Origin of the sequence: Streptomyces apocyni, assembly GCF_009739465.1 — a bacterium.
GTDB lineage: Bacteria > Actinomycetota > Actinomycetes > Streptomycetales > Streptomycetaceae > Streptomyces > Streptomyces apocyni.
In genome coordinates, this window is record NZ_WHOM01000045.1 from 171,685 (window position 1) to 287,027 (window position 115,343).

The 115,343-nt window shown below is 70.6% G+C and carries 103 protein-coding genes (2 of these 103 only partly in view); 75 read left to right on the plus strand and 28 right to left on the minus strand.

What is annotated here, in order from left to right; all coding sequences use genetic code 11:
- The 3 genes from uvrA to GCN81_RS10840 all read left to right on the plus strand — a co-directional run.
- Positions 1-1,911, plus strand: the 3' portion of a protein-coding gene (uvrA, locus tag GCN81_RS10830; RefSeq protein WP_156724132.1) for an excinuclease ABC subunit UvrA. The gene continues 1,131 nt to the left of window position 1, outside the view; 1,911 of the gene's 3,042 nt are visible here — the last part of the coding sequence; its start codon lies off the left edge, out of view; the stop codon is at positions 1,909-1,911.
- 324 nt (positions 1,912-2,235) lie between these two features.
- On the plus strand, positions 2,236-3,972 hold the full coding sequence (locus GCN81_RS10835) for an alpha/beta hydrolase (RefSeq protein ID WP_156724445.1): 1,737 nt from the start codon (positions 2,236-2,238) through the stop codon (positions 3,970-3,972).
- 168 nt (positions 3,973-4,140) lie between these two features.
- Positions 4,141-4,572 carry a Rieske (2Fe-2S) protein gene (locus tag GCN81_RS10840; RefSeq protein WP_156724134.1) on the plus strand — a complete coding sequence of 144 codons (432 nt, stop codon included), beginning with the start codon at positions 4,141-4,143 and terminating at the stop codon, positions 4,570-4,572.
- A gap of 39 nt (positions 4,573-4,611) precedes the next feature.
- Here GCN81_RS10840 and GCN81_RS10845 read toward each other — a convergent pair whose 3' ends face one another.
- Positions 4,612-5,535, minus strand: a complete 924-nt coding sequence (locus GCN81_RS10845) for a hypothetical protein (protein ID WP_197287564.1) — start codon at positions 5,533-5,535, stop codon at positions 4,612-4,614.
- 225 nt (positions 5,536-5,760) lie between these two features.
- Between GCN81_RS10845 and GCN81_RS10850 the strand changes: the two genes are divergently transcribed.
- The 13 genes from GCN81_RS10850 to pgi all read left to right on the plus strand — a co-directional run bounded on the left by GCN81_RS10850 (position 5,761) and on the right by pgi (position 21,604).
- Positions 5,761-6,423 (plus strand): papain-like cysteine protease family protein, encoded by a 663-nt coding sequence (locus GCN81_RS10850; protein WP_156724138.1) that lies wholly within the window; start codon positions 5,761-5,763, stop codon positions 6,421-6,423.
- Positions 6,420-7,292, plus strand: coding sequence for a hypothetical protein (locus GCN81_RS10855; protein ID WP_156724140.1), 873 nt, complete (start codon positions 6,420-6,422; stop codon positions 7,290-7,292). The genes GCN81_RS10850 and GCN81_RS10855 overlap by 4 nt, the downstream gene beginning before the upstream one ends.
- Positions 7,293-7,409: 117 nt before the next feature.
- The gene (gene uvrC / locus GCN81_RS10860) at positions 7,410-9,509 is read left to right on the plus strand and encodes an excinuclease ABC subunit UvrC (protein WP_156724142.1); all 2,100 of its coding nucleotides are present in this window, start codon (positions 7,410-7,412) and stop codon (positions 9,507-9,509) included.
- Between the two features lie 2 nt (positions 9,510-9,511).
- Positions 9,512-10,438 (plus strand): RNase adapter RapZ, encoded by a 927-nt coding sequence (rapZ, locus tag GCN81_RS10865; protein WP_156724144.1) that lies wholly within the window; start codon positions 9,512-9,514, stop codon positions 10,436-10,438.
- Positions 10,435-11,442, plus strand: a complete 1,008-nt coding sequence (locus tag GCN81_RS10870) for a gluconeogenesis factor YvcK family protein (protein ID WP_156724146.1) — start codon at positions 10,435-10,437, stop codon at positions 11,440-11,442. Before rapZ ends, GCN81_RS10870 begins: the two co-directional genes overlap by 4 nt.
- Positions 11,433-12,422, plus strand: coding sequence for a DNA-binding protein WhiA (whiA, locus tag GCN81_RS10875; protein ID WP_156724148.1), 990 nt, complete (start codon positions 11,433-11,435; stop codon positions 12,420-12,422). Before GCN81_RS10870 ends, whiA begins: the two co-directional genes overlap by 10 nt.
- A gap of 202 nt (positions 12,423-12,624) precedes the next feature.
- Positions 12,625-15,612, plus strand: coding sequence for a M14 family metallopeptidase (locus GCN81_RS10880; RefSeq protein WP_231626619.1), 2,988 nt, complete (start codon positions 12,625-12,627; stop codon positions 15,610-15,612).
- A 187-nt stretch (positions 15,613-15,799) separates the two neighbouring features.
- Positions 15,800-16,804 (plus strand): type I glyceraldehyde-3-phosphate dehydrogenase, encoded by a 1,005-nt coding sequence (gene gap / locus GCN81_RS10885; protein ID WP_156724152.1) that lies wholly within the window; start codon positions 15,800-15,802, stop codon positions 16,802-16,804.
- A gap of 109 nt (positions 16,805-16,913) precedes the next feature.
- Positions 16,914-18,125, plus strand: a complete 1,212-nt coding sequence (locus tag GCN81_RS10890; RefSeq protein ID WP_156724155.1) for a phosphoglycerate kinase — start codon at positions 16,914-16,916, stop codon at positions 18,123-18,125.
- Between the two features lie 7 nt (positions 18,126-18,132).
- Positions 18,133-18,909 carry a triose-phosphate isomerase gene (gene tpiA, locus GCN81_RS10895; RefSeq protein ID WP_156724156.1) on the plus strand — a complete coding sequence of 259 codons (777 nt, stop codon included), beginning with the start codon at positions 18,133-18,135 and terminating at the stop codon, positions 18,907-18,909.
- A 131-nt stretch (positions 18,910-19,040) separates the two neighbouring features.
- Positions 19,041-19,271 (plus strand): preprotein translocase subunit SecG, encoded by a 231-nt coding sequence (secG, locus tag GCN81_RS10900; protein WP_156724158.1) that lies wholly within the window; start codon positions 19,041-19,043, stop codon positions 19,269-19,271.
- A gap of 169 nt (positions 19,272-19,440) precedes the next feature.
- On the plus strand, positions 19,441-19,776 hold the full coding sequence (locus GCN81_RS10905; RefSeq protein ID WP_003957010.1) for an RNA polymerase-binding protein RbpA: 336 nt from the start codon (positions 19,441-19,443) through the stop codon (positions 19,774-19,776).
- Between the two features lie 181 nt (positions 19,777-19,957).
- Positions 19,958-21,604, plus strand: coding sequence for a glucose-6-phosphate isomerase (gene pgi / locus GCN81_RS10910; RefSeq protein WP_156724160.1), 1,647 nt, complete (start codon positions 19,958-19,960; stop codon positions 21,602-21,604).
- Between the two features lie 38 nt (positions 21,605-21,642).
- Here the strand turns inward: pgi and GCN81_RS10915 are convergent, their stop codons facing one another.
- From GCN81_RS10915 to GCN81_RS10925, 3 genes are read right to left on the minus strand one after another with little or no spacing between them, the layout of a single operon-like run.
- Positions 21,643-23,937 (minus strand): ABC transporter permease, encoded by a 2,295-nt coding sequence (locus GCN81_RS10915; protein ID WP_156724162.1) that lies wholly within the window; start codon positions 23,935-23,937, stop codon positions 21,643-21,645.
- A gap of 2 nt (positions 23,938-23,939) precedes the next feature.
- Positions 23,940-24,710 carry an ABC transporter ATP-binding protein gene (locus tag GCN81_RS10920; RefSeq protein WP_156724164.1) on the minus strand — a complete coding sequence of 257 codons (771 nt, stop codon included), beginning with the start codon at positions 24,708-24,710 and terminating at the stop codon, positions 23,940-23,942.
- The gene (locus GCN81_RS10925; protein ID WP_156724166.1) at positions 24,707-25,222 is read right to left on the minus strand and encodes a PadR family transcriptional regulator; all 516 of its coding nucleotides are present in this window, start codon (positions 25,220-25,222) and stop codon (positions 24,707-24,709) included. The genes GCN81_RS10920 and GCN81_RS10925 overlap by 4 nt, the downstream gene beginning before the upstream one ends.
- Positions 25,223-25,343: 121 nt before the next feature.
- On the opposite strand from GCN81_RS10925, the gene GCN81_RS10930 reads away from it, so the two are divergent.
- The 5 genes from GCN81_RS10930 to GCN81_RS10950 all read left to right on the plus strand — a co-directional run bounded on the left by GCN81_RS10930 (position 25,344) and on the right by GCN81_RS10950 (position 32,138).
- On the plus strand, positions 25,344-26,615 hold the full coding sequence (locus tag GCN81_RS10930) for an ABC transporter substrate-binding protein (protein WP_156724168.1): 1,272 nt from the start codon (positions 25,344-25,346) through the stop codon (positions 26,613-26,615).
- A 222-nt stretch (positions 26,616-26,837) separates the two neighbouring features.
- Positions 26,838-28,502, plus strand: a complete 1,665-nt coding sequence (locus GCN81_RS10935; RefSeq protein ID WP_156724170.1) for a glycoside hydrolase family 13 protein — start codon at positions 26,838-26,840, stop codon at positions 28,500-28,502.
- An 83-nt stretch (positions 28,503-28,585) separates the two neighbouring features.
- Positions 28,586-29,926 carry an ABC transporter substrate-binding protein gene (locus GCN81_RS10940; RefSeq protein WP_156724172.1) on the plus strand — a complete coding sequence of 447 codons (1,341 nt, stop codon included), beginning with the start codon at positions 28,586-28,588 and terminating at the stop codon, positions 29,924-29,926.
- 5 nt (positions 29,927-29,931) lie between these two features.
- Positions 29,932-31,305 carry an ABC transporter permease subunit gene (locus GCN81_RS10945; protein ID WP_156724174.1) on the plus strand — a complete coding sequence of 458 codons (1,374 nt, stop codon included), beginning with the start codon at positions 29,932-29,934 and terminating at the stop codon, positions 31,303-31,305.
- Complete coding sequence (locus GCN81_RS10950; protein WP_156724176.1) at positions 31,302-32,138, plus strand: carbohydrate ABC transporter permease; 837 nt, start codon at positions 31,302-31,304, stop codon at positions 32,136-32,138. Before GCN81_RS10945 ends, GCN81_RS10950 begins: the two co-directional genes overlap by 4 nt.
- Before the next feature lie 66 nt (positions 32,139-32,204).
- Here the strand turns inward: GCN81_RS10950 and pgl are convergent, their stop codons facing one another.
- From pgl to tkt, 5 genes are read right to left on the minus strand one after another with little or no spacing between them, the layout of a single operon-like run.
- A complete protein-coding gene (gene pgl, locus GCN81_RS10955) occupies positions 32,205-32,990 on the minus strand; it encodes a 6-phosphogluconolactonase (protein ID WP_156724178.1) in 786 nt (261 codons plus the stop codon).
- On the minus strand, positions 32,987-34,048 hold the full coding sequence (gene opcA / locus GCN81_RS10960; protein ID WP_156724180.1) for a glucose-6-phosphate dehydrogenase assembly protein OpcA: 1,062 nt from the start codon (positions 34,046-34,048) through the stop codon (positions 32,987-32,989). Before opcA ends, pgl begins: the two co-directional genes overlap by 4 nt.
- Positions 34,045-35,583, minus strand: a complete 1,539-nt coding sequence (gene zwf, locus GCN81_RS10965; RefSeq protein WP_156724182.1) for a glucose-6-phosphate dehydrogenase — start codon at positions 35,581-35,583, stop codon at positions 34,045-34,047. The genes opcA and zwf overlap by 4 nt, the downstream gene beginning before the upstream one ends.
- Positions 35,584-35,588: 5 nt before the next feature.
- A complete protein-coding gene (gene tal, locus GCN81_RS10970; RefSeq protein WP_156724184.1) occupies positions 35,589-36,707 on the minus strand; it encodes a transaldolase in 1,119 nt (372 codons plus the stop codon).
- A 37-nt stretch (positions 36,708-36,744) separates the two neighbouring features.
- The gene (gene tkt / locus GCN81_RS10975; protein ID WP_156724186.1) at positions 36,745-38,832 is read right to left on the minus strand and encodes a transketolase; all 2,088 of its coding nucleotides are present in this window, start codon (positions 38,830-38,832) and stop codon (positions 36,745-36,747) included.
- 299 nt (positions 38,833-39,131) lie between these two features.
- Here tkt and GCN81_RS10980 point away from each other — a divergent pair, with 299 nt between their 5' ends.
- The 3 genes from GCN81_RS10980 to GCN81_RS10990 are packed head-to-tail and all read left to right on the plus strand — an operon-like array spanning position 39,132 to position 41,658.
- A complete protein-coding gene (locus tag GCN81_RS10980) occupies positions 39,132-40,079 on the plus strand; it encodes a heme o synthase (RefSeq protein WP_197287565.1) in 948 nt (315 codons plus the stop codon).
- 60 nt (positions 40,080-40,139) lie between these two features.
- Positions 40,140-40,508, plus strand: coding sequence for a hypothetical protein (locus tag GCN81_RS10985; protein WP_156724190.1), 369 nt, complete (start codon positions 40,140-40,142; stop codon positions 40,506-40,508).
- A 55-nt stretch (positions 40,509-40,563) separates the two neighbouring features.
- Positions 40,564-41,658, plus strand: a complete 1,095-nt coding sequence (locus tag GCN81_RS10990) for an amidohydrolase family protein (RefSeq protein WP_156724192.1) — start codon at positions 40,564-40,566, stop codon at positions 41,656-41,658.
- Positions 41,659-41,688: 30 nt separating this feature from the next.
- Here GCN81_RS10990 and GCN81_RS10995 read toward each other — a convergent pair whose 3' ends face one another.
- From GCN81_RS10995 to GCN81_RS11005, 3 genes are all read right to left on the minus strand, one after another.
- Positions 41,689-42,684: a COX15/CtaA family protein gene (locus tag GCN81_RS10995; RefSeq protein ID WP_231626621.1), complete on the minus strand. Its 996-nt coding sequence runs from the start codon at positions 42,682-42,684 to the stop codon at positions 41,689-41,691.
- Positions 42,685-42,799: 115 nt separating this feature from the next.
- On the minus strand, positions 42,800-43,585 hold the full coding sequence (locus GCN81_RS11000; RefSeq protein ID WP_156724195.1) for an ABC transporter permease: 786 nt from the start codon (positions 43,583-43,585) through the stop codon (positions 42,800-42,802).
- Complete coding sequence (locus tag GCN81_RS11005; RefSeq protein ID WP_156724197.1) at positions 43,582-44,523, minus strand: ABC transporter ATP-binding protein; 942 nt, start codon at positions 44,521-44,523, stop codon at positions 43,582-43,584. The genes GCN81_RS11000 and GCN81_RS11005 overlap by 4 nt, the downstream gene beginning before the upstream one ends.
- Before the next feature lie 159 nt (positions 44,524-44,682).
- Between GCN81_RS11005 and GCN81_RS11010 the strand changes: the two genes are divergently transcribed.
- From GCN81_RS11010 to GCN81_RS11045, 8 genes are all read left to right on the plus strand, one after another.
- Positions 44,683-45,426, plus strand: a complete 744-nt coding sequence (locus tag GCN81_RS11010) for a helix-turn-helix transcriptional regulator (RefSeq protein ID WP_156724199.1) — start codon at positions 44,683-44,685, stop codon at positions 45,424-45,426.
- Entirely contained in the window at positions 45,423-46,847 is a 1,425-nt protein-coding gene (gene sufB, locus GCN81_RS11015; RefSeq protein WP_156724201.1) for a Fe-S cluster assembly protein SufB, read from the plus strand. The genes GCN81_RS11010 and sufB overlap by 4 nt, the downstream gene beginning before the upstream one ends.
- Before the next feature lie 61 nt (positions 46,848-46,908).
- Positions 46,909-48,087: a Fe-S cluster assembly protein SufD gene (gene sufD / locus GCN81_RS11020; RefSeq protein ID WP_156724203.1), complete on the plus strand. Its 1,179-nt coding sequence runs from the start codon at positions 46,909-46,911 to the stop codon at positions 48,085-48,087.
- Entirely contained in the window at positions 48,087-48,404 is a 318-nt protein-coding gene (locus GCN81_RS11025) for a non-heme iron oxygenase ferredoxin subunit (RefSeq protein WP_156724205.1), read from the plus strand. The genes sufD and GCN81_RS11025 overlap by 1 nt, the downstream gene beginning before the upstream one ends.
- 7 nt (positions 48,405-48,411) lie before the next feature.
- Complete coding sequence (gene sufC / locus GCN81_RS11030; RefSeq protein WP_156724207.1) at positions 48,412-49,176, plus strand: Fe-S cluster assembly ATPase SufC; 765 nt, start codon at positions 48,412-48,414, stop codon at positions 49,174-49,176.
- Positions 49,173-50,429 carry a cysteine desulfurase gene (locus GCN81_RS11035; protein WP_156724209.1) on the plus strand — a complete coding sequence of 419 codons (1,257 nt, stop codon included), beginning with the start codon at positions 49,173-49,175 and terminating at the stop codon, positions 50,427-50,429. The genes sufC and GCN81_RS11035 overlap by 4 nt, the downstream gene beginning before the upstream one ends.
- A gap of 25 nt (positions 50,430-50,454) precedes the next feature.
- Entirely contained in the window at positions 50,455-50,928 is a 474-nt protein-coding gene (gene sufU, locus GCN81_RS11040; protein WP_156724211.1) for a Fe-S cluster assembly sulfur transfer protein SufU, read from the plus strand.
- The gene (locus GCN81_RS11045) at positions 50,925-51,323 is read left to right on the plus strand and encodes a metal-sulfur cluster assembly factor (protein ID WP_325065102.1); all 399 of its coding nucleotides are present in this window, start codon (positions 50,925-50,927) and stop codon (positions 51,321-51,323) included. Before sufU ends, GCN81_RS11045 begins: the two co-directional genes overlap by 4 nt.
- An 88-nt stretch (positions 51,324-51,411) precedes the next feature.
- Here GCN81_RS11045 and GCN81_RS11050 read toward each other — a convergent pair whose 3' ends face one another.
- Positions 51,412-52,446, minus strand: a complete 1,035-nt coding sequence (locus GCN81_RS11050; protein WP_156724213.1) for a DUF7847 domain-containing protein — start codon at positions 52,444-52,446, stop codon at positions 51,412-51,414.
- Between the two features lie 295 nt (positions 52,447-52,741).
- Between GCN81_RS11050 and GCN81_RS11055 the strand changes: the two genes are divergently transcribed.
- The 5 genes from GCN81_RS11055 to GCN81_RS11075 all read left to right on the plus strand — a co-directional run bounded on the left by GCN81_RS11055 (position 52,742) and on the right by GCN81_RS11075 (position 56,670).
- A complete protein-coding gene (locus GCN81_RS11055) occupies positions 52,742-53,062 on the plus strand; it encodes a DMT family transporter (RefSeq protein ID WP_156724215.1) in 321 nt (106 codons plus the stop codon).
- Positions 53,062-53,664: a TetR/AcrR family transcriptional regulator gene (locus GCN81_RS11060; protein ID WP_156724217.1), complete on the plus strand. Its 603-nt coding sequence runs from the start codon at positions 53,062-53,064 to the stop codon at positions 53,662-53,664. Before GCN81_RS11055 ends, GCN81_RS11060 begins: the two co-directional genes overlap by 1 nt.
- 9 nt (positions 53,665-53,673) lie before the next feature.
- On the plus strand, positions 53,674-54,669 hold the full coding sequence (dapD, locus tag GCN81_RS11065) for a 2,3,4,5-tetrahydropyridine-2,6-dicarboxylate N-succinyltransferase (RefSeq protein WP_156724218.1): 996 nt from the start codon (positions 53,674-53,676) through the stop codon (positions 54,667-54,669).
- Between the two features lie 199 nt (positions 54,670-54,868).
- Positions 54,869-55,435, plus strand: a complete 567-nt coding sequence (locus GCN81_RS11070) for a SigE family RNA polymerase sigma factor (RefSeq protein WP_156724220.1) — start codon at positions 54,869-54,871, stop codon at positions 55,433-55,435.
- Entirely contained in the window at positions 55,432-56,670 is a 1,239-nt protein-coding gene (locus GCN81_RS11075) for a YncE family protein (RefSeq protein WP_156724222.1), read from the plus strand. Before GCN81_RS11070 ends, GCN81_RS11075 begins: the two co-directional genes overlap by 4 nt.
- 7 nt (positions 56,671-56,677) lie before the next feature.
- Here GCN81_RS11075 and dapA read toward each other — a convergent pair whose 3' ends face one another.
- A complete protein-coding gene (dapA, locus tag GCN81_RS11080; RefSeq protein WP_156724224.1) occupies positions 56,678-57,571 on the minus strand; it encodes a 4-hydroxy-tetrahydrodipicolinate synthase in 894 nt (297 codons plus the stop codon).
- Positions 57,572-57,741: 170 nt separating this feature from the next.
- Between dapA and GCN81_RS11085 the strand changes: the two genes are divergently transcribed.
- Positions 57,742-58,464, plus strand: coding sequence for an antibiotic biosynthesis monooxygenase family protein (locus GCN81_RS11085; RefSeq protein ID WP_156724225.1), 723 nt, complete (start codon positions 57,742-57,744; stop codon positions 58,462-58,464).
- A 40-nt stretch (positions 58,465-58,504) separates the two neighbouring features.
- Here GCN81_RS11085 and GCN81_RS11090 read toward each other — a convergent pair whose 3' ends face one another.
- Positions 58,505-60,373, minus strand: coding sequence for an endonuclease/exonuclease/phosphatase family protein (locus GCN81_RS11090; RefSeq protein ID WP_231626623.1), 1,869 nt, complete (start codon positions 60,371-60,373; stop codon positions 58,505-58,507).
- A 253-nt stretch (positions 60,374-60,626) separates the two neighbouring features.
- Between GCN81_RS11090 and GCN81_RS11095 the strand changes: the two genes are divergently transcribed.
- Entirely contained in the window at positions 60,627-62,108 is a 1,482-nt protein-coding gene (locus GCN81_RS11095) for a hypothetical protein (RefSeq protein WP_156724227.1), read from the plus strand.
- A gap of 58 nt (positions 62,109-62,166) precedes the next feature.
- Here GCN81_RS11095 and GCN81_RS11100 read toward each other — a convergent pair whose 3' ends face one another.
- Both GCN81_RS11100 and GCN81_RS11105 read right to left on the minus strand, forming a co-directional pair.
- The gene (locus GCN81_RS11100) at positions 62,167-63,762 is read right to left on the minus strand and encodes a TROVE domain-containing protein (protein WP_156724229.1); all 1,596 of its coding nucleotides are present in this window, start codon (positions 63,760-63,762) and stop codon (positions 62,167-62,169) included.
- 483 nt (positions 63,763-64,245) lie between these two features.
- Positions 64,246-65,703, minus strand: coding sequence for an alkaline phosphatase PhoX (locus GCN81_RS11105; RefSeq protein WP_156724231.1), 1,458 nt, complete (start codon positions 65,701-65,703; stop codon positions 64,246-64,248).
- Positions 65,704-65,962: 259 nt separating this feature from the next.
- Here GCN81_RS11105 and GCN81_RS11110 point away from each other — a divergent pair, with 259 nt between their 5' ends.
- Both GCN81_RS11110 and GCN81_RS11115 read left to right on the plus strand, forming a co-directional pair.
- On the plus strand, positions 65,963-66,217 hold the full coding sequence (locus GCN81_RS11110; RefSeq protein WP_156724233.1) for an SGM_3592 family protein: 255 nt from the start codon (positions 65,963-65,965) through the stop codon (positions 66,215-66,217).
- Between the two features lie 720 nt (positions 66,218-66,937).
- On the plus strand, positions 66,938-67,600 hold the full coding sequence (locus GCN81_RS11115) for an HAD family hydrolase (RefSeq protein WP_197287566.1): 663 nt from the start codon (positions 66,938-66,940) through the stop codon (positions 67,598-67,600).
- Here the strand turns inward: GCN81_RS11115 and GCN81_RS11120 are convergent.
- Positions 67,581-68,807 (minus strand): helix-turn-helix transcriptional regulator, encoded by a 1,227-nt coding sequence (locus tag GCN81_RS11120; protein ID WP_156724235.1) that lies wholly within the window; start codon positions 68,805-68,807, stop codon positions 67,581-67,583. The genes GCN81_RS11115 and GCN81_RS11120 overlap by 20 nt on opposite strands.
- A 193-nt stretch (positions 68,808-69,000) precedes the next feature.
- On the opposite strand from GCN81_RS11120, the gene GCN81_RS32305 reads away from it, so the two are divergent.
- Positions 69,001-69,285, plus strand: a complete 285-nt coding sequence (locus tag GCN81_RS32305) for a hypothetical protein (protein WP_231626624.1) — start codon at positions 69,001-69,003, stop codon at positions 69,283-69,285.
- 291 nt (positions 69,286-69,576) lie between these two features.
- On the opposite strand, the gene GCN81_RS11130 is transcribed toward GCN81_RS32305, so the two are convergent.
- Positions 69,577-70,806 carry a TerD family protein gene (locus tag GCN81_RS11130; protein ID WP_197287567.1) on the minus strand — a complete coding sequence of 410 codons (1,230 nt, stop codon included), beginning with the start codon at positions 70,804-70,806 and terminating at the stop codon, positions 69,577-69,579.
- Between the two features lie 45 nt (positions 70,807-70,851).
- The gene (locus GCN81_RS11135; protein WP_156724239.1) at positions 70,852-71,079 is read right to left on the minus strand and encodes a hypothetical protein; all 228 of its coding nucleotides are present in this window, start codon (positions 71,077-71,079) and stop codon (positions 70,852-70,854) included.
- A 119-nt stretch (positions 71,080-71,198) separates the two neighbouring features.
- On the opposite strand from GCN81_RS11135, the gene GCN81_RS11140 reads away from it, so the two are divergent.
- The 11 genes from GCN81_RS11140 to GCN81_RS11190 all read left to right on the plus strand — a co-directional run bounded on the left by GCN81_RS11140 (position 71,199) and on the right by GCN81_RS11190 (position 82,776).
- Positions 71,199-72,713 carry an ABC transporter substrate-binding protein gene (locus GCN81_RS11140; RefSeq protein ID WP_156724240.1) on the plus strand — a complete coding sequence of 505 codons (1,515 nt, stop codon included), beginning with the start codon at positions 71,199-71,201 and terminating at the stop codon, positions 72,711-72,713.
- Entirely contained in the window at positions 72,710-74,545 is a 1,836-nt protein-coding gene (locus GCN81_RS11145; protein WP_231626628.1) for an ABC transporter permease subunit, read from the plus strand. Before GCN81_RS11140 ends, GCN81_RS11145 begins: the two co-directional genes overlap by 4 nt.
- Complete coding sequence (locus tag GCN81_RS11150; protein ID WP_156724242.1) at positions 74,542-75,585, plus strand: ABC transporter ATP-binding protein; 1,044 nt, start codon at positions 74,542-74,544, stop codon at positions 75,583-75,585. The genes GCN81_RS11145 and GCN81_RS11150 overlap by 4 nt, the downstream gene beginning before the upstream one ends.
- Positions 75,582-76,328 (plus strand): ATP-binding cassette domain-containing protein, encoded by a 747-nt coding sequence (locus tag GCN81_RS11155; protein WP_156724244.1) that lies wholly within the window; start codon positions 75,582-75,584, stop codon positions 76,326-76,328. The genes GCN81_RS11150 and GCN81_RS11155 overlap by 4 nt, the downstream gene beginning before the upstream one ends.
- The gene (locus GCN81_RS11160; RefSeq protein ID WP_197287568.1) at positions 76,325-77,584 is read left to right on the plus strand and encodes an MDR family MFS transporter; all 1,260 of its coding nucleotides are present in this window, start codon (positions 76,325-76,327) and stop codon (positions 77,582-77,584) included. Before GCN81_RS11155 ends, GCN81_RS11160 begins: the two co-directional genes overlap by 4 nt.
- Positions 77,585-77,715: 131 nt before the next feature.
- Positions 77,716-78,333 carry a TIGR03086 family metal-binding protein gene (locus GCN81_RS11165; protein ID WP_156724245.1) on the plus strand — a complete coding sequence of 206 codons (618 nt, stop codon included), beginning with the start codon at positions 77,716-77,718 and terminating at the stop codon, positions 78,331-78,333.
- Between the two features lie 28 nt (positions 78,334-78,361).
- Entirely contained in the window at positions 78,362-79,126 is a 765-nt protein-coding gene (locus GCN81_RS11170; RefSeq protein ID WP_156724247.1) for an MBL fold metallo-hydrolase, read from the plus strand.
- A gap of 176 nt (positions 79,127-79,302) precedes the next feature.
- Positions 79,303-80,769, plus strand: a complete 1,467-nt coding sequence (locus GCN81_RS11175; RefSeq protein WP_156724460.1) for an NCS2 family permease — start codon at positions 79,303-79,305, stop codon at positions 80,767-80,769.
- A gap of 137 nt (positions 80,770-80,906) precedes the next feature.
- Positions 80,907-81,668 carry a CPBP family glutamic-type intramembrane protease gene (locus GCN81_RS11180; RefSeq protein ID WP_156724249.1) on the plus strand — a complete coding sequence of 254 codons (762 nt, stop codon included), beginning with the start codon at positions 80,907-80,909 and terminating at the stop codon, positions 81,666-81,668.
- Positions 81,665-82,027, plus strand: coding sequence for a PadR family transcriptional regulator (locus GCN81_RS11185; RefSeq protein ID WP_156724251.1), 363 nt, complete (start codon positions 81,665-81,667; stop codon positions 82,025-82,027). The genes GCN81_RS11180 and GCN81_RS11185 overlap by 4 nt, the downstream gene beginning before the upstream one ends.
- A complete protein-coding gene (locus tag GCN81_RS11190) occupies positions 82,024-82,776 on the plus strand; it encodes a hypothetical protein (protein WP_156724253.1) in 753 nt (250 codons plus the stop codon). Before GCN81_RS11185 ends, GCN81_RS11190 begins: the two co-directional genes overlap by 4 nt.
- 79 nt (positions 82,777-82,855) lie before the next feature.
- Here the strand turns inward: GCN81_RS11190 and GCN81_RS11195 are convergent, their stop codons facing one another.
- Positions 82,856-84,379 (minus strand): aldehyde dehydrogenase (NADP(+)), encoded by a 1,524-nt coding sequence (locus GCN81_RS11195; protein WP_156724255.1) that lies wholly within the window; start codon positions 84,377-84,379, stop codon positions 82,856-82,858.
- A 113-nt stretch (positions 84,380-84,492) separates the two neighbouring features.
- On the opposite strand from GCN81_RS11195, the gene GCN81_RS11200 reads away from it, so the two are divergent.
- The 7 genes from GCN81_RS11200 (at position 84,493) to GCN81_RS11230 (ending at position 91,414) form a co-directional block, all read left to right on the plus strand.
- Positions 84,493-85,302: an IclR family transcriptional regulator gene (locus GCN81_RS11200; RefSeq protein WP_156724257.1), complete on the plus strand. Its 810-nt coding sequence runs from the start codon at positions 84,493-84,495 to the stop codon at positions 85,300-85,302.
- 3 nt (positions 85,303-85,305) lie between these two features.
- The gene (locus tag GCN81_RS11205; RefSeq protein WP_156724259.1) at positions 85,306-85,776 is read left to right on the plus strand and encodes a GNAT family N-acetyltransferase; all 471 of its coding nucleotides are present in this window, start codon (positions 85,306-85,308) and stop codon (positions 85,774-85,776) included.
- Positions 85,777-85,934: 158 nt separating this feature from the next.
- Positions 85,935-86,990: a hypothetical protein gene (locus GCN81_RS11210; protein ID WP_231626631.1), complete on the plus strand. Its 1,056-nt coding sequence runs from the start codon at positions 85,935-85,937 to the stop codon at positions 86,988-86,990.
- Entirely contained in the window at positions 86,987-88,342 is a 1,356-nt protein-coding gene (locus tag GCN81_RS11215) for a sensor histidine kinase (protein ID WP_156724261.1), read from the plus strand. The genes GCN81_RS11210 and GCN81_RS11215 overlap by 4 nt, the downstream gene beginning before the upstream one ends.
- Complete coding sequence (locus GCN81_RS11220) at positions 88,339-89,025, plus strand: response regulator transcription factor (RefSeq protein WP_156724263.1); 687 nt, start codon at positions 88,339-88,341, stop codon at positions 89,023-89,025. Before GCN81_RS11215 ends, GCN81_RS11220 begins: the two co-directional genes overlap by 4 nt.
- Positions 89,026-89,139: 114 nt before the next feature.
- On the plus strand, positions 89,140-90,591 hold the full coding sequence (locus tag GCN81_RS11225; RefSeq protein ID WP_156724264.1) for a peptidoglycan D,D-transpeptidase FtsI family protein: 1,452 nt from the start codon (positions 89,140-89,142) through the stop codon (positions 90,589-90,591).
- A gap of 139 nt (positions 90,592-90,730) precedes the next feature.
- Positions 90,731-91,414 (plus strand): MBL fold metallo-hydrolase, encoded by a 684-nt coding sequence (locus GCN81_RS11230; RefSeq protein WP_156724266.1) that lies wholly within the window; start codon positions 90,731-90,733, stop codon positions 91,412-91,414.
- Positions 91,415-91,445: 31 nt separating this feature from the next.
- On the opposite strand, the gene GCN81_RS11235 is transcribed toward GCN81_RS11230, so the two are convergent.
- The gene (locus GCN81_RS11235; protein ID WP_231626633.1) at positions 91,446-92,705 is read right to left on the minus strand and encodes a cytochrome P450; all 1,260 of its coding nucleotides are present in this window, start codon (positions 92,703-92,705) and stop codon (positions 91,446-91,448) included.
- Positions 92,706-92,846: 141 nt separating this feature from the next.
- On the opposite strand from GCN81_RS11235, the gene GCN81_RS11240 reads away from it, so the two are divergent.
- Positions 92,847-93,584, plus strand: coding sequence for a DsbA family oxidoreductase (locus GCN81_RS11240; RefSeq protein ID WP_156724267.1), 738 nt, complete (start codon positions 92,847-92,849; stop codon positions 93,582-93,584).
- Positions 93,585-93,617: 33 nt separating this feature from the next.
- A complete protein-coding gene (locus GCN81_RS11245; protein ID WP_156724269.1) occupies positions 93,618-94,694 on the plus strand; it encodes an aminotransferase class V-fold PLP-dependent enzyme in 1,077 nt (358 codons plus the stop codon).
- A 121-nt stretch (positions 94,695-94,815) separates the two neighbouring features.
- Here GCN81_RS11245 and thpD read toward each other — a convergent pair whose 3' ends face one another.
- From thpD to GCN81_RS11270, 5 genes are all read right to left on the minus strand, one after another.
- Entirely contained in the window at positions 94,816-95,715 is a 900-nt protein-coding gene (thpD, locus tag GCN81_RS11250; protein WP_156724270.1) for an ectoine hydroxylase, read from the minus strand.
- Between the two features lie 156 nt (positions 95,716-95,871).
- Positions 95,872-96,276, minus strand: a complete 405-nt coding sequence (locus GCN81_RS11255) for an ectoine synthase (protein WP_156724272.1) — start codon at positions 96,274-96,276, stop codon at positions 95,872-95,874.
- A gap of 77 nt (positions 96,277-96,353) precedes the next feature.
- A complete protein-coding gene (gene ectB / locus GCN81_RS11260; protein ID WP_156724273.1) occupies positions 96,354-97,622 on the minus strand; it encodes a diaminobutyrate--2-oxoglutarate transaminase in 1,269 nt (422 codons plus the stop codon).
- A 98-nt stretch (positions 97,623-97,720) separates the two neighbouring features.
- Positions 97,721-98,278, minus strand: coding sequence for a diaminobutyrate acetyltransferase (gene ectA / locus GCN81_RS11265; protein ID WP_156724275.1), 558 nt, complete (start codon positions 98,276-98,278; stop codon positions 97,721-97,723).
- A 377-nt stretch (positions 98,279-98,655) separates the two neighbouring features.
- On the minus strand, positions 98,656-99,804 hold the full coding sequence (locus GCN81_RS11270; protein WP_156724276.1) for a pyridoxal-phosphate-dependent aminotransferase family protein: 1,149 nt from the start codon (positions 99,802-99,804) through the stop codon (positions 98,656-98,658).
- Between the two features lie 80 nt (positions 99,805-99,884).
- On the opposite strand from GCN81_RS11270, the gene GCN81_RS11275 reads away from it, so the two are divergent.
- Positions 99,885-100,976 (plus strand): amidohydrolase family protein, encoded by a 1,092-nt coding sequence (locus GCN81_RS11275; RefSeq protein WP_156724278.1) that lies wholly within the window; start codon positions 99,885-99,887, stop codon positions 100,974-100,976.
- 22 nt (positions 100,977-100,998) lie between these two features.
- Here GCN81_RS11275 and GCN81_RS11280 read toward each other — a convergent pair whose 3' ends face one another.
- Positions 100,999-101,808: an NAD-dependent epimerase/dehydratase family protein gene (locus tag GCN81_RS11280; protein ID WP_156724279.1), complete on the minus strand. Its 810-nt coding sequence runs from the start codon at positions 101,806-101,808 to the stop codon at positions 100,999-101,001.
- Positions 101,809-101,942: 134 nt separating this feature from the next.
- Here GCN81_RS11280 and GCN81_RS11285 point away from each other — a divergent pair, with 134 nt between their 5' ends.
- The 12 genes from GCN81_RS11285 to GCN81_RS11340 all read left to right on the plus strand — a co-directional run.
- Entirely contained in the window at positions 101,943-103,088 is a 1,146-nt protein-coding gene (locus GCN81_RS11285) for a hypothetical protein (protein ID WP_156724281.1), read from the plus strand.
- A gap of 85 nt (positions 103,089-103,173) precedes the next feature.
- Positions 103,174-103,833 (plus strand): GntR family transcriptional regulator, encoded by a 660-nt coding sequence (locus GCN81_RS11290; RefSeq protein ID WP_156724283.1) that lies wholly within the window; start codon positions 103,174-103,176, stop codon positions 103,831-103,833.
- A complete protein-coding gene (locus GCN81_RS11295) occupies positions 103,830-104,759 on the plus strand; it encodes a dihydrodipicolinate synthase family protein (RefSeq protein WP_156724284.1) in 930 nt (309 codons plus the stop codon). Before GCN81_RS11290 ends, GCN81_RS11295 begins: the two co-directional genes overlap by 4 nt.
- Entirely contained in the window at positions 104,756-106,501 is a 1,746-nt protein-coding gene (gene araD, locus GCN81_RS11300) for an L-arabinonate dehydratase (RefSeq protein WP_156724286.1), read from the plus strand. Before GCN81_RS11295 ends, araD begins: the two co-directional genes overlap by 4 nt.
- A gap of 147 nt (positions 106,502-106,648) precedes the next feature.
- Positions 106,649-107,605: a carbohydrate ABC transporter permease gene (locus GCN81_RS11305; protein WP_156724288.1), complete on the plus strand. Its 957-nt coding sequence runs from the start codon at positions 106,649-106,651 to the stop codon at positions 107,603-107,605.
- Positions 107,606-107,649: 44 nt separating this feature from the next.
- Positions 107,650-108,555 carry a carbohydrate ABC transporter permease gene (locus GCN81_RS11310; protein WP_156724465.1) on the plus strand — a complete coding sequence of 302 codons (906 nt, stop codon included), beginning with the start codon at positions 107,650-107,652 and terminating at the stop codon, positions 108,553-108,555.
- A complete protein-coding gene (locus tag GCN81_RS11315) occupies positions 108,552-109,727 on the plus strand; it encodes a Gfo/Idh/MocA family protein (protein WP_156724290.1) in 1,176 nt (391 codons plus the stop codon). Before GCN81_RS11310 ends, GCN81_RS11315 begins: the two co-directional genes overlap by 4 nt.
- Positions 109,724-110,566 (plus strand): DUF6807 domain-containing protein, encoded by an 843-nt coding sequence (locus tag GCN81_RS11320; RefSeq protein WP_156724291.1) that lies wholly within the window; start codon positions 109,724-109,726, stop codon positions 110,564-110,566. The genes GCN81_RS11315 and GCN81_RS11320 overlap by 4 nt, the downstream gene beginning before the upstream one ends.
- The gene (locus tag GCN81_RS11325) at positions 110,563-112,095 is read left to right on the plus strand and encodes a glycoside hydrolase family 43 protein (protein WP_156724293.1); all 1,533 of its coding nucleotides are present in this window, start codon (positions 110,563-110,565) and stop codon (positions 112,093-112,095) included. The genes GCN81_RS11320 and GCN81_RS11325 overlap by 4 nt, the downstream gene beginning before the upstream one ends.
- Before the next feature lie 46 nt (positions 112,096-112,141).
- Positions 112,142-113,491 (plus strand): ABC transporter substrate-binding protein, encoded by a 1,350-nt coding sequence (locus tag GCN81_RS11330; RefSeq protein WP_156724295.1) that lies wholly within the window; start codon positions 112,142-112,144, stop codon positions 113,489-113,491.
- Positions 113,488-114,333, plus strand: a complete 846-nt coding sequence (locus GCN81_RS11335) for a rhamnogalacturonan acetylesterase (RefSeq protein ID WP_197287569.1) — start codon at positions 113,488-113,490, stop codon at positions 114,331-114,333. The genes GCN81_RS11330 and GCN81_RS11335 overlap by 4 nt, the downstream gene beginning before the upstream one ends.
- A 47-nt stretch (positions 114,334-114,380) precedes the next feature.
- Positions 114,381-115,343: the 5' portion of a pectate lyase family protein gene (locus tag GCN81_RS11340; protein ID WP_156724297.1), read on the plus strand. 366 nt of this gene lie beyond the right edge of the window; 963 of the gene's 1,329 nt are visible here — the first part of the coding sequence; the start codon lies at positions 114,381-114,383; the stop codon falls past the right edge of the window.

The following is a 115,343-nucleotide window of genomic DNA, read 5'->3' on the forward strand; positions in this document are numbered from 1 at the left end:
CCCTTCGAAGGCGCGGTGCCGTTCGTGAAGCGGCGCCACTCGGAGGCCGAGAGCGACGCCAGCAGGGAGCGCTTCGAGGGCTACATGCGCGAGGTGCCCTGCCCCACCTGCGAGGGCACCCGGCTCAAGCCGATCGTCCTCGCGGTCACCGTCATGGGACGGTCCATCGCCGAGGTCTCCGCGATGTCCATCGCCGACTGCGCGGACTTCCTGGGCGAGCTCAAGCTGAACGCCCGCGACAAGAAGATCGCCGAACGCGTCCTCAAGGAGGTCAACGAACGCCTGCGCTTCCTGGTCGACGTCGGCCTCGACTACCTGTCGCTGAACCGCGCCGCGGGCACCCTCTCCGGCGGCGAGGCCCAGCGCATCCGGCTGGCCACCCAGATCGGCTCCGGCCTGGTCGGTGTGCTGTACGTGCTGGACGAGCCGTCCATCGGCCTGCACCAGCGCGACAACCACCGGCTCATCGAGACGCTGGTCCGGCTGCGCGACATGGGCAACACCCTGATCGTCGTCGAGCACGACGAGGACACCATCAAGGTCGCCGACTGGGTCGTCGACATCGGCCCCGGCGCCGGTGAGCACGGTGGCAAGGTCGTCCACAGCGGGCCGCTCAAGGAGCTGCTCTCCAACCCGGAGTCGGTGACCGGCAAGTACCTGTCAGGTAAGCGGGCCATCGCGGTCCCCGACGTGCGCAGGCCCGTCGACCCGACCCGCCGTCTCACGGTGCACGGTGCCCGGGAGAACAACCTCCAGGACATCGACGTGGACTTCCCGCTCGGGGTCCTCACAGCCGTCACCGGTGTCTCGGGCTCCGGCAAGTCCACCCTGGTCAACGACATCCTCTACACCCACCTCGCCCGCGAGCTGAACGGCGCCCGGAACGTCCCGGGCCGCCACACGCGCGTGGCGGGCGACGACCTCGTCGACAAGGTGGTGCACGTCGACCAGTCGCCGATCGGCCGCACGCCGCGGTCCAACCCGGCGACGTACACCGGAGTCTTCGACCACGTCCGCAAGCTGTTCGCGGAGACCACGGAGGCCAAGGTCCGCGGCTACCTCCCCGGGCGGTTCTCCTTCAACGTCAAGGGCGGTCGCTGCGAGAACTGCTCGGGTGACGGCACCATCAAGATCGAGATGAACTTCCTGCCGGACGTGTACGTCCCGTGCGAGGTCTGCCACGGCGCGCGCTACAACCGCGAGACCCTGGAGGTCCACTACAAGGGCAAGTCCATCGCCGAGGTCCTGGACATGCCGATCGAGGAGGCGCTGAGCTTCTTCGAGGCGGTGCCCACGATCTCGCGCCACCTCAAGACCCTGCACGAGGTCGGCCTCGGATATGTGCGCCTCGGCCAGTCCGCGCCGACGCTCTCCGGCGGCGAGGCGCAGCGCGTGAAGCTGGCCAGCGAGCTGCAGAAGCGCTCCACCGGGCGCACGGTCTACGTCCTGGACGAGCCGACCACCGGTCTGCACTTCGAGGACATCAGCAAGCTGATCAGCGTGCTGTCCGGCCTGGTCGACAAGGGCAACACCGTCATCGTCATCGAGCACAACCTCGACGTCATCAAGACCGCGGACTGGGTCGTCGACATGGGCCCCGAGGGCGGCAGCGGCGGCGGCCTCGTCATCGCCGAGGGCACTCCCGAGCAGGTGGCCGGGGTCCCGGCCAGCCACACGGGCAAGTTCCTGCGGGACATCATCGCGGCCGACCGGATCAGCGACGCGGGTCAGACACAGCCGGGCCGGACGTCGAAGAAAGCCGCTCCGAAGAAAGCCGCGGCGAAGAAGGCCGTAGCGAAGAAGGCCCCCGCCAAGAAGGTCGTCGCGGCCAAGGCCCCGGCCAGGCCGACCGTCACGGCCAAGGCCACCAAGACCGCGGCGAAGAAGACACCGAGGTCCCCGAAGGCCTGACCCCCGGCCCGCCGCGCAGGCGGGCAACCCCGCATGGCGCGGTGGTGTCTGTCTGGGCAGCGGGCAACAGCCCGTAGCCGCGGGCAACAGCCCGTAGGCGACGAGACGGGGCCCATGGGGGGCGAAGCACGCGTGCACGGGGACGACGAGGGGCACGAGGGAGCCAGCGGAGGGCGCACCAGCACCGTGCGCAGGCGGCCCCCGCCCGACCAGCGGGAGCCGCGCCCGCGCCCGGACGGGCCGCGCCTCGTACGGGAGGCGGCCGTCCGCGCGCTGGGACGGCACAACCCCTTTAGCGTGGGGCTCATGTGGACCGAGGGCCGGATGGGGACCGCCAGGTCGGCGGGCCAGCACCTCGTCCGCATAGGGCGCCATCCCTACTGGGACCGCCCGCACGAGAAGTACCTGATCCGCCGCTGGCCCGACCTCACCGCGACCTGTGTCGCCACGGCCTTCTTCTGGCTGTCACTGACCCCCTCGCTGGTGCCCAGGCCCTGGTTCCTGCAAGGGGTGATCGGCGGAATCACCGCGGCGATCGGCTACGCCGTGGGCTCGGTGATCAGCACCCTCGTCCGCGCGCTGATCCGGCGACGCCCGAGCCCACGCGTACGGACCCGCTGCTGGCAGGCCTACTGGGTGCTCAGCCCCGCCCTCAGCGGCTGGTTGATCTCTGAGAGCGCGGAGATGCAGCGCCAGCTGCGCGCCTTGCAGGGCCTGCCGCCCGCCCTCACCTGGCACGCCCTGATGATCGCGCTGATGTCGCTGGCCATCTGTCTGGTCATCCTCGTCCTGGCCCGTACGGTCCGACTCGGTTCCAGCAAGCTGATCCACGGTCTGGGACGGCTGCTTCCGCGCCCCGTGGCGGTCACCATCGGCCTGGTGCTCAGCGCGATGGCCGTCACCGTCGGGCTGCGGGACGTGGTCTTCGACCGCGGAGTGATCGACGTCGTGGACCGGATCGCCAAGGCCACCAACTTCGGCACCAAGGACGGCATCGAGGAGCCGACGTCCCGACTGGTCTCCGGCGGCCCGGGCTCCCTGATCGCCTGGCAGGACCTGGGGTTCCAGGGACGTAACTTCGCCGGGTCCGTACCGACCCGCGCGCAGATCGCCGCGTATCACGGCAGCGCCGCCACCGACCCGATCCGGATCTACATCAGTTCGCCCGAGCCCGCGGCGTTCAGCGAGCGGGACCCCTTCAAGGACCAGGCCGAACTCGCCGTACGGGAACTGAAACGCACCGGGGCGTTCGACCGTGAGGTGCTGGTCGTCGCCGGGACCACCGGGTCCGGCTGGATCGACCCCAGGGTCGCGGAGTCACTCGAATACATGTACGGCGGCGACACCGCGATCGTCGCCGTGCAGTACTCGTATCTGCCGAGCTGGGTGTCCTTCCTGGTCGACAAGGAGAAGGCCGGTGAGGCCACCCGGGAGCTGGTCACCGCGGTCCGCGCGGAGGTGGACGCACGGCCCGAGGGGAGCCGTCCGAAGTTCGCGGTCACCGGCGAGAGCCTGGGGGCGTACGCGATCGAGGACACCTACGGCAGCGTCGACGGACTGCTCGGACAGGTTGACGCGGCGCTGCTGGCCGGGGTGCCGCACTTCTCACCCGTGTCCCAGGAGATCCGCTCCCGCCGCGACCCGGGCAGTCCGGTGTGGCGGCCGCAGTTCGAGGACGGCCGGAACATCCGGTTCGCACAGTTCCCCGAGGACCTGGAACGACCTCCGGCCGACTGGGGCCAGCCGCGCGTGGTCTATCTGCAGAACGCCTCGGACCCGGTCGTCTGGTGGTCCACCGACCTGCTCTTCCAGCGCCCCGAGTGGATGAACCAGCCGCTGGGGCCCGACGTCACGCCCGAGATCAACTGGTTCCCGTTCGTCGCTTTCTGGCAGACGACCGTGGACATGGCCGTCTCGTACGGAGTGGACGCGCCGCACGGTCACCGGTACGGAGCCGGGTCGGTGAACGGCTGGGCCGCCGTACTGCCGCCGAAGGGCTGGACGGACCAGGACACGGAGCTGCTGCGGAAGCACATCGAGGCACGCAGGGCGCCCTACTGACACCACAGGGCGCCCTGACACCGCAGAGCGCCCCACGGAAACCACAGGGAACCCCTGGGCGCGCTACGGAAACCGAGCTGACCAGGCAGACCGAGCCCGGCGTCAGGGCCCGTGATCTGTGCCGGTATCGTCGGGTGCGTCACCACCCCCCTGCCCCGTGGAGCCCCCATGCCCGGCCAGCCCGCCGCCCGTCGCACCGTGCTGAAAGGCGCCGCCCTCGCGGGAGCGGCGGGCCTCGGCGCGGCGGCCTGCTCGACCGAGTCGAAGCTGGGGCATGCGCAGAACCCCGTCCCCACCGCCCCCGTACACCTGGGCGAGGCCGAGGTGGTCCCGGCGGGCGGCGCCCGGCTCTACCGTGACCAGCGCCTGGTGGTCTGCCGCTCCGCCGACGGGCAGCAGTACAAGGCCTTCAGCGCCCAGTGCACCCACGCGGGCTGCGCCCTGGACGAGGTCGTGGACAACGAGGCCAACTGCCCTTGCCACGGCAGCAGGTTCGACGTGACCACCGGCAAGGCACTCAAGGGCCCGGCGACCGTGCCACTGCCCGAGGTGCCGCTCACGACGGAGAACGGCAACCTGATCGCGGGCCCGCCCGCCTGACCGCCCGTGTGCCACAGGCTGCGCCAAAGGCCCTGACGATCACCCCCAGTCCCAGCTGATCCCCACGAGCCCCGTGCGCACCCGGGGCTCCACCAGATGCACCGACCGATGGCGCCCGCTCGGCGTGAGGTCCTGGACCGCGCCGCGCGGCGCGGTCGCCGAGCGCCGGGTGAACCGGCGACAGCGCACCGGCAGGGCCGCGTCGGCGAACCGCACCTGGAGGACGTACTGCCCGCCACTGAAGCTGAACCCGCGGACGTACTCCGTGCTCGGCCCGCCCGTGCCGTCCTCGAAGGCGTACTGGAAGACGTAGGTGTCCCCGGCCCGCAGCCGGGCGTCGAACAGCAGCTCGGCGATCATCACCCCCGACGCCCGGTGCCAGCGCAGCCGCCCCGTACGGCAGTTCTCCAGGGCGTGCACCCGCACCCGCTCCGGGGCGCAGCCCGGGTCGCCGTGGTGGATGGCCACGTACCGGTCCACTCCGTCGCGGTGCGCCCGTACGACGTGCTGCGAATCGCGGCCCAGCAGTTCACGGCCCGCGCCGATCCGTACCCGCTCGTGGTGACCGACCGTGTGCAGCCCGCCGTCGAGCGGTAGGTCCAGTTCCCCGAGCAGGATCTCCAGCGGCCCGGAGACCTCCAGCAGCGAGCGGTACGAGCGGGTCGCGGGGCGCTCCGCCACGGCGTCGCCTTCCCGCGTCAGCAGCCGTAGCAGCGAGTCGGCGGGCAGCCGTAGCACCTGCTCCAGGGCCCGCACCGCCCGCAGCGACTCGGGGTGCTGCGGGCGCCGTGCTCCCTGCTGCCAGTAACTCAGGCTGGTCACCCCGATGGTGACGCCCTGGGCCGCGAGATGGTGCCTGACCCGGTGCAGCGGAAGGCCGCGTACGCTGATCGCCGCACGCAGCGCCACATGGAAGGGGCCGGTGCGCAGCACCTCGTCCAGGTGGGGTGCCCCCTCAGCCATCGCGGCGGTCCTCTCTGTGAACATTCACGCGGCCGTGCGGCCGGTTCCCGCCGGTGAGAGCGGGATTCCTGGTGGCGTACGAGGCCGCGTCCACACCCGTATCCCGCCGTTCACACGCCGGGTCATCCCGCATTGAAGCGTGTTGACCTGAACGCGACAAGGCCCTGATGCTGCTCGCAGCGTCCGGACGCGCTCCTCCACCCCCACCTCTTCGGGAGGAACGCGATGCGCAACCGAAAGAGACGGCTGCTGTCCGCGGCCGCCGTCGCCACCGCGGCACTCATCGCCGTACCGACGGCCACCGCGACCGCCGCCCCTGCCCCCGCCCCCACACCTCTCTCCGCATTCGCCCCCGCCTCCGCTGTCAGCCCCGCCGGGGACACCGTGCGGGACGCCCCCAGCGCCCTCGCCACCAAGCGTCTGAACATCACGATGCAGGCGCAGCAGAAGTCCAACTGGTGCTGGGGCGCGGGCGGCAACACCATCGCCGCCTGGTTCGGCAGAAACTACTCGCAGAACCAGTTCTGCAACGCCGCCTTCAACCGCCGACAGGGCCCGGACTGCCCCAACTGGCAGGCCACCCTCGGTAACGTCCAGAGAGGACTGCGCTGGGCCGGCGTCAACTCCGGCTCCTACGTGAACGGCTGGCTGCGCTACTCCACCGTGCAGTCCGAGATCAACGGCAACCGGCCGGTGGAGACCCGTATCCAGTGGTCGGGCGGCGGCGGCCACATGCATGTCATCTACGGCTACGACACGGCCAGCAACTGGGTCTACTGGGGCGACCCCTGGCCCTCGAGCAGCCGCTACAACTGGGCCTCGCACGGCTGGTACGTGAACAACGGCACGTTCTCCTGGACCCACTCGCTCTACCGGATCGGGGCGTGAGGACCGTGACCCGACACCTCGCACAGGCCGCCGTCACCGGTACGGCCGCCGCACTCCTGCTCGGCCTCGGGGCACCGGGGGCCGCCGCGGACAGTGACCCGGCCGCCCCCGTGGCCCCCTCCGCCGCTTCCCGCAGCGCGGCCCACGAGGCGGCCACCGCGCCGGAGGCGCTGGGCACCGTCAGCCGGTTCTTCGCTCGTGAGGGCGCCGTCAGCGAAGGCGGCGTCAGTGAAGGCGGCGTCAGTGAAGGCGGCGCCAGCGAAGACGCCGTCAGCAAGGCGGCGGCCGCTCCGCGCGTTCAGGGCGGCGCCGTGCCCGTGTACCACCTCTCGCCGGAGTTCGTCGCGGGCGAGAAGGGCGCGCCGATCGCCCGCCTGGAGTTCCTGGCGAGTGAGGCGGTCGCGTCCGACGGGCGCAAGGCCTCGCTGTGGACCGTCGAACGGGGCGATCGCTGGGAGGTGGTCAACATCGCCTCTGGCGACGACGAGACGCGCTACGCGCGCGTGGGCGCCGACAAGCTCCCTGGCGGGACCGTCTTCCGGGAGCCGCAGATCGACGCCTGGTACGTGCAGCGCGGTCAGCGGGTGCTGCCGCTCGACAAGGACGCGGTACGCGCCATCGGCACGCGCGGGACCACACTCGCCGCCTACCAGAAGCGCGTGGCGAAGGCGTACGGCGACAAGCTGCCCGGCTCCGGGTACGCCAAGTCCGGCAAGGCGGGCGGATACGCCCCGCAGCCGCCCGCCCCGGCCACGGCGGCGAACGCCACCGACCCCGCGGTGACCGTCGCGACCACGGCGGCCGGACTCGGCGCCGCCGCGGTCCTCGCCCTGGCCACGGCGCGCGCACTACGCGCGCGTCGTAACTAGCGCACATCCCAGATCCGGCCCCGCCCCTTCTCGGCAGCCCGTCGGTGGCTTGTCGCCTGAAGGGGCGGGGCCGAATCTGATCCACTGCTGTCAGTGGCCGCAAGTAGGCTGTCTGACATGGCCGACCCCTCCAGCTACCGCCCCAAGCCGGGACAGATCCCCGACTCCCCGGGCGTCTACAAATTCCGCGACGAGCACCGCCGGGTGATCTACGTCGGGAAGGCGAAGAGCCTGCGCCAACGGCTCGCCAGCTACTTCCAGGACCTGGCCAACCTGCACCAGCGCACTCGCTCGATGGTCACCACGGCAGCGTCCGTCGAGTGGACGGTGGTCTCCACCGAAGTCGAGGCGCTCCAGCTCGAATACACCTGGATCAAGGAGTACGACCCCCGGTTCAACGTCAAGTACCGCGACGACAAGAGCTATCCGTATCTCGCGGTGACGATGAACGAGGAGTTCCCCCGCGTCCAGGTGATGCGCGGCGCCAAGAAGAAGGGCGTGCGCTACTTCGGTCCCTACGGCCACGCCTGGGCCATCCGTGACACCGTCGACCTGCTGCTCCGCGTGTTCCCGGTCCGTACCTGCTCGGCCGGGGTCTTCAAGAACGCCGCCCGCACCGGCCGCCCCTGCCTGCTCGGCTACATCGGCAAGTGCTCAGCCCCGTGCGTAGGCCGGATCGAGCCCGACGACCACCGCGAACTGGCCGAGGAATTCTGCGACTTCATGGCCGGGCGCACCGGGACGTACATCCGCCGCCTGGAGAAGGAGATGGCGGCGGCCGCCGACGAGCTGGAGTACGAGCGAGCGGGTCGGCTCCGTGACGACATCGGGGCGCTCAAGCGCGCCATGGAGAAGAGTGCCGTCGTCCTCGCCGACGCCACCGACGCCGACCTGATCGCCCTCGCCGAGGACGAGCTCGAGGCCGCCGTACAGATCTTCCACGTACGGGGCGGCCGGGTGCGCGGCCAGCGCGGCTGGGTCACCGACCGGGTCGAGGCGCTCACATCGGCCGACCTGGTCGAGCACGCGCTACAGCAGCTGTACGGCGAGGAGACGGGCGACGCGGTCCCCAAGGAGGTGCTCGTCCCCGCGCTGCCGGACCCGGTGGCCCCACTCCAGGAGTGGCTCACCCAGCACCGCGGCTCGCACGTCAGCCTGCGTGTCCCGCAGCGCGGCGACAAGCGCGCCCTGATGGAGACCGTGCAGCGCAACGCCCAGCAGGCACTCGCCTTGCACAAGACCAAGCGCGCCTCCGACCTGACCACCCGCTCCCGCGCCCTGGAGGAGATCGCCGCCGCGCTCGACCTGGACAGCGCACCCCTGCGCATCGAGTGCTTCGACATCTCCCACCTCCAGGGCGACGACGTGGTGGCCTCCATGGTCGTCTTCGAGGACGGCCTGGCTCGCAAGAGCGAGTATCGACGCTTCCAGATCAAGAGCTTCGAGGGGCAGGACGACGTCCGCTCGATGTACGAGGTGATCGCCCGCCGCTTCAAGCGCTACCTCGCCGAGAAGGAGCGGACGGGGGAGTGGTCCCAGGGGGCGAACGGCGACCAGGTCGTCCGAGACGCCGCCTCAGGGAGCCAGGCGGCCTCAGGGAGCCAGGCGGCCCCGGGGAGCCAGGCCGCCCAGGAAGCGAGGGACGACGACGGCAGGCCGAAGAAGTTCGCCTACCCACCCCAGCTGATCGTCGTGGACGGCGGACAGCCGCAGGTCGCCGCCGCCCAGCGGGCCCTGGACGAGCTGGGCATCGACGACGTCGCCGTCTGCGGCCTCGCCAAGCGCCTGGAGGAGGTCTGGCTGCCCGGCGAAAGCGACCCGGTGGTCCTGCCGCGCAACGGCGAGGGCCTGTATCTCCTGATGCGGGTACGTGACGAAGCCCACCGGTTCGCCATCAGCTACCAGCGGACCAAGCGGGCCAAGCGCTTCCGGGCGGGCCCGCTGGACGACGTCCCCGGCCTGGGCGACTCCCGTAAACAGGCGTTGATCAAGCACTTCGGTTCGGTCAAGAAGCTGCGATCCGCCACCATCGACCAGATGTGCGAGGTGCCCGGCATAGGACGCAAGACGGCTGAGACCATTGCCGTGGCCCTCGCGAACGCGGCACCCGCCGCTCCCGCGGTGAATACCGCGACCGGAGAGATCATTGAAGAGAGAGAAGACGAGGTGACCACGGCCGACGGGGCCACGGCGTCCTCGGACGAACGGGGGCAGTAATCATGACCGAGCACGATGAAGGCGGAGCACAGGTGAGTACGGGCACGACCATCGAGGCCGGCGAGGCACCCATCCCCGAGCTGGTGATCATCTCCGGTATGTCCGGGGCCGGCCGGTCCACGGCCGCCAAGTGTCTGGAGGACCTCGGCTGGTTCGTCGTCGACAACCTGCCGCCCGCGCTGATCCCCACGATGGTGGAGCTCGGGGCCCGCTCGCAGGGCAATGTCGCGCGGATCGCCGTCGTCGTCGACGTACGCGGCCGCCGCTTCTTCGACAATCTCCGCGAGTCGCTGGCCGACCTCCAGGCCAAGAACGTCACCCGGCGGATCGTGTTCCTGGAGTCCTCCGACAACGCCCTGGTGCAGCGTTTCGAGTCGGTGCGCCGCCCGCACCCCCTACAGGGTGACGGCCGGATCACCGACGGTATCGCCGCCGAGCGTGAGCTGCTGCGCGAGCTGCGCGGTGACGCCGACCTGGTGATCGACACCTCCAGCCTCAACGTCCACGAGCTGCGCGCCAAGCTGGACGCCCAGTTCGCGGGGGACGAGGAGCCCGAGCTGCGGGCCACCGTGATGTCCTTCGGCTACAAGTACGGCCTGCCCGTCGACGCCGACCTGGTCGTCGACTGCCGCTTCCTGCCCAACCCGCACTGGGTCCCCGAGCTGCGCCCCTTCACCGGCCTGAACGAAGAGGTCTCGGGCTATGTCTTCGACCAGCCGGGCGCCAAGGAATTCCTCAACCAGTACGCCGAGCTGCTCCAGCTCATCGCCACCGGCTACCGCCGCGAGGGCAAGCGCTATGTGACCATCGCCGTCGGCTGCACCGGCGGCAAGCACCGTTCCGTCGCCATGTCCGAGAAGCTCGCCGCCCGCCTCGCATCCGAGGGCGTGGAGACCGTCATCGTCCACCGGGATCTGGGGCGCGAGTGAATCGTTCTCTGCGGCTGAACCGCCTGAGCCGCAAGCGGAGCGCCCAGCCCAAGGTCGTGGCGCTCGGCGGGGGGATGGGCCTGTCCGCGTCCCTGGCGTCGCTGCGCCGCATCACCGGCGACCTCACCGCCGTGGTCACGGTCGCCGACGACGGCGGCTCCAGCGGCCGTCTCCGCGACGAACTGGGCGTACTCCCGCCCGGCGACCTGCGTAAGGCCCTGGCCGCGCTCTGCGGTGACGACGACTGGGGGCAGACCTGGGCCCGGGTGATCCAGCACCGCTTCCAGTCCCAGGGCGAACTGCACGAGCACGCGGTCGGCAATCTGCTGATCGTCGCCCTCTGGGAGCAGCTGGGCGACCATGTGCAGGCCCTCGACCTGGTGGGCAAGCTGCTGGGAGCGCAGGGCCGCGTGCTGCCGATGTCGGCCGTACCACTGGAGCTCCAGGCGCTGGTCCGCGGACACGACCCGGAGCGTCCGTCGGACGTCGACACCGTGCGCGGCCAGGCGACGGTGGCGCTCACTCCGGGCGAGGTGCAGTCTGTCCATCTCGTCCCGCCCGACCCACCGGCGGTCCCGGAGGCCGTCGCGGCGGTGCTCGACGCCGACTGGGTGGTCCTCGGCCCCGGCTCCTGGTTCTCCTCGGTGATTCCGCACCTTCTGGTGCCCGAACTGCTCGACGCGCTGATGGAGACGAAGGCCCGCCGGGTCCTCTCACTGAACCTCGCGCCGCAACCCGGAGAAACAGAAGGCTTCTCACCGCAGCGTCATTTGGAGGTTTTGGCCCGACACGCCCCTAAACTCGCCCTGGACGTGGTGCTGGCCGATCAGGCCGCCGTGCGCGACCCGGAGTCTCTGAGCGATGCCGCCAAGCGGCTCGGGGCCACGGTCGAGCTGGCGCCGGTCGCCGCGCTCGACGGTTCCCCGAAGCACGACCCGGAGCTGTTGGCCACCGCGTACGACCGTATTTTTCGGATGCATGGAAGGATCGGCCCATGGCGATGACGGCAGCGGTGAAGGACGAAGTCTCCCGGCTCCCCGTCACCCGGACCTGCTGCAGAAAGGCAGAGGTCTCGGCGATTCTTCGGTTCGCGGGCGGGCTGCACCTGGTCAGCGGCCGCATTGTGATCGAGGCGGAGCTGGATACCGCGATGGCGGCACGGCGGCTCAAGAAGGACATCCTGGAGATCTTCGGGCACAGCTCCGAGCTGATGGTGATGGCCGCGGGCGGGCTGCGCCGGGGCTCTCGCTACGTGGTCCGGGTGGTGGCGGGCGGCGACCAGCTGGCGCGTCAGACGGGCCTGGTCGACGGCCGCGGACGCCCGATCAGGGGCCTGCCGCCGCAGGTCGTCTCGGGCGCCACCTGTGACGCCGAGGCCGCCTGGCGTGGCGCGTTCCTGGCCCACGGCTCGCTGACCGAGCCGGGCCGCTCCTCCTCCCTGGAGGTGACCTGCCCGGGCCCGGAGGCCGCCCTCGCGCTGGTCGGCGCTGCACGTCGGCTGTCCATCGCGGCCAAGGCCCGCGAGGTGCGCGGCGTGGACCGGGTCGTGGTCCGGGACGGCGACGCGATCGGGGCGCTGCTGACCCGGCTCGGCGCCCATGAGTCCGTACTGGCCTGGGAGGAGCGGCGGATGCGCCGCGAGGTCCGGGCCACCGCCAACCGCCTGGCCAACTTCGACGACGCCAACCTGCGCCGCTCGGCCCGGGCCGCCGTCGCCGCCGGGGCCCGGGTGCAGCGCGCCCTGGAGATCCTGGGCGAAGAGGTACCCGAACATCTGGCGGCCGCGGGCAGGCTGCGGATGGAGCACAAGCAGGCCTCGCTGGAGGAGCTGGGCGCGCTCGCCGACCCGCCGCTGACCAAGGACGCGGTCGCCGGGCGGATCAGGCGGCTGCTCGCCATGGCCGACAAGCGGGCCCAGGACCTGGGCATCCCCGGCACGGAGTGCAACCTCTCCGACGAGATGGCCGACAACATGGTCGGCTGACAGCCCGCACACCGCACACCGCACCCGTACAACCGCAGACCCCACCCGCACACACCGCGCACCTTCACCGTCGGCGTCCAGAGGCATCTGGACGCCGACGGCATTACGGGGCCCTGTCTGGTTCGCTCTGTTGACATGATCATGCTGTGTCATGAGCCTGTCGTCTGTGCACAACCGTGCCGGACAACTGCAAGGGGGGCTCATGAGACGACGAAGAGCGCGAGCGATCCTCGCCACGGGCGCGCTTCTGCTCGGAGGACTGGTCGCCGCACCGCTGGCCGAGGCCCGGCAGGCGCCGACCGCCGAGGCAGGAGAGGCCACGGAGGCCACGGACGCGGTCAAGGTCTTCGAGGCCGATATCACCAAGGAACAGATTCCCCTGCTCGCCAAGGCCGGTCAGGACACCCACGAACTGGCCGAACAGCCGCCCGCGCGCGGCACCGCGCGCGTGGAGCTCTATCTCACCGACACCCAGGCCAAGAAACTGCGCAAAAAAGGCGTCGACCTCGCCGAGCACAAGGTCTCCGCAACGGCCGAGCGCAGGCTGGCGGCACAGGGGGACGGCGTCTTCCGACCGTACTCGGGCAAGGGCGGCCTGAAGGAGGAGATCGTCAAGACCGGTCAGGCGCACCCGGACCTGACCAAGGTCGTCTCCATCGGCAAGACCGTCCAGGGCCAGGACATCCTGGCGCTCAAGGTCTCCAAGAAGGCCAAGAAGATCAAGGACGGGTCCAAGCCCTCGGTGCTGTACCTGTCCAGCCAGCACGCCCGCGAGTGGATCACGCCCGAGATGACCCGCCGTCTGATGCACCACTACCTGGACGGCTACGGCAAGGACCGGCGGATCACCAAACTGGTCGACTCCACCGAACTGTGGTTCGTGCTCAGCGCCAACCCCGACGGCTACGACTTCACCCACGCACCCGACGGCGACCGCCAGTGGCGCAAGAACCTGCGCGACGTGAACGGCGACGGCGAGATCACCACCGGTGACGGCGTCGACCTCAACCGCAACTTCGCCTACAAGTGGGGCTACGACAACGAGGGCTCGTCCGCCGACCCGACCTCCGAGACCTACCGGGGCACGGAACCGCTCTCCGAGCCCGAGACCCGGGCGATGGACCGCTTCCAGAAGCGGATCGGCTTCGAGTACGCCATCAACTACCACTCGGCCGCCGAACTGATCCTGTACGGAGTCGGCTGGCAGGTTGCCACCCCGAGCCCCGACGACGTCCTGCTCAAGGCACTCGCCGGGACACCGGAGAACCCCGCGGTCCCCGGCTACCGCCCGCAGCTGTCCTCCGAGCTCTACATCACCAACGGCGACTCGGACGGCCATGCCAGCAACGTCAACGGCACGATGATGTTCACCCCGGAGATGTCCACCTGCCGCACCGCGGCCAATGTGGACCCGGACGACGCCTGGGAGCCCCAGGACTGCGCCTCCATCTTCACCTTCCCCGACGACGAGAAGCTGATCCAGCGAGAGGTCGCCAAGAACGTCCCCTTCGCCCTGGCCGTCGCCGAGAGCGCCGCGCACCCCGACCAGCCGGCGTCGCCGGTCGGCATCGACGCCCCCGACTTCACGGTGGACGCCTTCGCCACCTCGTACGCCCGCACCTCCTCGTACGCCCGCGGCGGTGACCAGGAGGTGTCCGTCACCGTACGCAAGTCGGTGCGCAACAAGCAGCTCAACTACCGGATCGACGGCGGTCGCCCGCACAAGGCGCGGCTCAAGGCATGGAAGGGCGGCCAGACCTTCGGCGGCGACGACAACCACTACTTCGACCAGTACCGGGCCAAGGTCAAGAGGGCCCGACCAGGGGCCGAGGTCGAGGTCTGGTTCACCGGCAACGCCAAGAAGAAGGGCAAGGTCTCCAGCGAGCACTTCACCTATACGGTGCAGCAGCGCGCGCGGGCGAACACCCTGGTCATCGCCGACGAGGGCGCCAAGGCCCAGCACGCCCAGAAGTACGTCGACGCGCTCAGGGCCAACGGCCGTAAGACCGTCGTCTGGGACGTCGCCACCCAGGGCGCACCGCACCCGCTCGGTGTGCTGAGCCACTTCCCGGCCGTGGTCCACTACACCGGAGACGCGGCGCCCAGCGGCCCCACCACCCTCTCCCTGCGCTCCTACCTGAACGAGGGCGGCAAGCTGATCCAGGCCGGTGAGCGGGCCGGCGGCAATGTCACCATCGGGCGCGCGGTCACCGACGACTTCTCCCAGTACTACCTCGGCGCGTACGAACGCATCGCGGCGCCCGGCGCCGACAGCTTCGCCGGCGCCGGAGCCCTGGCGGGGGCGAACACCTCGCTCGGGGACGCCACCGGCAACCCGCTGGACAGCGCGGGCCGCTACCAGCTGACATCCGAGAGCCTGCCGCCCGCGGACTTCCCGCAGTTCACCGGCAAGGCCGCGGGCTCCTACCCCAGCCTCCCCAACCCGTACGCGCCGTTCGACGGCGAAGGCATGGCATCGGCCACCCACAGCGACCGCGACTGGCAGCGGCTGACCCGTACCGTCGACCTGACCGGCGTGAGCGCCGCGGACGCCCCTGAACTGCGGCTCGCGCTGAACTGGAACATCGAGACCGGCTACGACCACGGGGTGCTCGAAGCGCACACCGAGGGCTCCGAGGACTGGACCACCCTGCCCGACAAGGGCGGCAAGACCTCGGCGGCGGTGCCCGTGGAGTGCGAGGCGGGCTACTTCATCGCCGGGCACCCCTTCCTCACCCACTACCTGACGCAGAGCGCGGACGGCTGCGTCTCGGGCGGGTCCAGCGGCGCCTGGAACAGCTTCACCGGCTCGTCACAGGGCTGGCAGCAGGTGTCCTTCGACCTGAGCGCGTACGCGGGCAAGAAGGTCGAGCTGGCCCTCAGCTACGTCACCGACCCGGCCTTCGGCGGCCGGGGCCTGTTCGCGGACAGCACGGAGCTGGTGATCGGCGGCGAGACGGCGGAGACGGAGGGCTTCGAGGAGGCGCTCGGCTCCTGGGACGTGGCTCCCGCACCCCCCGGAAGCCCGCTCGTCACCGGAGACTGGGCCAGCACCGGCGAGCTGTACCAGTCCCATGCGGCGGTCACAGCGCGTAACAGCGTCCTGCTCGGTTTCGGGCTCGAACACGTCCCGGGAAGCAAGGAGCGCAAGCTACTGATCGGTAAAGCGCTGCGCTCCCTGCGGCGCTGACTCTCCGTAGTCTGGACCACGGTCCCGGCGGCCCGTATTCCCGTCAGGGGTGCGGGTCGCCGACGCGTCATACAGAGCGTCGCGATGTCACTGTGAGGGCCCAGGAGAGGTAGGGTCGGAGTCGGTCGGGGACATCCCATACAGCTCGCCGGCGGACAGACCGGCGTACCAACGAGGAGATCGGTTCGTGACGATCCGCGTAGGCATCAATGGTTTTGGTCGTATCGGCCGCAACTACTTCCGGGCGCTCAAGGAGCAGGGTGCGGACATCGAGGTCGTTGCCGTCAACGACCTGGGTGACACCGCGACCACCGCGCACCTCCTGAAGTACGACACCATCCTCGGCCGCCTCAAGGCCGAGGTGTCCCACACCGCAGACACCATCACCGTCGACGGTCACACCATCAAGGTGCTCTCCGAGCGCAACCCCGCCGACATCCCCTGGGGTGAGCTGGGCGTCGACATCGTCATCGAGTCGACCGGCATCTTCACCAAGCGCGAGGACGCCGCCAAGCACCTCGCCGGTGGCGCCAAGAAGGTCCTCATCTCGGCCCCGGCCAAGAACGAGGACATCACGATCGTGATGGGCGTCAACCAGGACCAGTACGACGCGGCCAGCCACCACGTCATCTCCAACGCCTCCTGCACCACCAACTGCGTGGCGCCGATGGCCAAGGTTCTCCTGGAGAACTTCGGCATCGTCAAGGGCATGATGACGACGGTCCACGCGTACACGAACGACCAGCGCATCCTGGACTTCCCGCACTCCGACCTGCGTCGCGCCCGCGCCGCGGCGGAGAACATCATCCCGACCACCACCGGTGCCGCCAAGGCCACCGCCCTGGTCATCCCGGAGCTGGCGGGCAAGCTGGACGGCATCGCGATGCGCGTCCCGGTCCCCACCGGCTCCGTGACCGACCTGGTCATCGAGCTGGAGCGCGAGGTCACCAAGGACGAGGTCAACGCCGCGTTCCAGAAGGCCTCCGAGGGTCAGCTCAAGGGCATCCTCGAGTACACCGAGGACCCGATCGTGTCGTCGGACATCGTCAACTGGCCCGCCTCCTGCACCTTCGACTCCTCCCTGACCATGGTCCAGGGCAAGAGCGTCAAGGTCATCGGCTGGTACGACAACGAGTGGGGCTACTCCAACCGCCTCGTCGACCTCACCACCTTCGTCGGCGGCCAGCTCTGACAAGCTAGAGCAGGCAGGCATATCGATGTGAGCGACAGGGCTCGGGCAGCGCAACGCCGCGCACCGGGCCCTGTCGCTTGTGTTTGACGCTTCCAAGGAGTCCACACCCATGAAGACGATCGACGAACTTCTCGCCGAAGGGGTCGCAGGCAAGCGGGTCTTCGTCCGCGCCGACCTCAACGTGCCGCTGGACGGCACCACCATCACCGACGACGGCCGCATCCGCGCCGTACAGCCGACGGTCGCCAAGCTGGCCGAGGCCGGCGCCCGGGTCATCGTCGCCTCTCACCTGGGCCGCCCCAAGGGCGCCCCGGACCCGGCGTTCTCGCTCGCCCCGGCCGCGCGGCGCCTCGGTGAACTGCTCGGCGCCGACGTGGCGTTCGCGACCGACACGGTCGGCGAGTCCGCCCAGGCCACCGTCGCCGCGCTCGCCGACGGACAGGTCGCCGTCATCGAGAACCTGCGCTTCAACGCCGGTGAGACGTCCAAGGACGACGCCGAGCGCGGCGCCTTCGCGGACCAGCTCGCGGCCCTCGCCGATGTCTACGTGGGTGACGGCTTCGGAGCCGTACACCGCAAGCACGCCTCGGTCTTCGACCTCCCGGCGCGTCTCCCGCACGCCGCGGGCTTCCTGATCGCCACCGAGGTCGGCGTCCTGAAGAAGCTCACCGCTGACGTCAAGCGCCCGTACGCGGTCGTCCTCGGCGGAGCCAAGGTCTCCGACAAGCTGGGTGTGATCGACCACCTCCTGGACAAGGCCGACCGCATCCTGATCGGCGGCGGCATGGCGTACACCTTCCTCAAGGCCCTGGGCCACGAGGTCGGCATCTCGCTGCTCCAGGAGGACCAGGTCCCCGTGGTGCAGGAGTACATGCGGCGGGCCAAGGAGCGCGGCGTGGAGTTCGTCCTCCCCGTCGACGTCCTGATCGCCACCGAGTTCCCGGACCTGAAGACCAAGGCCCCGGCGAACCCGAGCACCGTCGCCGCGGACGCGATCCCGGCCGACCAGGAGGGTCTGGACATCGGTCCCGAGACCCGCAAGCTGTACGCGTCGAAGCTCGCCGACGCGGAGACCGTGTTCTGGAACGGCCCGATGGGTGTCTTCGAGCACCCGGACTACGCTGAGGGCACCAAGGCGGTCGCCCAGGCGCTCCTGGACTCCCCGGCCTTCACGGTCGTCGGCGGTGGCGACTCCGCCGCGGCGGTGCGCCTGCTGGGCTTTGACGAGCATGCTTTTGGCCACATTTCGACCGGCGGTGGCGCCTCCCTCGAGTACCTCGAGGGCAAGACGCTCCCCGGCCTCGCCGCACTGGAGGACTGACCCTCATATGACCACCCGCACCCCGCTGATGGCGGGCAACTGGAAGATGAACCTCAACCACCTCGAGGCCATCGCCCACGTCCAGAAGCTCGCTTTCGCGCTCAGCGACAAGGACTACGAGGCCGTAGAGGTCGCCGTCCTGCCGCCCTTCACCGACCTGCGCTCTGTACAGACGCTGGTCGACGGCGACAAGCTCAAGATCAAGTACGGCGCCCAGGACATCTCGGCCCACGACTCCGGTGCGTACACCGGCGAGATCGCGGGCCCGATGCTGGCCAAGCTGAAGTGCACCTACGTGGCCATCGGTCACTCGGAGCGCAGGCAGTACCACGGCGAGAACGAAGAGATCTGCAACGCCAAGGTCAAGGCCGCCTACAAGCACGGCCTGACCCCGATCCTGTGCGTCGGCGAAGGCCTGGACGTCCGCAAGGCGGGCCAGCAGGTCGCGTACACGCTGAACCAGCTCGACGGCGCCCTCAAGGACATCCCGGCCGAGCAGGCCGAGTCCATCGTGATCGCCTACGAGCCGGTGTGGGCCATCGGCACCGGCGAGGTCGCGACCCCCGAGGACGCCCAGGAGGTCTGCGGCGCGATCCGCGCCCGCCTCGCCGAGCTGTACTCGCAGGAGCTGGCCGACAAGGTCCGCATCCAGTACGGCGGCTCGGTCAAGTCCGGCAACGTCGCCGCGATCATGGCGCAGCCCGATGTGGATGGCGCGCTGATCGGTGGCGCGGCCCTGGACGCCGACGAGTTCGTCAAGATCGTCCGCTTCCGCGACCAGTGAGTATGCGCTAGCGGCGATACGTCGTACCCTTGCGGGGGCCGGGGCTTCTTCGCGGAGCCGCGGCCCCCGCGTTGTACTCAGTCCGATCACTCAGTCCGAATAGCTCCGAGGAAGTTGGTCCAGCCGTGGTTATGGGGTTCTCGATCGCCCTGATCGTCTTCAGCCTGCTGCTGATGCTGCTGGTGCTGATGCACAAGGGGAAGGGCGGCGGCCTCTCCGACATGTTCGGAGGCGGAATGCAGTCTTCCGTCGGTGGTTCCTCGGTCGCCGAGCGCAACCTGGACCGGATCACGATCGTGATCGGTCTGGTGTGGTTTGCCTGCATTGTCGTGCTTGGTCTGCTGATGAAGCTGGACAGCTGACGCTTCCTGCCGTACGGGTCGCACGCCCGGCCTTATCATGGGCGTGCGTCTCGCGGGTGAGGTGGTAACTCCAATCCCTGGACGCGCGTTGGGCCTTACGTAGACTGAGGCACCGCGGCGGAGCCGCCGTTGGACGCCGTGCAGCACCGTTACGCAGGGAGTTACGACCGTGGCAAGTGGCAACGCGATCCGTGGAAGCCGGGTCGGAGCGGGGCCGATGGGCGAGGCCGAGCGGGGCGAGTCCGCGCCGCGCCTACGCATCTCCTTCTGGTGCTCGAACGGGCACGAGACGCAGCCGAGCTTCGCCAGCGACGCGCAGGTCCCCGACACCTGGGACTGCCCCCGCTGCGGATTCCCGGCGGGCCAGGACCGGGACAACCCCCCGGACCCGCCGCGCACCGAGCCCTACAAGACCCACCTCGCCTATGTGCGTGAGCGGCGCAGCGACGCGGACGGCGAGGCGATCCTCGCCGAGGCCCTAGCGAAACTGCGGGGCGAGATCTAGATCATGACGTCCGGCCGGACACCTTCGGGTGCCCGGCCGGATTGTTTTGCCTGCTCAACGCCAGCGCGAGGACGACGCCCGCGCTGAGAGACGGGGGACAGGCGGCTCGGGGCAGCTCCTGATCAATTAGGTTGGGAGGGCAGCGGGGCAGGTACGCATGGAGAGAAGGCTGACGGACGAGATGACCACAGGTACCAGGCTCAATCAGATGGCTGAGTGGACGGCGCTGGGCAAGCACCGGGAGCAGTTGGGGGACACCGGGCTGCGCGAGCTGTTCGACGCCGAGCCGCACCGCGCCGCCGACCTCACGCTCCAGGTCGGTGACCTGCACATCGACTACTCCAAGCACCTGGTGACCGGCGAGACCCTGACGCTGCTGCGGGAACTGGCCGCGGCGACGGACGTGTTCGGGCTGCGGGACGCGATGTTCCGCGGCGACAAGATCAACACGACCGAGGACCGCGCCGTCCTGCACACCGCGCTGCGCGCCCCGCGGGACGCGGTCATCGAGACCGACGGCGTCAACGTGGTGCCCGGAGTGCACGCCGTGCTCGACGCGATGGGCGCGTTCGCGCGGCGTGTCCGCGCGGGCGAGTGGACCGGCCACACGGGCAAGCCGATCACCAACATCGTCAACATCGGCATCGGCGGCTCGGACCTGGGCCCGGCCATGGCGTACGAGGTGCTGCGCTCCTACAGCGCGCGCGATCTGACGTTCCGCTTCGTGTCGAACATCGACGGCGCCGACCTGCACGAGGCCGTCAGGGACCTGGACCCGGCCGAGACGCTGTTCATCGTCGCCTCCAAGACCTTCACGACGATCGAGACGATCACCAACGCCACCTCGGCCAGGAACTGGCTGCTGACCGGGCTCGGGGCGGATCAGTCGGCCGTGGCCAAGCACTTCGTGGCGCTGTCGACCAACGCCGAGAAGGTCTCCGACTTCGGTATCGACACGGCCAACATGTTCGAGTTCTGGGACTGGGTCGGCGGCCGCTACTCGTATGACTCGGCGATCGGCCTGTCGCTGATGATCGCCATCGGCCCGGACCGCTTCCGCGAGATGCTCGACGGCTTCCATCTGGTCGACGAGCACTTCCGTACCGCCCCCGCCGAGGAGAACGCGCCGCTGCTGCTCGGCCTGTTGGGCGTCTGGTACGGCGCCTTCCATGACGCGCAGTCGCATGCCGTGCTGCCGTACTCGCACTACCTGTCCAAGTTCACCGCCTATCTGCAGCAGCTGGACATGGAGTCCAACGGCAAGTCCGTGGACCGGGACGGCAACCCGGTGGACTGGCAGACGGGCCCCGTGGTGTGGGGTACGCCGGGCACCAACGGGCAGCACGCCTACTACCAGTTGATCCACCAGGGGACGAAGGTCATCCCGGCCGACTTCATCGGCTTCGCCGAGCCGGTCGCCGATCTGCCGCCGGGCCTGGTCGCCCAGCACGATCTGCTGATGGCCAACTTCTTCGCCCAGACCCAGGCGCTCGCCTTCGGTAAGACCGCGGACGAGGTACGCGCCGAGGGCGTGCCCGAGGAGCTGGTCGCGCACAAGACGTTCCGGGGCGACCACCCCACGACGACGATCCTGGCGCGCGAGCTCACCCCCTCGGTGCTGGGGCAGCTGATCGCGCTCTATGAGCACAAGGTGTTCGTCCAGGGCGCCATCTGGAACATCGACTCCTTCGACCAGTGGGGCGTCGAGCTGGGCAAGGTGCTCGCCAAGCGGGTCGAACCCGCGCTCACCGAAGGCGCCGAGGTCCCGGGACTGGACGCGTCCTCTCGGGCGCTGGTCGCCAAGTACCGCGAGCTGCGCGGACGTTGACCCCTGGGGCGCTGTCGCCTGACCCCCCGTGGTGGAGGTCAGGCGACAGCGCTGAGGGTGTCCGCGAGGCGTCGCCGGGCGGCCCGTGCGGCGGGCAGGGTGGCGACCGCGGCCGCGCCCACCACGACGGTCGCGCCGAACAGCAGGAGATGGGTGAGGGACGGCGTCTGGGCGACACCGGCACCGATCCCGCTCGACGCTCCCTGGGAGTCGATCAGCCAGCGGGCCAGCGGCACCCCGAGTGCCATACCGGCGACGGTGGCGGCCAGTGCTGTACAGCCGGTCGCCACCACGGTGATCGCCGTGATCTGCCGTGGGGACAGGCCGATCGCCTTGAGCGCCAGCAGATCCCGCTCGCTCTCGCGCACGGTGGCGCCGACCACGGTCAGCAGCTCGATCAGGGCGATCAGCGACAGTACGGCGATCAGTCCGATGACCACCCCGCGCAACGGCGACAGGCCATCGGCCGGATTGGTCACCGGATGAACGTCAAGCCGCCCCCGCGTGGCTTCGGTCAGCTCGGCGCCGACCGCGCGCGGGTCCGCCCCGGAGCGCAGCTCCAGCTGGTAGAGGGTGGGCCGCAGCTGGGCGTCGTTCTCGCGCAAGGTGTCCAGCGAGGTGGAGATGGTCCGGCCGCCGTTCTCCGGCTCGATGCTGCGGCCGACGATATGCAGGATCTGCGGGCGCCCGCCCACCGTGACCCGCACCCAGTCGCCGACCCGGATGTTCAGCAGATCGAGCAGCCCCTGCCCGGCGACCGCCTCATCAGGCCCGCGCGCCGGGCGCCCCTCAGCCAGCGAGAAGGGATACGGGTCCTGCCGGGTGCCCAGACCGCGCAGCGCGACCGTGCCGGTCTGGCCAGGGACCAGGGCCGCCACCTGGACGCCCGGATGGACGGCGCTGACCTGGTCGTTTCCGGCGAGCAGGGCGCGTGCCTCGCGGTCGCCCAGATCCTCGCCGGTGCGGACCGAGAGAGCCGCGGCGAGGCCGAGCTGCTCGGGCTCGCGGTGGAAGCGGTCGATGGTCGTCCACGCGCTCAGCGCCACGGTGATCAGCAGCATCGGCAGCGTGAGCCGGGCGATCGCGGCCAGCGGGCGTGACCGACGGGCGAAGGCCTTGTGCCAGCCCAGCACCAACGCGGGCGGCAGCCGCATCCCGAGCGCCTGACGCGCCACACCCGACAACGGCCCCGCCGGAGCCGTAGCGGCCCGCAGGACCGGAACGGGCGGCACACGGCCCGCGCGCCACGCGGCGAGCGCCGTCGTGGCGCCGATGAACAGCACCACCGCCACCGGCACCCCCAGCAGCGAGGCCGAGTACCCCGGGAGCCCCTGCCACACCCCCACCGCGTCGCCCAGGCGCCCCGGCACCCGGGTACCGAGCGCCTGGACCAGTACCGCCGCGGCCACCGCGCCCAGCAGGGCGAACACCAGATGCTGGACCAGGAAGATCCGCACCACCTGGCCGGGCGTGAACCCCATGGCCTTCAGGACCGAGATGTCCCGGAGATGACCGCGGACCCGGGTGCCGATCGCCCCGTACACGGCGAGCGCGGCGGCGACCAGCGCGCCCAGACCGAACAGCCCGATCACCTGGCCGAGCAGCCGGTTGTCGCCCTGCGCGTCGGCGCGCGCCTGCTGCCAGTGCGAGACCTGGGTGACCGCACCGGCGCCGAGCGTGGTGACGGCGCGCTGCACCGCGTAGTCCGTGTCGTCGGGGTCGGCGAGCCGCAGCCCGATGACCTGACCCGCCCGCCCTTCGGTCTCTCGTACGGCGGGCGGCAGCGCCCAGACCGTGCCGTTCCGTCTGCCGGGCTCGTAGCGGGACTCGGCGCTGTCGGCGACGCCCAGTACGGTGAGGGTCCGCCCGGTGCCGGGCAGCGACAGGCTGTCACCGGGCTCCGCCCACAGGGCCTGGGCCAGGCCGCTCTCCAGTACGACACCCTCGGGGACAGCGGGGTCCAGCCACCGGCCGGACGCGAGCACCGGACGCCCGGTCGCGGGCGGTTCGCCGTCGGCGCCGCGCAGTTCGACCGCGGCACGGGCGCCGCGAGACTCGACGGTGGTGACGGCGGTGCGGTACGGACCCGAGGCCGACTCGACGCCGTCCAGCGAGGTCAGCCGCTCCGCGTCGGCGGACGGTCCGGTGTGCAGCCACACATGGGCGCCCTGAGACTGGGTGAAGACCCGCTGCCAGGGGTTGGTCGCGTAGCCGAACAGGGCCGTGGCCAGCAGCAGCGAGCAGACAATCCCCGCGGTGGCCAGCACGATGAACAGCGCCTCGCCGCGGTGGCGGCGCAGATCGGCATGCGCCCAGCGCAGGGATGCCCGCACGGTCAGTCCGTCAGCTCTAGTACGTCGGATATGCCAGCGTCGCGACGTGGCGGCGTGCCGCCCAGCTCGGCGTCGTGGACGATCCGCCCGTCGAAGAAGCTGATCACCCGGTCCGCGCCGCTCGCCAGCCGCGCGTCATGCGTGACCAGCACAATCGCCTGCCCCTGCTGGTGGAAGCGGGACAGCAGCCGGATCACCTCCCGGGTCCCCTTACTGTCCAGACTGCCCGCGGGCTCGTCGGCCAGCAGCAGCCCGGGGCCGTTGACCAGCGCCCGGGCCAGCGCGACCCGCTGCTGCTCGCCGCCGGACAGCTCACCGGGCATGCTGCGCTCCTTGCCCGCCAGGCCCAGCTCGGCCAGCAGCTTCTCGCGCTCGGCGCGGGCCTGCTTCGCGGTGGTCCCGGCGAGCAGCGCGGGCAGTTCGACGTTGTCGGCGACTGACAGGTTGGAGACCAGGTTGAAGAACTGGAAGACGATGCCGATGCTGCGCCTGCGCGTGGTGGCCCAGCGCGCCTCGCTGTAGGAGTCGGTGCTCTCGCCGTCCAGCCAGACGCTGCCGCTGTCCGGCCGCTGTAGCCCACCGAGCAGATGCAGCAGGGTCGACTTGCCCGCGCCTGAGGGGCCGGTGATGGCTACGAACTCGCCCGGCCGTACGGTCAGGTCGACGCCCCGCACGGCGTGGACCGGGGCGCCCTCGCCGTAGTGGGTCTTGACCAGGCCGTCGGCGCGCAGCAGGGCAGGGGGAGCGGGATCGGTGGGGGGCGAGGCGTTCATTCCGGTCCTTCCAGCTCCTCCTGGCAGCGCTCCAGCCAGTCGAGATCGGCCTGGAGATGCAGCATGGCGCCCTCGATCAGCAGGTGGGCGATGCGGTTGTCCCGGTTCTCGGCCCCGGCCAGCTTCGACAGACCGCGCATGGTGTTCAGATACTGCCGCCGCTGTTTGTTGATCAGGGTGACCTGGTCGGCGAGGCCGGTGTGTTGCGCGAGGGCCAGCTTCATAAAGAACTCGTCCCGCACGCGGGGCTCGTCCGCCGTGTCCTCGTACCAGGCGAGCAGGGCCTCGTGCCCGGCGTCGGTGAGGCGGTAGATCTTCTTGTTGGGCCGGGTCGACTGGGCGACTTCCTCGCCCTCGATCAGCCCTGACTTCTCCAGTCGGCTGAGTGTCACATAGATCTGGCCGACGTTCGGCTGAGGGTACGCGGCACCCAGCAGTTGCTCAAGGTCCTGCTTGAGCTCGTAGCCGTGGGCCGGGCCGCGAGCCAGCAGTGCCAGGAGGGGCAGGCGCACGCGTGCTCTCCTCCCCGTGGCCTCGTGTGATGGAGGCTCTAGTATCGCCCATGCCTAACAGGTATACATGGCCCGTGATGTCCAGCGAGGGTGCTGGGCGACGGTGCACAGGGAGGAACCTATGCGGTGGATACGCGCCGCCGGTAGGGGGCTCCTGGTCGCCGTGGTGGTCCTGACCGGCCATGTCGCCTCCGGTGTCCCCGCTGACAGCGCGCGAGGAGACGGGCGGGGCCCGGTCACCCTGGCGACCGGGGGAGACCTCACCGGCTATCTCGGACCGCTGCTCGACGACTGGAACCGTACCCACCCTGATGAGCCGGTCACGCTCGTGGAGCTGCCGGACTCCCCCGACGAGACCCATGAGCAGATGGCCACCGATCTGCGCTCGGGCACCGGCCGGTTCGATGTGCTCAACATCGATGTCGCCTGGACCTCGGAGTTCGCCGCTGCGGGCTGGATCGCCCCGCTGGAGCGCGACCGCTTCCCGCTGGACAGCTTCCTGCCGCCGGTGGTCGACACGGCGACGTACCGCGGATCGCTCTACGCGGTGCCTTACGTGACCAATGCCGGGATGCTCCTGTACCGCAAGGATCTCCTCGACCGTGAGGGCGAGCGGCCGCCGCGTACCTGGGCGGAGCTGGAGCGGCAGGCGAGCACGATCGCGCCGAAGTACGGGCTCGACGGGTACGCGGGCCAGTTCCTGCCGTACGAGGGCCTCACGGTCAACGCGGTCGAGGCGGTCCACTCTGCGGGCGGCACGGTCCTGGAGGCCGAGGGCGAGCGGGTCACCGTGGACTCCGCCGCGGCCCGCGAGGGCATCGGGTTCCTCGCCCGCGGCGTGCGGGACGGCTGGATTCCCGAAGCGGCGCTGACGTACAAGGAGGAGGAGTCCCGGCAGGCCTTCCAGGACGGCCGACTGCTCTTCCTGCGCAACTGGCCGTACGCCTACGTGGGCGCGTCGGGTCCGGATTCCCCGGTGGCCGGGAAGATCGGCGCGGTCTCCCTGCCGGGGCCCGACGGGCCGGGCACCAGCGTGCTCGGGGGCTCCAACCTCGCCGTCAGCGCCCGGGCCCAGCACCCGGAGACGGCCACCGAGCTGATCACGTACCTCACCAGCGAACGGGCCCAGCGGCAGGTCCTCACTCAGGGGGCGCTGCCGCCGGTGCGGGCCGCGCTGTACGAGGACCCGGAGCTCGCCGCGCGGTTCCCGTATCTGCGGACCCTGCGCGCGAGCGTGCTCACGGCCGCGCCGCGCCCCAAGAGCCCGCACTACGACCAGGTGAGCCTGGTCGTGCAGGCCGTCCTGCATGACGCGCTGGCCGGGCGGCTGACGCCCCGGGCGGCGGTGCGGCGGCTGGACCGCGAGCTGGCGGCCGTCGCTCGACGGCACTGAGGCGTCGCTCCTCCCGACCAGTTCAGATTCTAGTTACATGTTAGGTATCCCTGACGCTCATCGCCCGCCCCTCTGTGCGGGACAAATTGGGTCATAATCCCCCAACTATTCGTGGATTCCTGCCTACTCGTTGACACCCTCTCGACATGCTTACTTAACATGCATGCATAACGAGCTCCCGCAGTTCTCTCTGCACGTCACGAAGAAACAGGTCCACGGGTGATGTCCACAACCCCGGTCGGCGACGACCTCGCACGCCCTCACGCGCCCCGTTGGTGGCGCGACGCGGTGATCTACCAGGTGTACGTCCGCAGCTTCCTGGACAGCACCGGGGACGGCATCGGCGACCTCGCCGGGGTCCGGGCGGGATTGCCGTATCTGAAGAAGCTGGGCGTCGACGGCATCTGGCTGAGCCCGTTCTACCCCTCACCGCAGCACGACCACGGCTACGACGTCGCCGACTACTGCGAGGTGGACCCGCTCTTCGGTGACCTCGCTGAGTTCGACCTGCTGATGACGACCGCCCGTCGCCTCGGGGTCAGGGTGCTGCTCGACATCGTCCCCAACCACTGCTCCAGCGAGCACCCCTGGTTCCGCGAGGCGCTCGCCGCGGCCCCCAGCAGCGAGGCACGCGCCCGCTTCCACTTCGCCGACGGCCGAGGGGCGCACGGCGAGCTGCCGCCCAACAACTGGCACGCCATGTTCGGCGGCCCCGCCTGGTCCCGGATCACCGAGCCGGACGGCACGCCCGGCCAGTGGTACCTGCACATGTTCACGCCCGAGCAGCCCGACCTGAACTGGCGCAACCCCGAGGTCGGCGACCACTTTGACCACGCCCTGCGGTTCTGGCTCGACCGGGGCGTCGACGGCTTCCGTATCGACGTGGCCGCCGGGCTCTTCAAACACCCGGAGCTGCCCGACTCACCGGACCCCGAGGCCGACGCCCGCACCCGCGACTCGGTCAACCCGCTGGCCTGGAACCAGCCCGAGGTGCACGACGTATGGCGGCACTGGCGGGCCGTGTGCGAGGAGTACACCGCGCGCGACGGCCGCGAGCGCCTGCTGGTCGGAGAGGTCTCCGTACCGACCGCCCGGGAGCACGCCCGGTACGTACGCGCCGACGAGCTGCACCAGGCGTTCTTCTTCGACCTCCTCGGCGCCCCCTGGGACGCCGACGCCTTCCGCAAGGTCATCTCCGAGGCCATCCAGGACATCGCGGGCACCGGCTCCACCGTCACCTGGGTCCTCAACAACCACGACCAGGTCCGTACCGTCACCCGCTACGGCGAGTCCGCCGCCGAGGGCGGTCTGGGCACCGCCCGCGCCCGCGCCGCCGCGCTGCTGATGCTGGCGCTGCCGGGAGCCGCGTACATCTACCAGGGCGAGGAACTCGGCCTGCCCGAGGTCGTCGACCTGCCCGACGAGGTACTCACCGACCCGATCTTCCACCGCACCGGAAGCCGCGCCCGCATCCGTGACGGCTGCCGCGTCCCGCTGCCCTGGTCCGGGCACGCCTCGCCGTTCGGCTTCACCTCCGGCGCCGATGGCGCCAAACCGTGGCTGCCGCAGCCGCAGTGGTTCGCCGAGCACGCCACCGACCGGGCGGTCGCCGACACCCGCTCCTTCTGGCACCTGTACCGCGACGGGCTGCAACTGCGCGCATCCCTGCCCCAGCTCGGCGAGGGCACCCTGCGCTGGCTCGACACCTCACCCGACGTGCTCGCCTTCGTCCGCGGCGACGGCCTGGTCTGCGCCGTCAACTTCGGCACCACCCCGGTCCCCGCCCCCGTCTCCGGCACCCCGCTCCTCGCCAGCGGGCCCTGCCCGGCCGCCGTACTGCCCGGCTCCACCGCCGCCTGGTGGATCAGCGACAGCACCAACCCCTGACCACCACCCGCGCCTCACCCCCTCACCCCCACAGGCCACTCCCACCCACAAGCCACGCCCACCCCCCCGAAGGGACCACGACGATGAGAAGACACCCCGCACGACACACCACACGCCGTACCGCACTCGCGAGCTGCACCGCCCTCGCCCTCGCGCTCGGCGCCACCGCCTGCGGCGGCGACACCCCCACAGCGGGCGGCGGCAAGTCGCTCGCCGGACAGCAGGTCACCGTGGCCGGAACCTGGTCGGGCACCGAACAGAAGAACTTCCAGAAGGTCCTGGACGCCTTCAGCGAGAAGACCGGCGCCACGACCCAGTACGTCGCCACCGGCGACAACGTCTCCACCTTCATCGGCAGCAAGGTCGAAGGCGGCGACGCCCCCGACGTCGCCCTCGTCCCCCAGGTCGGCGTGCTCCAGCAGTTCGCCAAGAACGACTGGCTCACGGAGCTCTCCACCAAGACCGAGGACACCGTCGACTCCGGCTACTCTCCCGTCTGGAAGCACTACGGCACGGTCTACAACAAGTTCTACGGCCTCTACTTCAAGGCCGCGCACAAGTCGACCGTCTGGTACAGCCCGGACGCCATCGAACAAGCCGGGGTCAAGCCGCCCAAGACGTACAAGGACATGCTCACCGCGGGCCGGACCATCGCCGACTCGGGCCTCGCCGCCTTCTCCGTCGCCGGACAGGACGGCTGGACGCTCACCGACTGGTTCGAGAACATCTACCTCTCCCAGGCCGGGCCCGACAACTACGACCGGCTCGCCCAGCACGAGATCAAGTGGACCGACCCGAGCGTGGTCAAGGCGCTCACCACACTCGGCGAGCTCTTCCAGGACAAGCAACTGGTCGCGGGCGGCCAGAAGGAAGCCCTGAGCACCGACTTCCCCGGCTCCGTCGAGAAGGTCTTCGGCCCCGACCCCAAGGCCGCCATGGTCTACGAAGGCGACTTCGTCGCCGGTGTCGCCAAGGACCAGTTCGGCAAGACGATCGGCGAGGACGCCGACTTCTTCCCCTTCCCGGCCGTGGGCGACGGCGAGGCACCCGTCGTCAGCGGCGGCGACGCCGCGGTCGTCCTCAAGGACGGCAAGAACCCCAAGGGCGCGATGGCGCTCATGGAGTTCCTCGCCACACCCGAGGCCGCGGCCGTCTGGGCGGAAGCGGGCGGCTTCCTCTCCCCGAACAAGAAGCTGGACCTCGCCTCCTACGGCGACGACACCACCCGGCAGACCGCCAAGTCCCTGATCGACGCCGGGGACACGGTGCGCTTCGACATGTCCGACCAGGCACCGGCCGCGTTCGGCGGAACCAAGGGCACCGGTGAGTGGAAGCTCCTCCAGGACTTCCTGCGCGACCCCTCGGACCCCAAGGGCACCGCGCGCAAGCTGGAGCAGGCGGCCGCCAAGGCCTACCAGGACTGACGGCCATGAGTACGGTCACCACCCCACCCGCGCGGCACGCGAGCGAGCCGCCCGCCCCCGCACCCGCCGCCGACCCCCGGCGCGGGATGCGGCGGCGCGGCCGGATCATCGCCGTGGCCTTCGTGCTGCCCGCCCTGCTGCTGCTCGGCGCCCTCGTCGTCTACCCCGTGCTGTTCTCGGTCGGCCGGAGCTTCTTCGACGCCTCCGGCGACCGCTTCGTCGGCGGCGACAACTACACCGGGATGTTCCGCGACCCGGCGACGCTCAAGGCCATCCGCAACAGCGCCATCTGGGTGGTCGTCGCCCCGGCGCTGCTCACCGGACTCGGCCTGATCCTCGCGGTCCTCGTCGAGAAGATCCGCTGGGCCACCGCGTTCAAACTGCTGATGTTCATGCCCATGGCCGTCTCCTTCCTGGCCGCCGGCATCATCTTCCGGCTCGCCTACGACGAGGACCCCGACAAGGGCGTCCTGAACGCCGCCGTGGTCGGCGTGCACGACACCTTCAGCGCCACCTCCTCGTACCCGACCGCCCGCGCCCGCGACGGACAGGGCCTGACCAAGGAGAAGGACGGCGCCTACGCCACCGCCGACGCGGCGTCCCCGGGCTCCGTGGTGCACCTCGGGCTCGTCGGCGTACGGCCCCAGGACCTTCCGGCCGAGGCGAGGCCCGCGTACCCGCAGGCCTCGCGCACGGCAGGCGGCGACGAGCTGACCGGCGTCGCCTACCTGGACTTCACGCCCGGCGGCGGTGGTACGCAGGGCCAGGTCGACCCGGACGAGAGCGGACTGCCGAAGCTACGGGTCGAGGCGGTACGGGACGGCGAGACCGTCGCGAGTACCACCACGGCGGCGGACGGCTCCTTCCGCCTGACCGGCCTCGATCCCGGTACGTACACCCTGCGACTGCCCGCCGAGAACTTCGCCCCGCGCTTCGACGGCGTCTCCTGGCTCGGCCCGACCCTGGTCACCCCGGCCATCATCGGCGCCTACCTGTGGATCTGGACCGGCTTCGCGATGGTGCTGATCGGCGCCGGACTCTCCACCATGCCGCGCGACGTCCTGGAAGCCGCCCGGATGGACGGCGCCAGCGAATGGCAGGTCTTCCGCAGGATCACCGTGCCACTGCTCGCGCCCGTACTCACCGTCGTCTTCGTGACCCTGGTGATCAACGTGATGAAGGTCTTCGACCTCGTGTACGTCATCGCGCCGGGCCCGGTCCAGGAGGACGCCACCGTCCTGGCCACCCAGATGTGGCTGGTCTCCTTCGGCGGCGGCAGCGACCAGGGACTGGGCAGCGCACTCGGCGTGCTGCTGCTGCTCCTGGTCATCCCGGCCATGGTGTTCAACGTCCACCGCTTCCGCAGGAGCCAGTCATGAAGCTCACCCGATGGCTCGGCAACAGCGTGGTCCAGGCGTTCCTCGTGGTCGTCGGACTCATCTGGATCACCCCGCTCGCCGGACTGTTCCTCTCCTCGCTCCGCTCAGCACGGGACCACGCGGACGGCGGCTGGTGGACGGCGCTGACCAGCCCGGGACAGCTCTCCTTCGACAACTACACCGAGTTGCTCGGCAACTCCGGGATGTCCCAGGCGTTCTGGAACACCGTGCTGATCTCGGTGCCCTCCACCGTGTTGGTGGTCGGCATCGCGGCGCTGGCCGGATACGCCTTCGCCTGGCTGGAGTTCCCCGGCCGCGACCGGCTGTTCCTGCTGGTGGTGGCGCTGTTGGTGGTGCCGATGCAGGTCGGCCTGCTCCCGGTGGCCAAACTCTTCGGTGAGCTGGGGCTGTTCGGCACCATCCCCGGCGTGGTGCTCTTCCACGTCGCCTACGGACTGCCGTTCGCGGTCTTCCTGCTGCGGAACTACTTCGCCGAGATACCGCGCGAAATGCTGGAGGCGGCGCGGATGGACGGCGGCACCGAGTGGCGGATCTTCTTCCAACTGGTGCTGCCGGTGGGCCGCCCGGCCCTCGCCAGCCTGGGGATCTTCCAATTCCTGTGGGTGTGGAACGACATGCTGGTGGCGCTGCTGTTCGCCAACGCCTCCTCGCAGCCGCTCACCGTGCAACTCCAGTCCCAGATCCGGCAGTTCGGGAGCAACATCGACGTACTCGCGCCCGGCGCGTTCCTGTCGCTCATCGTGCCCGTGGTGGTGTTCTTCGCCTTCCAGCGGCACTTCGTCCAGGGCGTGATGGCGGGCTCGGTCAAGTGAGCGCGGTGCCCGGCCGGTGAGAGCCTGTCTGTGCACCCCGGCCGGGGTGCACAGACAGGCTCTTGCTCAGGGCGACGCCGGGGGATACAGCGCGCGCGGCAGCTCCGAGGCCGCCGCGTTGTCCAGCAGCCACAGCGTGCGGCTGCGGCCGTACGCGCCCGCCGCCGGGGCCTGGATCTCACCCGCCCCGGACAGCGCGATATGCGCGGCCCGCGCCTTGTCCTCGCCCGCCGCCAGCAGCCACACCTCACGGGCCGCGCGGATCGCGGGCAGCGTCAGCGAGATCCGGGTGGGCGGTGGCTTGGGGGCGCCATGCACCCCGACGACCGTGCGCTCGGTCTCCCGTACCGCGGGCAGTTCGGGGAAGAGCGAGGCCACATGGGTGTCCGGGCCGACCCCGAGGAGCAGGACGTCGAAGGACGGCACGTCGGCGTGGTTCTCCGGCCGGGAGGCCGCGGCGAGTTCGGCGGCGTACGCCTCGGCCGCGGTGTCCGCGTCCCTGCCGAACGGCCCGTCCGACGCGGGCATGGCGTGCACCCGCGCCAGGTCCACCGGGACATGGTCGAGCAGCGCCGCACGGGCCTGGGTGACATTACGGTCCATGTCGCCCTCGGGCAGGAACCGTTCGTCCCCCCACCACAGATCGAGCCGACCCCAGTCGACGGCGTCCCGGGCGGGCGACGCGGCGAGCGCCGCCAGCAGACCGTTGCCGTTACGGCCGCCGGTGAGGACCACCGAAGCCGAGCCGCGGGCGGCCTGGGCGTCGACGATCTTCGTGATCAGCCGGGCCGCGGCGGCCTGGGCCATCAGTTCCTTGTCGCGGTGGACGACCACCTGCGCGGCCGCGGTCATTTCGCCGCCTTCCTGGTCACGGCCTTGGGCGCCTTCTTCACCGCGGTGGACGTGGCGGCCTCCGAAGGCTCCGAAGCCGCCGCGGCCTCCGGTGTCTCCGCGGCCTCCGGTGCCGCTGGCCCCGCGTCCGCCGTCGCACCGAGCCGGTCCACGCCGAACTTCAGCGCCGACGCGTAGGTGTCGTCCGGGTCGAGGCGGCGCAGCTCCTCCGCGATCAGCTCGGCCGTCTCACGCCGCTTCAGCGCCACCGCCCGGTCCGGCTGCCCTTGCATCGAGAGCGTCGCCAGCGAACCGTCCGGCCGGTCCAGGATGATCGGACCGCAGTCGGTCTCCATCCGGACCGCGGTGAGCCCCGGCCCACCGGAGACCGTACGCTCCACCGGCACCCCGAGCCGGTCCGCGAGCCACATGGCAAGCAGCTCACAGCTGGGGTTGTGCTCCACGCCCTCCACCTGGACCGAGGTGACCTGGCAGCTCAGCTGGTCCAGCGCGGCGGCCAGCATCGAACGCCACGGCGTGATCCGCGTCCAGGACAGGTCCGTGTCGCCCGGCGTGTACGTCTTGGCGCGCGCCGCTAGCTCCTGTATCGGCCGCTCGGCGGCGTAGGTGTCGGTGACCCGGCGCTGGGCCAGCGCGCCCAGCGGGTCGTTCGCCGGGTCGACCGGCGCGTTCACCGGCCACCACACCACCACCGGCGCGTCCGGAAGCAGCAGCGGCAGCACCACGGACTGGGCGTGGTCGATCGTCTCGCCGTACAGCCGCAGGATCAGCGTCTCGCCGGTGCCCGCGTCCGCGCCGACCCGCACCTCGGCGTCCAGGCGGGACTTCGTGCGGTCCCGTGGCGAACGCGAGACACGCTTGATGAGGACCACGGTGCGGGACGGGTGCTCACGGGAGGCCTCGTTCGCGGCCTTCAGCGAGTCGTAGGCGTTCTCCTCGTCGGTGACGATGACCAGGGTGAGCACCATGCCAAGGGCCGGGGAGCCGATGGCCCGGCGCCCCTGCACCAGCGCTTTGTTGATCTTGCTGGCCGTGGTGTCCGTAAGGTCGATCTTCATGGCCGACGCCAGCTCCGTCCGTCTCGCTTCAGCATTTCGTCCGCCTCGCTGGGACCCCAGGTGCCCGACGGGTACTGCGCGGGCTTGCCGTGCTGGTCCCAGTGCCGCTCGATCGGGTCGAGGATGTTCCAGGACAGCTCGACCTCCTCGGTGCGCGGGAAGAGGTTGGAGTCGCCGAGCAGGACATCGAGGATGAGCCGCTCGTACGCCTCGGGGCTGGACTCGGTGAAGGACTCGCCGTACGCGAAGTCCATCGACACGTCCCGTACCTCCATCGAGGTGCCCGGCACCTTGGAGCCGAACCGCATGGTCACACCCTCGTCCGGCTGCACCCGGATCACCAGGGCGTTGTGCCCCAGTTCCTCCGTCGCGGTCTGGTCGAAGGGGGAGTGCGGGGCGCGCTGGAAGACCACCGCGATCTCGGTGACCCGGCGGCCGAGGCGCTTGCCGGTGCGCAGGTAGAAGGGGACGCCCGCCCAGCGGCGGTTGTCGATCTCCAGCTTCACCGCGGCAAAGGTGTCGGTCTTCGACTTGGCGTCGATGCCGTCTTCCTGGAGATAGCCGATGACCTTCTCGCCGCCCTGCCACCCGGGCGCGTACTGGCCGCGCACCGTGTCCTTGCCGAGGTCCTTGGGCAGCTTCACCGCGCCGAGGACCTTGGTCTTCTCGGCCGCGAGGGCGTCGGCGTCGAAGGAGGCGGGCTCCTCCATCGCGGTCAGCGCCAGCAGTTGGAGCAGGTGGTTCTGGATGACGTCGCGGGCGGCGCCGATGCCGTCGTAGTAGCCCGCGCGGCCGCCGATGCCGATGTCCTCGGCCATCGTGATCTGGACATGGTCGACGTACGACCGGTTCCAGATCGGCTCGAAGAGGGTGTTGGCGAACCGCAGCGCCAGGATGTTCTGGACCGTCTCCTTGCCGAGGTAGTGGTCGATCCGGAACACCTGGTCCGGCGCGAACACCTCGTGCACGATCGCGTTGAGCTCCTGCGCGGAGGCCAGGTCGTGCCCGAAGGGCTTCTCGATGACCGCGCGCCGCCAGGAGTCGCCCTGCTGGTCGGCCAGACCGTGCTTCTTGAGCTGCTGGACGACCTGCGGGAAGAACTTGGGCGGTACGGACAGGTAGAAGGCGAAGTTACCGCCCGTGCCCTGCGCCTTGTCGAGATCCGCGATCGTGGCCTTCAGGTTCTCGAAGGCGGCGTCATCGTCGAAGTCGCCCTGGACGAAGCGCATCCCCTGGATGAGCTGGTGCCAGACCTCCTCACGGAACGGCGTCCTGGCGTGCTCCTTGACGGCGTCGTGCACCTCCTGCGCGAAGTCCTCGTCCTGCCATTCACGGCGGGCGAAGCCGATGAGCGAGAAGCCCGGCGGCAGCAGCCCGCGGTTGGCCAGGTCGTAGACGGCCGGCATCAGCTTCTTACGGGACAGGTCGCCCGTGACACCGAAGATCACCAGGCCCGACGGCCCCGCGATACGCGGGAGCCGTCGGTCCTGAGCGTCACGCAGCGGGTTGTCGCCGCTTGCGGAGAGGGGTGACAAGGTGGTCAGGCCTCCGAGGGGGCGAGGCGCTTGAGCTCCGCCTCGGTCGACTTGAGCAGGTCGTTCCAGGACACCGCGAACTTCTCGACGCCCTCGTCCTCAAGGAGCTGGACCACGTCGTCGTAGGAGATCCCCAGCTTCTCGACGGCGTCGAGCTCGGCGCGGGCCTGCTCGTAGGTACCGGCGATGGTGTTACCGGTGATCTGGCCATGGTCCTCGGTGGCTTCGAGGGTGGCCTCGGGCATGGTGTTGACGGTGCCGGGGGCGACCAGGTCGTCGACGTACAAGGTGTCCTTGTACGCCGGGTCCTTGACGCCGGTGGAGGCCCACAGGGGGCGCTGCCGGTTGGCGTTGGCTCGGTCCAGGGGTGCCCAGCGCTCGCTGGTGAACACTTCCTCGTACGCCTGGAACGCGAGGCGCGCGTTGGCCAGGGCGGCCTTGCCGCGCAGCTCCTTGGCCTCGGCGGTGCCCAGGCCGTCCAGGCGCTTGTCGATCTCGGTGTCCACGCGCGAGACGAAGAACGACGCCACCGAGTGGATCTTGGAGAGGTCCAGGCCCGCGGCCTTCGCCTTCTCCAGGCCCGCCAGGTAGGCGTCCATGACCTCGCGGTAGCGCTCCAGCGAGAAGATCAGCGTGACGTTGACGCTAATGCCCAGACCGATGACCTCGGTGATCGCGGGCAGGCCCGCCTTGGTCGCCGGGATCTTGATCAGGGTGTTCGGCCGGTCCACCAGCCAGGCCAGCTGCTTGGCCTCGGCGATGGTCGCCGCGGTGTTGTGCGCCAGGCGCGGGTCGACCTCGATGGAGACCCGGCCGTCCTGGCCGCCGGTCGCCTCGAACACCGGGCGCAGGATGTCGGCCGCGTCCCGGACATCCGCCGTGGTGATCATGCGGATGGCTTCCTCGACGGTGACCTTACGGGCCGCGAGGTCGGTGAGCTGCTGCTCGTAACCGTCGCCCGACGAGATCGCCTTCTGGAAGATCGACGGGTTGGTGGTGACGCCTACGACGTGCTGCTGGTCGATCAGTTCGGCGAGGTTGCCGGACGTGATCCGCTGGCGCGAGAGGTCGTCCAGCCAGATCGCGACGCCTTCCTCGGAGAGGCGCTTGAGTGCGTCTGTCATGGAAATTGCATCTCCTACTTGGTTCGGTGTATCGGCGTCAGCGCTTGGTTGCGGTGAGAGATTCCTTGGCGGCGGCGGCCACAGCCTCACCAGTGAAGCCGAACTCGCGGAAGAGGACCTTGCCGTCGGCCGAAGCGCCAAAGTGCTCCAGCGAAACGATCCGCCCGGCGTCCCCGACGTACCGGTGCCAGGTCAGACCGATCCCGGCCTCGACCGCGACGCGCGCCTTCACGGCGGGCGGCAGCACGGAGTCGCGGTAGCTCTGGTCCTGCTCCTCGAACCACTCCACGGACGGCATCGAGACCACCCGTGTCGGCACGCCGTCGGCCTGGAGCCGCTCGCGCGCCTCGACGGCCAATTGCACCTCGGAGCCCGTACCGATCAGCACGACCTCGGCGTCGCCGCCTTCGGCCTCGAACAGCACGTATCCGCCCTTGGCGGCGTCCTCGTTGCGCTCGTACGTCGGCACACCCTGACGGGTCAGCGCCAGGCCGTGCGGGGCGCCCTCGCCGAACGTCTTGGTGTACCGCTTCAGGATCTCGCGCCAGGCGATCGCGGTCTCGTTGGCGTCCGCCGGACGTACGACGTTCAGGCCGGGGATGGCGCGCAGCGAGGCCAGGTGCTCCACCGGCTGGTGGGTCGGGCCGTCCTCGCCGAGACCGATCGAGTCATGCGTCCAGACGTGCGTCACCGGCAGGTGCATCAGGGCGGCGAGCCGCACGGCGTTACGCATGTAGTCGGAGAACACCAGGAAGGTGCCGCCGTAGATACGGGTGTTGCCGTGCAGGGCGATGCCGTTCATCACGGCGGCCATCGCGTGCTCACGGATGCCGTAGTGGATCGTGCGGCCGTACGGGCTGGCCTCCGGCAGCGGGTTGTCCGCCGGGAGGAACGACGACGTCTTGTCGATCGTCGTGTTGTTCGAGCCCGCCAGGTCGGCCGAGCCGCCCCACAGCTCCGGGATCACCGCGCCGAGCGCCTGCAGCACCTTGCCGGACGCCGCGCGGGTGGCGACGGCCTTGCCGGTCTCGAACTCCGGGAGCTTCTCCTCCCAGCCAGCGGGCAGCTCGCCCGCGTGCACGCGGTCGAACTCGGCGGCGCGCTCCGGGTTGGCGGTGCGCCAGGCGGCGAAGGACTTCTCCCACTCGGCCCGGGCCTCATGGCCGCGGTCCAGCGCCTTACGCGTGTGCCCGATGACCTCGTCGGAGACCTCGAAGGACCGCTCCGGGTCGAAGCCCAGGACGCGCTTGGTGGCCGCGACCTCCTCGTCGCCGAGCGCCGAGCCGTGCGAGGCCTCGGTGTTCTGCGCGTGCGGGGCGGGCCAGGCGATGATCGAACGCACCGCGATGAACGACGGCCGCTCGGTCTCCGCCTTGGCGGCCTGGAGCGCCTGGAACAGTCCCGCGGGGTCGAGGTCGCCGCTGGGCAGCTGGTCCACGCGCTGGACGTGCCAGCCGTAGGCCTCGTAGCGCTTCATGGTGTCCTCGGAGACCGCGGTCTCCGTGTCACCCTCGATCGAGATGTGGTTGTCGTCCCACAAAAGGACCAGGTTGCCCAGCTTCTGGTGCCCGGCCAGCGAGGACGCCTCCGCGGAGATGCCCTCCTGGAGGCAGCCGTCACCGGCGATGGCCCAGATGGTGTGGTCGAACGGGGAGGTGCCGACGGCCGCCTCCGGGTCGAACAGACCGCGCTCGTAGCGGGCGGCCATGGCCATGCCCACGGCGTTGGCGACACCCTGACCCAGCGGGCCGGTCGTGGTCTCGACGCCGGTGGTGTGGCCGTACTCGGGGTGGCCCGGGGTCGTGGAACCCCAGGTGCGGAACGCCTTCAGATCGTCCAGCTCCAGGCCGTAGCCGGCCAGGTAGAGCTGGATGTACAGCGTCAGCGACGAGTGTCCGGCGGACAGGACGAACCGGTCGCGGCCCACCCAGTCGGCGTCGGACGGGTCGTGCCGCAGCACCTTCTGAAAAAGCGTGTACGCGGCGGGCGCGAGGCTCATGGCCGTACCGGGATGGCCGTTGCCGACCTTCTGTACGGAATCCATGGCCAGGACGCGGGCGGTGTCAACGGCCCGCTGGTCCAGATCGGTCCACTCGAGGTCTGAAGTGGTCGGCTTGGTGCTCACCCTGGGTCAGGGCTCCTCTCCACAAACAACACATGTCGAAACCCCGACGACAACGCGCGCCGGGCGCTGTCGAGCCTACCGTTGCGCGGGCCAGTGCCCTTTTCGTGGCTGTGCCATCTCGGTGCATGGACACCCCCCATCCTTATACGTCCCGCGCGCCGTCGCCGCTCAACACGACCCCACCCCCACGAAGGGTCAGGTATGGGCAACGTCTACAGTGGCGTGGTACGCGCGAGCCTTTACCAGGTCTTCACGTCCTGTGTTCCCGACCGGTGGCTCGCTGGGAGTCTGTGTCAGGGGTGTGCGTGACGGCCGTTGAATCCCGTCCTGCGGGGGTAATCGGGACGAGCCCAGGCCACCGGCCGCTGAGGGCCCGAGTCATGGCGTTCGTGGCGCTGACGAAGCCCAGGATCATCGAGCTGCTGCTCATCACGACGGTTCCGGTGATGTTCCTCGCGGAGCAGGGGGTACCCGACCTCTGGCTGGTGCTCGCCACCTGCGTGGGCGGCTATCTCTCCGCGGGCGGCGCCAACGCGCTCAATATGTACATCGACCGCGACATCGACGCGCTCATGGACCGGACATCCCAGCGGCCGCTGGTCACCGGCATGGTCAGCCCCCGCGAGGGACTGGCCTTCGGTGCCGCGCTGGCGGTGATCTCCACGTTCTGGTTCGGCGTGCTGGTCAACTGGCTGTCCGCCGGGCTCTCCCTGGCCGCGCTGCTCTTCTACGTCGTCGTCTACACGATGATCCTCAAGCGGCGCACCGCGCAGAACATCGTCTGGGGCGGCATCGCGGGCTGTATGCCGGTGCTGATCGGCTGGTCCTCGGTCACCAACTCCGTGTCGTGGGCCGCGGTCATCCTCTTCCTCGTCATCTTCTTCTGGACGCCGCCGCACTACTGGCCGCTGTCGATGAAGGTGAAGGAGGACTACGCGCGCGTGGGCGTTCCCATGCTCCCCGTCATCGCCTCCAACAAGGTGGTGGCCCGCCAGATCGTCCTCTACAGCTGGGTGATGGTCGCGGTCTCGCTGCTGCTGACCCCGCTGGGCTACACCGGCTGGTTCTACACCCTGGTGGCGCTGGTCACAGGCGGCTTCTGGCTCTGGGAGGCGCACGGCCTGCAGGCCAGGGCCAAGGCCGGGATCACGGGCGGCAAGCTGAAGGAGATGCGGCTCTTCCACTGGTCCATCACCTATGTCTCGCTGCTCTTCGTGGCCGTCGCGGTGGACCCGTTCCTGCGCTGACGGTGCGTGTTTGCCCCGAGCGATTGCCCCGCTCGGTTACCCGCAAGTAGCATCAGCTGTATGGCAGACACCAAGGCTGAAGACCACGCCACCGACCAGGCCCTGGACCCCCTCGCGAAGCGCCGGGCGGCCAAGCTGGCCCAGCAGATCGGCGCCTTCGCCAAGGCGCACGGCGGCGCCGAGGGCCAGCTCGCGTACACCGGCGAGCGGGGCACCCGGATCGTGCTCGTCGGCGCGGACGGCAACTGGGGCGACCTGATGGCGCCCAGCCACGCGATCGCGCGGAGCGCGGTCCAGACGGCCGGGATCACCGTGCACGAGGAGTTCGACGGCGACTTCGCGGCCTCGGTGCGGACCGGTCCGTACGAGTGGTCCCGCATGGCCGGTATCCAGATCGGTGGCCCCAAGAACCCTTCCAGCAACACCTGAACCCCCACTCACCCGTTAGGACCGTAAGAGCACGGTCCCGAGCGGGGGAGTCCGGATGATCGACATGCCACCCCTGGTGGACCAGTACTGCCACGGGGTGCTCCGTACGGAGCTGGGCCTTGGCACCTTCGAGGCGCAGCTGGGCCGGGGCCAGGGCCCGCCCGCCCCCGGCACCACCTTCTTCGACACCCAGACCGGCTTCGCGGTACGCCGCTGGTGCCCGCCCCTGCTCGGCCTGGAACCGCACTGCCCGCCCGCCCGCTATCTGGCCAGGCGCCGCGAGCTCGGCGTGGCTGAGGCGGACCGGAGGCTGCTGCGCGGCAGCGGCATCTCCACCTATCTGGTCGACACCGGCCTCCCCGGCGACCTCACCCGGCCGCCCGAGCTGGCCGCGGCCGGTGCTGCCCAGGCCCACGAGATCGTCCGTCTGGAGCTGCTCGCCGAGCAGGTGGCCGACACCTCGGGCACGGTCGAGTCCTTCCTCGCCAACCTCGCGGAGTCGGTACACGGCGCCGCGGCGGGCGCCGTTGCCTTCACCTCGGTCGCCGGCGTACGCCACGGGCTCGCGCTGGCCCCCGAGCCGCCCGGCGCGGGCGAGGTGCGGGGCGCGGCGGCGCGCTGGCTCGCCGCGCGTGAGGTCGGCGGCCCGCTCACCGACCCGGTGCTGCTCCGGCATCTGCTGTGGATCGCCGTGGCCAGCGGCCTGCCGCTCCAGTTGCATACCGGGGCGGGCGATCCGGAGACCTACCTCGGCGCGTTCGCCCAGGCCACATCCGGATTCGGTACGGACCTGGTGCTGCTGCACGGCTATCCGTACCACCGGCACGCCGCGCAGCTGGCCGGGGCGTACCCGCACGTCTACGCGGATCTGGGGCCCGCCGCCGTACGCACCGGGGCGCGCGCGGCGGCGCTGCTCGCCGAGGTTCTGGAGCTGGCCCCGTTCGGCAAGCTGCTGTTCTCCAGCGGGGCGCGGGGGCTGCCCGAACTCCATGTGGTCGCCGCGCGGCTGTTCCGGGAGGCGCTGGGGCGGGTCCTGGGCGGCTGGGTTCTCGAAGGTGCCTGGTCGCGGAAGGACGCGGACCGGGTGGCGGCGCTGATCGCGGCGGACAACGCGCGCCGGGTCTATGGGCTCCCGGCTGACGCCGGTTAGCCGCTGGCCAGACCCTCAGCTAGCCGCTGGTCAGACCCTCGACAGGGGGACGGTCGCCTGGGTCGGCAGCCCGACCGAGTCCCGTGGGCGCTCACGCATCGCCAGCACCACCCGGACCACCGCGATCCAGACTAGGCAGGAGCCCAGCATGTGGAGCCCGACCAGCACCTCGGGCAGGCCCGTGTAGTACTGGACATAGCCGATCAGCCCCTGGGCCATCAGCACCACGAACAGGTCGCGCGTCCGGCCCAGCGGCCCCTGGGGCGCGTCCATGGCCTTCAGGATGATCCACAGCGCGAGGGTCAGGATCACCACGGCCCAGGCGGCCAGCGCGTGCACCCTGCTGGTGGTCTCCGGGTCGAAGAACATCCGCGGTACGTCGCTGGAGTCACCCGCGTGCGGCCCGGAGCCGGTCACCGCGGTGCCCGCGACCACCAGCACCGCCGAGGCGATCACCAGCACCCACACCAACTGCCGCACCGCCTTGCCGACCAGCGGACGCGGGGCGTCGTCACCCTCGCGGGCGCGCTGCCACATCACGGTGGCGACGGTGATCAGCGTGGTGGAGAGCAGGAAGTGCAGGGCCACGGTGTACGGGTTGAGGCCGACCAGAACCACGATGCCGCCGAGCACCGCGTTGCCCATCACCAGCCAGAACTGCGCCCAGCCGAGCCGGGTCAGGCTGCGGCGGCGCGGCTTCTGGGAGCGCGCCGCGATGATCGCCCAGGCGACGGCGGCGCACAGCACGTAGGTGAGCATGCGGTTGCCGAACTCGATGACGCCGTGCAGGCCCATCTCGCTGGTGGCCGTCAGGGAGTCGTCGGTGCACTTCGGCCAGGTGGGGCAGCCGAGGCCCGAGCCGGTCAGCCGCACGGCGCCGCCGGTCACCACGATGGCGGTGTTCATCACCAGCGAGGCGAGGATCGCGCGCTGGACGATCCGGGGTGACGGAGACCAGCGCTCAGCGATGAAGGCGAGCGGGTTGCGCGCGGCTTGGGCGAGTTCCACCCGGGTCAGGTTCGGCACGGGGTCATCCTAGGAGGGGGCTTGTGCATCCGTTCACGAGGGGTGGGTACATCACCCCAAGTCATCCTCAAGTCACCCGTACGTCACTCCTGAGGCGCCCTAAGGCACCACCAGGTCACTCCCAACGGAAGAACCGGGCCGCCGCGCCCAGCCCGAGCACCGCCCACACCGCCAGGATCGCCAGGTTCCCCCACGGAATCCCCGCGCCGTGCTGCAGCACATCCCGCAGCCCGTCCGAGAGCGCCGAGATCGGCAGCAGCCCCAGCACCGACTGGGCACCGTCCGGGAACTTGTCCAGCGGCACGATCACCCCACCGCCGACGAGCAGCAGCAGGAACACCAGGTTCGCCGCTGCCAGCGTCGCCTCGGCCTTCAGCGTCCCGGCCATCAGCAGCCCGAGCCCCGAGAACGCCGCCGTGCCGAGCACCAGAAGCAGCAGGACGAAGAGCGGGTTACCGCTCGGCGACCAGCCGAGCCCGAACGCGATCGCCGTCAGCAACGCGATTTGCAGCACCTCGGTGACCAGCACCGCCAGCGTCTTGGCGGCCATCAGCGCCCACCGGGGCAGCGGCGAGGTGCCGAGCCGCTTGAGCACGCCGTACCGCCGCTCGAAGCCCGTGGCGATGGCCTGCCCGGTGAAGGCGGTGGACATCACGGCGAGCGCCAGCACGCCCGGCGCCAGGAAGTCCACGGGCTTGCCTGACCCTCCCGTCTCCTCGACGGACACCGGGATGATGTCGACCGTCGAGAACAGCACCAGCAGCAGCGAGGGGATGACGACGGTGAGCAGCAGCTGCTCACCGTTGCGCAGCAGCATCTTCGTCTCAAGCGCCGCCTGGGCCGCGATCATGCGCCCCACCGGGGCGGCCCCGGGCTTCGGGGCGTACGTACCGGCGCTCATCCGCGCAGCTCCTTACCGGTCAGCTCCAAAAAGACGTCCTCCAAGGTGTGCCGCTCGACCGAGATCCGGTCCGGCAGGACGCCGTGCTGGGCGCACCAGGAGGTGACGGTGGCCAGCAGTTGCGGGTCGACGGTGCCGGTCACCCGGTAGGCGCCGGGGGTGAGCTCGGCCGCCGCGGTGTTCATCGGCAGGGCCTTGAGCAGCGAGGCGACATCGAGCCCCGGGCGCCCGGTGAAGCGCAGGGTGTTCTCGGCGCCGCCGCGGCACAGCTCCTCGGGGCTGCCCTGGGCGACGACCCGGCCCTCGTCGATGATCGCGACGTCGTCGGCGAGCTGCTCGGCCTCGTCCATGTAGTGGGTGGTGAGGATGGTGCTGACACCGTCGGCGCGCAGCTCGCGCACGAGGTCCCAGGTGGCCCGGCGGGCCTGGGGGTCGAGGCCCGCCGTCGGCTCGTCCAGGAAGACCAGCTCGGGGCGGCCCACCACGGCCATGGCGAGGGCGAGACGCTGCTGCTGCCCGCCGGAGAGCCTGCGGTAGGTGGTGCGCCCGCAGCCGCCCAGGCCCAGGCGCTCGATCAGTGCCTGCACGTCCAGCGGGTGGGCGTGCAGCTTCGCCATATGGTGCAGCATCTCGTCGGCGCGGGCGCCGGAGTAGACGCCGCCGGACTGGAGCATCACCCCGATCCTGGGGCGCAGCCGGGCCGCGTCGGCTATCGGGTCGAGGCCGAGGACGCGCACGGTCCCCGCGTCGGGTTCCCGGTAGCCCTCGCAGGTCTCGACGGTGGTGGTCTTGCCCGCGCCGTTCGGCCCGAGTACGGCGGTGATGCCCGCCCCCGCCGTCAGGTGGAGGTCGTCCACGGCGGTCTTTGATCCGTACCGTTTCCGCAGGCCGTGGATCTGGACGACCGCGGCGCTGGTGTCGGCGGGGGATGCAGGCATGCCGCGAAGTCTAGAGACGCGCCCGGGGCCGTCAGGGCGGCGGGGCCTTTCCCGGCCCTGAATACAGCGGAAATTAGGTAACCCTTAGTGACTGAAGCCACCCTCATGCGTTTCGGTCGCGGGTTGTCGGGGCCAGAGGAATTACGCAACAATGGCGTTGTGAAAAACGTTGGCGAGGCTCCGCAGGAGGAACTCGCGACCGGTGAGCGCTCCACGCGCAACCGCGTCGCGCGCTCCATCCTGGACCACGGCCCGTCCACCGTGGCCGAACTCGCGAAGCGTCTGGGGCTCACCCAGCCGGCCGTCCGCCGACACCTTGACGCGCTCGTCGCCGACGCCGTCGTAGAACCCCGTGAACAGCGCGTTTACGGCGCACGCACCCGTGGCCGCCCGGCCAAGGTGTTCGCGCTGACCGACTGCGGCCGGGACGCCTTCGACCAGTCGTACGACACGCTGGCCACCGAAGCCCTGCGCTGGATCTCCCAGGCGGCGGGCGGCGGTGAGCGCGGCGAGGCCGCGGTCGCGGCCTTCGCCAGGGACCGGCTCGAGGCACAGACCGAGGCCTACCGCGAGATCCTCGACGGCGTCGCCCCCGAGGGGCGCACCGAGGCACTGGCCAAGGCGCTCTCGGCCGACGGGTACGCTGCTACTGCGCGTAGCGCGCCCCAGCCGCAACAGGGTGAGCAGCTGTGCCAGCACCACTGTCCCGTTGCGCATGTGGCCGAGCAGTTCCCGCAGCTCTGCGAGGCGGAGACCGAGTTCTTCGGCCGATTGCTCGGTACGCATGTCCAGCGGCTGGCCACCATCGCCCACGGGGATGGCGTGTGCACCACGTACATCCCCCGCACCGAGCACCAGAGCACGTCCACCATTGCAAGCACCGCCGGGAGGAACCCCGCATGACTCTCCCCATCGAGGAGACTGCCCACCCTGAGCTCGAGGGTCTGGGTACGTACGAATACGGCTGGGCCGACTCCGACGCGGCCGGTGCCGCTGCCAAGCGCGGTCTGAGCGAGGACGTCGTCCGCGACATCTCCTCGAAGAAGAGCGAGCCGGAGTGGATGACCAAGCTGCGTCTCAAGGGCCTGAAGCTCTTCGAGAAGAAGCCCATGCCGAGCTGGGGCTCCGACCTGTCGGGCATCGACTTCGACAACATCAAGTATTTCGTGCGGTCCACCGAGAAGCAGGCCGAGTCCTGGGAGGATCTGCCGGAGGACATCAAGAACACCTACGACAAGCTGGGCATCCCCGAGGCCGAGAAGCAGCGCCTGGTCGCCGGTGTCGCCGCCCAGTACGAGTCGGAGGTCGTCTACCACCAGATCCGTGAGGATCTGGAGGAGCAGGGCGTCATCTTCCTCGACACCGACACCGCGCTCAAGGAGCACCCGGAGCTCTTCAAGGAGTACTTCGGCACGGTCATCCCGGTCGGTGACAACAAGTTCGCGTCGCTGAACAGCGCGGTGTGGTCCGGTGGCTCCTTCATCTACGTGCCGAAGGGCGTGCACGTCGAGATCCCGCTGCAGGCCTACTTCCGGATCAACACCGAGAACATGGGCCAGTTCGAGCGGACGCTGATCATCGTCGACGAGGACGCCTACGTCCACTACGTCGAGGGCTGCACCGCCCCGATCTACAAGTCCGACTCGCTGCACTCGGCGGTCGTCGAGATCATCGTCAAGAAGGGCGGCCGCTGCCGCTACACGACGATCCAGAACTGGTCGAACAACGTCTACAACCTGGTCACCAAGCGCGCCGTGGCCTACGAGGGCGCGACCATGGAGTGGGTCGACGGCAACATCGGCTCCAAGGTCACCATGAAGTACCCGGCCGTCTACCTGATGGGCGAGCACGCCAAGGGTGAGACGCTGTCCATCGCCTTCGCGGGCGAGGGCCAGCACCAGGACGCCGGCGCCAAGATGGTCCACATGGCCCCGAACACCTCGTCCAACATCGTCTCCAAGTCGGTGGCGCGTGGCGGTGGCCGTACGTCCTACCGCGGGCTGATCGAGATCGGCGAGGGCGCTCCGGGCGCGAAGTCCAACGTGCTCTGTGACGCCCTCCTGGTCGACACCATCTCGCGGTCCGACACCTACCCGTACGTCGATGTCCGCGAGGACGACGTGTCCATGGGCCACGAGGCCACCGTCTCCAAGGTCTCCGAGGACCAGCTCTTCTACCTGATGAGCCGCGGTCTGACCGAGTTCGAGGCGATGGCGATGATCGTGCGCGGCTTCGTGGAGCCGATCGCCAAGGAGCTGCCCATGGAGTACGCGCTGGAGCTCAACCGGCTGATCGAGCTGCAGATGGAAGGCGCGGTCGGCTGACGCCGCCGCCCACGGTCCGCAGCTACACGTCTTGACTGAGAAAGCGAGCACTACGACAGCCATGGCTGAGGCTCAGAACATCCCGGTGGGGTCCACCACCGCTGGCTCGATCGCGGTGGCCGCCGAGTCCACCGTCGCCACCCGTATGAGTGCGCCCCCGTCCTTCGACGTCGCGGACTTCCCCGTCCCGCACGGCCGCGAGGAGGAGTGGCGGTTCACGCCGCTGGAGCGCCTCAGGGGTCTGCACGACGGCACCGCGAAGGCCGACGGCACCCTCAAGGCCGAGATCGACGCGCCTGACGGCGTCACCGTCGAGGCAGTGACCCGGGACGACGCGCGCGTCGGCAAGGCCGGTACGCCGGTCGACCGGATCGCCGCCCAGGCGTTCTCGTCCTTCGAGAAGGCCACGGTCGTCTCGGTCCCCAAGGAGCAGGTGCTCACCGAGCCCGTGCGGGTCACCCTGCACGGCGAGGGCGGCACCACCTTCGGGCACACCGTCTTCGACGTCGGCGCCTTCGCCGAGGCTGTCATCATCATCGACCACACCGGTGACGGCGTACGCGCCGCCAACGTCGACTTCCTGGTCGGTGACGGCGCCAAGCTCACCGTGGTCTCCGTGCAGGACTGGGACGACACCGCCGTCCACGTCTCGCAGCACAACGCCCTCGTAGGCCGCGACGCCTCCTTCAAGTCGGTCGTGGTGACCTTCGGCGGCGACGTCGTACGCCTGCACCCGCGGGTCAACTACGCGGGCCCCGGCGGCGAGGCCGAGCTCTTCGGCCTGTACTTCACCGACGCGGGCCAGCACCAGGAGCACCGCCTCCTGGTCGACCACGGCGTCCCGCACTGCAAGTCCAACGTCGCCTACAAGGGCGCGCTCCAGGGCGACAACGCGCACGCGGTCTGGATCGGTGACGTCCTCATCGAGGCCGCCGCCGAGGGCACCGACACCTACGAGATGAACCGCAACCTCGTCCTCACGGACGGTGCGCGGGTCGACTCGGTGCCGAACCTGGAGATCGAGACCGGCGAGATCGTCGGAGCCGGCCACGCCTCGGCCACCGGCCGCTTCGACGACGAGCAGCTCTTCTACCTGATGTCCCGCGGCATCCCGCAGATCGAGGCCCGCCGCCTCGTGGTGCGCGGCTTCTTCGCCGAGCTGATCCAGCAGATCGGTGTCCCGGACATCGAGGAGCGCCTCATGGCCAAGATCGAGGCCGAGCTGGAGGCGTCGGTCTGATGACGTATCTGCGCGCCTGTGGCCTCAGCGAGCTGGAGACGGACACCCCCAAGCGGGTGGAACTCGACGGCACGCCGGTCTCGGTCGTCCGCACCGAGGGTGAGGTGTTCGCGATCTACGACATCTGCTCGCACGCGAACGTCTCGCTCTCCGAGGGCGAGGTGGAGGACTGCCAGATCGAGTGCTGGCTGCACGGCTCCGCCTTCGACCTCCGTACCGGCAAGCCGTCCGGTCTTCCCGCGACGCGCCCCGTCCCCGTATACCCCGTAAAGATCGAAGGGGACGACGTGCTCGTCTCCCTCTCCCAGGAGTCCTGAGGCACCCATGGCAACGCTTGAAATCCGAGACCTGCACGTCACCGTCGAGGCCGACAACGCCACGAAGGAGATCCTCAAGGGCGTCGACCTGACTGTGAAGCAGGGCGAGACCCACGCCATCATGGGCCCCAACGGCTCCGGCAAGTCGACCCTCGCGTACTCCATCGCGGGCCACCCGAAGTACACGATCACCCGCGGCACGGTCACCCTCGACGGTGAGGACGTGCTGGAGATGTCCGTCGACGAGCGTGCGCGCGCCGGCATGTTCCTGGCCATGCAGTACCCGGTCGAGGTCCCCGGCGTCTCGGTCTCCAACTTCCTGCGCACCTCCGCCACCGCCATGCGCGGCGAGGCCCCCAAGCTGCGTACCTGGGTGAAGGAGGTCAAGACCGCGATGGAGGACCTCCAGATGGACCCGGCCTTCGCGGAGCGCAACGTCAACGAGGGCTTCTCCGGTGGTGAGAAGAAGCGCCACGAGATCCTCCAGCTGGAGCTCCTCAAGCCGAAGATCGCGATCCTCGACGAGACCGACTCCGGCCTGGACGTCGACGCCCTGCGCCAGGTCTCCGAGGGCGTCAACCGCGTCCACGCGAGCGGCGAGGTCGGCACCCTGCTGATCACGCACTACACGCGCATCCTGCGCTACATCAAGCCTGACTTCGTGCACGTCTTCGCGAACGGCCGCATCGCCGAGTCCGGCGGTGCCGAGCTCGCCGACAAGCTGGAGGCCGAGGGCTACGAGGCCTACACGAAGGGTGGCGCATCCGCGTGACACAGCTGCCGGGCCTCCTCGACACCGAGGCGATCCGCAAGGACTTCCCGATCCTGGACCGGGTGCTCCACGACGGTAAGAAGCTCGTCTACCTGGACAACGCGGCGACCTCGCAGACGCCGCGCCAGGTCCTCGACGTGATCACCGAGTACTACGAGCAGCACAACGCCAACGTCCACCGCGGCGTGCACGTCCTCGCCGAGGAGGCCACGGAGCTGTACGAAGGCGCCCGGGACAAGGTCGCGGAGTTCATCAACGCGCCCAGCCGGGACGAGGTGATCTTCACCAAGAACGCCTCGGAATCGCTGAACCTCGTGGCCAACATGCTCGGCTGGGCCGACGAGCCCTACCGCGTGGACCACGAGACCGAGATCGTCATCACGGAGATGGAGCACCACTCCAACATCGTTCCGTGGCAGCTGCTGTCGCAGCGCACCGGCGCGAAGCTGAAGTGGTTCGGTCTCACCGACGACGGCCGCCTCGACCTGTCCAACATCAACGAGGTCATCACGGAGAAGACGAAGATCGTCTCCTTCGTCCTGGTCTCCAACATCCTGGGCACCCTCAACCCGGTCGAGGCGATCGTCCGCCGCGCCCAGGAGGTCGGCGCGCTGGTCCTGATCGACGCCTCGCAGGCCGCTCCGCACATGCCGCTGGACGTGCAGGCGCTACAGGCCGACTTCGTGGCCTTCACCGGCCACAAGATGTGCGGCCCGACCGGCATCGGCGTGCTCTGGGGCCGCCAGGAGCTGCTGGAGGACCTGCCGCCGTTCCTCGGCGGTGGCGAGATGATCGAGACCGTCTCGATGAACTCCTCCACCTACGCTCCCGCCCCGCACAAGTTCGAGGCCGGTACGCCTCCGGTGTCCCAGGCCATCGCGCTGGGCGCGGCCGTGGACTACCTCACCGCGATCGGCATGGACAAGATCGCGCAGCATGAGCACGCGATCACCGAGTACGCGGTCAAGCGCCTCCGGGAGGTCCCCGACCTCAGGATCATCGGCCCGGTCACGGCCGAGGACCGGGGCGCCGCGATCTCCTTCGTCCTGGGCGACATCCACCCGCATGACGTGGGCCAGGTCCTGGACGAGCAGGGCATCGCGGTCCGGGTCGGCCACCACTGCGCGCGGCCGGTCTGCCTGCGGTACGGAATTCCTGCGACCACGCGAGCGTCGTTCTATTTGTACTCCACGCCCGCCGAGGTCGATGCCCTGGTGGACGGCCTGGAGCACGTACGGAACTTTTTCGGTTGATACGGCAGCGGCTGAGGGTTGACTGGTGAAGCTTGATTCGATGTACCAGGAAGTGATCCTGGACCACTACAAGCACCCCCATGGGCGTGGCCTGCGGGAGGGCGACGCCGAGGTGCACCACGTCAATCCGACGTGCGGCGACGAGATCACGCTCCGCGTGAAGTACGACGGGTCGCGCATCGAGGACGTGTCGTACGAGGGCCAGGGCTGCTCGATCAGCCAGGCCAGCGCGTCGGTCCTGAACGACCTGCTGGTCGGTAAGGACCTGGCCGAGGCGCGGCGGATCCAGGAGGTGTTCCTGGAGCTGATGCAGTCCAAGGGCAAGCTGGAGCCGGACGACGCCATGGAGGAGGTGCTGGAGGACGCGGTCGCGTTCGCCGGTGTCTCCAAGTACCCGGCGCGCGTGAAGTGTGCTCTGCTGAGCTGGATGGCGTGGAAAGACGCGACGGCGCAGGCGCTGGGCGAGGACCGCGAGAGTGCTGTGAGGAAGAGCGCATGACTGACAACGCCGCAACAGAGACGGACGCCGCGACGGAGACCGCCGCGACCCCGGCCGCGACCCCGGCCGAGGGTGCGACCGTGAAGCCCGCCTCCGAGGAGGAGGTCCGCGAGGCGCTCCTGGACGTCGTCGACCCCGAGCTGGGCATCGACGTGGTCAACCTCGGTCTGATCTACGGGGTGCATGTCGACGACGCCAACATCGCCACCATCGACATGACGCTGACGTCCGCGGCCTGCCCGCTGACCGACGTGATCGAGGACCAGGCGAAGTCCGCGACCGACGGTATCGTCAGCGAGCTCCGGATTAACTGGGTCTGGATGCCGCCGTGGGGCCCGGACAAGATCACCGACGACGGCCGCGAGCAGCTGCGCGCACTCGGCTTCAATGTCTGACGCCGCTTCTTCGCTCACCTAGACGCGAACGCCTGAGGGCCCTGTGCACACAGCACGGGGCCCTCAGGCGTGTCCGGGGTGGGTGGGGTCAGCCGGGATAGGGCTGGCCGGGGTACGGCGGCGGGGGTGACGGCACTCCGGCCGCCTCGGCCAGCGTCGGGGCGAGGTTCTCGGTGCGGATGCGGCGGTCGACGTACATCAGGCCGATCGACAGCTGGGGCAGCACGGTGGTGATGAACTGGCTGACCGCCATGCCGAGCAGGTACAGGCTGGAGCCGAGGACGAGCGGGCCCGTGGCCTGGCTCAGGCTGGAGTTGCCGGGGACGGCGGCCATCGCGCCGAACATACCGCCGTACGTGAACGGCATGGTGACCACGTAGCCGATCGTCCCGGCGACGATCATCACCAGCAGCTGGATGCCGAAGGTCCGCCACCAGACGCCACGGACCAGCGTGGCCGAGCGGCGGAGCGCCGCCACCGGACGCTGCCGCTCGAAGACCACGGCCGCGGGGGCGAGGCTGAAGCGAACGTACAGCCAGGTGATCAGCGGCCACAGGGCCAGCATGCCGAGGAGGAAGATCGCCATACCGGCGGCGACCGACGCTCCGTCGTCCCGGTGGGACAAGGCCAGCCCGATGGGGATCGCCGCGAGCAGCAGAAACGGCGTGAGGATCATCAGCCAGATGAGCAACTGGGTGCCGAGCATCGCCGGGATGCGCCCCGCGGCGCGCTGCCAGACATCGCGGAAGGTCGGGCGCTTGCCGAGCACCGCGTCCTGGGTGACGACCAGGCAGACGGCGTTCATCAGGGCCACCGACACGATGAAGATCAGCATGGAGGCCAGCCAGGCCCCGCCGAAGGCGCCGAACAGCGGGAAGATGTCGGAGGAGTCCGGGTCGGTGCCGGGCGGCAGATCGAAGAGCGTGCGGAGGTGGTCGAGGACCGCGAGCACCGCGATCCCGAACGCGGCGGCGATCAGCAGGGCCGCCCCGAAGAAGATGGCCGCGGCCATGCCCAGCAGCGGCTTGAGGCCGTGCCCGAGGGTGCTGAATCCGCCGCCGAGTATGTCGCCGACGGTCAGCGGCGCCAGCGGGATCACCCCGGGTTTCGGCGCCAGGGGCACCCAGCCCTGACCCCAGCCCCGACCCCAGGGGGGAGTGCCACCGTAGGGGCCGTCGGCCCCGTACGGCCCGCCCCCGCCCATGTCCGGACCACTCCCGTGCGGACCGCCCCCGTTCAGATCGCCCCCGTCCGGGCCGCCGTGCGGTCCGGGAGGTCCCCACCCCGATGTGTTCGCCATCGCTCTCGTACTCCGTTGCCTTGTGCGGCCGTATGCCCCGGAAAGCCGGGAGGTCGCGACACCCTATCTTCCCTCTCGATGTGTACGGTCGTACGCATCGTTGTGTACGCTTGTACGCATGGGATACGGACTGCTGGCCGCGGCCATCGCGGCGGAGGTGGCCGGAACCACGGCCATGAAGTACAGCGAGGGCTTCACCCGGCTCTGGCCCTCGATAGGGACCGTCGCCGGATATCTGATCGCCTTCACCCTGCTCGCGCAGACCCTGAAGACGATGCAGGTCGGCACGGCGTACGCGATCTGGGCCGGAGTCGGCACCGCCGCGGTCGCCGCCATCGGCATGGTCTTCCTCGGGGAGGCGGCGAGCGCCGCGCGGCTCGCGGGGATCGCGCTCGTCGTGGGCGGCGTCGTGCTGCTCAACCTGGGCGGGGCGCACTGATGGCGCGCCGCTATGACCCAGAGCGCCGCCAGCGCCTCATCGACGCGGCGATCCGGGTGGTCGGGCGTAAGGGCATCGCGGGGCTCAGCCATCGGTCCGTGGCCGCGGAGGCCGACGTGCCTCTTGGCTCGACGACGTACCACTTCAAGAACCTCGACGACCTGATGGTCGCCGCACTGCGGCAGGCCAACGAAGGCTTCGCCAAGGCCGTCCAGAACCACGGCGGCCTGGAGGACCCGCAGGCGGACATCGCCGCGGAGCTGGCCCAGCTCACGGGGGAGTGGATCTCCGGGGAGCGCACCGGCGTGGAGCTGGAGTACGAGCTCTACCTCGCGGCGCTGCGCAGACCCGCACTGCGGCCGGTCGCCGCCGAGTGGTGCGTAGGCGTGGCCGACATCGTCGCCCGCCGCACCGACCCGGTCACCGCACGCGCCCTGGTCGCCCTCCTCGACGGGATCTGCCTCCAGGTACTGCTCACCGGCGGCACGTACGACGAGGACTACACCCGCCAGATGCTCCAGCGGATCATGTGCGTCCCCCACCCGCCCGGCACCCGCCCGGCACCTGAGACCGGTTCGCCTGAGCGGACCTGTCCCGGTTAGGTTTCTGCCATGACCGATACGACTCCTTCCGCCTTCCGCACCACCGGCGCCGTCGCCACCGGGCTCGCCACCCTCACCGCCGACGGCACCGTTCTCGACACCTGGTTCCCCGCCCCCGAGCTGATCGACGAGCCCGGCCCGTCCGGTACGGAGCGGCTGAGCGCCGAGCGCGCCGTCGAACTGCTCGGCGAGGGTGCCGCGGCCGCCATCAGGCCGGACGCCATCCGGGGCGTGGAGATCGTCGCCGTCCGTACGGTCATCGCCTCGCTCGACGACAAGCCGCTGGACGCGCACGACGCGTACCTGCGCCTGCACCTGCTGAGCCACCGTCTCGTCCAGCCGCACGGCCAGAACCTGGACGGGGTCTTCGGACTCCTCGCCAACAACGCCTGGACCTCGCTCGGCCCGGTCGCCGTCGACCAGCTGGAGACCGTACGGCTGGCCGCCCGCGCCGCTGGCCTGCACCTTCAGGTGACCAGTGTCGACAAGTTCCCGCGGATGACGGACTACGTGGCGCCGCAGGGCGTACGCATCGCCGACGCCGACCGGGTCCGGCTCGGCGCGCACCTGGCTTCGGGCACCACGGTCATGCACGAGGGCTTCGTGAACTTCAACGCGGGCACGCTGGGCACCTCGATGATCGAGGGCCGGATCTCCGCGGGCGTCGTCATCGGCGACGGCTCGGACATCGGCGGCGGCGCCTCCACCATGGGCACCCTCTCCGGCGGCGGCAAGGAGCGCATCATCATCGGCGAGCGCTGCCTGATCGGCGCCGAGGCCGGGGTCGGCATCGCGCTCGGTGACGAGTGCGTCGTCGAGGCCGGTCTCTACGTCACGGCCGGTACGCGCGTGACCATGCCCGACGGCCAGATCGTCAAGGCCCGCGAGCTGTCCGGAGCCAGCAACATCCTCTTCCGCCGCAACTCCGTGACCGGCACCGTCGAGGCCCGGCCGAACAACGCCGTCTGGGGCGGCCTCAACGACATCCTGCACAGCCACAACTGAGCGAAACCCACGCGACGGACAGCGGCCCGCACCGGACGACATCCGGTGCGGGCCGCTGTCCGTTTCTCTGGCTTTCTCGCTTTCCTCGCCCAGCACAGGCATAGCGGCGGGCCTCCAGCCACGTCATCAAGGACAGCGTCCCCCTGGACAAGCGAGTCCCGGGGGGACCCGAAGAACGGAACGGAAACCGAAGGTGACGATGGATGCCACAAGCGAAGAGAGCTTCCGGGAGTTCGTGGCGGCCAGATCGGCCGCTCTGCTGAAGACCGCGGTGCTGCTCACCGGAGGCGACCAGCACGCGGCCGAAGACCTGCTGCAGAACGCGCTGATCAAGGCCGCGGGGCGATGGAGCCGCATCGACGAACCCGAGGCGTACGTACGGCAGGTCCTCTACCGGCAGCAGGTCAGCCGCTGGCGGCTGAAGTGGCCCCGGCGCGAACTCACCGTCGCCGACCTGCCCGAGGGCCGGGCGGCGGGGGACCGGGACGGGGCGGCGGGCGCCGCCGAGCTGCGGATCGTGATGCGCGGCGCGCTCGCCAAGCTCACCGCGCGGCAGCGCACCGTACTGGTCCTGCGGTACTTCGAGGATCTCCCCGAGGCGGAGGTGGCCCGGCTGCTGGGCTGCTCGGTCGGCACAGTGCGCTCCACGGCGAGCCGTTCGCTGGCCCGGCTGCGCGCTCTGGCGCCCGAACTGTCCGCGCTCGGTTCCGCCGTGGCGGAGGAACCGCCATCCCGTGACTTCTCGCCTGTGGAGGTACGACCATGAACGTCGAGGAACTGGTGCGCGAGTCGATGCGAGAGATCTCAGACGGCGGTGCGCGTCCGCCCGTTGACCTGGCCGACCGGGCACTCGCGGCCCGCAGGCGCCGCAGGGCGCGCCGGGTCGCCGGTGCCGCGGTGGCGACGGTGGCGGCCGTCGCGGTCGCGGTGGGTGTCCCGATGCTGGATACGGGGGGCGGGGGATCTTCGTCGGCGGCCGCACCCAGCCTGGCGAGCGAGCGGCAGACGGACGACGTCGTCGGCCGCCCCGACCAGTCACCGCCCAAGGACCTCATCGCGGCGGGGGACACGGCGCTGGCCGCTTTCACCACCGAGGAGCGGGTCAAGCAGCCGGACCGCGACGAGGTCCTCACCCGTACCTACGGGCTGCTCAACCAGAAGACCGGCACGTACGAGAAGACCAAGGAGTGGGCGTACCTCGCCGTCGCTCCCGGCATGCGGACCGCCGCCGTACTGGAGGGCGAGCTGCCCGCCCAGCGCATCGGCCTCCTCGATCTGCACAGCGGCGAGGTGGACCGCTGGATTCCGGTGGAGCGGGGCGTCGGCGGTGTCGCGTTCTCGCCCGACGGGCGGAAGCTCGTCGCGACCACGTACGACAAGAACCCGGACCGGTTGTTCTGGGAGCACAAGATGAGTGTCAACGGCAAGGACGAGCCGGGCGCGGTGCCCAGCAGGACCGGCTTCACCATCGTGGACCTCCAGACCGGCGAGGCGCGCTGGTCCAAGGCCCCCACCGAGGAGGACGGCATGGGGTTCGGCACCGGCCGGGACGACTTCGCCTTCAGCCACGATGGCGCGCTCGTCTTCGAGCACCTCAGCACGGAGCCGCACCGGGCGTACTACGACCTCAAGGGTGCCAAGGTGCCCATGCCGCCCGAGGAGTCGCACCTGAGCTGGGCTCAGGCGGGGCTCTCGCCCGACGGCAAGCGGGCGGCGGGCGAGTTCGCGGGGGAGGGTGATGAGATCGCTGCCGCGATCAACGACCCTCTCACCGGCAAGCAGTTGGCCAAGGTGCCCGCCCAGCAGCTGCTGGCCTGGGCCGACAACCAGCGGATCATCGCCTGGGGCTGCGACCCGAAGAAGTGTGACGGCAAGGGGGAGTTCCGCAACCAGCTGCTGCTGGTCACCGTCGGAAGCGACAAGGTCGTCCCGCTCAGCGACTTCCGCAAGGCGTCCGACGACTACCCGAGCCGCTGGACACCGATCTTCGCTAAGCGCTGACCAGCGACTACTGGTTCAGCGACTCGTACGCGGCCAGCAGCCCGTCGACCGTCTCCCGGTCGGCGGGCTGTAGGGGCGGTCGCGACGGGCCTGCGGGCAGGCCTAGTTCGGTCAGCAGGGCCTTTGTGGTCACCGTGCCGGGCAGGCCGTTCGCCATCATCAGCTCGATCAGCCGCGCCGCTCGCCGCTGCCGCCGCGCCGCCCCCGCGGTGTCACCCGCGTCATAGGCGTCGAGGATCGCCCGCAGGGGTCCCGGAGCCACGTTGGCGACGGTCGACACATAGCCCGCCCCGCCCACCGCGTACAGCGGCAGGATGAATTCCTCGCTGCCCGCGTAGTACGCCAGGTCGGTGCGGGCCAGCACCTTGTGGGTGCCGAGTACGTCGTACGCGCAGTCCTTGACCGCGGTGACGCGGGGGTGTTCGGCGAGGCGGATCATGGTGTCCGGCTCGATGCGGGTGCCGGTGCGGCCGGGGATGTCGTAGAGCATGACGGGGATGCTCACGGTGTCCGCGACCGTCCGGAAGTGCGCTTCGATGGCGTTCTGCGGCGGGCGGCTGTAGTACGGGGTGACCACCAACACCCCGTCGGCGCCCGCCTTCTCGGCCTTCAGCGCCAGCTCCGCGGTGTGCGCCGTGTCGGCGCTGCCGACACCGGCGACGACGTGGGACCGCTCGCCCACCGCCTCCCGTACGGCCCGCACCAGGGCGGACTTCTCGTCGTCCGAGGTGGTGGGCGACTCACCGGTGGTTCCGGACAGCACCAGCCCGTCGCAGCCCTCGTCGACCAGGTGAGCGGCCAGGTGCTGGGCGCCGTCGAGGTCGAGTGTGCCGCTGTCGGTGAACGGCGTGATCATCGCGCAGAGGGCGCGGCCGAAGGGCGCGCGGGGAGGTGTCGTCATAGGCGCAGTTTCGGCGCTGTGAAGCTATAGCTCCACTTAATTCTTCTTCAGGGTGGAGGTAAGCAAGTCTACGAAACCAGTGCCGGACATCCTTGACTTCAACCTCGGTTCAGGTTTCAGCATGGAGATCACAGCACCCCGAACGGAGTGCGCGGACCGAGGAGTTCAGCATGAGCGTACGGATCGACACCCTGCCCCGGATCACCCGCCCCGGCGTCGGCGCGGTACTCGTCAGCACCTGGCGGGTCGGCACCCCCGAACGCCAGCGGGCGGCCGTGGACGCGATCCGCGAGACATGGGAGGGCGCGCCGTGGCCGACCGGCGACCTCCTCTCGTACAGCGTCTACACCGGCACCGACGGGGACACGCTCCTGCACTACTCGCAGTGGCGCGACGTGGCGGCGTACGACACCTTCGTCCAGGTCCACCGGGACGGGCGGAACGCGCGGATCGACGCGGCGGTACCCGGTATCCAGCGGGTCGCGCTGAACAAGTACGAGCTGTACCGCAGCGGGGGCCTGGCCGGTGAGGCGGGTGAGGCCAGGGCCCCCGGCGCGATCGTGATCGTCGACGTCGAGTTCGACGGGCCCGACGCGGCACGGCAGCGGGCCTGGGTCGACGCCGTCTTCGAGGCGCTGGAGTCCGACGAGAAGCCGCACCCCGGTGGGATCTCCGGGCACTTCCACGTCAGCCTGGACGGCACCCGGGTGCTCAACTACGCCGAGTGGGAGAGCGAGCAGGCCCATATCGAGGCACTCGCCGGGCCCGGCGAAGGCATCGGCACCGCCACGCCCGAGTGGCACCGGGTGCAGAACTTCCCCGGCCTGACCGGTGGCGGCAGCGTCAAGCGGTATCTGCCCGCACTCAGCCTCAGCGACGCCGGGCGACACTGAGGAGGCCGACGTCTAGGCTGAGGTTGAGCGCGGGCGGACGTCACGGCCTGAAGCGCAGCACCTGCGGGTCGTGGTCGCTGTTCTGCTGGGAGAACTCCGCGTTGATGTGCACGCTGTCGTACTGGAACCGGCGAATCGACGGGCTGGTCAGGATCTGGTCGAGCACCTGGCTGTTGCCCTGGAAGACATACGAGTAACGCTCGGAGCGTGGCAGCGACTTGACCGCCGGGTAGAGCACCCCGCCGTCCGTGAGCGCCTTGGTCGTCTCCGAGAACTCGAAGTCGTTGATGTCGCCGAGGACGATGACATCGGCCTTCTTCTGGACCGTCAGGATGTCCTTCACCAGACCGTTGACGGCCTTGGCCTGCTCAAGCCGCTTGACCTCGGACTTGCGGTTCGGCGGCTGGATGTGCGCGGGCAGCGCCTGGTCCCCGCCCTTGGAACCGAAGTGGTTGGCGATCAGGAAGACCTTCCGGCCACGGAAGGTGAACTCGCCCGCGAGCGGCTTGCGGCTGTTGTCCCAGGCCTCGTCGGTGGGGTCGACACGACCGGGTGAATGCGTCAGCGCGGCCTTGCCCCGCTCGCGGACCACGCCGGTCGCGGTGGTGGCGTCGCCGCCGGGCCGGTCGGTGAACGAGACCCGCGCCGGGTTGAACAGGAACACCGAGCGGATGTTGCCGCCCGGCTGGCCGCCGTCCTTGTTGTTCTCGGGGTCGATCGAGCGCCAGTCGTACGCGGGGCCGCCCGCGGCCTCGATCGCGTCCGTGAACCGCTTCAGGGTCTCGTCCGCGGCGACCGTACCGTCGTTCTTCGGGCCGCTGTTGTCCTGGATCTCCTCCAGGGTCAGGATGTCGGGGCTCGCGAGGTTCTCCACCACCGCGCCGGCGAGAGCGTCGAACTTCTCCTGTGAGTCGGCCGCGCTGAGGTTCTCGACGTTGTACGTCGCCACCGCCAGCTCCTTGCGGCGCTGCTTGCGGGTCTTCTCCGGGGTGAGGCCGTTGTCGGTGACCTCGCCCAGGGTGCGGGCGACCAGGTTGTAGCCACCGAACTGGTCGAAGTCCAGCGGGCCTTCGGTGCGGCCGGTCAGCCTGTCCCCGACGTTGGCCTTCGGGAAGGGCTGCTCGGCGAGCGGGGCGAGCTGCTCGACCTTCAGCCGTCCGCCGTTCTGCGAGGTGTACGAGCCGTATACGGTGCCGCCGCGCCGGTTGGCGTTCTCCCAGGGCTTGACGGTCACCCACACCTCCCCGTACTTGGTGCTGGGGCCGACGACACGGGACGAGCCGATGGCGACGTTCATGCCCTCCAGCGACTCGTAGTAGTCCAGGGCGTACTGGTAGGGGCGGAGCTTCAGGCCGTTGATGCTGCCGCCGTCGGCCGGGTCGCCGTCGGGGGCGTACGCGTACGGTACGGACCAGGGCCGGATGAACGCGGGGGTGGGCAGGGCGTTGTCCGACGACTCGACCGTCACCGTCGGCTTGGAGATCTGGGTCACGGACTGGTTGCCGGACTTGGTCCCGCCGGGGATGTACTCGCCGACCAGGCCGGAGACCCGCACCGCGTCACCCGTCTTCACGGTGGGCGCGGAGCCGGTGTAGACGAAGACGCCCTCGCTGGTCGCGGGATTGGCGTCGGGCTTCGTGTCCTGGATCCAGAAGCCGCGCGAGCCGTACGTACGGACGCCGGTCACGATGCCGAAGACATCGCTGACCTGCTGTCCGGCGAGCGGCGAGATCCGGGTGTCGCCCTGGATGTCATGGATACGGACCGCGTCGGCCGGGGCGGAGTTGGCCGTGGTGGCGGAGAGCAGACCGGCGGCCAGTGCGGTGGCCACGACGGTGGAGACGGCCGCGGAGCGGCGGAGCGTGCGGAGCGGGGTGCGGGAGGAGGGCATCGCTATTCGCGGTGGCATCGAAAGACTCCGTGCTGGATGAGGGGACCTGGGAGGTGGCCGGATGCGGGTGGTAGGACAGCTGGTTCTACGCGCGTCAATCTCTTCTGTCGTCAAGGTAGTTGTCAAGGGTTCATCGATGTACGGCTGCTGACGGGTACATGAACCGGGCAGCAGGGGACGAAATCCGTCTACGCTGGAGCCCGCCGAAACCCCTGAACCTCTGAACCCCTGAACCTCTGAACCCCTGAGTCCGCCCGAGGAGAACCAGTCCATGTCCTCAGAACGCTCCACCCTGCCGCCGGTGCGGCTGCCGTCCGAGGCGGAGCTCGCGCGGGACGCGCTCGCCAGTCCGCTGTTCGCCCGCGCCGTGCGGCTCGCCCGCTGGGCCGGGCCCGAGACCCGGGTCGGCCCGGGCGGCGAACTCGTCGACGCGCAACTGCCGGACGCGGCGGCACACCTCGGCTACGACGCGGACGACGAGGACGGGCCCGCGTACGCGAGCGAGGCCTGGCGGGTAGCCGTCGACAGCGGCCTGGTGGAGGTCATCGACGCCGAGTCGGACGGCGCCGAGGGCACGGTCAGCACCGGCGACGACCTCGCGGCCGTCACCTCGGGCAGCCCGCAGGACATCCTCGCGCTCTGGATCGGCGCCCTGGAGACCGTACTCGCCGACGCCACCGTGCCCGATCTGGAGGGCATCGTCGACGCCATCCAGAGCGGCGGCGACCTCGACCTCGACCAACTGGACTGGGACCCGGGCGCCGAGGCCGACTTCCTGGACGGGGTACTCGGCAACCTCTATCTCCTCGCGGTCAGCGAGGTCGCCTCCGCTGGCGGCCTCGGCTCCGGCGACGAACCGGTGCCGCTGCCCGCGCTCGCCGCGTCGATGATCGTGCCGGACGACATGGGCGAGCCCACGGACGACATCCTGGAACAGGTCTCCGACGCGATGCTGCGCCTGGACGACCAGTTCCGCATGCTGGAGCCGATCGGGCTCGTGGAGTTCTGGCCGGTCGACGAGGAGCTGATGGCCGAGGTCGGTACGGACCCGGCGGCGGACGCCGCGGCCGCTGAGTCCCTCGGCGACGAGGACATCTCGCGCTACGGCCTGGTGCGGCTCACCCCGCTCGGCCTCTATGGCGTACGCGCCCGGATGCTGGAGGCCGGGGTCGACGCCCCCGCCGTCGGCGACCTCGCGGACAAGGGCGCGGATACCCTCCTCGACCTCACCGCCGACTTCCCGCAGGCCGCGGCCCGCGCCGAGGTCCACCAGTGGCTCGCCCAGCGTGAACCCCTCGCCGCGGCCCGGGAGTTGCTCGCCGCCGCGCATGGCGAGGACGAGCGCGCCCCGCTGCGCCGCCTGCACTGCCAGCAGGCCCTGTCGCTGGTGGACGACCGAGCCGAGCCCGCGTTGCGCGAGGTCCTGGACGACGCGGAGCTGGGCGGCCTGGCCCGCGTCTGGCTCACCGAGCGCGGGGCCGCGGACGTGCCCGCGCCAACCGAGGACATGGTGTACTGGCTGACCGTCGACACCATCGCCGCACAGCTCGCCGCCGAGGGCAACTCCGATGAGTTGCAGGGCCTGGTGGAGGGGCTGGCCGAGCAGCACGGCGGCTTCTTCGACACGGCCTGGCGCGTCGACCACCCGGCGACGGCCGATGTACTGGAGGCGATGGGGCGGCTGCACCCCGACAAGCAGGTGGCCAAGGAGGCCCGCAAGGCGGCGTTCAAGGCGCGGTCGCTCCGGGCGTAGGCGCGCTTGCCGTCTCGGGTTAGGGGGCCCGCTCCCGTACGGGCCCCCTAACCACCGCCTACGCGACCCAGGGCCAGTCCGCGTTCCGGCCGCTCTCCAGGAGCGGCACCATCCGGAACGCCGCGTCCGAAAGCCCCCCGAACACATGGCGGTTGGCCTGGCCCGAGGCGCCACCAGAGGCGCCGTGGCCCGCACGGTACCCGGCGAGGTTCCAGGTGTAGACCGGCACGTCCGCCGGGATCTGCTCGGTCGGGGCGCCGCTGCGGTGCGGTGCGTACTGCTCGTCGGTGACGATCAGTACCCGGTCGTGCTTCTTGTAGTGCGCGCGTACCGCCCCGGTCGTGTCGGTGCCGCCGAGGTCGCTGAAGCGGTCCAGCACCTTGAGTACCGACTCACCCGCGCGGTACTTCACGTTCGCACTGGTCGACCCGAACTGCACCAGGTCCGCCTTGGCGGCCCGCATCGCCACCGCCGTACCGAACACGGCGGCCGCGTCCGCGCGCGTCAGCTCCGAACGGTCCGAGAGACGCGAGAAGAACATCGAGCCCGAACGGTCCACCAGGATCAGCGTGCGCCCCGGCAGCGCGGGCACCTGAGCCAACGAGTGGCCGAGCGCCTGCTCCAGGGGGTACGACCAGCGCAGCGACGGCGCGTGCTGGTACGCGGCCAGGTAGCGGAACGGGAACTGCCGCGAGCGTGCGACCTCCTGAGGGTCCGAGATCTTCGCCGCGACCCGCGCCGCGACCTCGTCCGACACTCCGGCCTCGTCGAAGTTCCGCAGGTTGCGGACCAATGCCATCGATCCCATAGACGGGATCACCGCCTCCCACGCCTGGGCGTCCATCGGCCCCTGGAGCCAGCCTGCGAGTGCCTCCCAGGTCATCCCGGCCTCGGCGAGGCGCTCGGCCCCGTCGGGCGCGGTGATCACCGTGCGGCGGTCCGCGACCGGTACCGCCATCAGCTCGCGGTGCGCGGTCAGGGTCCGGTTCGACGCGGGCGGCACCGCGCTCTCTGGGTGGTGGCGGCGGTCCAGGGCGTACTGGAACAGCTCGCCCTGCCACGGCTTGTCCGGGTCGGGCGCGGCGTGCACCAGGTTGAGGACGTCGCCGAAGCGGTAACCCTTTGACGCCGTGTCGTACTTGAGCAGCGACTTGCCGTGGTAGAGGCGGCGCACCGCGTCGGCTATGCCGCGCTTGACGGGCTTGGGCACGTTGCGACCGTACCGCGAGGTCCAGTAGCCGAGCAGCTCACCCGGCTCGTCCGGGCGCCGCAGCACGGAGGCGATCACCTGCCGGTTGGTCGGCCCGCTCTCGGCGCCCGTGTCCAGGCGCGCCTTGACGTACTCGGCGGCGCCCACCAGCGACGCCGTACGCAGCTGGCCATCCCCCCGCAGCCAGCCGAGCAGGCCAGCGGTCCACTCCGGGTCCGCCACGGCGAGCTTGCGCACCAGCGCGGCGAAGCGGTTGTCCCGGTCGTCGCCGGACTCGTAGAAGGTCTGCTGTGACACGAGATTGCTGACCGCGAGCAGAAAAAGCTCGGAGCGCGCGTCGCGGGCGGCGCCGCGGCCGCCCTCGTGTGTGCGGATGCGGGCTCCGGTCGAGCGCACGGGCGAAGTGCCCTGCGCCTTGGCGGACTTGGAGTTGAAGCGTGCCATGGTGAATTCCCCCGAATTCGACGAGAAAGGGGGGAGGCTCATGGCGAAGTGAAGTGGAGTGGAGTGCCCGAGTTCAGGAGGCGGCGACGGTCCTTATGTCAGATGCTCTGCCTCTTGAGCTACACCGACCCGAAGTCGATGACGGGACTTGAACCCGCAACCGTCCGATCCCGAAGTATCCGTTGCCTGCGCACCGGGCACACCGATGCCGAGCCTCCCGAGATCAAGGTGGCGGCGGCGTGATTTCGTTGGAGTGAAGTAGCCGCTGCCCGCGCACCGGGAGGTGCGTATCAAGTTGTGGTGTCCAGAGTTCAAGGACGGCGGAACCGACGTAGGTGCTCTAGCCACTGAGCTACACCGGCACGAGTACCGGTGGCGGGAATCGAACCCGCGGCCTCCCCATTAGCAGTGGAAGTAGGTCCTGCCTGCGCACCTGGACAGGTACGACTCTAGAGACCGGCGGGTTCGGGCGCGAAGGGTTTTTCAGCGACGCGGCTGGCGCTTCCAGGGGCCGGTGATGGCCAGCATGATGCCCGGTTCCTGGATGTTGGCGTACAACGTCTTCCCGTCGGCTGAGAACACGACCCCGGTGAACTCGCTGAACTCCGGCTCGTCTTCGGTGCCGATGTTCACCTCGTTGCGGGCGATCGGATACGTACGGCCGCTGTCGGTCGCGCCGAACAGGTGCTGGAGGCCCTCGCCGTCCTCGGCGATGATCAGGCCGCCGTACGGGGAGACGGTGATGTTGTCCGGGCCGTCGAAGCCGCCTTCCTGGTGCGGGTCGGAGTTCACGCCGAGCAGCACCTTCAGGGTGAGCGTCCGGCGGCGCGGGTCGTAGAACCAGACCTGGCCGTCGTGCGGCTCGCCTGGACTGTCGGCGTCGCGCGCGTAGGAGGCGACGATGTACGCGCCGCCGTCACCCCACCACATGCCCTCCAGCTTGCGGGCGCGAGTGACCTCACCCTCGCCGAACTGCTCGCGCACCGGGACCTCGCGGGCGTCGCGGTCGGGGACGTCCACCCAGTCCACGCCGTACACGGTGCCGATCCGCGTGGCGCGCGACAGGTCATCGACGTAACGGCCACCGGAGTCGAAACACCTGGGCGCCTGGAGCACCCCCGCGTCGTCGGCGAGCGTACGGAACCGGCCGCGCCCGTGCCGGAAGCCCTGCGGCGGTACCCAGCGGAAGAACAGGCCGTTGGGGTCACTGTCGTCCTCCGTCAGATAGGCGTGCCCGCGCTTGGGGTCGACGACCACGGCCTCGTGGTCGTAACGGCCGAAGAACTTCAGCGGCTTGGGGTCCTGGTTGGCCCGGCGGTCGTACGGGTCGACCTCGAAGACGTATCCGTGGTCCTTGGTCATGCCGTTCTCACCGGCCAGGTCGGAGTTCTCCTCACAGGTCAGCCAGGTGCCCCAGGAGGTGCGACCGCCCGCGCAGTTGGTGGAGGTGCCCGCGATCCCCACCCACTGGGCCACCTCACCGCACTTGCGGACCTCCACGACCGTGCAGCCACCGGACGCGGCCGGGTCGTACACCAGCCCGTCGGTGAGCGGCACCGGGTGCTCCCACCGGGACCTGGCCCCCTTGAGCTCGTGGTTGACGACCAGCAGGGTCACCCCGCCCCGGCCCGCGAAGGTGGCGGTGCCGTCGTGCTTCTCCGGGGTGAACTCGCCGCTCTCCAGCCTGGTCTCGCCGGTACGGGTGATGATCCGGTACGAGAATCCCGCGGGCAGCGCCAGCACGCCGTCCGGGTCGGGCACCAGCGGGCCGTACCCGGGACCCGCGGGGGCTTTCGCCGCGTCGTCCCGGTCCTCGGTTTCGACGTCCTGAGACGCCAGCGCGCCGTCGGTGGTGGCGAGCACCCCGGCCGTTCCGGCCAGCGCGACCCCCGCGCCGGTGAGGGCGGAGCGCGCGGCGAAGTCCCTGCGGGAGAGTGGCATCGAATCTCCTTGAACGGTAAGCGGCGAGGAGGGCACGCGGCGGTACTGTCGCGCGCTCTACGGTCCCGCCCGCGCATAAACGGCGGTTGAACACCGCCCGAACTGCAACGTGGTCGACTCCGACGACCACGACAGCTTGGGGCCCGGCCAGCTCGGCCAGCCCGGCTGACCGGGGTCCCAAGCCCGTGTGCCCAGGGCACGCCGCCTTTACCTCGCTTTGACCTGGCTCGTCGGACAATGTGGGGACGAGGAGGCTGGCATGGCACCGGAACCCACCCCACGCGACGGCCGCGACGACGACAACGACCGCGACGACTGGGACGACACCACCCTCGACGAGGACTTCGTGCGTTCCGCCAAGACCTCCGAACCCTCAGCCCGCAACCGCATGCTCACCGCCCGCTGGCGCAAGGAGGGGCCCCCGGGCCCCCAGCCCTGGCGCTCGGACGAGCCCCCAGCGGGCTGGTTCTGGAGCCGAGCCCGCAAGCGCTGGTGGAAGCGCCGCCACCGCTAGGCCACCGGTGGGCTCCCCGCCGGGGAGTAAAGGCGAGACTTGAGACACCAAAACCGGGGGCAAAGTGCAGCTAGCTGTCTCAAAGTCTCCCCTTGCCTCCGACAGGGGTCGGATGGGGCCGCCGAGCAGCCCCCAGTTCGGTTCACCGGCTCTGCCGCCTGGCCTGGCCCTCGCTTAGCGTCGCGCGCTGAGGGTGGGCGACGGCCGACAGTAGACCGCTGCCCCTGCACCCTGCCGACCTCCGGCCGGGGCCGCAGACACCGACACAGGCAGGCGCGCCCCACGACTCGCATCCCGCAACCGCCCGCAGCCGCCCAGCCGGGGCCCATACCTGACCAGCACTCACGCACCCTCTCCCCCCATCACCCGCAGTCGCTGAGCCGGTGTCGGACCCACCCACCCTCCTCGTGCGCCCCAACAACCAGTCCGCACCCGGCACTCAAACGCGCGCCCCTACCCACCCGTCCCGCTGCCCCGCTTCTGGGCCGCCCGGTGTACCTCGCCCTCGCGGGTCCGGGACGGGTGTCAAGGGTGGAGCGACAGCGGAATCGGCGGAGCCGACGCGACCGTAGGGAGCGCCCTTGATGCCCGGGCCGGACCTGCCATCATCGGACGGACCGGGCGGCCACCGGTGCCCACTGCGGTACTGGCCCACCACGACCCCGCCCAGCCCCCGACGGCCCCTACCGCCCAGCCGATCACCCTGACTACGCTGCCGCCATGATTCGCGCTGTGATGTTCGACGTCGGCGAATGCCTGGTAGACGAGACCCGCGAGTACGGCGCCTGGGCCGACTGGCTCGACGTACCTCGCCACACCTTCCACGCCATGTTCGGCGCGGTTATCGCACAGGGCCGCGACTACCGCGAGGTGTTCCAGGAGTTCCGGCCGGGCTTCGACCTGTACGCCGAGCGAGAGAAGAGAGCAGCCGCTGGCCAACCGGAGCACTTCGGCGAGGAAGACCTGTACGCCGACGTCCGGCAGATGCTGGCACGGCTCCGCACCGATGGGCTGTGGCTGGGTATCGCGGGCAACCAGACTGTCCGAGCAGGGAAGATCCTCCGCGAGCTGTTCACCAGCGATGTCGACCTGATCGGCACCTCGGACGACTGGGGCGCATCCAAGCCCGACATTGCGTTCTTCGAACGCGTCGCCGAAGTCACCCCCTTCGGCAACGACGAGATCCTCTACGTCGGCGACCGTGTCGACAACGACCTCCGCCCCGCCGTCGCCGCAGGCATGCACACCGCCCTGGTCCACCGTGGCCCGTGGGCCACCATCCAGTGGAGTACCGAAGAAGCGAAGAAGCTCCCTACCTTCCGAGTGGAGAGCCTCCTCGACCTATCCAGCCTGATCAGCCACTTCAACGAGACAGGGCGCTGACCGTCGTCGACCAGCCATACAGTCGGTCGTCCAGCTCCAGCACACACTGCTGGTGCTGGTGCGGCGCCAGCGCGCGCCGCACCTCCCGCACCCGCTCCATGCCCATCGCGTACCAAGTCCGCTCGAGCTGATCGAGCGCCCTGAGCGCATACCCGCATGCCTCCTCGGGTCGGCCTGCCGAGGCCTCAACGGCGGCCAGGTCTCCGAGCACGACGGTCATCTGCTTCTCCGCGCCGGAGCCAAAGGCTTCGAGCGCGCCAAGGAGCGTCTCGCGGGCCTGCGGCAGATGCCCTGCCTTCAGCTGGGTGTTGCCCTTGAACGCGGCGAGTCTGACCGGGGAGAACCAGTCCAGCCAGTCCGGTGAAGTCTGCTCCGCGCCCTGGGCGAGTACATCCTCAGCGTGCCCGATGAGGTGCAGCGCGGTGCGGTTGTTCCCGCATCGGGTCTCGCACTCTGCCTCTACCGCGTCCAGCCACGCCAGCAGTTCAGCTGACGCCCCGCCGCGCCGGGCGTAGGTGCGCGCGGCCACCATTCGCTCCACCGCTGACTCCCGGTCTCCTGCCCACCCGGGGATGAACGCGGTGTGGGCCAAGACGGCCGCGCCGAGCAGCGGGGCGTCAGCCTCGCCGGCAGCCTGCAGAGCCCGCAGCAGTGTCTGCCCCGCGCCTTCCGGCTCGCGCAGGTCGAAGAACTCGATCCGCCCAGCGAGCAACCATGTCTCCGCGAGGGCGGCGGCCACTCGCTGCCGGGTCTGCCCTGCGGTCTCCGGGAGGAGTGCGCACCCGAGGGTGGCATGGGCGAGGGCGGCTGGGTGCAGGGTGGTCGGCGCTACGGTCCAGTACAGGTGACGGTGCGAGCGGGTCACGGCCTCAAAGTCCCCAGCGACGGAGGCCGGTTGCATGGTGGCTGCGGTCTGTGCGGGTACAGCGGCCAGATTGTAGGAGTCCGCCGGTGCTGCGAGGGTGCCGTGCCTGCCACGGTTAGAGGTTCCGCCAGGCGGGGCGAAACCAAGCGCTTCGAGGTCCTGGCCGAGGGCCCGGGTGAGGGCCTGGCCCACCTCAGGCTGAGGCCACGGAGGTTCGTCGGATTCCCAGCGGCGTACTTGGCGCACCCCGACGCCGAGCGCGTCGGCGAGGGCTTGTTGCGAGGGGTAACCAGCAGCGAGCCGGGCGGATTTGAGTCGGGTGTTGCCTGCGGGCCGTGACACTGCGCACCTCCGTATCGGGCAGTCACACCAGTGTCGCGGGGGAGTCCTCTCCACTGCCAGCTATCACTCGAAAGGTGTAACTAAAGTCCTGTTAGCTGTCCTGAAAAGACCTCTTGAAGTCCTCGGCGAGGGCCATATTGAGGGCCATTCTTGTATGCACCTGATCGACTGGTGACAACGAAGGAGTACCTCCATGGCTGCCAGCCCACAGCCCTTAGCCGAGCCCGGCACCGCCGAGAACCGGCAGACCGAGGGCTCGCGGGCCTCGAGCGCTCGGTCGCGCGTCGGCCGGACCACTATGGCTCTGCCCGTCATGCTTCCGGACCCGACACTGCCGCCGCAGCCTGCGCAAGGTTGTGACGTGTGCGCGGCGCTCGACCGGCAGCGCGCCGAGTTCGACCTGCTCGGGAACGTCCGCCGCGCGACGGACTGTGAGGTCGAGATCCGGGACCACCCGGAGCACGGCGGTACGCCATGAGTGCCAGCTAATGGGGGCGCCAGGCCCCCAGTCACCTCCGACGCGCTGTCAGTCGCGTCGGGTACGCCAGGTTCCAGGCCGCGTACGGGGCCTACCTTGACCATGCCGCCGTGTGCCCTACCTGTAGCCCCGGGAAGACGCGGTGTGAGGAGGGCAGCGGGCGGTGGCGTGCGTACCGGGACATCGGAACCTCGTCACCGTCTGACCAGGATCGGCCGACGATCTGAGTTCGCAACCACTCGTTGATGGCGGCTACGACGCCACGCCGTAGCCGCCTGGCCTGCGGGTTCCCTACAGTGCCTGGGCCGCGGGCTTCACCATGCCGCGTACCGTGCGGGCCTTGACGAAGTCGCCGAGTCCGGTCATCTCCCACTCGCCGGAGAACTGGCGGATCAGTTTCGCCATCATCACGCCGGTCTGTGCCTCGGCGCTGGTCAGGTCGAAGCGGACGAGTTCCTCGCCGGTCCCGGCGTCCAGGAGGCGGCAGTACGCCTTGGTGACCTCGGTGAACTTCTGGCCGGAGAACGAGTTGACCGTGAAGACCAGGCCGGAGACCTCGGCGGGGATGCGGCCCAGGTCGACCACGATCACCTCGTCGTCGCCCGCGCCCTCGCCGGTGAGGTTGTCGCCTGAGTGCTTGATCGCGCCGTTCAGGATGGAGAGCTTGCCGAAGTAGCAGCTTTCGATGTGGTTGCGCTGGGGGCCGTAGGCGATGACCGAGGCGTCCAGGTCGATGTCCTTGCCGCGGAACGCGGGTTCCCAGCCGAGGCCCATCTTGACCTGGGTCAGCAGTGGGCGGCCGCCCTTGACGAGGGACACGGTCTGGTTCTTTTGGAGGTTGACGCGGCCCTTGTCCAGGTTGATCTTTCCGGTGCCGGGCGTCGGCGCGGGCGCGGGCGTGGTGGCCGGGGGAGCGGCGGGCGGCGGGGGCAGGTGCACGGCCGGGCCGGTCGGGGGCGGGGCGGCGTGGGTGGTGGGAGGCGTGGGGGGCGCGGCGGGGGTGGTGGGGGTGGTGGGTGTTGGTGTGGGTTCCTCGACCGTTACGCCGAAGTCCGTGGCGATTCCGGCCAGGCCGTTCGCGTATCCCTGGCCGACCGCGCGGGCCTTCCAGGCGCCGCCGCGCCGGTAGATCTCGATGACCACCAGGGCGGTCTCGGCGCCGAGCCGCGGTGGGGTGAAGGTGGCGAGCGCGGCGCCGGAGTCGGCGTCGCGGAGGGTGGCGGTGGGCTCGATGCCCTGGAAGCTCTGGCCCGCCGCGTCCGGGCTGGCGGTCACGACGATCTTCTCGATGCCGGGCGGCACGGCCGCGGTGTCGACCGTGATCGCGTCGGGCGCCGAGCCGCCGCCCGAGCGATGGGACACGCCGGGCCCGGTGGGCTGGTTGTAGAAGATGAAGTCGTCGTCGGAGCGCACCTTGCCATCGGCGGTGAGCAGCAGGCCCGACACGTCGAGCCGCACCGGGGCGGCGACGTCCACCGCGACGCGGGGGGCGGTGAGGGGGATGTTCGAGCCGGGTGTCATCACTGTCATGCCAGAGGTAACGAGCCACCCCGCTTTACCGTTCCCTTACCTGCCGCGTGAGTTTCGCGGGTGGTTGCGTGCCATGCGTTCGTTTCCGTGCTTGTACGCGCCGGTCCAGCGGGCCATCACCAGCTGGGCGTCCCCTGACTCGACCTCGGTCAGGAACTTTGCCGCCCGCGCGCCGCGCAGCGTGCCCGCCGCGCGGCCCTGATGGGTGATGACCACACTGCCGTCGGTGCGCTGCTCGTACTGGAATCCATAGGGGCGGGCCATGGTCGGAGGGTAAGTGGGCGCCCCGGGGGCGGGGAAGTGATTTAGGATTTGATGAAAATGATTGTCATTGGCTAGGGTCGGCGGCACCCCCGTCCCGTACCGCTCGTGGAAGAAGTCCTGTGCGCCCCCGCAAGCTCCTGCCTCCCACCGCCCTGGCCATCGCCGCCGCCCTCACCCTCTCCGGCTGCTTCGCCTCCTCCGGCTCCGACTCCGATTCCGACTCCGCGTCCTCCCAGGGCGATCGCGATGGCAAGCGCATACGCGTCGCCATGATGCAGCCGCCCCGCTCCGGCCTCTCCCCGCTCAGCGACGACGCCTTCAAGCTGTCGCGCTGGTCCACCGCCGAAACCCTGGTCACCCTCGACAGGGAGGGCGACGCCCAACCCGCGCTGGCCACGAAGTGGACGCGGACCAACGACAAGACGTGGACCTTCACCCTCCGCACGGGCGTCACCTTCCACGACGGAACGCCGCTCACCGCGACCGACGTCGAGCGCTCCCTCACCAGGGCCGCCACCGCCGCGCCCAAGCCGCGGATCCTGGACGGCGTCGAACTGACCGTGGAGGCCAAGGACGGCGCCGTCACCGTCACCACCGGCGAGCCCGACCCGCTCGTGCCCCAGCGGCTCTCCTCGCCCCAGCTGTCGATCCTCGCGGCCAAGGCCTACCGGGGGAAGACGGTCAACCCGGTCGGCACGGGCACCGGCGCCTTCGTCCTGAAGAAGGCGGGCGGCACCAGCTCCGCGACCCTCGACCGCAACGAGGACTACTGGGGCGGCCGCGCCAAGGCCGCCGGAATCGACGCCACCTACGTCCCGGACGGCGCCGCCCGCGCCGCCGCACTGCGCAGCGGCACCGCCGACATCGTCGAGGCCGTCCCCGTCTCGCAGGCCTCCCTGCTCGACAAGGACCAGATCACCGAGGTGCCCATGCCGCGCACCAACACCCTCTACCTCAACACCGAGAGCGGTGTGTTCAAGGACGCGGGCCAGCGTGCCGCCGCCCGCTCCGCCATCGACACCAAGGCCCTGGTCGAGGGCATCTACGAGGGCCGCGCGGACGCCGCCGACGGGCTGCTCGGGCCCGCCCTGCCCTGGGCGGCTGAGCGCGCGGGACGTACGAAGGCAGCCAAAGCCGCCAAGCCCTCCGGCAAGACGATCACCATCGGCACCTTCACCGACCGGGCCGAGCTCCCCGAAGTCGCCGCCGCGCTCCAGCAGCAGCTGAAGGACGCCGGGTTCAAGGTCAAGCTGGACATCAGGGAGTACGCGAACATCGAATCCGACGCGCTGGACGGGAAGTTCGACGCGTTCATCCTCTCCCGCGCCACCATCCTCGACTCCGGCGACCCGGCCGCCTACCTGCACAGCGACTTCATGAGCGACGGCTCCTTCAACATCGCCCAGCTCGCCGACCCGGCCGTCGACAAGGCCGTACGCGAAGCCGAGTCGACCCAGGTCGGCGACGCCCGCCGTACGGCGATTCTCGACGCCGAGACCGCGATCCTCAACACCGACGGCGCGATCCCGATGCTGCACGAGCGGGTGATCCAGGGCGATGCCACCCATGTGGTGGGCTCCGTCAAGGACCCGCGGGAGCGCGAGCTGATCACGGTCGGTACGTACGTCAAGTGAAGGACCAGCTGAAGAGGCCCGCCCTTCGGGCGGGCCTCGCGCGGGCGGTCGCGCTGGCCGCCGTACTCGCCACCGTCGGACTACTGCCCTGGCTGTCAGGGCGGGACCCCGCGCTCACCGTGCTGCGCGCCCGCTCCGCCGAACAGGAGCCCACCGCCGAGGCGTTGGACGCCATACGCGCCGACCTCGGCCTGGACGCGGGACCGCTCGGCCTGATCGGCGACTGGGCGGGCGGGCTGGTCCGTGGCGACCTCGGCACCTCCTGGGTCTCCGGGGCCGACGTGCTGCCGTCCGTACGGGCCGGGCTCGGCGTCTCGCTCACCCTGATGGGCGCCTCGCTCGTCGTCGCACTCCTGGTGGCCGCCGCGCTGTGCGCCCGCACCCTGGTACGCGGCGCGCGCGGCACCCTGCGCGGCGGCGGGGGAGCGGCCGGGGCGATGCTCGTCGCCATCCCCGAATTCCTGCTCGCCACCGTGCTGCTGATCGTGCTCGGCGTGTGGTGGCGGCTGCTGCCCGTCTCCGGGTGGCAGGGGCCCGAGCACCTGGTGCTGCCCGCCCTCGCGATGGGCATCCCCGCGGGTGGGCTGCTCGGCCGCCTGGTGGATGACGCGCTGCCCGCCGTGTTCCGGGAGCGCTGGACCGATGTGTGGCGGGCCAGCGGGGTCAGCCCCGCCCGTATCGTCGCCGCCGCGCTGCGCCGCGCGCTGCCCGCGCTCATACCCCAACTGGGCCTGGTCGTGGTCGGCCTGACCGGCGGCGCGGTCGCCGTCGAGACCATCTTCGCCATACCGGGCCTCGGCCGGACCGCGCTCGGCGCCGCCAAGTCCCAGGACCTGCCGCTGCTCCAGGGCTCGGTACTCGCCCTGCTGCTGCTCGCCCTGACGGCGGGCGCCTGCGCGGCCTTCGTGCGCGGCAGGCTGCTCGGCTCCGGGCTGAAGGACGCGGCGCTCGCGCTGCCCCCGCCCGTCCCCGGCCGGGGACGGGCCGTGGTGCCGATCGGGCTCGGCGTCGTACTCGCCAGCGCCATCGGGTGGGGGCTGCTCAAGGACCCGTACACCGTGCACACCGGGGCCCGGCTCGCGGGCCCCTCGCTCGCCCATCCGCTCGGCAGCGACGGGCTGGGGCGCGATGTACTGGCCAGGCTCGGGCACGGCGCCGCCAGCACGGTCGGCGTGGCGCTCGCGGTGTGCGTCGCGTCGTATCTCATCGCACTCGCCATCGGCTTCCTGCCGAACGCGTCCGCGGGCGTCTCGGACATCGCCAATGCGCTGCCCCCGGTCGTGGTGGGCGTCCTGATCGCCGCGCTCACCGGGCCCAGCACCCTCGGCGCGTCCCTCGCGGTCGCCCTCGTCTCCTGGCCGCCGCTCGCCGCGCACGCCGCGGCGCTCGTCCGGGAGACCCGCGCGAGTGCCCATCTGACCGCCCAGCGCGCGATCGGCGCCTCCCGTGGCTGGATCCTCACCCGGCATGTGCTGCCCGCCGTCGCCGGGCCCGTCGCCCGGCACGCGGTCCTGCGGCTGCCCGGCGTCGCCCTCGCGCTGGCCGCCCTCGGCTTCCTCGGCCTCGGCGCGCAGCCGCCGTCGCCCGAGTGGGGCCTGCTGCTCGACGAGTCCCGGCTGTACGTGGAACGGGCGCCGCTCGCCGCCCTCGCACCGGCCGTCGCCCTCGCGCTGCTCGCCGGGCTCGCGGTGACGCTGGCGGGGTTGCGGCAGCGGACGCGTACACGGATGCGGACGCGGACGCGGTGGTCTCGTGCTGGTGCTGGTGCTGGTGCTGGTGCTGGTGCTGGTGCGGGTGCTGATCGTGCTGTCGTGGTGGGAGTGGAACGGTGAGTTCCGTGCTTGAGGTACGTGATCTGCGGGTCTCCGTCGATGGGGTGCCCGCCGTGCGCGGTGTCTCCTTCGACGTGCGCGCCGGTGAAGTCACCGCGCTGGTCGGGGAGTCGGGGGCGGGCAAGTCCCTCACCGCCCGCGCCGTCCTCGGGCTCGCGCCGCACGACGCACGCGTGTCGGGGAGCGTACGGCTGGCGGGCGAGGAGGTCGCGGGGGCGCCGCCCGCCGTGTACCGGCGGCTGTGGGGACGCCGTATCGGGTACGTCCCGCAGGACGCGCTCACCGTCCTCAGTCCGGTGCACCCGGTCGGCGGGCAACTCGCCGCGGCGGTGCGCTCGGTAGGGCGGGTGCCGCGCGCCGAGGCGCGGCGGCGGGCCGTCGCCGCGCTCGAACGCGTCGGGATCGCCGATGCCGGGCGGCGGGCGCGGGCCTATCCGCACGAGTTCTCCGGCGGGATGCGCCAGCGCGCGGTCATCGCCATGGCGCTGGTCAACTCGCCCGACCTGGTCGTCGCCGACGAGCCCACCACCGCCCTCGACCCGCGGGTCCAGGCGCAGGTGCTCCGGGTGCTGGCCGAGGCGCGGGAGGCGGTGGGGGCGGGGCTGTTGCTCATCACGCATGACCTGGCGGTGGCTCGGTCCCACGCGGACCGGGCCGTGGTGATGTACGCGGGGCGGGTGTGTGAAGCCGGGCCCGCTGACGAGGTGTTCGGGTCGCCCCGGGCGCCGTATACGGCGGGGTTGGTGGCGTCGCTGCCGGGTGCGGGATTTGGCGGGGGGCCGCTGCCGGTGATCGGCGGCAGCCCGCCGCTGGCTTCGGCGCTGCCCGCGGGGTGCGCGTTCGCACCGCGGTGTCCGGCGGTGGGGGAGGCGTGTGGGTCGGTGGAGCCTGAGCTGGGATTTCTCCCCCACCCCGCCCCTTCCCGAAAGTCCTCAGACGCCGGGCGGGCTGATGAGCCAGCCCGTACCGTCGCGTGCCACCGAGTCGATGCGCTGCCTGCCGCCGTCACCGATCTCTTCACGCGGGAGGCCCGCGTATGAGTCCGCTGCTTGAAGTCACCGACCTCGTGGTGCGGTACGGAGATCATGTCGCCGTCGATCGCGTGTCCTTCACCGTCGGCGAGGGTGAGACCCTCGCCCTCATCGGGGAGTCAGGCTGCGGCAAGTCGTCCACGGCCCTGGCGGCCCTCGCTCTGCGCCGCCCCGAATCCGGCAGCGTGCGCTTCGCCGGACAGGAGCTGACCGGGCTGCACGAGAAGCTGCTGCGGCCGCTGCGCGCGCGGTTCCAGCCCGTCTTCCAGGACCCGTACGGCTCACTCGGTCCCCGTACGACCATCGGTGACGCCATCGCCGAACCCCTACGGGTGCACCGTCGTCCCCTCGCCGGGCGGGTCGCCGAGCTGATGGACCTCGTCGGCCTCGACGCGTCGCACGCCGACCGGCTGCCGCACGAACTGTCCGGCGGGCAGTGCCAGCGCGCCGGGATCGCCAGGGCGCTGGCACTCGGGCCCCAGCTGCTGGTACTCGACGAGCCCGTCTCCGCGCTCGACCCCTCCGTACGGGCCGGAATCCTCAACCTGCTCACCGAGCTTCAGGAACGGCTGGGGCTCAGCTATCTGTTCATCTGCCACGACATGGCCCTGGTCCGGCACACCGCACACCGCGTCGCCGTCATGGCGGACGGCAGGATCGTGGAGACCAGTACGGTGCGCGAACTGTTCACCAACCCCCAGCACCCGTACACCCGGGAACTGCTCGACACCGAGGCAGAGGCCACCCCGTGACGCGTACCGCCACATCACCCGACGCCACACCATCCGGTGGCGCGCCACGCGCGCGTGCCCGCCTGTTGTGGGAGCTGCCCGCCCTGCCCAGGCTGCTGATCGTCACCCAATGCGCTTTCAACATCGGCTTCTTCGCCGTCCTGCCCTACCTCGCCGACCACCTGGGTGGCTCCCTGGGGCTCGCGGGCTGGCTGGTCGGACTGGTGCTCGGGCTGCGCACCTTCAGTCAGCAGGGGCTCTTCGTGGTCGGCGGGGTGCTCACCGACCGGTACGGACCCCGGCCGGTGGTGCTCGCCGGATGTGTGCTGCGCGCCCTGGGGTTCGTCTGGCTGGGGTTCGCCCAGGCGACCTGGGCGGTGATCGGCGCGGTGCTGCTGGTCGGGTTCGCCGCCGCGCTGTTCTCCCCGGCCGTCGAGACGGAGATCGCCCGGCAGGCCGTACGCCACGAGGAGGCGACCGGCGTCGCGCGTACCCGCGTGCTGGGTCTGTTCTCGGCCGGAGGGCAGGCGGGCGCGCTGCTTGGGCCCGTGCTTGGCGCGGCCCTGCTCGTGGGCGGGTTCCGGACGGCCTGCCTGGCGGGGGCCGGGACGTTCGTCCTGATACTCGCCGGGCACTGGTGGCTGATGCCGCGCGCCCCGGCCCCCAGCGCGGCCACTGACGCTCGCGCAGTCCCCACGCCGGGCGGCGGGGGACTGCGCGAGCTGGCGCGCAACCGGGCCTTCCTCGTGCTCTGCCTCGCGTACAGCACCTACCTCCTCGCCTACAACCAGCTCTATCTCGCGCTCCCCGCCGAGCTGGACCGGTCCATGGGCTCGCAGGCGGCGCTCGGCTGGCTGTTCGCGCTCTCGTCGCTGCTGGTGATCGCGGGCCAGCTGCCGCTGTCGCGGTGGGCGGCCGCGCGGCTGACCCATCCGGCGGCGGTGCGCTGGGGGCTGGTGCTGATCGCCGGGTCCTTCCTGGCGGCGGGCGTGCTGCTGCCGGTGGGCGGTCTGGTGCCCGCGCTGGCGTTCGTGGTGCTGCTGACCGTGGGGCAGATGCTGGTCGTGCCCGCCGCCCGGGCTTGGCTGCCCGACCTGGTGCCCGACCACCGCCTCGGGCTGTGCACGGGCGCGCTGTCCTCGTTCTCCGGCGCCGTGGTGCTCATCGGCGGTGCCCCGTCGGGCGCGTTGCTCGAACGGGGCGGGGCGCTGGCGTGGCTGGCGCTCGCGGCGGTCCCCCTGGCGGGGGTGCTGCTGGTGCGGCCGAGCCGGGGCTGAGGTCCGATGAGGCCGGGGGCGGCTCGATGAGGCCGGAGGAGGTCCGATGAGTTCTGTGCCGTTCGGGAGTCTGCACTACGAACACCCTGACGACCTGCTCCACGCCCTACGACGGAACGGACAGCGGCGACATGACCGGGACCACCGAGACCACCGAGACCACTGACACCATCGACTTCGCTCCGCAGACCCGCCTGGTGGCGCGACTCGCCGAGCACGTACGCGACGACCAGCTCGGCGGACCCACCCCCTGCGTCCCCATGGCCGTACGCGATCTGCTGGGCCATATCGTTGGCCTGACCGCCGCCTTCCGGGACGCGGCGCGCAAGGACCTCGGCCCGAGCACGGACACGGACCCCAATCTGACGCCGCCAGACGTCGCCGCCAACTGGCGGGACATCCTGCCCCGGCAGCTCGCGGAGCTGGCCGACGCCTGGCGCGATCCCAAGGCCTGGGTGGGCGACACCCGCGCGGGCGGTGTCGACCTCCCGGCCGCCGTGGCAGGCCAGGTCGCCATGAACGAGCTGGTGGTGCACGGCTGGGATCTGGCACGCGCCACCGGGCAGGCGTACGCGCCCGACCCGGCCAGCCTCCGGGTGGCGTACGAGCTGCTCGCGGTAACGCCCGACGGACCGGAACGCGAGGGCATGTTCGGGCCCATCGTCGCCGTCCCCGACGACGCGCCGCTGCTGGACCGGGTGGTGGGCCTGAGCGGCCGTCGCCCGGACTGGAGCGCCGAGCGGGGTTGATGATCCAAGGGGCCGTACTCTCGTCCGTATGGGCCTCACCGTCACCGTGCTTGGCACCGCGTCACCTCATCCCCGGCCGGGCCATCCCTGCTCGGGCTACCTGCTGTCGGCGGGGGACATCCGCGTCTGGGTGGACGCCGGGCCCGGGACCTTCGCGGAGTTGCAGCGGCACGTACGGCCGGACGAGCTGTCGGCGATCTGGATCTCGCATCTGCACTCCGACCACTGGGCCGACCTGATCGCCGCGGAGGCGGGGATCGCGGACGGCGGGCTGACCGTCGACGAGCCGATCCCCGTGTACGCGCCCGCGGGGTGCGCCGAGCGGCTGGCCGGGTTCTTCGGCGCGGCGGACCCGGGTGCGCTGGGCCAGGTCTTCGCGTTCCGGGAGCTGTCGGACGGGCTGCACCTGGACCTGGACGGGCTCCGGTTGACCAGCCGCGCCGTACATCACGGCGGGATCGAGGCGTACGGGCTGCGCGCGGAGGTCGCGGGCGACGTGCTGGCGTACTCCGGGGACAGCGGCCCGTGCGCGGCGCTGCGCGAGCTCGCCGAGGGGGCGGACCTGCTGCTGTGCGAGGCGGACATCGACCGCGCGCCGACGGGTGGCGAGCCGCGGCAGCACCTCACCCCGGAGGACGCGGGGGAGTTGGCCCGTACCGCACGTGTCGGCAGGCTGCTGGTCACCCATGTCGGCCCCACGCTCACGCCCGACGCGGCCGTCGAGCGCGCCGCCGCGGCTTTCGGCGGCCGTACGGAACGGGCCCGCGAAGGCGCCACGTACCAGCTGATCTGACGCGCCCGCGCCGAGACGTATACGGCCGAACGGTTCCCTCCCGACATCTCGCCCGCTCCCCGCCGCGCACACCACGCGACACGTAACACGGCCAAAACCTGAACGGTCCCTTCCCAAGGAAGAATCCGGCTACCCCGCACGGATCACCGCCTTCGAGGAGCGCCATGTCAGGACCGATGTCGGATCAGCCGGTAGAGCCGCCCACACCACCGACGCCACCTGTGTCGCCCCCGCCGCCGAGCAACGCCGTCGACCGCTTCTTCCAGATCACCGCGCGGGGCTCGACCCTCAGCCGTGAGATGCGCGGCGGGCTGGCCACCTTCTTCACGATGGCCTACATCCTCGTACTCAACCGCATCATCCTCGGCGGCACGGAGGACAAGTTCGGCGACACCCTGGACGGGGCCCAACTGGTCACCGTGACCGCCCTGGTGGCTGCCGTGATGACCATCCTGATGGGCCTCACCGCCAACCTGCCGCTGGCGCTGGCGGCCGGGCTCGGGCTGAACGCCATGGTGGCGTTCCAGATCGCCCCGCTGATGAGCTGGCCGGACGCCATGGGCCTGGTGGTACTCGAGGGCATCGTCATCTGTCTGCTGGCCGCGACCGGGCTACGCGAGGCGGTCATGAACGCCATCCCGCTGGGGCTCAAGCAGGCCATCAGCGTCGGCATCGGGCTGTTCATCGCCTTCATCGGCTTCGTCAACGCGGGCTTCGCGACCCGTATCCCCGGTGAGACCGGCTCCGTACCGGTCCAGCTCGGCGCGGACGGGGCGTTGTCCGGGTGGCCGGTGCTGGTGTTCTGCCTCGGGGTGCTGCTGGTCGTCTCGCTGCTGGCGCGCGGCACCAAGGGTGCTCTCCTGATCGGCATCGTGGCGACGACCGTCCTGGCCGTCGTCATCAACGAGATCGCCGACATCGAGGACGCGGACTGGGGCCTGACCGTTCCGGCCATTCCCGACGACGTCGTCGCCGCCCCCGACTTCGGACTGCTCGGGCAGTTCAGCCTGTTCGGTGCCTTCGGGCAGGTCAGCGCCCTCACTGTGGTGCTCCTGGTGTTCACGCTCTTCCTGACGGACTTCTTCGACACCATGGGTACCGCCGTCGGCGTGACCAGCGAGGCGGGTCTGCTGGACGAGCAGGGCCGGGTGCCGCGCCTTGGGCGGCTGCTGTTCGTGGACGGACTGGCGACGGTCGCGGGCGGTGCCGCGTCCGGCTCGTCCAACACCTCGTTCATCGAATCGGCCGCCGGGGTCGGCGAGGGTGCCCGTACCGGGTTCGCCAACCTGGTCACCGGCGGACTGTTCGCACTGGCGCTGTTCTTCACCCCGCTCGCCACCATCGTCCCGGCCCAGGCGGCGGCGCCCGCGCTGGTCGCGGTCGGCCTGATGCTGATGACGCAGGTACGGCACATCGACTGGGCGCGCTGGGACATCGCGGTACCGGCCTTCCTGACGATCGCGGTGATGCCGTTCACGTACTCGATCACCAACGGCATCGGCGCGGGCTTCGTCGCGTACGCCGTCATCCGCGCCGCGACCGGCAAGGCGCGCGGGGTGCACTGGCTGCTGTGGGGGACGGCGGCGCTGTTCCTCGTGTACTTCGCCATCGACCCGCTGGAGCAGCTGCTCGGGGTGCAGTAGGCCGTACGCCAGGCAGTCCACCCGCTCTTGTGTGCGGTACGAGATAGGTTGCATTCCTGACTAGGTCGCTCTACGGTCTAGGTAGCTGAAAGGCTTACGAGGCGGTGTCTGCCGTCTCGCGGGAAAGGGGGACCCTCATGACCATCTCGCCGGACTTCACGACCGCCGCCCTGGCCGTCGCCGCCGTCCTGGTCGCGTATCTCGCCGTTGGCGAGCCGTGGCTGGGGCGGCGGATGTACGGCTCACTGGAGCGGCGCCGGGACAGCGAACCGCGCGCCCTGGTCCGCTACTACCGCGTGGTGCTCGGCATCTGGTGCGCGCTGGGCGCCCTCGCGGTGGCCGTGCTCGCGCTGTCGCCCGGGGCCGCCGCTGGTGATCTCGGGCTCGGCGCGCCGGACGACCCGCTGTTCACGTACGCCCTGATCCCGGTGTTCCTGGTGGCCGTCGGCTGGAGCGGGTGGGTGTTCCGGCAGAAGGCTCGCGACGGCCGTCACATTCCGGGGCTGAGCTCCATCAGCGCGATGCTGCCGCGTACGCCCGGCGAGCACCGGTACGCGGTCGCCGTCGGGCTGGCCGACGGGGTGATCGGGGAGTTCGTCTACCGTGGACTGCTGATCGCGCTCGGCGTCGGCGTCCTGGGCCTCAACGTCTATGTGGCCGCCGCGCTGGCACTGGCGGTCTACGCGCTCGCTGGCCTCTACCAGGGCCGTAAGGGCGTACTGCTCTTCGCGTTTTTCGGCGCGGTGGCCACCCTGCTGTACCTCCAGACCGGCAGCCTGCTGCTGCCGGTGGTTTTCCACGCGGCCATCGCCGTACGCGACCTGGTGATGACCCAGGACCCGGAGCGGACCCCGTCCGCGCCGCTCGGCACCGCCGCGCTCACCAAGGCCACCCCGTGACGCCACCACCCGCCAAGGGCACACCGGTTGACCGCCGGGCCAGCTGGCTCAAGGGCGTACTCGACCTGCTGGTGCTGGCCAGCCTCACCAGCGGCGAGAGCTACGGCTACGAGATCGCCAAGACCCTCGCGGGCGCCGGGCTCGGCCAGATCAAGGGCGGCACGCTCTATCCCGTACTCAACCGGCTGGAGGAAGCGGGCTTGGTGGCCGCCGAGTTCCGGGCCACCGAGAAGGGGCCGGGGCGCCGCTACTACACGCTGACCGAGCAGGGGCGGCAGACCCTCGGCGAACAGGGCGGACTCTGGCTCGCCTTCGACGCGTCCGTACGTTCCATCCTGGCCGAAGGCGGTGTGACATGACCGGGCTCAACGACCCCACCGCGTACTTGGGTGAACTCGCCGCTCTGCTGCGCGCGGCGGGTCTTCCGGCGGACCATGTCGCGGCCACCGTCGACGAGCTCGCCGCGCATCTGGCGGAGAGCGGCGGCGACGCGGTGGACGAGTTCGGTCCGGTCGCGGAGTTCGCGCGCCAACTGACGCCGGGCGGGGCCGGGGGCGGGGGCGGCGAGCGGCCCGCCGCCCCCGAGGCGCGGGCTGAGTTCTGGCGCTGGACCGCCGACACCTTCGTCGACGAGAAGCTGCTCAACCACTTCGGTGACGAGGGCTGGGAGGTCGAACGGGTCGACGCGCTCGGCCGCTTCGTCAGCCGCCGCGACCCGGAGCAGCCGCAACGCTGGGAGTACCGCAGAGAACTGGTCACGCTTGGCCGAGAGGGGCTGGACGAGAAGCTGGCGCCGGACGGCTGGGAAGCGTGCGGGAACTGGGTGATCTACGCGTGGTTCAAACGGCCCAAGGCGGCCAGCCTGGGGCCCGCCGCGCGGATCGAGACGCCGCAGCCCGCGCCGTCGCGGGGCAATTTCCTCAGCCGCCGCTTCTACGCCCTGGTCGCGGTGATCGCGCTGGCCGTGGTGGTCGCCGGGGTGGTCGTGGCCGTACGGGACGGGGAGGTGAGCTCGGGGCTCGGGTTCGCGACCGGGCTCCTCGCGGGGGCGGCGGTGCCGGTCGCGGCGATAGTCGGCTTCCAGCTGTGGAGTAACCGGTCGCGCTGAGCGGGCCGGGCCGGGCAGGGCAGGGCAGGGCGCTTGCCCGCCCTGACCTGCCCCGCCCGGACCCGGCCGCGATAGAGGCTCAGGCCGCCCCGGTGACGCGGCGCGGTAGGTTCAGCGGGTTCGCGTCCCGCAGTTCCTGCGGGAGCAGCGGCTCCGGTGTGTTCTGGTACGTCACCGGCCGTAGCCAGCGCTCGATCGCCGTGCCGCCCACCGAGGTCGAGGTGGAGGTCGTGGCCGGGTAGGGCCCACCGTGGTGCTGGGCCGCGGCGACGGCCACGCCGGTGGGCCAGCCGTTGACCAGGACGCGCCCGGCCAGGGGCGTGAGCAGGGAGAGCAGCTCGGCGGCGCGCCCCTGCCCCGCCGCCTCCGCGGCGGACAGCTGCACGGTGGCCGTGAGGTTGCCGGGCAGCCGGGCCAGCACCGCGGCGACCTCGGCCTCGGACGCGTACCGTACGAGGACGGTGAGCGGGCCGAAGCACTCCTCAAGGAGCAGGTCGTGCTCCCCGGGCGAGGTCAGGCGCTCGGCGGGAACGGTCAGGAAGCCCGCGCTCACCGTGTGCTCGTCGCCCGCGCCGGGAGTCACCGGAGCGTCCACGTCGGGGAGTTCGGCGCGCGCGGTGGCGCCCGCGATGAAGTTGTCCCGCATCCGGTGGTCGAGGAGCACCCCGGGTTCGGTGCTGGCGACCGCCTCGGTCAGGGACTTGACGAGCTGGTCGCCGCCCGCGCCCGCTGGCGCGAGCACCAGACCCGGCTTGACGCAGAACTGGCCGACCCCGAGGGTCATCGAGCCCGCCAGCTCGGCCCCGATCTGGTCGGCGCGCTCGGCGGCCGCCTCCTCGGTGACGACGACGGGGTTCAGGGAGCCGAGTTCACCGTGGAAGGGGATCGGCACCGGCCGGGCGGCCGCGGCGTCGAAGAGCGCGCGCCCGCCACGGATCGAGCCGGTGAAGCCCGCGCCACTGACCAGCGGGTGACTCACCAACTCGACGCCCGCGTCGAAGCCGTGCACCAGCCCGATGACACCCTCCGGGATGCCCTGCTCCGCCGCCGCCCGGCGCAGCACCGCCGCGACCCGCTCGGAGGTGCCCGGGTGGTCCGGGTGCGCCTTGACGACGACGGGGCAGCCCGCGGCGAGCGCGCTCGCGGTGTCGCCGCCCGGTACGGAGAAGGCGAACGGGAAGTTGGACGCCGCGTATACGGCGATCACGCCGAGCGGCACCTTGTAGCGGCGTAGGTCGGGGACGGGCGGCGTCGCCGACGGGTTGGGGTGGTCGATGACGATGCCGAGGAAGTCGCCCTCGTCGACGATGTCCGCGAAGGACCGGAACTGGTAGCACGTACGGGCGAGTTCGCCGGTGAGGCGGGCCGGGCCGAGTGCGGTCTCCGCGTCCGCGGCCGCGATCAGCTCGTCCTTGGCCGCGTCGAGCAGGTCCGCGGCGCCGCGCAGGAAGGCGGCGCGCACCGAGCGGTCGGCGAGCGCGTCGACCGCGGAGTGCGCGGCCCTGACCGCCCGGTCGACCGCGTCGGCCGAGGCCTCCACCGCGACCTGTTCCCGCTGCTTCCCGGTACGGGGGTCGACACTCCAGACTGGTACTGCTGCCACGACCGTTCCTCCAGATGCGATGCCACTCACCAGGTCGTTCGATATGCTGAACGTCGTCTCTGATGATGAACTCTCTCGGAGGCTATGTGCAGGCGAACGAAGGGGTCAAGGGCATGTCGGCTGCCGACACGGGTAGCGGGGCGGGCGGTGGTTCGGGCGGCGCTTCCGGTGGCGGGGCGCAGGTCAAGTCCGCTGTACGGACGGTGGAGTTGCTGGAGTACTTCGCGGGCCGACCCGGGATGCACGCGCTCGCCTCCGTCCAGGAAGCCGTCGGCTACCCCAAGTCCAGCCTGTACATGTTGCTGCGCACCCTGGTGGAGCTCGGCTGGGTCGAGACGGACGCCACCGGCACCCGGTACGGCATTGGCGTACGGGCCCTGCTGGTCGGCACCTCGTACCTCGACGGCGACGAGGTGGTGGCGGCCGCGCGGCCGACGCTGGACCGGCTCGCCGACGACACCACCGAGACCATCCACCTCGCCCGGCTGGACGGCGTGAACGTCGTCTACCTCGCCACCCGCCAGTCCCAGCACTATCTGCGTCCCTTCACCCGCGTCGGCCGCCGACTGCCCGTGCACTCCACGGCGTTGGGCAAGGCGCTGCTCGCCACCCACACCGACGACCAGGTCCGCCAGCTGCTGCCCGAGACGCTGGCGCGGGTGACGGAACACACCATCACGGACCGCGAGGCGCTGATCGAGGAGCTGCGGGCGGTCCGCGAACAGGGCTACGCCGTGGACCGCGAGGAGAACACCCTCGGCCTGCGCTGCTTCGCCGTCGCGATCCCCTACCGCACCCCGGCACGGGACGCGATCAGTTGCTCGGTGCCGGTGGCCCGGCTCACACCCGGGCACGAACAGCTACTCAAGGGCGCGCTGTTCGACGCGCGGGACCGACTCACCCTGGCGACCAGGAGGCTCTGACTGATGGACATCACGCTACGGCCGGTCCACGACAGCGATCTGCCGGTGTTCTTCCGGCAGATGAACGACCCCGAGGCGGGCCGGATGGCCGCCTTCACGGCCAAGGACCCGTCCGACCGGGCCCACTTCGACGCCCACTGGGCGCGCATCCGCGCCTCGGGTGACGTCATACGCACCGTCCTGGTGGACGGCGACGTGGTGGGCAATGCGGCGGTGTACGGGCGGCCGGACGAGCGCGAGGTGACGTACTGGATCGACCGTCCTTACTGGGGCCGCGGCGTGGCGACCGCGACACTGCGGGCGCTGCTCGACCTGGTCCCCGAACGCCCGCTGTACGCCCGCGCGGCGGCGGACAACGCGGGCTCGCTGCGGGTACTGGAGAAGTGCGGCTTCGTGGTGACCGGCCACGACCGGGGGTTCGCCCATGCCCGGGGCGAGGAGACCGACGAGGTGGTCCTCACGCTGCACGGGTGAGGCGGGCCCGGCTTCGGTCCTGGCGGGCAGTGGCCGCAGTGGCCGACGAGGGAGCGCCGTCCTTACCCGGCGGACGATGGCTGCCTCCCCCGCGCGGTGGAGGCGGATCGTCGCGGCGCAGGACGTACGCGCCGCGGCGTTCCGGCAGCGTGGGGGGTATGACACCGCCACCGACACCGACCCGCACGCCGGTCCCGGCTCCAGCCCCCGCTCCAGCCCCCGCTCCGCCGTCCGACGCCGCCGCGCCCCGCCCCCTCAGCCGGACCCGCAGGGCCCTGCGCGCCCTCGCGATCGCCTCCTGCGTCCCGTACCTCGCCATCAAGATCGCCTGGATCTTCGGCAGCTCGGTCGGCATCCCCGACGGCAGCCCCCTGCTCGACCACCGCGTCACGATGGTGGTCGCCAACGTCGCGACCGCCTTGATGGACGCCGCCGTCATCGTGCTGGCCCTGCTGTTGACGCAGGCCTGGGGCAGGCGGGTCAGGCCCTGGCTGCTCGCGCTGCCGATGTGGCTCGCGACCGGTCTGCTGGCCCCGATCATGCTCGGCTTCCCGCTCCAGTTGCTGGTGGGCGCGCTCGGCAGTACCTCGCGCGGCGCCGCCGACACCGGCCGTGAGCCGTTCCTCGACGCATGGGTCTTCGGTGTCGTCTACGGCGGTTTCATCCTCCAGGGCCTCACCCTCGGCACCCTGTTCGTCCTGTACGCGCGAGACCGCTGGGCGCACCTGTGGCGCGGCCGCGTCGGCGACCTGCCCACCAGCGCCAGCCAGCCCGCGCGGCGGACCGCGGCTGTCACCGCCGCGGTGCTCGCTCTCATCCCCGCGGCCCTGAACCTGATGTGGGCCTTCGGGTCGACGGCGGGCCTCAACGAAGGCCGGATCGCCGACCGTACGAGCGACTTCTCCGTCACGCAGGCCGAATACGCGCTGTTCGCGCTCTGCGCCGCTGCGGGCGCCCTGATGCTCGCCTTCCGTATCGGCAGGGCGCTGCCGCTCCACGTGCCGCTGGCGCTCGCCTGGGTGGGCTCGGGGGCCACGGCCTGCTGGGGCGGCTGGCTGGTGCTCGGCTCGCTCGTCGCCGGCGATGACGTCGTGAACCGCCCTACCCAGGTCATGAACCTGTCTTACGCTGTGCAGATGATCGTCGGAACGCTCGTGGTGGCCCTCGTCGCCTCCTTCCTCGCGGAGCGCGCCGCGGCCAAGCGGCGCGCATGAAGGCGCTGTTCGGGCGGCGGATGTGGCTCCGCTGGATTCATCTGGTGCTGGGCGGCGCGCTGCTGATGCCGTTCTGGTTCGTCGGCACGGTCGTGGTCAGCGCGGCCCTGGGAGGTGAGGGGCTCTTCAGCTCTCTGGGGCAGCAGCTCGGCGCGTACGCGCTGGCCCTGCCGCTGGCCGCCGTCACCGCGCTGTTCCCGCTGACCAGGCCGCTGTCGGTGGCGGCGGTACGGGCACTGTGCGGGGTGCCGGACGCCAGCCTGGCCGACGGGCCCGCGCGCTCGCGCGCCGCGAAGGGGCGCACCGCCGCGTGGTTCACGCTGCACCTGGGGCTCGGCGCGCTGCTGAGCGCGCTGACGCTGGCGCTGGTGCCGATGGGCGCCGTACTGCTGCTGCGCCCGGTGTTCAGCGGGCTGCGGGACTCGAGCGTCGGGATGGGGGAGATCTTCGACGGGTGGCCTGGGGCAGTGGCTCCCGTCGTGGGGATCGCCGTACTGGCCGCCTTGGTGCTGTGCGCCACGGGTACCGGGACGCTGCTGGCCCGCTGCGCGCCGCCACTGCTCGGGCCGACGCCCGCTGACCGGCTGGCCGCGGCCGAGGAGCGGGCCGCCGAGCTCGCCGTACGAAACCGGCTCGCGCGGGAGCTGCACGACTCGGTCGGACACGCGCTGAGCGCCGTCACGCTCCAGGCGAGCGCCGCCCGCAGGGTCCTGGACAGCGACCCCGAGTTCGCCCGCGAAGCCCTGCTGGCCATTGAGGACACCACCCGGCGCACGGTCGGCGAACTTGACGCCGTACTCGGCCTGTTGCGCGCGGGCGACGACGAGGACCCCGCGAGCGCCGGGGCCGCCACCGCGCCCGCGCCCACACTCGCCGCCGACCTGGACGGGCTGCTCGCCCGCACCAGGGCCGCCGGGCTGCCCATCGACGCGGCCCTCGACGCCGACCCCGCCGCACTGCCCGACCTGGTGTCCCGGGAGGCGTACCGGATCGTCCAGGAGGGCCTGAGCAACGCCCTGCGGCACGCCGAGAGTTCCCCGGTGACGCTGCGCATCGCCCGGCACCACGAGGAGTTGGAGATCGTCATGGAAAACCCCGTGCCCCCCGGCCCAGGGGCCAGCCCCCCGTCCGGCGCCCTGTCTGGTGCCCCGTCCGGCGCCCTGCCCGGTGCCGCCTCCCGGCGCCCCGGCGGCGGCCGTGGCCTGTACGGCATCGCCGAGCGGGCCAAGCTGCTCGGCGGCACCTCCCGTGCAGGCCTGGCTGACGGCCGCTGGACCCTGTCCGTACGGCTGCCCGTGTCCGGCGCGCCGACGCTCAGCCGAGGCGCGTCCGAGGCAGGCGGCGCCCGATGAACAGCACCCCGCCGCCCATCCGGGTCGTCCTCGCCGACGACGAGCGCATGGTGCGCACCGCGCTGCGCGCCATCCTCGACGCCGAGCCGGACATCGAGGTCGTCGGCGAGGCCACCACCGGCGCCGAGGCGGTGTCCGTGGTCCGTGAGCTGCGGCCGACCGTGGTCCTCATGGACGTCCGGATGCCCGAGGTGGACGGCATCCGGGCCACCGAGCAGATCCTCCAGACACTGTCCGAGCCCCCGCGCATTGTCGTCGTCACCACCTTCGAGAACGACTCCTACGTCTACGACGCGCTGCGCGCCGGAGCGTCCGGCTTCCTGCTCAAGCGGGCCGACGCCGACCAGCTCGTCCAGGCGGTACGCCTGGTGGCGCGGAGCGACTCCCTGCTGTTCCCGGCCGCCGTGCGCACCCTGGCCGCCGAGCACGCCCGCAGCCGCCCCGCGCCGCCCCCGCCGTGGGCGGCGCGACTGACCGAGCGCGAGTCGGACGTCCTGCGGCTGATGGCCACCGGCCTGACCAACGGGGAGCTCGCGAAGCGGCTGGGCGTCGGCCCGGCGACGGTGAAGACCCATGTGGCGTCGGTGCTCGCCAAGACGGGCACCCGCGACCGTACCCAGGCGGTGATCGCGGCGTACGAGGCCGGGATCGTCGGCCAGAGCAGCCAGGGAAACCGCAGGTGAGTCGCAGGTGAGCCGAAAGATGTCGCAGATACCGAAGATGCCGAAGATGAGGAGTTCCTGAGAAGCGCCCCGCCAGGGAACGCCGCACTCCGGTCAGCTCGTCATCCCAGTGGGATGAACAAGACAATCAGGCGCGCTTCGGTCTTCTCGCTGCTCCTCGTACTCGCTCTGCTGGTCAGGGCGACCTGGGTGCAGTTCTACGAGGCCGAGGCCCTCGCGGACAGCAAGCACAACCGACGGAACGCGATCGAGCAGTACGCGTACCCGCTGGGGAACATCATCGTGGCCGGGCACGCGGTCACCGGATCGAAGGAGACGGCCCGCAGCGACCTCACCTACCAGCGCGTCTATACCGACGGCGAGCTGTACGCGGCCGTCACCGGCTACAGCTCGCAGGTGTACGGCGCGACCCAGCTCGAAGGCATCTACCGGGACGTACTCGACGGCACGGACACCCAGCTCAGAGGCCCCGTGGACACGCTCACCGGGAAGCGCGCCGCACCGGGCGACGTGATCACCACCATCGACCCCGCCGTCCAGCGAGCCGGGTACGAGGCGCTCGGCGACAAGAAGGGCGCGGCCGTCGCGATCGACCCGGCCACGGGGAAGATCCTCGGGATGGTCTCCACGCCGTCGTACGACCCCTCGCGGATCAGCGGCAGCACGGACAGCGACACCTGGCGGGAGCTGACCGGCGACCCGGACAAGCCGATGCTCAACCGGGCGCTACGGCAGCCGCTGCCGCCGGGTTCGACCTTCAAGCTGGTCGTCGCGGCGGCCGCGCTGGAGGACGGCCTGTACGGCTCGGTCGACGAGCCGACCGACAGCCCGGCCCCGTACACCCTGCCCGGCACCAGCACCGTACTGAAGAACGAGAACCTCTCCGCACCCTGCGAGGACGCGACACTCCGCACGGCCCTCAGGTACTCCTGCAACAACGTCTTCGGCAAGCTCGCCGCCGAGCTTGGCCAGGACAAGGTCAAGGAGATGGCCGAGAAGTTCGGCTTCAACGAGGAGAAGCGCGACGTACCGGTGCGCGCGTCCCCGAGCCTCTACCCCTCCGACCTGGACCCGGCGCAGACGGCACTGACCGGCATCGGCCAGTTCGATGTGACCGCGACGCCGCTCCAGATGGCGATGGTGTCGGCCGCCCTGTCCAACGGCGGTGAACTGGTCGACCCGCACATGGTGTCCCAGGTGACCGACGCGAACGGCGGCACCCTGCGGAGCTACGACGACGCTGACACGCGGCGGGTGGTGAGTGAGCGCACCGCTGACCAGCTGCGATCGGCCATGGAGACGGTTGTCGATGACGGCACCGGCACCCGCGCGAAGATCGACGGCGCGACGGTGGGCGGCAAGACCGGCACCGCGCAGCACGGCGAGAACAACAGCAAGACGCCGTACGCGTGGTTCACGTCCTACGCCCAGGACGGCGACGGCAAGCAGGTCGCGGTCGCGGTCCTGATCGAGGACTCGGGCGCCGCCCGCTCCGAGGTCAGCGGCAACGGACTGGCGGCGCCGGTCGCCAAGGCGATGATGGAGGCGGCCCTGAAGGCGACCTGAACCTTCAGGCCCGCATCAGGCCCTCATCAGCCCTCAGGGGAGCGGGTGTGCCCATACGGATGTACGGGTGCGTGCGTTCAGTTGTTCGCGGGAAGCGAGTTCGCTGACGGTCGTCCAGGGCGGCTGTGAGGATGTCGCCATGAGCGATCCTGTGATCCACCGGCTCGACCTGGGGCACTTCGTCCGGCCGGCGTCCGAGACGGGCACGGGCCTGGCGCGTGTCGAGGCCGCGCTAGCGTATCTCGTGCACCATGACAGAGGACTGCTGCTCTTCGACTCGGGCCTGGGCGAAGGCAGCCCCGAGACCGACGCGCACTACCGACCGGTACGGCGCTCGCTGGACGCGGCGCTGTCCGCCGTCGGTGCCACGGCCGAGGACATCGCCCTGGTCATCAACAGCCATCTGCACTTCGATCACTGCGGCGGAAACCCGGCACTGGTCGGTTGCCCGGTCCTGGTCCAGGCCACGGAGCTGGCGGCGGCGCGGGCCGGGGACTACACGATCGACGCGCTGGTGACCTTCCCCGGCGCGGTGTACGAGCAGCTCGACGGGGAGGCGGAGCTCTGGCCGGGCGTCTGGGTGGTGCCGACCCCCGGCCATACGGCCGGTCACCAGTCCCTGGTCGTCGAGGGCAGCGGCGGGGCCACGCTCCTGGCGGGCCAGGCCTACGACTTCGCCAGCGAGTACGCCTGCGCGGACCTGGCCCGGCGTACGGGCGTGCCCGCCGCCGAAGGCCTGTGGCGCCCCTGGCTGGCCAGGATGGCCGAACTGGGCGTCGACCGGGCGCTGTTCGCCCATGACCACGCGGTATGGACCAGCTGAACCGGAACCAGGGCGTCTGGTCCGTAGGCCCCTAAGCCGTCCACACCACCGGCAGCGCGCGCGGTGACCAGTGGATCAGCGTGGGCAGCATGTCCACCCGCGCTCCCGGCGCGAGCCGCAGTGACGGCAGTCGGCGGGTCAGCACCGTCAGCGCGATCCGCAGCTCCTCGCGGGCGAGCCCCGAGCCCGGGCAGCCGTGTACGCCATGGCCGAAAGCGACGTGCCGGGTGGGGCCGCGGGCGGCGTCGAAGGTGTCCGGGTCCGTGGTCAGGGCCGGGTCCCGGTTGGCGGCGGCGTAGGACACGAACAGCGGGGCTCCTTCCGGCAGTTCGGTGCCCGCCAGCGTCACCGGACGGGTGGTGACCCGTCGGAAACCCTGCACGGGGGAGCCCCACCGGAGTGCCTCGGCGACCACCGCCGGGACCGCGTCAGGGGCGGCGCACAGGGCCTCCCACCGGGCACGCGGCGACAGCAACCGGTGCAGCGCGGTGCCGATCAGCGCCGTGGTGGTCAGATGCCCGGCGATCAGCAGGTTGTACAGGTTCGACACGATCTCCCCGAGCCGTTCCCCGGACGGTTCGGGGCCTTCGGGTGCCAGGGACCGCACCATCTCCGAGGTGAGATCGGTACCGGGGTGTGCCCAGCGGCGTACCGCGTGCGCGGCGAGCAGCTCCCGCGCCGCCACCATGTCCCGTGCGGCCCGCACCTGTTCGTCGACCGGCAGTGGATGGAAGAACAGGTCCTCCGAGCGCCGACTGCCGTGCACGGCGACCGCTGTCTCATCGGGGGCCAGACCGAGCAGGTGGCAGATCACCTCGCCGGGCAGCCGCGCCGCGAAGTCGGCCATCAGCTCGGCCCGCCCGTCGGCCGCGAAGCCGTCCACCAGCGTCGTCACCCGCTTGGTGATGAACCCGCGTACCTCGGCGACCCGCGCCGCGCTCAGCCCGCGCAGTAGCGGGGCGCGCAGCCGCTGGTGCGCGGTGCCATCCGAGGTGACGACCACGGGGCCGCTACCGGGACCCGTGCCAAGCACGGCCAGCGCCTCGGGTGACGGGGTCACCTCGGCGCGCAGCGCGTTGGCCGACGAGAAGTCCTCGGGCCTGCGCAGCACCTCGCGGACATCCGCGTACCGGCTCACCAGCCAGGCGTCCAGCTCCGGTACGAAGGTGAGCCCTTCGGCGGCGCGGGCCTGCGCGTAGAGCGGGTAGGGGTCGCGCCGCAGCGATTCAAGCGCCTCGTCCACTCCGCTGTCCACGTCCATGTCCATGTCCACGCCCCCGTCGTCGGTCATCGGCCCATCGTGCAGCAGCGGTGCGCGACAGGACAGGACGAGATCCGGCCACCGCCCCAGGGAATGTGCCGATCCCCTCCCTCGTTGAGCAGGGAGCGGAGGGTGCCTCCGTACCCGTACGACCGGAGAGAAGTCATACAGATGCGCGTCGAGATCTGGAGCGATATCGCCTGCCCGTGGTGCTACATCGGCAAGGCCCGTTTCGAGCAGGGCCTGGCGGCCTTCGCCCACGGTGACCAGGTCGAGGTGGTGCACCGCTCCTTCGAGCTCGACCCGGGCCGTGCCAAGGGGGACACCGCGCCGGTGATCGACATGCTGGCGGCGAAGTACGGGCGCACCCGTGAAGAGGCGCGGGCGATGGAGGAGCATGTCGCCTCCAACGCGCGCGCCGAGGGACTCGGCTACCGCACCGAGGGCCGCGACCACGGCAACACCTTCGACATCCACCGGCTGCTGCACCTGGCCAGGGACCGTGGCCGCCAGGACGAGCTGCTGAACCTGGCCTACCGGGCGAACTTCGCCGAGGAGCGCTCCGTCTTCGACCCCGAGGTGCTGCTGGCGCTCGCCGTCGAGGCCGGTCTTGACGAGGGCGAGGTCCGCGCGGTGCTGGCCGACGGTGACGCGTACGCGGACCAGGTGCGCGCGGACGAGCGGGAGGCCGCCGAGCTGGGCGCGACCGGGGTGCCGTTCTTCGTGCTCGACCGGCGCTTCGGTGTCTCCGGCGGGCAGCCGGCGGAGGTCTTCACACAGGCCCTGGAGCAGGCGTGGGGGAGCCGCTCGCCGCTCCAGCCGGTGGGCGCGGCGAGTGCTGAGAGCGGCGAGGGCGAGGCCTGTGGGCCTGATGGATGCGCGGTTCCGCAGGTCAAGGGCGACGTATAAGCATCACTTAGAGGTTAGCGTCAACTTTATGCAATGGACGGGGAGTTGGCGGTGCCGCAGAGTGGGGGCATGGAGAGCCTCGCAGGCGGCGCGTTCGCGCCGCGGAACACGTATCTGAACACCGCCAGCACCGGGCTGCTGCCTGAGCCCGCCGCCGTCGCGATGCGGCAGGCCATCGAGGGCGCGGCCGTCGGGCGCCCGACCGACATGTTCGAGGATGTGGAGGCGAGCCGGGCGGCGTTCGCCCGGCTCGCCGGCGTCCCGGCGAGCCGGGTCGCGGCCGGGTCCTCGGTCTCCGTCTACACCGGGATGATCGCCGCCTCGCTGCCCCAGGGCGCCGAGGTGCTGGTCGCCGACGGTGACTTCAGCTCCCTGGTGAACCCCTTCCATATGCGCCGCGACCTCTCGGTGCGCACGGTGGCGCTGGAGAAGCTCGCCGACGCGGTGCGCCCGGAGACCGCCCTGGTCGCGTGCAGCGCCGCGCAGTCCGCGGACGGCCGGGTCGCCGGCCTCCCCGCGATCCGGGCCGCCGCGCGCGCCCATGGCGCCCGTACGCTGGTCGACGCCTCGCAGTCGGCGGGCTGGCTGCCGCTGGACGCGACGGCCGACGACTACACCGTGGCGGTGGCCTTCAAGTGGCTGTTCTGTCCGCGTGGCATCGTGTTCTTCGTCGTCCCGGAGGACCTCGGCGGGCTGAACGCCGTCTTCGCGGGCTGGGTCGCGGGCGAGCGGCCGTGGGACAGCTGCTACGGGCCGGTGGCGGAGCTCGCCTCCTCCGCCCGGCGCTTCGACATCAGCCCCAGCCTCTTCTCGTACCCCGGTGCCCGCGCCTCGCTCGCGCTGGTCGAGGAGCTGGGTGTGGACGCCATCCACGCGCATGACCTGGCGCTCGCCGGTCGCTTCCGCGACGGCCTTGGCGCCCTGGGGCACACTCCGGTGCCCGCGCCGGGTTCGGCGATCGTGTCGGTGCCGGGCCTGGGGCACCGGCAGCCGGAGCTGAGCCGGGCCGACATCGAGGTCTCGGACCGCGCCGGGAACCTGCGCGCCTCCTTCCACCTGTACAACACCGCGGCCGACGTGGACCGGCTGCTCGACGTGCTGTCCGCCTGACGAGGTCCGCCTGACGAGGTCCGGTTGACGAGAGCTGGCTGACGAGGTCTGGTGGACGCAATGCGGCCCGGCACCCCGGAACGGCGGGGTGCCGGGCCGCATCGCACTACCTCACGAGCCCTTACCTCACGGGCGTGAAGTCCCGCGCCCCGATGTACTCGGGGCGCCGGATCGGCGCCGAGAAGGGCTCTACCGCGGCGTTCTCCACGCTGTTGAACACGAGGAAGAAGTTGCTCCGCGGGTAGGGAGTGATGTTGTCCCCCGAACCGTGCATGGCGTTGCAGTCGAACCAGGTGGCCGAACCCGCCTCGCCGGTGAACAGCCGGATTCCGTACCGCGAGGCGAGCTGGGTGAGCGCCTCGTCCGACGGGGTTCCGGCATCCTGCATCTGCAGTGACTTCTTGTAGTTGTCCTTCGGCGTCGCGCCCGCGCAGCCCAGGAACGTACGATGCGACCCCGGCATGATCATCAGACCGCCGTTGGTGTCGTAGTTCTTGGTGAGCGCGATGGACACCGAGACGGTCCGCATGTTCGGGATGCCGTCCTCGGCGTGCCAGGTCTCGAAGTCCGAGTGCCAGTAGAAGCCGGTGGCGCCGAAGCCCGGCTTCACGTTGATGCGCGACTGGTGCACGTAGACGTCGGAGCCCAGGATCTGACGGGCCCGGCCGACGACGCGCGGGTCAGCGGCGAGCCTGCCGAAGAGCTCGCTGATCTTGTGCACCTCGAAGAGGGTGCGGATGTCCTGGGAGCGCGGCTCGACGATGGAGCGTTCGTCCGCCCGCATCGCGGGATCGTTCATGAGCCGTTCCAGCTCGGCGTGGTAGACCTCTACCTCGTCCGGAGCGATCAGCTGGTCGATCGCCAGGAAACCGTCCCGTTCGAACCCCGCCAGCTCGTTGGCCGAGATCGGCCCTTGCGTACCCGGCTCGGACCACACCACAGGGTCCTCGCGGTCGATGAGCACCTCGGTGGCGCCTCGGGTCGGGTACAGGTCGGCGGTGCGTTCGGGTGCGGTGGTCATGGTGTTGCCTGCCTCTCCTCTCGTACGGCCCTTACGGGATGTACACCTCGGCCGCCCCCCGGTAAGAGCAGGGGCGGCCGAGGAGATCAGGGGGCGTCAAAGCCCGGGCGTAAGCCCGCTGGTCAGCTGTCAGCTGGTTGAGCCGGTTGACCTGGTTCAGCTGGGGTCAGGCTCCGTGAGCAGCGGGTACACGCCGTTCTCGTCGTGGTCCTCTCGGCCCGTCACCGGCGGGTTGAAGACGCACAGGCAGCGGAAGTCCTGCTTGATCCGCATCGTGTGCTTCTCGTGCCCGTCCAGCAAGTACATCGTGCCCGGCGTGATGATGTATTTCTCGCCGGTCGTGTCATCGGTGAGTTCGGCCTCGCCCTCGACACAGACGACGGCCTCGATGTGGTTGGCGTACCACATGGACGTCTCGGTGCCCGCGTACAGGACGGTCTCGTGCAGCGAGAAGCCGACGCGCTCCTTGGCGAGCACGATCCGCTTGCTCTCCCAGGTGCCGGAGGCCGACTTGACGTGGCGGTCGGTGCCTTCTATGTCCTTGAACGAACGGACGATCACGGTGAGTCGATTCCTTGTCTCTTACGGGTACGGGGGCTACGGGTACGCGGGCGGTACGGGGACCGGGTGCCGCGGGGTCAGGCGGTCTCGCGCACGGCGCGGGCGAGGGTACGCAGTCCCTCGTCCAGCTCGTCGGCGGTGATCGTCAGCGCGGGGAGCATCTTGACGACCTCGCTCTCCGGACCGGAGGTCTCGATCAGCAGGCCCAGCTCGAAGGCCCGCTTGGCGACCTTGCCCGCGCGGTCCTTGTCGTGGAACTCCAGGCCCCAGACCAGACCGCGGCCGCGGTACTCCTTGGTCGCCTCGGGGTGCTCGGCGCGGATCGCGGACAGGGCGGCCTCGACCTGCTCGCCGCGGGCCAGGGTCTGCTTCTCCATCTGCCCGTCGGCCCAGTACGCGTCCAGCGCGGCGGCCGCCGTGACGAAGGCCGGGTTGTTGCCGCGGAAGGTGCCGTTGTGCTCGCCCGGCTCCCAGATGTCCAGCTCGGGCTTGAACAGGGTCAGCGCCATCGGCAGACCGTAGCCGCTGATGGACTTCGAGACGGTGACGATGTCCGGCGTGATGCCCGCCTCCTCGAAGGAGAAGAACGCGCCGGTGCGGCCGCAGCCCATCTGGATGTCGTCGACGATCAGCAGCATGTCCCAGCGCTTGCAGACGTCGGCGAGCTGACGCAGCCACTCGGCGCGCGCGACGTTGATGCCGCCCTCGCCCTGCACGGTCTCGACGATCACGGCCGCGGGCTTGTTGAGCCCGGAACCGGAGTTCTCCAGCAGGCTCTCGAACCAGATGAAGTCCGGGGTCCGGCCGTCGAGGTAGTTGTCGAACGGCATCGGCGTGCCGTGCACCAGCGGGATACCGGCACCGGCGCGCTTGAAGGCGTTGCCGGTCACGGCGAGTGAGCCGAGCGACATGCCGTGGAAGGCGTTGGTGAAGGACACGATCGACTCGCGGCCCTTGACCTTACGGGCCAGCTTCAGCGCCGACTCGACGGCGTTGGTGCCCGTCGGGCCCGGGAACATGACCTTGTACGGCAGGTCACGCGGGCGCAGGATCGTGTTCTGGAACGACTCCAGGAACGCGCGCTTCGCCGTGGTCGACATGTCGAGACCGTGGGTGACGCCGTCCCGCTCGATGTAGTCGATCAGGGCGCGTTTGAGGACGGGGTTGTTGTGGCCGTAGTTCAGCGAACCGGCCCCGGCGAAGAAGTCGAGGTACTCGTGGCCGTCCTCGTCGTACATGCGGCTGCCCTGCGCGCGGTCGAAGACGGTGGGCCAACCGCGGCAGTAGCTGCGCACCTCCGACTCCAGGGTCTCGAAGACGCTCAGGTCGGGCTGGGTGATGGTCACAGCGAATCTCCTCCTGGGAGATGAAAGACGTGGGGGGGTGTTACCTGGACATGGGGTCTGTCGGAAAGCTCGGGGGCGGGCCGTCGTGGCCCTGCGGCTCAGAAGGACAGGGGGCCTATCCGGTAGAGCACCTCGGGGTCGTGCCCGCCGCCGTCGGGGAACAGGCCCGCATCGAACAGCACCTCGGTCTCGACGGAGGCGCCGTGCCGCTCGGCGTACGAGGCGAACAGGCGCTCGGAGGCGGTGTTGCCCGGGGTGATGGTGGTCTCCAGCGTGCTCAGCCCGGACTCGGACTCCTTGGCGACGCTCGCGGACAGGCTGTCCAGCATCGCCGCGGCCAGGCCGCGTCCGCGCTGTGCCGCGTCCACGGCGACCTGCCAGATCAGCAGGGTGTCCGGGCGGTCGGGGCGGAGGTATCCGGAGATGAAGCCGACTGGGTCTCCGCCGCTGTCGCGGGCTACTACGGAGGTGTCGGCGAAGTCACGGCACCACAGCAGGTAGCTGTAGGAGGAGTTGAGGTCGAGGGTCTTGGAGTCGCGCGCTATGCGCCAGAGCGCGGCTCCATCCTCCACCTGAGGGCGGTCGAGCCGCAGATCTCCCAGCTTTTCGGCAATGTCACTACGGGTCGGTGCTAGGTCTGCTTGTGCAGCGGTCATACGTATTGAATTTACCGACCTAAAATCAAAATTGCATCGCGAGAAGGGGTTGTGTGAGGGTCGCGTATGTGGTATCACGCGGGGGTGCGTGCTCGCGTGTACGCTTGGCGTGATGTGGTGATTTGCCCGGGATCATTGGGGTGAACCGGACAGCCTGTTGATTAGGTCACAGAGCCGTAACTCTCGCGAGATCTGTCCGACTTACGAGGTTTGGCGTTCGCGAAATCTTAGTGTTTAGCCTCGAAGAAACCGGGCAGACGAATACGGGAAGCTGCGCTGAAAAAGCAGCTCCCGGTATTCGTGGAATGCTAGCTAATTCGTGGGGCTCAGTACCGTCAATGCTTTGCCTGAGGCCCGTAATTCGGCTACGGCCGCGGCTACGCGGGCCGGGTCCAGACCGCCGTGACCGCCCGGCTGGCCGCCTCCAGGTCCACGGCGGGCCCCGACATGTCGCCGAGCGCGGCGCCCAGGGCCGCCAGTGTGGCGTGCACCACGTCGTGGGTGGCGTCGGGGCCGTAGTGATTGACCCGGATCATCTCGTGGGCGAGCGCGCCGCCACCGGCCACCAGGGGCAGCGTCGGGTCGGCCGCCAGCGCCCGGGCCACCAGCTCGGACGCGTCGGTTCCGGCTGGGGCGCGCAGGGTCGTGGCGACCGGTGCCGCGTCCGCCGCGTCGTGGACGTACGGCTCCAGGGCGCTCGGGCCACTCAGGCCGGGCCGTCCGCTCCGTCCGCCGCCCAGCGCGAGCGCGCCCGCGCGGGTGGCCTCGGCGGCCCGCGCGTGCCGCGCCGTCACCGCGTCCAGGCCCGCCGCCTCGATGCGCTCCACACACGCCTCGAGGGCGAGCATCTCCAGCTGCGCCGGAGCATGCGGCAGCGCGCGGCGGCCGCCGTCGATCCAGCGCTCCTTCCAGTCGAGCAGCGACAGGTACGAGCGGCGTGGGGCCCCGGGGTTCTCCGTGAACCGCTGCCAGGCGCGCTCGCTCACCGAGACCGCGGAGACGCCCGCGGGCCCGCCCATCGCCTTCTGCGCGCCGATCACGCACAGATCCACGCCCCAGGCGTCGACCAGCAGCGGCTCGGCGGCCACCGAGGCGACCGCGTCGACCATGAACAGGGCGCCGTGGGCGCGTACCACCTTGCCGATCTCGGCGACCGGGTTGGTGTTGCCGGTCGCCGCCTCGGCGTGCACCAGCGAAACGAAGTCGATCTCCGGATGCTCGGTCAGGGCCTGCTCGACCTGGCGCGCGGTCACCGCCGTGTGGAACGGCACGGCCAGGTCCACGACGTGCGCTCCGCAGTCGCGCAGCCAGTCGCCGAAGGTCTGCCCGTACGGCCCGGTGACCACGTTGAGCGCGGTCGAGCCGGGCTTCGCGCCGGACCTGATGCAGCCCTCCAGCGGCAGCAGCGCCTCACCCTGCATGATCACGACGTCCTGCTCGGTGCCGAGCAGCCGCGCCACCCGCCGCTCGATCGCGGCGAAGTGCGCGGCGCTCAGCGGGGCGAGGTCGAGGAAGGGGTGGGTCACGGTGCAGCTCTCTTCGTTTCGTTCGCGAGGTCGTCCGGGGCTGTCGGTCGAGCGTACCCAGGGCGTTCTACGCTGCGGGTATGACGGATCAAGCGGTGCTGCGGGTGACGGGGCGGGTGCTGGTCGGCCCCGACGACGTACGGGATGAGCTGTGGGTCGTCGGGGGGCGGGTCTCGTACACCCGGCCAGCCGGGGTGCGCGATGTGCGCACCGTCCAGGGCTGGGCGCTGCCGGGACTGGTGGACGCGCACTGCCACGTCGGTCTGGACGCCCATGGCGCCGTGCCCGAGGACGTCGCCGAGAAGCAGGCGCTCACCGACCGGGAGGCGGGGACGCTGCTCATCCGGGACGCGGGGTCACCGTCCGACACCCGCTGGATCGACGACCGCGCGGACCTGCCGAAGATCATCCGCGCCGGGCGGCATATCGCCCGCACCCGGCGCTACATCCGCAACTACGCGCACGAGATCGAGCCCGCCGACCTGGTCGCCTACGTGGCCCAGGAGGCCAGGCGCGGCGACGGCTGGGTCAAGCTCGTCGGTGACTGGCTCGACCGTGGCAGCGGCGATCTGTCCGCCTGCTGGCCGCGCGGGGCTGTCGAGGCCGCGATCGCCGAGGCGCACCGGCTCGGCGCCCGGGTCACCGCGCACTGCTTCGCCGAGGACTCGCTGCGCGACCTCGTCGAGGCCGGAATCGACTGCATCGAGCATGCCACCGGCCTGACCGAGGACACCATCCCGCTTTTCGCCGAGCGTGGTGTCGCCATCGTCCCGACCCTGGTGAACATCGCGACCTTCCCGAAGCTGGCCGAGTCCGGGGACGCCAAGTTCCCGATCTGGGCCGATCACATGCGGCGGCTGTACGAGCGCCGGTACGACACCGTCCGCGCCGCCTACGACGCCGGGGTGCCGATCTTCGTCGGCACCGACGCGGGCGGCTCGCTCCCGCACGGCCTGGCGGCGGCGGAGGTCACCGAGCTGACCAAGGCGGGCATCCCGCCGCTGCGCGCACTGTCCGCGACGACCTGGGCCGCCCGCGCCTGGCTCGGCCGCCCGGGTCTCGACGAGGGCGCCCCCGCTGACCTCGTCGTCTACGACGAGGACCCACGCACCGATGTCCGGGTACTCGCGGCACCCCGCCGCATCGTCCTGAACGGAACGGTCGTCGGCTGAGAGCCGGTCCTTCCTATCCTTCCTAGCGCGGCCACATCGGCGGATTGGTGCAGAAGTGGCCGCCCAGGTGGGCGTGTTCGGGGTTGTCCGGGTCCAGTTCGCCGTGCTCGGCCAGCAGCTTCGCGGCGTACGGTTCCGAGTCGTCCTGCGGGTCGTAGCCGAGGGCCCGTGCGGAGGCGAGGTCCCACGGCAGGCGGGTGTTGGCCGACGAGCCGTACACCACGGTGTGGCCGACGCCGCTCGCGGTCAGTGCCGCGTGGAAGAGGCGGGCGCAGTCGGCCGGGCTCATCCAGATCGAGAGCATGCGCACCGACGTGGGCTCGGGGAAACAGGAGCCGATGCGCACCGACACGGTCTCCAGCCCGTGCTTGTCCCAGTAGAGCTGGGCGAGGTCCTCGCCGAAGCACTTGGAGAGGCCGTAGAAGGTGTCCGGGCGGTGTGGGGTCCCGGCCGGGATCAGTGGCTCGCCGCCGCCCGGCCGGGGCGTGAAGCCGATCGCGTGGTTCGAGGATGCGAACACCACGCGTGGGACGCCTTCCTGGCGCGCGGCCTCGTAAAGGTGGTACGTCCCCGTGATGTTGGCCCGCAGGATGTCGTCGAAGGGCGCCTCGAGGGAGATGCCCGCGAGGTGGATGACCGCGTCCACGCCCCGGACGGCCGCGCGCACCGCGTCCAGGTCGCCGAGGTCGGCGGCGATCGCGTCGGGTGCGTCGGCGACCGGGGTGAGGTCGAGCAGGCGCAGCTCGTAGCCGTACGCGGGCAGCAGGTCCCGCATCAGGGTGCCGAGGCCGCCGGCGGCGCCGGTGAGCAGGACGGTGCGGGGAGCGGCCAATGCGGGTGCCTCCTCGGGGCGCGGCGTTCACGCTGGTCAGCCGGGAGCGTCCGTTGACCGGTGACGTAACACCGCCCTAGCGTAAGCGCGTTCAGAAATGTAGACGCACCTTACATGCATGTACAGGAGTCTGTGTGAAGTCGTCGGTCTTCCTCTATCCCTGGGACGTCATCGGCGACCCGGAGGCCCCTCGCAGGCTCGCCGCGCTCGGCGCCGAGCAGGTGACCCTCGCCTCGGCGTACCACTCCACGCGCGCGCTGACCCCCCGTCACCCACGGCACCGGATCGTGACGGCCGCGTACGCCGCGGTGCTGTACCCGCCAGGCGAGCGCTGGAACGGGCACCGGCTCAGGCCGTACGCGGCCGGTGACTGGGCCCCGGGCGACGCGTACGCCGAGGCGGCCGCCGCGCTGGCCGACGCCGGTCTCGACGTCCGTTCCTGGGTGGTGCTCGCCCACAACTCCCGGCTGGGAGCCGAGCATCCAGACACGTCCGTCATCAACGCCTACGGCGACCGCTACCCCTGGGCGCCCTGTATCGCCCAGCCCGCCACGCGCGCGTACCTGGTCGCGCTGGCCGCCGAGGCGGCGGTGCGCCCCGGCGCCTGCGGCACCGAGCTGGAGTCCTGCGGCTGGTACGGCCTCGGCCATCCGAGCGCCCACGACAAGACCGGGGGAGTCGTACTCGGCGACGCGGGTCAGTATCTGATGTCCCTGTGCTTCTGCCCCACCTGCCGAGGTGGCTACGCGGAACTCGGCCTCGACCCGGACGCGTTGTCGGCCCTGGTACGCACGGCCCTGGAGCCGGTCTGGGCGGGTGGGCCGAGTGAGCGGCTCCCGGACGCCGACTGGGTGGCCGCCACCCTGGCCTACCGTTCCCGCGTCGCCCGCGGCCTCCAGGAGTCCGCCGTCGCCGCGGTCCGCGCCGAGGCCCCCGACGACTTCCAGGTGCTGCTGCACGCCGACCCGGTGGAGCACCGCTGCGGGGCCAACGCGGGGGTCGACCCGGCGCACGTCCTGTCCGTCGCGGACGGCGTGGTGGTGCCCTGCACGGGCACTCCCGCACCGCTGGAACCCTTCGCCGCACGGGCCGACGCCCCCGCCGTGCTCGCCGCCAATCTCACGATCGTCTCCGGGATGGGCGGCCAGCCACACCGCCTCGCTGATGACGCCGCGCGCGCCGCTGACCTGGGAGCGAACGAACTTCGGCTGTACCACGCGGGGTTGGCGTCGGACGCTGACCTGGCCACGGTCGAGAAGTTCTTTTGTCAGAAGCGTTGACGAAACACATTCCCCCTCTTACTTTCATCGCGTCGTACTTCGTACGTCATATATGAGACGCGATATGTGAGATCTGAGGGAGCCCATGACCTCCGTGCCGTCCCCGGCGCCGACCCCGATCCCCTCCCGCACGCAGTACGTGCTCGAGGCGATCAAGCACCGCATCCTGACCGGGCAGTTGTCCCCGGGGCAGTCACTGGTCGAGTCGGAGCTGGCCACGCAGTTCGGGGTGTCCAAGACGCCCGTACGGGAGGCGCTGAAGACCCTCGCGGGCACCGGGCTCGTGGTGATGAGCCAGTACAAGGGCGTCACCGTACGCATGGTCGACGCGGCCATGGCCCGCGAGGTGTACGACGTACGCCTGCTGCTCGAACCGGAGGCGCTGCGCCGCAGCGTGCGGCGCGGCGCCTCGCTGGACGTGGCGAGCGAGGCCCTGGCGCGCTCCGACTCCGCCGCCGACGCGGCCGAACGCTCCCTGGCCAACCGCGCGTTCCACCGCGCGCTGTATCTGCCCTGCGGCAACCCGCTGCTGACCAGAATGCTCGACGAGGTGCGCGACCAGGCGGCCCTGGTGTCGGCCGTCGCCTGGTCCGAGACCCCCTCCTGGGAGCGCGAGGCCGCCGAGCACCGGGAGATCCTGCGGCTCGCCCTCGCCGGGGACGACGACGCGGCGGCCCTCGCCCTGCACACGCATATCGCCTCCTTCGTCGCACGCGCCTTCCCGGAAGAGGATGACCAGGCATGACCAACCCCGCTCCGCACCACCCGGAGCAGTTCGCCGCACAGCGCACCGCGCTCGCCGACGTCGTGGCGATCCCCGTCACCCCGTACGCCGAGGATGGCACGATCGCCCAGGAGACCCACCGGGCCCTGGTGCGCCGCCTCCTCGACGGCGGGATCCGCACCCTCACGCCGAACGGCAACACCGGCGAGTTCTACACCCTCACCCCCGACGAGCGCCGCACCGTCCTGGAGCTGACGGCCCACGAAGCCGCGGGCGACGCGGTGATCCTGGGCGGTGTCGGCCACGATGTGCCGACCGCCGTCGAGGCCGCGCGGCATGCCCAGGAGCACGGCGCGTCGATGGTGATGGTGCACCAGCCCGTGCACCCGTACGTCTCGCAGCACGGCTGGCTCGACTACCACCGGGCGATCGCCGACGCGGTACCCGAGCTCGGTGTCGTCCCCTACATCCGCAACCCGCAGCTCAGCGGCGAACGCCTCGCCGAGCTGGGCGAGTTGTGCCCGAACGTCATCGGCGCCAAGTACGCGGTGCCGGATGCCGCGCGGTTCGCCGCCTTCAGCCGGGACGCGGGCCCAGGCCGCTTCGTCTGGGTCGCGGGTCTCGCCGAGCTGTACGCGCCCTCGTACTTCGCGAGCGGCGCCACCGGCTTCACCTCCGGCCTCGTGAACGTCGCCCCCAGCGTCTCGCGCGCCATGCTGGACGCGCTGCGCGCGGGCGACTACCCGGCCGCGATGAACGTGTGGGAGCAGATCCGCCGCCTGGAGGATCTGCGCGCCGCCGACAGCTCCGCCAACAACGTCTCCGTCGTCAAGGAGGCCCTGTACGCGCTCGGCCTGTGCCGCCGCGAGGTGCGCTCACCCGCCGCGGTGCTCCCCGACGACCAGCGCGCCGAGGTCGCCGCCATCGTCAAGGGGTGGGACATATGAGCGAGCCAGAACGACGCAGAACCCCCGAACAGCTGCGCAGCCACCAGTGGTACGGCTCCGAGATCTCCTCCGGCCTGCGCAGCTTCAGCCACCGCGCCCGCACCCGCCAACTCGGCTACCTCCCCGAGGAGCACCTCGGCAAGCCGGTCATCGCCATCCTCAACACCTGGTCCGACATCAACCCCTGCCATGTCCACCTGCGGGACCGGGCCCAGGCGGTCAAGCGGGGCGTGTGGCAGGCGGGAGCCTTCCCGCTCGAGTTCCCGGTGTCGACGCTGAGTGAGACCTTCCAGAAGCCGACACCCATGCTGTACCGCAACCTCCTCGCCATGGAGACCGAGGAACTGCTGCGCTCCTACCCGGTGGACGGCGCGGTGCTGCTCGGCGGCTGCGACAAGTCGACCCCCGCGCTGCTGATGGGCGCGGCCTCCGCCGACCTGCCCGCCGTCTTCGTCCCGGCCGGGCCGATGCTCCCCGGCCACTGGCGCGGCGAAACGCTCGGCTCGGGCACAGACATGTGGAAGTACTGGGACGACAAGCGAGCCGGACTCATCGGCGACTGCGAACTGTCCGAACTGGAGGCGGGACTCGCCCGCTCGCCCGGTCACTGCATGACCATGGGGACGGCGTCCACCCTCACCGCCGCCGCCGAAGCACTCGGCGTCACCGTGCCCGGCGCCTCCTCGATCCCGGCCGTCGACTCCGGGCACGACCGGATGGCGGCCGCCTCGGGACGCCGGATCGTGGAGCTCGTATGGCAGGACCTGGCCCTGTCCAGAGTCCTGACCCGTGAGGCGTTCGAGGACGCCGTCACCACCGTGCTCGGCCTCGGCGGCTCCACCAACGCGGTGATCCACCTGATCGCGATGGCCGGGCGCGCCGGAGTCACCCTCACCCTGGACGACTTCGACCGGATCGCCCGCAGGGTCCCGGTGCTCGCCAACGTCCGGCCGGGCGGCGGCCCGTACCTGATGGAGGACTTCCACTTCGCTGGCGGACTGCCCGGGTTCCTGTCCCGGATCAGCGACCTGCTGCACCTGGACCGGCCGACCGTCAACGGCACCCTGGGCCAGCAGCTGGAGTCGGCCCTGGTCCATAACGACGATGTGATCCGCCTCCGCGACAACCCGGTCGCGGACGAGGGCGGCCTCGCGGTGCTGCGCGGCAACCTCTGCCCGGACGGCGCGGTCATCAAGCACATCGCCGCTGAGCCGCACCTCCTTCACCACACCGGACCCGCCGTCGTGTTCGACGACTACCAGACCATGCAGCGCACCATCGACGACCCGGCGCTCGGCATCACCGCCGACAGCGTCCTGGTGCTGCGCGGCGCGGGCCCCAAGGGCGGGCCCGGCATGCCCGAGTACGGCATGCTGCCCATCCCCGCGTACCTGCTCAAGGAGGGTGTACGGGACATGGTGCGGATCTCCGACGCCCGGATGAGCGGCACCAGTTACGGCACCTGTGTGCTGCATGTGGCCCCGGAGTCGCACATCGGAGGGCCGCTCGCGCTGGTACGCACCGGTGACCCGATCACCCTCGACGTCGCCGGGCGCACCCTGCACCTCGGGGTGCCGGACGAGGAACTGGAGCGGCGCAGGGCCGCCTGGACCCCGCCCCCCGAGCGCTACGAGCGCGGCTACGGCGCGCTGTACCACGAACAGGTCACCCAGGCGGACACCGGCTGTGACTTCGCCTTCCTGGCCAGGCCGGGCGCTGCCCCGGCCCCGTACGCGGGCTGACGCACCCGCTCCTCCTCTTCGCACGACCGCTTTCGCACGAACCGCTTTCGTACGACCGCTCAAGCGGGCCCCCTGGTCGATATCCCGAACCACGTCCGCGAAGCGCTTCACCGCACTGCCGCCAGACCCTGAGAACGGAGAACAGTCATGGCCCAGGACACCGCCGTGGCGCCACCGGGCCGGAAGCCACCACCGGCCGGTAAGCCCGCCAGGCGCCGCACGGGGACCACGACACCCCGCAGGCTGCCCTATCTGCTGATCGCCCCCGCCGGGCTGCTGATGGTCGGCTTCATCGCCTATCCGGTCATCAGCGTCTTCTACTACAGCCTGCAGCACTACAACCCCACCAAGCCCTGGCGCAACGGCTTCGCGGGCTTCGACAACTACGTCAAGGCCTTCACCGAGGACCCCGACTTCTGGCGCACCCTCACCTTCAGCTTCCAGTGGGTCTTCGCCGAGGTCACCCTGCAGCTGCTGTTCGGCCTGGCGCTCGCCCTGATCGTCAACCAGACGTTCATCGGCCGCGGTGTCGCCCGCGCCATGGTCTTCTCACCGTGGGCCGTATCGGGCGTCCTCACCTCGACGATCTGGCTGCTGCTCTACAACTCCCAGACCGGCCTGACCCGTTACCTGGCCGACGTGGGCGTCGGCGAGCACGGCACCTCCTGGCTCTCCGACCCGACCACGGTCTTCCCGGCCGTCGTCGTCGCCGAACTCTGGCGCGGTGTCCCCTTCTTCGCGATCCTCATCCTCGCTGACCTCCAGTCCATCCCGAAGGATCTGTACGAGGCGGCCGAAGTCGACGGCGCCACCCGCTTCCAGCAGTTCTTCCACATCACTCTGCCGCACCTCAAGGACGCGATCATCCTCGCCACCCTGCTGCGTGCCGTGTGGGAGTTCAACAACGTCGACCTGCTCTACACCCTCACCGGCGGCGGACCCGCGGGCGAGACCACCACACTGCCGCTGCGTATCGCGGGCATCGCCGTGGACTCCCACGACTTCGGCTACGCGTCGGCCCTGACCACCGTCGCCTTCGTGATCCTTCTCTTCTGCTCGATCGTCTACCTGCGGCTCAGCAAGTTCGGGGGCGAGGACAAGTGATCACCTCCGAGAAGACACCCCGAGAGACCACCGAGGACCCCGTCATGGTGGACACCGCCACCGCACCACCGGCCGCGCCCGCCGGACCCACCGGACCGGCCGGGCCCGGCAGGCGCCTCACCCGGCGCGAACGGCGCGCCTGGGACGAGGTCCCGCGCTGGCAGCTGTATGTCCCGCTCTCCTTGTATCTGCTGTTCACCCTCGTTCCCTTCTACTGGATGCTGCTCTTCGCGCTGCGCCCCGCGGGCTCCTCGTCGCTGGTGCCCTGGCCGATCACGCTGGAGCACTTCGACAAGGTGTGGAACGAGCGGAGCTTCGCGCTCTTCTTCCAGAACAGCCTGATCGTCGGCGTCGCCTCGCTGCTGATGACGACGCTCGTCGCCCTGGCGGGCGGCTACGCGCTGGCTCGCTTCAGCTTCCGTATCAAGCGCGGCTTCATGCTCGCGCTGCTGTGCTCGCAGTTCATCCCCGGTGCGTTGATGCTGGTGCCGCTGTTCCAGATCTTCGCCGAACTGCGGATGATCAACTCGCTGGCCAGTGTGGTCATCGCCGAGACCGTCTTCCAGCTGCCGCTGTCGATGATTTTGATCAGTGGCTTCATCAAAAACGTGCCGTACACCCTCGAAGAGGCGGCCTGGGTCGACGGCTGCTCGCGCTTCCGGGCTTTCTGCGCCGTGGTGCTGCCCCTGCTGCGGCCCGGCCTGATCGCGGTCGGCTCCTTCGCCTTCGTCCACAGCTGGAACCACTTCCTGTTCGCCCTGATGTTCCTCAGCGACCAGGACAAGCAGACCATCCCGGTCGGCCTGAACACCCTGATGGGCGCGGACAGCGTCGACCTCGGCGCACTCGCGGCGGGTGGCGTCATCGCCGCTGTGCCCGTGGTCATCGTGTTCGCCTTCATCCAGAAGTGGCTGATCACCGGATTCAGCGCAGGGGCGGTGAAGGGATGAGCGCCGCCGCCCAGGCCACCGAACCTCTGCCCGTCGTCCTCGCGGGAGCCCGCGGCCACGGCCGCTTCCACCTGGAGAACATCCAACGGCTCCAGCGACTTGGCCGGGTGAGGCTCGTCGGGGTCTGCGAGCTCAACCCGCTGGACGCGGACGAACTCACCGGACTCGGCACGCCGGAGCAGTCGCCCGACCTCGACAGCCTGCTGCGCTCCACCGGCGCCGCCCTCGCGGTCCTGTGCACACCGATCCAGACCCACACCGACCTCGCGCTCACCGCGGCCCGCCATGGCGCGCACCTCCTCCTGGAGAAGCCACCCGCCCCCTCGCGGGCGGAGTTCCAGCGGATGCTGGACGGAGTCGAACAGGCCGGGGTGCGCTGCCAGATCGGCTTCCAGTCGCTCGGCTCGCGCGCCCTGCCCGCGATCCGCGAGCTCATCGCCTCGGGAGCCATCGGCGAGCTGACCGGCGTCGGCGGCGCCGGTACCTGGGTGCGCGACGAGGCGTACTACCGGCGTGCACGCTGGGCCGGACGCCGCCGCCTGGACGGCACCGACGTTATCGACGGCGTCCTCACCAACCCCCTGGCACACGCCGTGGCCACCGCACTCGCCCTGAACGGCACCCCCCGCGCGGCCGACGTCATCGGCGTGACGGCCGAACTGTTCCGCGCCAACGCCATCGAGTCCGACGACACCTCCTGCGTCCGCGTCCACGGGGCACACGGCACCGACGTCACGGTCACCGCGACACTGTGCGCCGAGCGGAACCGCGCCCCGTACGTCATCGCGCACGGCACCACCGGCCGGATCACCTTCTGGTACACCGAGGACCGCGTGCTGCTCCAGCGCGCGGGCCATGGCCCCGAGGAGATCCAGTACGGGCGCGTCGACCTGCTGGAGAACCTCGTCGACCACCTGGCGGGCCGCGCGGAACTCCTGGTTCCGGCCGAGGTGACGGGTGCCTTCATGCAGGTGGTCGAAGCGATTCGACAGTCGCCTGATCCCCGGCCGCTCCCGGCCGACGCCTGGCACCAGGTCCCCGGAGAAGGCGCCCGGCGCCGCGTCGTCCACGGCATCGACGACCTCGTCACCGCCGGAGCCGACACGCTCTCCCTCTACTCGGAACTCGGCGCCCCCTGGGCCACCCGCGACCCCAAGGGGGCCACCCGATGACCGACTCCCTCACCCTGCGCCTGGACGGACGACCCGTCGGCCGCTACGTCTACCGGGCGGCGCTGGACCTCGCGCACGCGCCCCGCCCGTATCTGCACCCGGTGACCACACTCGGCGGCACCCGGGTCACCGAGCTGACCCCCGACGACCATCCACACCACCTGGGCGCGGGAGTGGCGGTGCCCGACGTCGAGGGCCGCAACTTCTGGGGCGGGCGTACGTTCGTCCGCGACCAGGGGCCGGTAGCCCTGGACAACCACGGCGCCCAGCACCACCAGGCCTTCCCCGTACAGGACCCGGACGGGTTCGTGGAGGAGCTGTACTGGACCGCGGACGGCACCCGGCTGCTGCGGGAACGGCGCGCCCTCGTCGCCCGTGAACTGAACCCTGACGCCTGGGCCCTGGACTTCACCTTCGCGCTCGGCAACGCCACCGAGGGCCCGCTCACACTCGGCAGCCCAGCGACCAATGGCAGGCCCGGCGCGGCCTACGGCGGCTTCTTCTGGCGCGCGCCCAAGGAGCAGCGGCCGCCCGCCGTGTTCACGGCGCACACCGAGGGCGAGGCGGCGGCGCACGAGTCGGCAGCCGACTGGGTGGCGCTCGCCGGGGACGGCTGGACCCTGGTCTTCGCCGGGGGAGACGAACAGACCCGCCGCGACCCCTGGTTCGTCCGCGCCGCCGAGTACCCGGGCGTCGGCTCCTCGCTCGCCCACGCGCGCCGCACGACCATCGACGCGGGCACCACACTGACCCGCCGGGTCATCACGGTCATCGCCGACGGCCGCCTGGACCGGGACGCGGCGGCCGACCTCGTACGGCGGGCGGTGAGCGAGCCGTGAGCCGCCGCCCCTGGACCGCCGACCTCGGGGACGGCACCTACCGCAACCCCGTCCTGAACGCCGACTGGTCCGACCCCGACGTGCTCCGCGTCGGCGAGGACTACTACCTGACCGCCTCCAGCTTCGGCCGCGCCCCCGGACTGCCGCTGCTGCACTCCCGCGACCTGGTCAACTGGACCCTCGTCGGCCATGCCGTCGAACGCCTCGTCCCCGAGGAGGAGTTCACCGAGCCCCAGCACGACCGTGGGGTGTGGGCGCCCTCGCTGCGCCACCACGACGGCACCTTCTGGATCTTCTGGGGTGACCCCGACCACGGCGTCTACCAGGTCAACGCCCCCGCCATCCAGGGCCCGTGGAGCACCCCGCACCTGGTGAAACCCGGCAAGGGGCTGATCGACCCGTGCCCCCTGTGGGACGAGGAGAGCGGCGAGGCCTATCTCGTCCATGCCTGGGCGAAGTCACGGTCCGGGGTGAAGAACCGGCTCACCGGCCACCGGATGAGCCCGGACGGGCGCGGGCTCCTCGACGACGGCAGGACGATCGTCGACGGTGACCAGATCCCGGGCTGGTTCACGCTGGAGGGCCCCAAGCTCTACCGGCACGACGGCCACTTCTGGATCTTCGCCCCGGCCGGAGGAGTGGAGACCGGCTGGCAGGGAGCCCTGCGCGCACGGGACTTCTTCGGCCCGTACGAGGCCCGCGTCGTTCTGCGCCAGGGTGGCACGCCGGTCAACGGCCCGCACCAGGGCGGCTGGGTGCGCACCCCGGCGGGCGATGACTGGTTCCTGCACTTCCAGGCGCGCGGCGCGTACGGGCGGGTCGTCCATCTCCAGCCGATGCGCTGGGGCGAGGACCGGTGGCCGGTGATCGGGGACGCGGGCGAGCCCGTCGCCGTACACCCCAAGCCGGGCCTGCCCCGGCAGCCGGTAGCGGCGCCCGCCACCGACGACGACTTCCCCGGCGGCCGGTACGGGCCGCAGTGGCAGTGGACGGCGAACCCACGGCCCGGCTGGACGGCCCGGCACGCCGGGGACGGGCTGCGGCTCAGCTGCGTACCGTCCGGCCAGGCACACGACCTGCGGCGGCTGCCGCACGTACTGGTGCAGCGGCTGCCCGCCGAGCGCTTCACGGCGGAGGTGGGCATCCGGCTGGACGGCACGGCGGCCGGGGCCCGGGCGGGACTCGCCGTACTGGGCGACGCGTTCAGCTGGATCGGGCTCCAGCGCGACGCCGACGGAACGGTGCGGCTGGTCCACCGGTTCGCCGAGACCGGCGCGGAGCGGGAGCGGGACGCCGCGGCCGCGCGGTCCGCTCCGGACGGCTCGGCCCGACTCCGTATCGAGGTCACGGAAGGCGCGCGCTGTCACTTCGGCGCGGACACCGGCAGCGGCTGGACGCCGTCCGGGGAGGTCTTCGCCGCCACACCGTGGCGCTGGGTCGGGGCCCTGCTCGGTCTGTTCGCCACCGCGCCACCCGGGGACGGCCCGCCGTCGGCCGCCACCTTCACACACTTCCGGATCACGCCCTGACCGGATCAACGACACGACACCCGCAACGAGAAGAGAAGAGCCGATCATGACCATCTTCCGCAGCAGCAGGGGTCGCCGTACCTCCGCCGCGCTCTCCCTGGTCACCGCCCTGGCCCTGACCGCCGCCGCCTGTGGTGACGACGGCAGCGGCAGCGCGGGCGACAAGGGCGACGAGGGCTCGGGCAAGGGGGAGATCACCTTCTGGGACAACAACGGCGGTGTCCGCACCGACGTCTGGAAGGAGATCATCAAGGACTTCGAGGCCGAGCACCCCGACATCAAGGTCAAGTACGTGCCGGTCGCGTCGACCGAGGTGCAGTCCAAGTACAACACCTCGATCCAGGGCGGCGGACTGCCCGACGTCGGCGGCGTCGGCGCGGCGATGCTCGCCGGGATCGCCGCGCAGAACGCCCTGGAGCCGCTGGACAGCAGGCTCAAGGGCAGCGCCCTGGACGGCAAGCTGAACGACGGCATGCTGGAGTCCGTCAAGGTCGCGGGCGGTCAGGACAAGACCTTCACGGTGCCGACCTCCGCCAGCAACGGCGTCCTGTACTACCGCACGGACCTGTTCAAGAAGGCCTCGCTGGACGAGCCGTCCACCTGGTCGGCGTTCTACGCCGCCGCCGAGAAACTGACGGACCGGAAGAACAACGCGTTCGGCTACACCATCCGTGGCGGCCCGGGCTCCATCGCCCAGGCACTGGACGCGATGTACGGCCAGTCCGGCATCACCTCGTTCTGGGACGAGTCGGGCGACAAGACGACGATCAACGACCCCAAGAACGTGGCCGCGTTGGAGAAGTACGTCGGGCTGTACAAGAAGGTCACCCCCGAGGCCGACCTCAACAACGACTTCACCAAGATGGTCGCCCAGTGGGACAGCGGCGAGATCGGCATGCTCAACCACAACCTGGGCTCGTACCAGGACCATGTGAAGGCGCTCGGCACCAAGAAGTTCCGCGGCATCCCGCAGCCCACGCTGGAGGACGGCAGCCGGGTGCAGGTGTCCAACCCCGTTGACGGACTGGGCCTGTTCAAGTCCAGCAAGAACAAGGCCGCGGCCTGGAAGTTCATCGAGTTCGCCGCGTCGCACCAGTCCAACAGCAAGTGGAACGAGTCGGCGGGCGCCATCCCCGCCCACAAGGACGCCGCGAAGGACGCGTGGATCACCAAGGCCGAGCCGACCAAGCTGGCCGCCGACGCGCTGAACGACGGCAGCACGACCATCGTGCAGCTGCCGTACTACCTGCCGGACTGGAACACCATCTCCAAGGCCGAGAACGAGCCCGCCTTCCAGAAGGTGCTGCTCGGCAAGCAGTCCCCGAAGGACTTCCTGGACTCCCTCGCCAAGCAGCTGAACGAGGGCCAGGCCGAGTGGAAGGACCAGCAGAAGTGACCCACTCCCGCAGGCAGGTCGTCGCGGCGCTCGCGGGCCTTCCACTCGCGCTCGCCGTGGCGCCCGCCGCCCTCGCCGACACCCTCCCCGACACCCTTGCCACCGACTCGTACCCCAAGGAGAGGCGCCGCCGGATGCGCACCCTGTTCATCGCGGGCGACTCCACGGCCGCTCAGAAGTACGCCCCCGCGGAGCCCGAGACGGGGTGGGGGATGGCCCTGCCGTTCTTCCTGCACGCGCGCGGCCCCCGCCGCCTTGAGGTGTCCAACCACGCGGTGAACGGCCGCAGTTCGAAGAGCTTCCTCGACGAGGGCCGCTTCACCCCGATCCTCGACGCCATCTCCCCGGGCGACCTGCTCCTCGTCCAGTTCGGCCACAACGACGCCAAGAGCGCGGACCCGGACCGCTTCACCGACCCCTGGACCAGCTACCAGGACCACCTGCGCCAGTACCTGGACGGGGCGCGGGCCCGTGGTGCCCGGCCGGTGCTGCTCACCTCCGTGGAGCGCAGGCGCTTCGACGCCGACGGCAACGCCCGGGAGACCCACGGCGACTACCCGGCGGCGATGCGCGCCCTCGCCGAGCGGGAGGGGGTGGCGCTGGTCGACGTCCAGGCGCTGTCGCTCGCCCTCTGGCAGAAACTCGGGGTCGAGGAGACCAAGAGGTACTTCAACTGGACCGAGAGCGAACAGGACAACACCCACTTCAACCCGCCGGGGGCGATCGCCGTCGCCCGCATGGTCGTGGCGGAGCTGGTGGAGCAGCGCGTACTCGCCCCGGCGGACGTCCGGCGCCTGAACGACGAGATCCCCGAGTCCTGGATCACCTGGCCGCAGTCGTAGCACCCCGTTAGCCGTAGCACCTCGTTTCGTCACGAGAAGGAGCCGCAATGCATTTCCATAAGTGTCATGTACGCGTCGTATCGTTGATCGGCTGTGCCTCACTCGCCCTCGGCGCCCTGGCCGCCGCCCCCGCCTCAGCCTCGCCTTCGGCCAAGGGCAAGGACCCGGCCCGCCAGGTGCTCGCGGCCAACGACGGCTGGGCCGCCGCGGGTTCCGGCACCACCGGCGGCGCCGACGCCGACGCCTCACAGGTCCACACGGTCACCACCTGGGTCGAGTTCAAGGACGCGCTGGCCAAGGGAGGCGATGCCCCGAAGATCATCAAGGTGGTGGGCATGCTGGACGCCACGGCCACCGCGACGGCGTCCGGCTGCGCGGCCTTCGAGGCCGACGGCTACGACTTCGACCAGTACCTCGCCGACTACGACCCGGAAACCTGGGGCTACGAGAACCCCGTCAGCGGCGAACAGGAAGACCTGCGCGACGCATCAGCCAAGGTCCAGAGTGCCGCCATCAAGGCGTTCATCCCCTCCAACACCACCATCATCGGCGTCGGCAAGAAGGCGGGCATCACCGGCGCCAGCCTGCAGATCAAGGACGTCGACAACGTCATCCTGCGCAACCTCACCGTCGAGAGCGCGATCGACTGCTTCCCTCAGTGGGACCCCACGGACGGCTCGAAGGGCGCCTGGAACTCCGAGTACGACGCCGTGGTCGTCTACAACGCCACTCATGTCTGGCTCGACCACAACACGTTCACCGACGGCCGCTACCCCGACAGCGCGGCTCCCTCGTACTACGGCCAGCTCTACCAGCAGCACGACGGCCTGATCGACATCGTCCGCGGCGCCGACCTGGTCACCGTTTCCTGGAACGTCCTCAAGGACCACGACAAGACGATGCTGATCGGCAACAGTGACAGTGAGAAGGTCGCCGAGGGCGACCGCGGCAGGCTGCGCGTCACCCTCCACCACAACCTGTTCCAGGACCTCAACGAGCGGGCCCCGCGC

Coding starts and splice junctions, on each gene's coding strand:
- GCN81_RS10835 (WP_156724445.1), top strand. CDS start 2,236: ATGGGGACCGCCAGGTCGGCGGGCCAGCACCTCGTCCGCATAGGGCGC.
- GCN81_RS10840 (WP_156724134.1), top strand. CDS start 4,141: ATGCCCGGCCAGCCCGCCGCCCGTCGCACCGTGCTGAAAGGCGCCGCC.
- GCN81_RS10845 (WP_197287564.1), bottom strand. CDS start 5,535: ATGGCTGAGGGGGCACCCCACCTGGACGAGGTGCTGCGCACCGGCCCC.
- GCN81_RS10850 (WP_156724138.1), top strand. CDS start 5,761: ATGCGCAACCGAAAGAGACGGCTGCTGTCCGCGGCCGCCGTCGCCACC.
- uvrC (WP_156724142.1), top strand. CDS start 7,410: ATGGCCGACCCCTCCAGCTACCGCCCCAAGCCGGGACAGATCCCCGAC.
- rapZ (WP_156724144.1), top strand. CDS start 9,512: ATGACCGAGCACGATGAAGGCGGAGCACAGGTGAGTACGGGCACGACC.
- whiA (WP_156724148.1), top strand. CDS start 11,433: ATGGCGATGACGGCAGCGGTGAAGGACGAAGTCTCCCGGCTCCCCGTC.
- GCN81_RS10880 (WP_231626619.1), top strand. CDS start 12,625: ATGAGACGACGAAGAGCGCGAGCGATCCTCGCCACGGGCGCGCTTCTG.
- GCN81_RS10890 (WP_156724155.1), top strand. CDS start 16,914: ATGAAGACGATCGACGAACTTCTCGCCGAAGGGGTCGCAGGCAAGCGG.
- tpiA (WP_156724156.1), top strand. CDS start 18,133: ATGACCACCCGCACCCCGCTGATGGCGGGCAACTGGAAGATGAACCTC.
- secG (WP_156724158.1), top strand. CDS start 19,041: ATGGGGTTCTCGATCGCCCTGATCGTCTTCAGCCTGCTGCTGATGCTG.
- pgi (WP_156724160.1), top strand. CDS start 19,958: ATGACCACAGGTACCAGGCTCAATCAGATGGCTGAGTGGACGGCGCTG.
- GCN81_RS10920 (WP_156724164.1), bottom strand. CDS start 24,710: ATGAACGCCTCGCCCCCCACCGATCCCGCTCCCCCTGCCCTGCTGCGC.
- GCN81_RS10930 (WP_156724168.1), top strand. CDS start 25,344: ATGCGGTGGATACGCGCCGCCGGTAGGGGGCTCCTGGTCGCCGTGGTG.
- GCN81_RS10935 (WP_156724170.1), top strand. CDS start 26,838: ATGTCCACAACCCCGGTCGGCGACGACCTCGCACGCCCTCACGCGCCC.
- GCN81_RS10940 (WP_156724172.1), top strand. CDS start 28,586: ATGAGAAGACACCCCGCACGACACACCACACGCCGTACCGCACTCGCG.
- GCN81_RS10945 (WP_156724174.1), top strand. CDS start 29,932: ATGAGTACGGTCACCACCCCACCCGCGCGGCACGCGAGCGAGCCGCCC.
- GCN81_RS10950 (WP_156724176.1), top strand. CDS start 31,302: ATGAAGCTCACCCGATGGCTCGGCAACAGCGTGGTCCAGGCGTTCCTC.
- pgl (WP_156724178.1), bottom strand. CDS start 32,990: ATGACCGCGGCCGCGCAGGTGGTCGTCCACCGCGACAAGGAACTGATG.
- opcA (WP_156724180.1), bottom strand. CDS start 34,048: ATGAAGATCGACCTTACGGACACCACGGCCAGCAAGATCAACAAAGCG.
- tal (WP_156724184.1), bottom strand. CDS start 36,707: ATGACAGACGCACTCAAGCGCCTCTCCGAGGAAGGCGTCGCGATCTGG.
- GCN81_RS10985 (WP_156724190.1), top strand. CDS start 40,140: ATGGCAGACACCAAGGCTGAAGACCACGCCACCGACCAGGCCCTGGAC.
- GCN81_RS10990 (WP_156724192.1), top strand. CDS start 40,564: ATGATCGACATGCCACCCCTGGTGGACCAGTACTGCCACGGGGTGCTC.
- GCN81_RS11000 (WP_156724195.1), bottom strand. CDS start 43,585: ATGAGCGCCGGTACGTACGCCCCGAAGCCCGGGGCCGCCCCGGTGGGG.
- GCN81_RS11005 (WP_156724197.1), bottom strand. CDS start 44,523: ATGCCTGCATCCCCCGCCGACACCAGCGCCGCGGTCGTCCAGATCCAC.
- sufB (WP_156724201.1), top strand. CDS start 45,423: ATGACTCTCCCCATCGAGGAGACTGCCCACCCTGAGCTCGAGGGTCTG.
- sufD (WP_156724203.1), top strand. CDS start 46,909: ATGGCTGAGGCTCAGAACATCCCGGTGGGGTCCACCACCGCTGGCTCG.
- GCN81_RS11025 (WP_156724205.1), top strand. CDS start 48,087: ATGACGTATCTGCGCGCCTGTGGCCTCAGCGAGCTGGAGACGGACACC.
- sufC (WP_156724207.1), top strand. CDS start 48,412: ATGGCAACGCTTGAAATCCGAGACCTGCACGTCACCGTCGAGGCCGAC.
- GCN81_RS11045 (WP_325065102.1), top strand. CDS start 50,925: ATGACTGACAACGCCGCAACAGAGACGGACGCCGCGACGGAGACCGCC.
- GCN81_RS11055 (WP_156724215.1), top strand. CDS start 52,742: ATGGGATACGGACTGCTGGCCGCGGCCATCGCGGCGGAGGTGGCCGGA.
- GCN81_RS11060 (WP_156724217.1), top strand. CDS start 53,062: ATGGCGCGCCGCTATGACCCAGAGCGCCGCCAGCGCCTCATCGACGCG.
- dapD (WP_156724218.1), top strand. CDS start 53,674: ATGACCGATACGACTCCTTCCGCCTTCCGCACCACCGGCGCCGTCGCC.
- GCN81_RS11070 (WP_156724220.1), top strand. CDS start 54,869: ATGGATGCCACAAGCGAAGAGAGCTTCCGGGAGTTCGTGGCGGCCAGA.
- GCN81_RS11075 (WP_156724222.1), top strand. CDS start 55,432: ATGAACGTCGAGGAACTGGTGCGCGAGTCGATGCGAGAGATCTCAGAC.
- dapA (WP_156724224.1), bottom strand. CDS start 57,571: ATGACGACACCTCCCCGCGCGCCCTTCGGCCGCGCCCTCTGCGCGATG.
- GCN81_RS11085 (WP_156724225.1), top strand. CDS start 57,742: ATGAGCGTACGGATCGACACCCTGCCCCGGATCACCCGCCCCGGCGTC.
- GCN81_RS11090 (WP_231626623.1), bottom strand. CDS start 60,373: ATGCCACCGCGAATAGCGATGCCCTCCTCCCGCACCCCGCTCCGCACG.
- GCN81_RS11095 (WP_156724227.1), top strand. CDS start 60,627: ATGTCCTCAGAACGCTCCACCCTGCCGCCGGTGCGGCTGCCGTCCGAG.
- GCN81_RS11100 (WP_156724229.1), bottom strand. CDS start 63,762: ATGGCACGCTTCAACTCCAAGTCCGCCAAGGCGCAGGGCACTTCGCCC.
- GCN81_RS11105 (WP_156724231.1), bottom strand. CDS start 65,703: ATGCCACTCTCCCGCAGGGACTTCGCCGCGCGCTCCGCCCTCACCGGC.
- GCN81_RS11110 (WP_156724233.1), top strand. CDS start 65,963: ATGGCACCGGAACCCACCCCACGCGACGGCCGCGACGACGACAACGAC.
- GCN81_RS11115 (WP_197287566.1), top strand. CDS start 66,938: ATGATTCGCGCTGTGATGTTCGACGTCGGCGAATGCCTGGTAGACGAG.
- GCN81_RS32305 (WP_231626624.1), top strand. CDS start 69,001: ATGGCTGCCAGCCCACAGCCCTTAGCCGAGCCCGGCACCGCCGAGAAC.
- GCN81_RS11130 (WP_197287567.1), bottom strand. CDS start 70,806: ATGACACCCGGCTCGAACATCCCCCTCACCGCCCCCCGCGTCGCGGTG.
- GCN81_RS11135 (WP_156724239.1), bottom strand. CDS start 71,079: ATGGCCCGCCCCTATGGATTCCAGTACGAGCAGCGCACCGACGGCAGT.
- GCN81_RS11155 (WP_156724244.1), top strand. CDS start 75,582: ATGAGTCCGCTGCTTGAAGTCACCGACCTCGTGGTGCGGTACGGAGAT.
- GCN81_RS11165 (WP_156724245.1), top strand. CDS start 77,716: ATGACCGGGACCACCGAGACCACCGAGACCACTGACACCATCGACTTC.
- GCN81_RS11170 (WP_156724247.1), top strand. CDS start 78,362: ATGGGCCTCACCGTCACCGTGCTTGGCACCGCGTCACCTCATCCCCGG.
- GCN81_RS11175 (WP_156724460.1), top strand. CDS start 79,303: ATGTCGGATCAGCCGGTAGAGCCGCCCACACCACCGACGCCACCTGTG.
- GCN81_RS11180 (WP_156724249.1), top strand. CDS start 80,907: ATGACCATCTCGCCGGACTTCACGACCGCCGCCCTGGCCGTCGCCGCC.
- GCN81_RS11190 (WP_156724253.1), top strand. CDS start 82,024: ATGACCGGGCTCAACGACCCCACCGCGTACTTGGGTGAACTCGCCGCT.
- GCN81_RS11200 (WP_156724257.1), top strand. CDS start 84,493: ATGTCGGCTGCCGACACGGGTAGCGGGGCGGGCGGTGGTTCGGGCGGC.
- GCN81_RS11205 (WP_156724259.1), top strand. CDS start 85,306: ATGGACATCACGCTACGGCCGGTCCACGACAGCGATCTGCCGGTGTTC.
- GCN81_RS11210 (WP_231626631.1), top strand. CDS start 85,935: ATGACACCGCCACCGACACCGACCCGCACGCCGGTCCCGGCTCCAGCC.
- GCN81_RS11215 (WP_156724261.1), top strand. CDS start 86,987: ATGAAGGCGCTGTTCGGGCGGCGGATGTGGCTCCGCTGGATTCATCTG.
- GCN81_RS11220 (WP_156724263.1), top strand. CDS start 88,339: ATGAACAGCACCCCGCCGCCCATCCGGGTCGTCCTCGCCGACGACGAG.
- GCN81_RS11225 (WP_156724264.1), top strand. CDS start 89,140: ATGAACAAGACAATCAGGCGCGCTTCGGTCTTCTCGCTGCTCCTCGTA.
- GCN81_RS11230 (WP_156724266.1), top strand. CDS start 90,731: ATGAGCGATCCTGTGATCCACCGGCTCGACCTGGGGCACTTCGTCCGG.
- GCN81_RS11235 (WP_231626633.1), bottom strand. CDS start 92,705: ATGACCGACGACGGGGGCGTGGACATGGACATGGACGTGGACAGCGGA.
- GCN81_RS11240 (WP_156724267.1), top strand. CDS start 92,847: ATGCGCGTCGAGATCTGGAGCGATATCGCCTGCCCGTGGTGCTACATC.
- GCN81_RS11245 (WP_156724269.1), top strand. CDS start 93,618: ATGGACGGGGAGTTGGCGGTGCCGCAGAGTGGGGGCATGGAGAGCCTC.
- thpD (WP_156724270.1), bottom strand. CDS start 95,715: ATGACCACCGCACCCGAACGCACCGCCGACCTGTACCCGACCCGAGGC.
- ectA (WP_156724275.1), bottom strand. CDS start 98,278: ATGACCGCTGCACAAGCAGACCTAGCACCGACCCGTAGTGACATTGCC.
- GCN81_RS11275 (WP_156724278.1), top strand. CDS start 99,885: ATGACGGATCAAGCGGTGCTGCGGGTGACGGGGCGGGTGCTGGTCGGC.
- GCN81_RS11290 (WP_156724283.1), top strand. CDS start 103,174: ATGACCTCCGTGCCGTCCCCGGCGCCGACCCCGATCCCCTCCCGCACG.
- GCN81_RS11295 (WP_156724284.1), top strand. CDS start 103,830: ATGACCAACCCCGCTCCGCACCACCCGGAGCAGTTCGCCGCACAGCGC.
- araD (WP_156724286.1), top strand. CDS start 104,756: ATGAGCGAGCCAGAACGACGCAGAACCCCCGAACAGCTGCGCAGCCAC.
- GCN81_RS11305 (WP_156724288.1), top strand. CDS start 106,649: ATGGCCCAGGACACCGCCGTGGCGCCACCGGGCCGGAAGCCACCACCG.
- GCN81_RS11310 (WP_156724465.1), top strand. CDS start 107,650: ATGGTGGACACCGCCACCGCACCACCGGCCGCGCCCGCCGGACCCACC.
- GCN81_RS11315 (WP_156724290.1), top strand. CDS start 108,552: ATGAGCGCCGCCGCCCAGGCCACCGAACCTCTGCCCGTCGTCCTCGCG.
- GCN81_RS11320 (WP_156724291.1), top strand. CDS start 109,724: ATGACCGACTCCCTCACCCTGCGCCTGGACGGACGACCCGTCGGCCGC.
- GCN81_RS11330 (WP_156724295.1), top strand. CDS start 112,142: ATGACCATCTTCCGCAGCAGCAGGGGTCGCCGTACCTCCGCCGCGCTC.